This window comes from Pseudomonas sp. TE4620 (assembly GCF_056279045.1).
This window is the reverse complement of sequence record NZ_JBWBQO010000001.1, coordinates 3,797,993-3,910,181: the sequence shown is the minus strand read 5'-3', so window position 1 is coordinate 3,910,181 and position 112,189 is coordinate 3,797,993. Positions and strand designations below refer to the sequence as shown.

Here is a 112,189-nt window from a genome sequence, read left to right as displayed (position 1 = left end):
GCTGAAGACCCGCATCCGGTGGTATTCGAGCACTATGCGGCGACCTTGCAGGCGCTGGCCGCCGGTCGCCCGCTGGAGCCGCTGCTGAGGGCGTTCGAGTGGCGCCTGCTGGACGAACTGGGTTATGCCTTCGCTCTCGATCACGACGTCAACGGCGATCCCCTTGCGGTCGATGGCCTGTACCGCTTGCAGGTCGATGCCGGGCTCGAGCGCGTCTACCTGTTGCAGCCGGGGCTGTTCAACGGTGCCGAGCTATTGGCCATGGCTGAAGCCGCCTGGGAAATCCCCGGTGCCCTGGGCGCCGCCAAGCGCCTGATGCGCCAGGCCCTGGCCGTACACCTGGGCGGTCGGCCGCTGGTCAGTCGCGAACTGTTTCGCAAGCGCTGAACAACGTCGTATGCTGTGGGGCTCAATCTTCAGGAGAGCCTCTTCGTGACTCAAAGCAACCGCATGCTGCTCGGCGTGAACATCGACCACGTGGCGACCCTGCGCCAGGCGCGTGGTACCCGCTACCCGGACCCGGTCAAAGCCGCGCTGGACGCCGAAGAAGCCGGTGCCGATGGCATTACCGTGCACTTGCGCGAAGACCGCCGGCACATCCAGGAGCGTGACGTGCTGCTGCTCAAGGATGTGCTGCAGACGCGCATGAACTTCGAAATGGGCGTCACCGAAGAAATGATGGTGTTTGCCGAGCGCATTCGCCCGGCGCACATCTGCCTGGTTCCGGAAACCCGTCAGGAGCTGACCACCGAAGGCGGCCTGGACGTCGCCGGCCAGGAAGCACGGATCAAGGCTGCGGTTGAGCGCCTGTCGCGTCTGGGCGCGGAAGTGTCCTTGTTCATCGATGCTGACGAGCGCCAGATCGAAGCCTCGCGCCGTGTCGGTGCGCCGGCCATCGAGCTGCACACCGGCCGTTATGCCGATGCGCAAACCCCGAGCGAAGTGGCTGAAGAGCTCAAGCGCGTGGCCGACGGCGTAGCCTTTGGGCTCGGCCAGGGCCTGATCGTCAATGCCGGTCACGGCCTGCATTACCACAACGTTGAAGCGGTGGCGGCGATCAAGGGCATCAACGAACTGAACATCGGCCATGCGCTGGTGGCCCATGCGCTGTTCGTTGGCTTCAAGTCGGCGGTAGCGGAGATGAAGGCGCTGATTCTGGCGGCCAGCCGGCACTGAGATTGTCCGGGGCTGCTTTGCAGCCCATCGCCGGCAAGGCCAGCTCCCACAAAGTAAGCAACCCTGTGGGAGCCGGCCCGATCAGCCAACCTGATCGGCAAACACCAGGCTAAACCGCGTCACCCCCTGCAGCTCGCTCTGCACCTCAACCCGCCCGCCATGCACCTGCATGATCGAGCGCACGATTGCCAGCCCCAGCCCGGTACCGCCTTCCAGGCGCGAGCGCCCCGAGCCCACGCGGTAAAAGCGCTCGAACAGGTGCGGCAAATGCATCGCGGCAATACCGGGACCGCGATTTTCCACTGATACCCACACCGAGCCGTCGCGGCGTTCAATCGCGATGTTGATCGGCTGGCCCTCATCGCCATGGCGAATCGCATTGCTGAGCAGATTCGACAGCGCCCGCTGCACCATCAAGCGATCACCCAGCACCGTGCCCCAGCCCTGTACGCGCAGGGCAATACCTTTTTGCTCGGCGTTGCATTCGAACAGTTCGCAAACCCGCTGCACCTCGTCGGCCAGCACCACCGGCTTGAGCGGCACCTGCGCCTGCGGCTGGCTGACCTGGGCGAGGAACAGCATGTCGTTGATGATGCGATTCAACCGGGTCAGCTCTTCGATGCTGTTTTCCAGCGCTTCACGGTATTGCTCGTTGGATCGCTCGCGGGTCAGGGTGACCTGGGCCTTGCCCATCAGGTTGCCGATGGGCGTGCGCAGTTCATGGGCAAGGTCGTCGGAAAACTGCGACAACCGCTGCACGCCGTCGTCCAGGCGGTCGAGCATGATGTTGATACCACCGGCCAGATCGCCCAGTTCTTGCGGCAGGCCGGTTTCCGGCAGGCGGTGGCTGAGGGTTTGCGCCGAGACCTGTTCGGCCACCCGGCGAAAACGGCGCAATGGCAGCAGCCCGCGCTGGACCAGCTTCCAGGCGCCCAGGCCGATCAGCACCAGCAGCAGCGGCAAGGCCCACAGAGTCGAGCCCAGGTAGGCCTGGAGCAGGGCATGGTCGTCGGCACGATTGACCGTCAGCAGCACCCGCGCCAGGGTGCCGTCCTGCAGGCGCATAAGCCGCGAGGCGGTGAGCAGGTGTTCGCCGTCCTGGTCGCGCCAGGGGCTGAAAGCCAGGTGCGGGCCGCTTTCGATCTGCAGCAAGGCGTTGGCTTCCAGGGCCGGGCCCAGAGTGAGCAGGGCTGAGTGACGGCCGGTCAGGGCAATGACGCTCAGGCTCAGGTTGTCGTGGCCCATGACCACATCCAGCAACGGATGCACCGGCGTGCCCAGGTCGGCGGCCTTGAGGTCAATCGTCAGGCTGTGTTCGATCTGCGCCATCTTGTTGGCCAGGTGCTTGCGTGCACGGCTGTCCAGCTCATGGTCGAGGGCAAATACCGCAAGGCATGCGAGCAGCAGCACCAGCGCCGCGCCCATCAGGCTGACGCTCAGGCCCAGGCGCAGCGACAGGCGCGCAGGTTTCATTCGCGGGCCTCAAGTACGTAGCCGACGCCGCGCAGGGTGTGGATCAGCTTGTTTTCGAAAGGATCGTCGATTTTCGCCCGCAGGCGGCGGATCGACACTTCCACCACGTTGGTGTCGCAATCGAAATTCATGTCCCAGACCAGCGAAATGATCTGTGTGCGCGACAGTACCTCGCCGCTCTGGCGCATCAGCAGGTGCAGCAGGGCGAACTCCTTGGCGGTCAGGTCGATGCGCTGGCCGCTGCGGTAGGCGCGGTGGCGGCTGGGGTCCAGCTCCAGGTCGGCGACCTTGAGGGTATTCGGTTGCAGGGCCTGGTCGTTGCGCCGCAACAGGCTGCGGATGCGCGCCAGCAGTTCGGGGAACTCGAAGGGCTTGAGCAGGTAATCGTCGGCGCCCAGGTCCAGGCCCTTGACCCGATCGGCCAGGCGGCCGTGGGCGGTGAGCATCATGATCCGCGTGCTGGACTCGGCGCGCAGGCGCTGCAGCACGGTCCAGCCATCGAGCTCGGGCAGGTTGACGTCGAGAATCACCAGGTCATAGGCCTGCTGGCGCGCCAGGTGCAGGCCGTCGGCGCCAGTGTGGGCGCAATCGACGATGTAGCCGTTTTCGCGCAGGCCCTGTTGCAGGTATTCGGCGGTGCGCAGTTCGTCCTCGACAATCAGTAGACGCATGGGATGACTCGTTGGCAGTGAAAGGCGCTGATTCTCAACCCTGTAGTAACTGTAAGGTCAAGCGCTGGAGTGCATTGAGCGGCGGATACTAAGCCATCCGCGCCTGCGGTTTGCCTGGATTACAGATTTGTAATACTTGAGTCATCCTGGCGATAAACCCCGATTACTAGAGTGCGGGCTCCGATCACGGCGCAGGAGTCCGCCATGTTTTGCACCCTGGAGCGGCCAGGCACAGGCCCTGGCCGACTATTGCTGGCCCTGTTGTTGCTGGCCTTGCCGTCACTGGCCCTGGCGCAGGAGCCCGTATTAACGCTGGAATCGGCGCTGCAGACGGCCCGTGACAACAACCCCGAGCTGGCTGCGGCGCGTTGGGGCATCGACATTGCCGAAGGCGAGCGGCGCCAGGCCGGTGTACTGCCCAACCCGCAACTGAGCTGGGAAGTGGAAGACACCCGCAAAGGCTCGCAGACCACCACCGTTGGCGTCAGCCAGCTGTTCGAGCTGGGCGGCAAACGGGGGGCGCGCCTGGACGTTGCCGGCCGCGATGCCGAGCTGGCGGCGCTGGAACTGGAGCGCCAGCGCAACGTGCTGCGGGCTGAGGTTATTGCTGCCTTCCAGGCCGCTGCCCAAGCCCAGGAAGGCTTGCAACTGGCCGAGCAGTCGTTGCGCCTGAGCGAGCGTGCGCTGCAAGTGGTGCAAGGCCGGGTCAGGGCCGGTAGCGCCTCGCCGGTCGAGGCTACCCGCGCCCAGGTGCAACTGTCAGAAGTGCGCCTGGAGCAGGGCCGCGCCGAGCAGGCGCTGACCGTTGCCTACCAGCATCTGGCCGCCGTCACCGGCGCCGCCAGGGTGCAGTTCAGCCGCGTTGACGGCGGCCTGCAGGCGAACAACGACATCCCCAGCCGCACACTGCTGCTCGATCGCCTGGAGCAGACGGCCGACTTGCGCCTTGCCCGCCTGCAGATCGACCAGCGCGAAGCCGCCCTGGGCCTGGCCCGCAGCCAGCGTATTCCCGACCTGACGGTCAGTGTCGGCAGCCAGTACAGCGAAACCGACCGCGAGCGCATCAATGTGGTCGGCTTGTCGGTGCCGGTTCCTTTGTTCGACCGCAACCAGGGCAATGTGCTGGCCGCTGCCCGGCGCGCCGACCAGGCCCGTGACCAGCGTAATGGCGCCGAACTGCGCCTGCGCAGCGAAGTGGTCCAGGCCCTGGCGCAGTGGAGCACGGCGGCCAGCGAGGTGCAGACCTTCGACCGCTCGATCCTGCCTTCGGCGCAGCAGGCGCTGGATGCCGCCACCCGCGGCTTTGAGCGCGGCAAGTTTGCCTTCCTTGATGTACTCGACGCCCAACGCACCCTGGTGGCTGCGCGCCTGCAATACCTGCAGGCCCAGGCCCAGAGCAGCGAGGCACGGGTGCGCCTGGAACGGATCTTTGGCGACCTGAGCCTCGCCAGTCGCTGATCGCGACCATCACCCGACACTTTGCTGAGGAACCTGCATGAACAACAAGTCCATCACGCTGCTGGTCGCGGCCCTGCTGCTCGGCCTGGGCCTGGGCGTGCTGCTGGCGCGCCAGGGCGGCCCGGTTGCCGCCGCCCCTGCCGCCGCCCACGCCCATGCCGAAGGCGATCATGAAGAAGAGGAACATGGCCAAGCGGAACAAGCCGAAGAAGGTCATGAAGAGGAGGGCGCGCTGACCCTAAGCCAGGAGCAGATAGATCTCGCCGGTATCGAGCTGGCCGCCGTTGCCCCGCGCCAACTGCAGCGCAGCCTGGCACTGCCCGGCGAGATCCGTTTCGACGAAGACCGCACCGCGCACCTGGTGCCGCGCGCAGCCGGGGTGGTCGAGTCGGTCGCCGTGGTGCTCGGCCAGCAGGTCAAGGCCGGCGATCTGTTGGCGGTGATCGCCAGCCCGCAGATCTCCGAGCAGCGCAGTGAACTGGCCGCCAGCCAGCGCCGCCTGGAACTGGCGCGCAGCAGCTACCAACGCGAGAAGGACCTGTGGCAAGAGGGCATTTCCGCCGAGCAGGATTACCAGCAGGCGCGCCAGACCCTGCAAGAGGCAGAAATCGCCCAGGCCAATGCCCGGCAGAAGATCAGCGCCCTGAGCGGCAGTGTGGTGCTGGCCGGCGGCAACCGCTACGAGTTGCGCGCACCGTTTGCCGGGCAAATCGTCGAGAAGCACTTGGTGCCGGGCGAGGTGGTCAACGAAACCAGCGCCGCCTTCACCCTTTCGGACCTGTCGCGGGTCTGGGCGACTTTCGGCGTGGCGCCCCGTGACCTGCCCAAGGTGCGCGCCGGCATGCCGGTGACCATCGTTGCCAGCGAGCTGGGCCAGCAGGTGAGTGGCACGGTTACTCATGTCGGCAGCCTGCTCGGCGAACAGACCCGTACCGCTGCGGTGCGCGTCACCCTCGACAACCCGCAAGGGGCCTGGCGCCCCGGCTTGTTTGTCGCCGTGCAGGTGCCCACCGAGCAGTATGCCGCCGCCCTCAGCGTACCGGACCAAGCCCTGCAGACCCTGGAAGAAAAGCCCACGGTGTTCGTGCGCACTGCCGAAGGCTTTATCGCCCAGGCGGTTGAGCCGGGCGCCAGTGCCAACGGTTTCGTCGAGATTCGCAAGGGCCTGCAAGCCGGCCAGCAAGTAGCGGCGCAGGGCAGCTTCATCCTCAAGTCGGAGCTGGGCAAGGCCAGCGCCGAACACGCCCACTGACCGGGAAGCTCACATGTTCGAACGCCTCATACAATTTGCCATCGAACAGCGCCTGATGGTGCTGCTGGCGGTGCTGCTGATGGCTGGGCTTGGGGTTGCCAGCTACCAGAAGCTGCCGATCGACGCCGTGCCGGACATCACCAACGTCCAGGTGCAGATCAACACCCAGGCCGCGGGCTTTTCGCCGCTGGAAACCGAGCAACGCATTACCTTCGCCATCGAAACCGCCATGGCCGGCTTGCCGGGGCTGGAACAGACCCGTTCGCTGTCGCGTTCGGGCCTGTCGCAGGTGACGGTGATTTTCGAAGAAGGCACCGACCTGTTCTTTGCCCGGCAACTGGTCAACGAGCGCCTGCAGCAGGCACGTGAACAATTGCCCGAAGGCGTTGAAGCGGCCATGGGGCCGATCTCCACCGGCCTTGGCGAGATTTTCCTGTGGACCGTCGAAGCGGCTGACGATGCGCGCAAGGCCGATGGCAGCCCGTACACGCCGACCGACCTGCGCGAGATCCAGGACTGGATCATCAAGCCGCAACTGCGCAACGTGCGCGGGGTGGCGGAGATCAACACCATCGGCGGTTTCGCCAAGGAATACCAGATTGCCCCAGACCCAAAACGGCTGGCGTCCTACAAGCTGACCCTGGGCGACCTGCTCACCGCCCTTGAACGCAACAACGCCAACGTTGGCGCCGGCTATATCGAGCGCCGTGGCGAGCAGTTGCTGATCCGCGCGCCGGGGCAACTGGCCGGTCTCGATGACATTGCCAATATCGTCCTGGCCAACGTCGACGGCACGCCGATCCGCGTGCGCAATGTCGCCGAGGTCGGTATCGGCCGTGAGCTGCGCAGCGGCGCGGCGACCGAGAACGGCCGCGAAGTGGTGCTCGGCACGGTGTTCATGCTGATCGGCGAGAACAGCCGCACGGTGTCCCAGGCGGTGGCGCAAAAGCTGGTGGAGATCAACCGCTCGCTGCCGCCAGGGGTGAGTGCGGTCACCGTCTACGACCGCACCAACCTGGTCGACAAGGCCATCGCCACGGTGAAGAAGAACCTCATCGAAGGCGCGATCCTGGTCATCGTCATTCTATTCCTGTTCCTCGGTAACATCCGTGCGGCGCTGATCACCGCCATGGTCATCCCGTTGTCGATGCTGTTCACCTTCACCGGCATGTTCAGCAACAAGGTCAGTGCCAACCTGATGAGCCTGGGCGCGCTGGACTTCGGCATCATCGTCGATGGTGCAGTGGTGATCGTTGAAAACGCGATCAGGCGCCTGGCTCATGCCCAGCAGCATCACGGCCGCCTGCTGACCCGCTCCGAGCGCTTGCACGAAGTCTTCAATGCCGCCCGCGAAGCGCGCCGGCCGCTGATTTTCGGCCAGCTGATCATCATGGTGGTGTACTTGCCGATCTTTGCCCTGAGCGGGGTCGAGGGCAAGATGTTCCACCCGATGGCCTTCACCGTGGTCATCGCCTTGCTCGGCGCCATGCTGCTGTCGGTGACCTTCGTGCCGGCGGCCATCGCCCTGTTCGTCACCGGCAAGGTCAAGGAAGACGAAAACCTGCTGATGCGCAGCGCCAAGCGTGGCTATGCGCCGCTGCTCAAATGGGTCATGAGCCATCGCCCGCTGGCGTTCTCCCTTGCCGCGATTACCGTGCTGCTTTCGGGTGTGCTGGCCAGCCGCATGGGCAGCGAGTTCGTGCCGAGCCTGAGCGAGGGCGACTTTGCCCTGCAGGCCCTGCGCGTGCCCGGCACCAGCCTGAGCCAGTCGGTGCAGTTGCAGCAGCGCCTGGAGCAAAGCGTGCTCAGCCAGGTGCCGGAGGTAGAGCGGGTGTTCGCCCGCACCGGTACCGCTGAAATCGCCTCGGACCCGATGCCGCCGAACATTTCCGATAGTTACGTGATGCTCAAGCCACAAGAGCAATGGCCCGATCCGGGCAAGAGCCGCGAGCAACTGATCGCCGATATCCAGCGTGCCAGCGCGCGGGTGCCGGGCAGCAACTATGAACTGTCGCAGCCGATCCAGTTGCGCTTCAACGAGCTGATTTCCGGGGTGCGCAGTGATGTCGCGGTGAAGGTGTTTGGCGACGACATGGCGGTGCTCAACAGCACTGCGGCGAAGATCGCCAGTACCTTGCAGGCGGTGCCGGGCGCCTCGGAAGTGAAGGTCGAGCAGACCTCGGGGCTGCCGGTGCTGACCATCGACGTCGACCGCGACAAAGCCGCGCGCTATGGCCTCAACGTCGGCGATGTGCAGGACACCATCGCCGTGGCCGTCGGCGGCCGCCAGGCCGGGACCTTGTATGAAGGCGATCGGCGTTTCGACATGGTGGTGCGTTTGTCCGACACCCTGCGTACCGATATCGACGGCCTGTCGCAGTTGTTGATACCGGTGCCGGCCAGCAGCGGCAGTGGCGGCCAGATCGGCTTTATCACCCTTAGCGATGTCGCCAGCCTTGAGCTGGTGCAAGGCCCCAACCAGGTCAGCCGTGAAGATGGCAAGCGCCTGGTGGTGGTCAGCGCCAACGTGCGCGGTCGCGATATCGGCTCGTTCGTCGACGAGGCGGCGGCGTGCATCGACAGCCAGGTGAGCATTCCGGCCGGTTACTGGACCCGCTGGGGCGGTCAGTTCGAGCAGTTGCAGTCGGCGGCGCAGCGCCTGCAAGTGGTGGTGCCGGTGGCGTTGCTGCTGGTGTTCGGCCTGTTGTTCATGATGTTCAACAACCTCAAGGACGGGCTGCTGGTGTTCACCGGCATTCCGTTTGCCCTGACCGGCGGGGTGGTTGCCCTGTGGCTGCGGGATATCCCCTTGTCGATCTCGGCGGGCGTGGGCTTTATTGCCCTGTCTGGGGTCGCGGTGCTCAACGGCCTGGTGATGATTGCCTTTATCCGCGGCCTGCGCGAGCAAGGTCGTTCGCTGCACCAGGCGATCGACGAAGGCGCACTGACGCGTTTGCGCCCGGTGCTGATGACTGCCCTGGTGGCATCCCTGGGCTTTATTCCCATGGCCCTGGCCACCGGCACCGGTGCTGAAGTGCAGCGACCGCTGGCCACTGTGGTGATCGGCGGCATTCTCTCGTCGACGGCGCTGACCCTGCTGGTACTGCCGGCGTTGTATTACTGGGCGCACCGCAAGGATGAAGAGCAGGAGGTCGCATCCGAGGTGACGAAACTGTAATTCGCCGCTCATCTTCGGGTTATTCAGCCCTTGTCAGGATACCCAAGGCGCCCGCATTGCGGGCGCCTTGGGTATCTCTGCCAATAATCAGGAGTTGAAGATGGGGAACAAATCCACAGCCTGTTTTACCGGCGCCCTGGCCCTGGCCAGTTGTGCGACCGCCAATGCCGTCAGCCAGCCCGCAGGCGGAGGCTTTGTCGAAGACAGCAGCCTGACGGTGCTCAGCCGTAACTTCTATTTCAACCGCGACTACCGTAACGGTGAGCAATCGCCTACCGGCAAGGCCGGTTACGCCGAAGCCTGGGCCCAGGCCTTTATCGCCCGCTTTGAGTCAGGTTACACCGAGGGCACGGTCGGCTTTGGCCTGGATGCCCACGCCATGCTCGCCCTCAAGCTCGACAGCGGCGATGGCCGCAGCGGCGGGCGCAGTTCGTTCGACATGCTGCCGGTGGACCGCAATGGCGATACCGCCAGCAACTTCAGCAAGCTCGGTGGCGCGATCAAGGCGCGTTTGTTCGACACCGAGCTCAAGTTCGGCGACGTGTTCCCGACCACCCCGGTGGTGCATTTCGGCGACTCGCGGCTGTTGCCGGAAAGCTTCACCGGCTGGACCCTGGAGAACACCAGCCTGGCTGGCCTGAAAGTGCAGGGCGGGCGCCTGCATGCCATGAGCCAGCCGCTGTCGAGCAACAACCGCGACGGTTTCGTGACTTTCTACGCCGGCCCCGTGGATTCGCCCTGGCTGGGCTATTTCGGCGGCGATTACCAGGCCACCGACAACCTCAGCCTGAGCCTCTACAGCAGCCGCCTGAAGGACGCCTGGGACCAGTACTACGCCGGAGTCAGCTACAAGTACCCGATCACCCGCGACCTCACCGGCTTTACCAGCTTCAACTACTACAAGGCCAAGGACGAGGGCCAGCAACTGCTCGGCACGTTTGACAACGACATCTGGAGCGCCCGCGTCGGTGTCAGCTACGGCGCCCACACCTTGGCCTTGTCGCACCAGCGCAACCAGGGTGACAACGATTTTGACTACCTGCGCCAGTCCGACTCGATCTACCTCGACAACTCGATCCAGTACAGCGACTTCAACTCGCCGAAAGAGCGCTCGTGGATGCTCCGTTACGACCTCGACATGGCCGCCTATGGCGTGCCGGGCCTGTCGTTCATGAGCCGCTACGGGCGCGGCAGCGGCATTGATTACTCCGATGCCAACGGCGTGTACATGCGCCGCGATGCCGAGGGCAACCCGCTGACCGGGCAGAAGCGCTGGGAGCGCGATATCGAGGCGAAGTATGTGGTGCAGTCCGGCAGCCTCAAGGACCTGTCGCTGCGCGTGCGCCAGGCCACGACCCGGGCCACGGCATTCGAATCGGACCTCGATGAGGTGCGCCTGATTGTCGAGTATCCGCTGAGCGTGCTGTAAGGCGAATCTTGCAGCACTGTAATGTCCGCCTCACCTTGGCGTTAGCTTGCCCCCCGTAAGATTGAACTGTCCTGAAATTCAATCACGAGGTGAGCAACATGAGCCTGAACAAGTATGTGCTGATGGCCGTATTGGCCCTGGGCAGTAGCGCGGCACTGGCCGAAGGCGGGGCGGAGCGTTCCAGGCAGTTCTGGGAAAACTTCCGCCTCAGCCAGGAGCAGATTCACGGCAAGAAGGACCAGGCCGTGGCGGAGTCCGAGCGTGAGAGCAAACAGAAGCAGGTCGCCAAAGAGTAGCTCCGTTCACCTTGGAAGCTCCCCAGCTCCTTTGGAAAGGTGAATCTTCGGCGCCCGTTACGGGCGCCTGTTTTATTTGCGCGCCACCAGTACGGCGCGGCGCGGCGCTGGCAGGCCTTCGATGGTGCGGCTGTGGTCGTCGGGGTCGAGGAAGTCGCTGAGCGACTGATAGCGCATCCACTCGGTGCTGCGTTGTTCTTCGATGCTGGTGGTGCTGACATCGACGCAGCGCACATCGCTGAAACCGGCGCGGCGCAACCAGCGCTCAAGGGCCGGCACCGACGGCAGGAACCAGACGTTGCGCATTTGCGCGTAGCGGTCTTCCGGCACCAGCACCTGGTTTTCGTCGCCTTCGATCACCAGGGTTTCCAGCACCAGTTCACCGCCCTTGACCAGGCAGTCCTTGAGCGCCAGCAGGTGCTCGATGGGCGAGCGGCGATGGTAGAACACGCCCATGGAGAACACCGTGTCGAAACCTTCGAGGTTGGCCGGCAGGTCCTCCAGGGCGAAGGGCAGGTGCCAGGCCGGCAGCTGCGGCAGGTAGCGCTGCACCGCCTGGAACTGGCAGAAGAACAGCCAGTTGGGGTCGACGCCGATGACGCTGTCGGCTCCGGCGCCGAGCATGCGCCACTGGTAGTAACCATTACCGCAACCGACATCCAGCACCCGCTTGCCCTTGAGGTCCAGGTGCGGGGCGACGCGCGACCACTTCCAGTCCGAGCGCCATTCGGTGTCGACGTGCACGCCGAACAGGTCGAACGGCCCCTTGCGCCACGGCGACAGGCCCATCAGCGCCTGCTGCATGCGCGCGCGGGTGTCGTCGTCGCAGTCGCAATCGAGGTTGAGGCCGTTTTGCAGATCGATGCGCGTGGGTTCCAGCACTGGCAAGGCATCCAGCGCCGCTTGCCAGCGTTCCAGGTCGCCATGACCTTTTTCCATCTTGGCGTCGAGTTGCGCTTGCAGGCCTTGCGCCCATTGCGCCAGGGGGGTGCCCGCCAAGCGGCGGACCAGGGGGGACAGATCAATCATGGCAGGGCAATCAACGAGGCAAAGTTAAGGCATTGGAACCAGGGCACAACCTTGGAGAAACCAGCCGCCAGCAGGCGCTGGCGGTGTTCTTCGAGGCTGTCGGGCTTCATCACGTTCTCGATGGCGCTGCGCTTCTGGGCAATTTCCAGTTCGCTGTAGCCATTGGCGCGCTTGAAGGCCACGTGCAGGTCAGTGAGCAGCGCGTGTTCATCAGCGTCTTCGAAGCGCAGCTTCTCCGAAAGGATCAGCGCACCGCCCGGCAGCAGCGCCTGGCGAATACGTGTGAGCAGCTCCAGGCGTTGTTCGGGGGCAATGAACTGCAGGGTGAAGTTCATCGCCACCACCGAGGCCGGCTGGAACTCGAGGGCAAGGATGTCGCCTTCGATCACCTCGACCGGCAACAGCTCCTGGAACATCGAGTCCTGGGCATTGAGGTACTGCCGGCAGCGCTCGACCATGGCCGCCGAATTGTCGATGGCAATCACCCGGCAACCATCGCTGCGCACATGCCGGCGCAGCGCCTGGGTCACCGCGCCGAGCGAGCTGCCCAGGTCATACAGGGCGGTGTTGGGCTGGGCAAACTGGGCGGCGAGCACGCCGAGGTTCTCGACAATGGTCGGGTAACCGGGCACCGAACGCTTGATCATGTCCGGGAACACCCGCACCACGTCTTCGTTGAAGGCGAAGTCGGGCACCTGGCCAAGGGGCTGGGCGAAAAGGCGGTCGGGTTCTTTGCTCACGGGGGCAATCCAGGCGTTGGGCGGTAAAAGGCCGGCATTTTAGCCAAACTGGCGCCAGGATGCATGGCCCGCTGACCAGCGCGGCCTACTTGACCGTGATTGCGCAGTCGAAGGTCTGCACCGGGCGCACTTCCGGGGCCCAGGGTTGCTGGTAGACCAACAGCAGATGGCCTTCACCGGCGGCCTGGGCCTGGAAACGCCACACCGATTGCCCGGCGCTACCGACGATGCCGGCATCTTCCGGGTGGCTGTAGACCTCGGGGCCGAGGCTACGCAGGATGCCTGCGGCCGGGTTCTGCACCAGCCAGCGATAGCCGGTGCTGGGGTTGCTCGGTAGGGTCAGGGTGAGGTTCTGGCCGTTTTGCAGTTGCAGCGGGCAGTCGGCCTGGTTGTCCAGTTCGACGTTGTGCACAGGTTTTTGTGCGCAGGCAGCTAGCAGGGCAAGGCCCAGGGGAACGAGCAGGCGGGCGGCAGTCATGATGGCTCCGGATAGGCGACGATAGCGCAGCATAACCGAAGATGATCGCGGGGCAAGGGCCTGCATCGTCTGTGGGAGCGGGCTTGACCCGCGATGAGGCCGGTACAGCCAGCACTCCAGGTGAAGCCTGAATTGCGCCCGCTGCGCGCCCGATCGCGGGGCAAGCCCGCTCCCACATCTATGGTCCGGGGTTAGAACAGCACCTTCGCCACATCACTGAAGCGCTTGGCAAAGTGCACGCTCAAACCCTCCTTGAGGTAATCCGGCAATTCTTCGAAATCACCGCGGTTGGCTTCCGGCAGGATCAGCTCGAAAATTTTCTGCCGCCGCGCCGCAATCACCTTCTCGCGCACCCCGCCAATCGGCAGGACCTTGCCGGTCAGGGTCAGCTCGCCGGTCATGGCCACGCCTTTCTTCGGCGCCTGGTCGCGCGCCAGCGACAGCAGCGCACTGGCCATGGTCACCCCGGCGCTGGGGCCGTCCTTGGGCGTGGCGCCTTCGGGTACGTGCAGATGAATGAAGGCCTCGTTGAAGAAGCTCGGATCACCGCCATATTGCTTGAGGTTGGCGCTGACGTAGCTGTAGGCAATTTCAGCGGACTCTTTCATCACCTCACCCAACTGGCCGGTGAGCTTGAAACCACGATTGAGGGTGTGGATGCGCGTCGCCTCGATCGGCAGGGTGGCGCCGCCCATGCTGGTCCAGGCAAGGCCGGTGATCACGCCTTTGCCGGTCAGCACCTGTTCGCTGCGAAACACCGGCATGCCCAGTGACGTTTCGAGGTCCTTGGGGCCGATCTTGATCTTTTTCTCGGGATCTTCGAGCAGTTGCACCACGGCCTTGCGCACCAGCTTGCCCAGCTGTTTTTCAAGCTGGCGTACCCCGGCTTCGCGGGCATAACCCTCGATCACCGTGCGCAAGGCGCTGTCGCTGATGCTCAGGCTGGTCTTGGCCACCCCGGCCTTTTGCAACTGCTTGGGCCACAGGTGGCGCTTGGCGATGGCCAGTTTTTCTTCAGTGATATAGCCGGACAGGCGGATCACTTCCATGCGGTCGAGCAACGGCCCGGGGATCGAGTCGAGGGTGTTGGCGGTGCACACGAACAGCACCTTGGACAGGTCCAGGCGCAGGTCCAGGTAATGGTCGAGGAAGTCGACGTTCTGCTCCGGGTCGAGGGTTTCCAGCAGCGCCGAGGCCGGGTCGCCCTGGTAGCTCTGGCCCATCTTGTCGATCTCGTCGAGCATGATCACCGGGTTCATCACCTCGACGTCTTTCAGCGCCTGCACCAGTTTGCCCGGCTGGGCGCCGATGTAGGTGCGGCGATGGCCCTTGATCTCGGCCTCGTCGCGCATACCGCCGACGCTGAAACGGTAGAACGGTCGGCCCAGGGATTCGGCAATCGACTTGCCGATGCTGGTCTTGCCAACCCCCGGCGGGCCTACCAACAGCACGATGGAGCCGCTGATCTCGCCTTTGTAGGCACCCACGGCGAGGAACTCGAGGATGCGTTCCTTGATGTCATCGAGGCCGGCGTGATGCTGGTCGAGCACCTTGCGCGCGTGCTTGAGGTCGAGCTTGTCCTTGCCGTAGACACCCCAGGGCAGGGCGGTGGCCCAGTCCAGGTAGTTGCGGGTGACGGCGTACTCGGGCGAGCCGGTCTCGAGGATCGACAGCTTGCCCAGCTCTTCGTCGATGCGCTTTTGTGCGGCTGCGGGCAGGGTCTTGCCTTGCAGGCGCTGCTCGAATTGTTCGAGGTCGGCACTGCGGTCGTCTTTGGTCAGGCCCAGCTCCTGCTGAATGACCTTGAGCTGCTCCTTGAGGAAAAACTCGCGCTGGTGCTCGCCGATCTGCCGGTTGACCTCGGCGGAGATCTCGTTCTGCAGGTGCGCGACTTCGACCTCTTTACGCAGCATCGGCAGGACTTTTTCCATGCGCTTGAGCATCGGTACGCAGTCGAGCACTTCCTGCAGCTGATTGCCGGTGGCCGAGGTCAGCGCCGCGGCAAAGTCGGTCAGCGGCGACGGATCGTTGGGACTGAAGCGGTTGAGGTAGTTCTTCAGCTCTTCGCTGTACAGCGGGTTGAGCGGCAGCAGCTCCTTGATCGCGTTGATCAGGGCCATGCCGTAGGCCTTGACCTCGTCGGTCGGCTCACTGGGTTGATGCGGGTACTCGACCTCGACCAGGTAAGGCGGGCGATGGTGCTTGAGCCAGGTACGGATGCGCACCCGGGTCAGGCCCTGGGCGACGAACTGCAACTTGCCGTTCTCGCGGCTGGCGTGGTGAACCTTGACCAGGGTGCCGTACAGCGGCAGGGCCGAGGTGTCGAAATGACGGTGGTCTTCCGGCGGCGTGTCCATGAAGAACAGGGCCAGGGAGTGGTGCGGGGTCTTGGCGACCAGGTCCAGGGTTTCGGCCCAGGGTTCTTCGTTGACGATCACCGGCAATACTTGCGCGGGGAAGAACGGGCGGTTGTGGATCGGGATGATATAGACCTTGTCCGGCAGCTGTTGGCCCGGCAAAGCAAGGTTATGGCCGCTGTTTTCGGCGGCTTCGAGATGCTCGACTTCGGCGTTTTCCTCGGGACGTTCCGGTAGATCCTGCTGATCGCTCATGGCGCACCTGCTCAATGACTATGGTGCTTAGATGGGGCGGGTGGGGCAAAGATTCAAGCTTCAAGCTACAAGCCGCAAATGAGGAGAGCGGTACTTGCAGCTTGAAGCTTGCAGCTTGCAGCTAAGGCCTACTCAGCCAGTTTGTAAGCGATTACGTAATCGCCCATCTTGGTACCCAGCGAGCCGTGACCACCGGCGGTCACCAGCACGTACTGCTTGCCGTCCTTACCGGTGTAGGTCATCGGCGTGGCCTGGCCACCGGCCGGCAGGCGCGATTTCCACAGCTCCTTGCCGGTGTTGCTGTCATAGGCACGCAGGTACTGGTCCAGGGTGCCGCTGAGGAAGCCCAGGCCGCCGGCGGTGACGATCGAGCCGCCCATGCTTGGCACGCCAATCGGCAGGCCGATCGGGATCGGCGAGCTGTCGCGGCTGGTGCCGTTCTTATGCTTCCACACCACCTGGTTGGTGGTCAGGTCGATACCGGCCACGTAACCCCAGGCTGGCGCCTGGCACGGTACGCCCAGTGGCGACATGAACGGGTGCATGATCACCGCATAGGGTGCGCCGGTGTTCGGCTGCACACCGCTGGTTTCGCTCTCGCGCTTGCTGCCGGCGGCGACTTCGGCGCGCGGCACCATTTTCGAAACGAAGGCCATGTAGTTGGGGCTGGTGAACAGCAACTGGCGGACCGGGTCGACCGAGACGCTGCCCCAGTTGAACACGCCGACGTTACCCGGGTAGACCAGGCTGCCCTGCACCGACGGTGGGGTGTACTGGCCTTCGTAACGCAGTTCGCGGAACTGGATGCGGCAAAGCATCTGGTCGAACGGGCTGGCGCCCCACATGGCCTGTTCGGTCAGGTCCGGGCCGAGCAGGTTGAGGTCCGAACGGGCCTGGGTCGGCGCGGTATGATCGCCTTCGACCGCACCTTGCGGTACCGGGATTTCGCGGATCGGCACGATCGGCGTACCGTCGCGACGGTCGAGCACGTACAGGCTGCCTTGCTTGGTCGGGGCGATCAGCGCAGGTTTGACGCCGTCTGCGGTCTTCAGGTCGAGCAGGGTTGGCTGGCTGCCGACGTCCATGTCCCACAGGTCGTGGTGGGTGAACTGGTAGTTCCAGCGGACTTTGCCGTTGGCAAGGTCCAGCGCAACGATACCGGCGCTGTACTTCTCGGCGCCCGGGGTGCGATCAGCGCCCCACTGGTCGGGGGTCTGGTTGCCCAGCGGGAGGAAGACCATGCCCAGTTTCTCGTCGACACTGGCCAGCGACCACATGTTCGCCGAGTTGCGGCTGTAGGTCTTGCCCGGCGCCAATGGTGCGGTGTCGTCCGGGTTGTTGCTGTCCCAGTTCCATACCAGGCGGCCATCGTGCACGTCGTAGGCGCGGATCACCCCGGACGGCTCGTTGGTCGACTCGTTGTCGGTGACATGGCCGCCGATGATCACCAGTTCGCGGGTGATCGCCGCAGGCGAGGTGGAGTAGTAACCGCCGGCGGTGAACGGGCCGATGCCGGTGGTCAGGTCGATCACGCCCTGGTTGCCGAAACCTTCACAGACCTTGCCGGTGTCGGCGTTGAGGGCGATCAGACGGGCGTCGGCAGTCGGCAGGTAGAGGCGACGCGGGCAGGCGACGGCAACGGCCTGGCCGGCATCGCTGATTTTCGGCGCCGGGCTGCCGTCAACGTTGACGTAGTTGTTTTCGTCGTAATACGACACACCACGGCAGGTCATGTGGGCGAAGCCCTTGAAGCCCACCGGGCTCTTGATCTGCGGGTCGAAACGCCAGATTTCGGCACCGGTGTCCGGGTCCAGGGCCAGCACCTTGCTGTGGGCGGTGCAGGCGTACAGCTTGCCGTTGACCTTCAGCGGGGTGTTCTGGTTGGTCAGCTCGACCGGGTCGTTGTCGGTCGGCAGGTCGCCAGTGCGGATGCGCCAGGCTTCCTGCAGCTTGTGCACGTTCTGCGGGGTGATCTGGCGCAGCGGCGAGTAGCGGTCGCCGAATTCGGTACGGCCGTAGGCCTGCCACTCGCCATCCGGCATCTGTGGCGCAGTGCTGCTCATCTCGGCGCTTTCACGGCCCAGCTCGCCCTTGATTTCACCCGGGTGGGTGAACTGGCTGGCCACTGCAGTAGCGCCCGACAGCACTACGGCCAGGCTCAGCAGGCCGCTGTTGACCTTGGACGGGTTGCCCAGCAGCGGGCGGCGTGCCCACGGCAGCAGCAACACCACACCCAGGGCGAACCACAGGGCCAGGCGCGGCACCAGCTGCCACCAGTCCAGGCCGACTTCCCACAAGGCCCACAGCGTGCTACCGAGCAGCACCAGGCCATACAGGCCCAGGGCGTTGCGGCGCAGGGCCAGCAAGAGGATGCCGGACAGGGCAAAGCCGATGCCGGCGATCAGGTAATACAGCGAACCGCCCAGCTGGCTCAGTTTGATACCGCCAGCCAGCAGGGCCAGGCCCATCAGCAACAACAGCACACCGATCAGTCGCGGCAGCCAGCGGGTTCTACTCAAGGCACCATCAGTGCTCATCGTGTGTTCTCCGTTAGGTGAAAAGGGTGGTTAGAAACTGCTCTGGATCTTGATCCCGCCGATCAGCGCGTCATCGACCTGGCTCACGCCACCGGGGTGGCGGATGTATTGCAGGTTCGGGCGCACGGTCAGCCAGTCGGCCAGGTGGATGCCGTAGTACAGCTCGGCGCTGTATTCGGTGTCCTGGATCGGACGGAACAGGGAGTCGTTGAAGTCGCTGACGTCGCGGGCCTGGTTGATGGCCTGGGCGTTCTTGCGGTAGGCAGGGTTGACGTGCACGCGTGCCAGGGCGAAACCGATGTCGTCCTTGGCGCGGGCATCGAAGGGCCCCTTGTACACCACACCTGCCTGAACATAGTTGTCGATGGCATTGGTCTTCTTGTCGTGCAGCGTGGCGTTGGCGAATACGCTCAAACCACGCGAATGGTCAGATGCCAGCGACGTCACCTGTTGCTGGGCACCGAGCCAGAAGCCGTGCTTGCTCGAACTGCTGCGGTAAGCCTGGCCGCTCAGTGCTGCCGGTTGATCGTTGCTGTCCTTGTAGACATCGCTTGCCTTGGCATTACTGTAGTAGTAACCGGCGCGATATTCCCCTTTCAGGCCATTGACCGCCGGGCTCCACACCAGTTCGACCGGAATCACCGCGCCCTGGGTGCCGCTGCCGCTGAGCTTGAAGCCGTTGCCGCGATCAAGGTTGGAAGGGTTCTGTTCGTAGGCGCCGATCTGCGCGTACAGCTCGGGAGTCAGGTTGTACTTGACCCGCAGGGCCCACTGGCTGACCGGCCAGTTGTACCAGATGTCACCGACCCAGTTGCCCACCTGCGAGCCGCAGAACGCCAGGTTCTGGAAGTCGCACGGGAAGCTGTTGAAGTCCTCGCCCTGGCCGAAGCGGCCGAATTTCACATCCAGCGCGCCGTCGAAGTATTTTTGCTTGATCCACATCTGCGTCAGCCGCCAGGTCTGCCCACGTCCCCAGACTTCCTGGGCCGAGGTAAAGCCGCCAACGCGCGGGTCGTTGATGCGGTCATTACTGATGTTGTTGCCGTGACGCTCGGTGACCGTCAGCTGGAACTCGGCATCATGCCAGCCAAGGATCTTCTGCAGGTCCAGGTGGGTGCCGAGGGCGAACTGGTCGCTGTAGCGCGCGGTCTTGTCGTTGTCATGGCCGCCGTGCAGGTTGGCGCCCATCTCGCCGGTATAACCAAGGGTGAAGTCGTAGCCGCGTTCAGCCAGCTCCGTGCGGGTGCCGCCCCAATCGCCAAGCATCCATGGCGAGTCGCTGGCGAACATCGCCGCGGCCTGGGCGCAAGGCGCGAGGCTGGCGATGGCCAGACCCGAAAGCAGTGTCCGGGTGGCGGGGGAAAAGCGGAAACGATCGTTCTGAGGCATGAGATAGCGCTATCTTTTGATTATTGAAAAAACGGCAAGGCCACCGAGTTCCGAGGATCATCGGCGATAAAGCTGCAGGGAAATAGACTGAAGCGGTTCAGCTTGCGGCGGGGAGGATATAGCTGAACTTGTAAGAAAAAAAGTCAATTCAGCAAGAGGCACCGTTGCCGGATTGGTAACAGTGCGGTTGAGGCAGGCGACTCTGATCCGCTGTGGGAGCCAGCAAGGCCGGCGCCCACAGGGAGCTATTGCTTTAGAAGGTGGTACGCAAGCCGACTTCGACACTGCGCCCTGGTGCCGGGGCGATGTCACGCAGGATCGAACTTGAGTAGCGCACGGTCTGGTCGGTCAGGTTCTCGCCCCGGACGAAGGCCAGCCACTGGCTCTGGCCGATATCGAAGCGGTAGCCGACGCTGGCGCCGAGGGTGGTGTAGCCGTCGGTGCTGGTCTCGTTGGCCGGTTTCTTGTGCTGAGCGCTGGCGTGCTGCACGTCCACCCGCGCCTGCCAACGGTCCAGTTCCCACAACAGGCCGCTGTTCAGGCGCAGCGGGGCGATGCGCGGCAGGTCCTCGCCGGTGTCGAGGTTCTTGGCCCGGGTATAGTCGCCGGACAGCTCCAGGGCAAAGCTGCCATAACGGTTCTGCGCCAGTTGCCAGCGGTCCTGGGCCTCGATGCCGTAGAAGCGCGCGCGAACCCCGTGGTAGAGGTATTCGGGTACATCGCCGCCGTGGTCATGATCATGGTCGTGATCGTGGTCTTCATCGCCGTGATCATGGTCGTGGTCGTGGTCGTGGCCTTCGCGCAGGTTGCCGCTGGCCAGCAGGCCGATGTAATTGCGAAAGTGGCTGTAGAACACACCGACGCTGCCCTTGTGCGTGCCGTTGTCGAAGCGCAGGGCCAGGTCGCTGGAGATGGCTTTTTCCTTGCTCAGGTTCGGGTCACCGACCTCGTAGGTGCCGGTGGCGACGTGGGCGCCGTTGGCGTACAGCTCGTAGAAGGTCGGAGCACGCTCGGTGTAGCCCAGGGTCGCGGCCAGGGACCACACCGGGGTCAGCTCGTAGACCGCGCCGGAGGACAGGCTGGCGGCGGTGAAACTGCTTGAACGCTCAGCCTCGGCAAAACGTTCGCTGCCCTTGCTGTCGGGTTCGACCCGGGTGTGCTCCAGGCGCCCGCCGAGGCTCAGGTTCAGGCGTTCGGTGGCTTGCCACTGCTCGAGCATGAACAGCGCCAGGCTGTTGGTGTCGGTGTGCGGCACGAAAGCTTCTTCGCCGAGGGCGGAGAACTCGTTGCGGCTGACCTGGGCGCCAATCACCCCTTCGACTGGCCCCAGTGGCTGATGCCGCGCCTCGACCCGCGCCTCGTAGCCTTTGTTCTTGAAGGTGGTGTGCACCTCGCCGCTTTCCAGCTCGCGGTGCTGGTAGTCGGTATAGCCAAGATCGACCTTCACCGAACTGAACGGGCCGTCGAGGTCGCGCAACTCCGAAGCGAAGCCGTAATGATCCTGCTGCATGTCCAGGCGCACGCCCGGTTCGGCCACCGAGCCGTAGTTGGAGTCATAGCGGCTGTAGGAAAGGCCGGCATAGCCGTGATCCCAATGGTAGGAACCGCCAACGGCACCGCCGTCCTGGCGACCGTCGCTGTTTTCCAGGCGGTGCTTGCTGCCCGGTTCGTCGGCGTCGCGCACTTTCGAGCTGCGGGCGTAGCCTGGGATGCGCAGGTCATTGAACTGGCGGCTGTTGGCGTCCAGGTGCAGGGCGAAGCGGCCATCACCAGCCTCCAGTTTGCCGGCGCTGCTGCGGGTGGTGTTGGCGCCGCCATAGCGCAACTCGCCAGCGCCGTGAATGCCGTCGATGGGCGAAGTCGGAATGCGGTTGTCGAAGCTGTTGACCACCCCGCCGATGGCGTTGCCGCCGTAGAGCAGGGCAGCCGGGCCGCGGACGATTTCGATACGCTCGACGGTGGCCGGGTCCAGCGGCACGGCGTGGTCATAGGACAGCGACGAGGCATCCAGGGCGCCAACGCCGTTGCGCAGGATGCGGATCCGGTCGCCGTCCAGGCCGCGGATCACCGGGCGGCTGGCACCGGGGCCGAACCAGGTCGAGGCGACGCCGGGCTGGTTGTTGAGGGTCTGGCCGAGGCTGCCTTTTTGTTGCAGGGCCAGGTCGTCGCCATCGAGCACAGTGGTGGGCGCAGCCAGCTCGCTGTTGCCCAGCGGGTTGGCGGTGATCACCTGGGGTTGCAGTTCGACAGCCTGGCTCACGGGGGACGCGAGCCAGAGCGCAGCGGCAAGGGGAGAGAGGCGCAGGGGTAAGTGACGCATGGAGGGAAGGGGTCCTTGGCAGTGTTATAGTGTTGATACAATATAACATTACCATTAAAGATAAAACGCTCAAGCGCTGGCTAGAGCCTTTGCCCACACTAGAATGTCTGTTAGCAGCACCTGGGATGCGAAAAGTCTGAAGACTTGCAGCCGTGCCTCGGCTAAGGTGCGCACCTTTCGTTGGCTGGAGCACAGGCATGACCGCCGCTAATCAAAACCCGCTGCATGGCGTGACCCTGGAGCAGATCCTTACCGCGCTGGTCGCGAAGTACCAATGGGACGGCCTGGCTGAGCGCATTGATATCCGCTGCTTCAAGAGCGACCCGAGCATCAAGTCGAGCCTGACCTTCTTGCGCAAGACCCCCTGGGCCCGCGAGAAAGTCGAGCGCCTGTACCTGAAAATGCAGCGCGGCCGCTGAGCCGGTGAGCCGGCGCAGGCTGTTGATTGCCCTGACTGCGTGCCTGGGCTGGAGCGCGCTGGCGATCCAGATGTACCTGCTGTTGCTGGCGCGCTGGCAGGAGCAGGCGAGCCTGCTGGGCGGCCTGGTGACCTTGTTCAGTTTTTTCACCGTACTCAGCAACACCCTGGTCGCGGTGGTGCTGAGCCACGCGGCATTCGGCCGCGAGTCGGCGCTGCGACGGTTCTTCCTCGCGCCCTGGGTCAGTTCCGGGATTGCCGCGAGCATTATCCTCGTGGGCCTGGCCTACAGCCTGTTGCTGCGGCACCTGTGGCACCCGCAAGGTTGGCAATGGCTGGCGGACGAGCTGCTGCACGATGTCATGCCGCTGCTGTTCGTGGTCTATTGGTGGTGCTGTGTGGAGAAGGGCAGCCTGCGATTCAGGCATCTGCTGGCCTGGCTGCTGTATCCGCTGGGGTATTTTGCCTACGCACTGCTGCGCGGGCATGTGATAGGTGTCTATCCCTATCCGTTCATCGATGTGGCCGAACTGGGCTATGGCCAGGTGCTTCTTAATGCGCTGGCGATTCTCGCCGGGTTTGTCGCCATCAGTCTGCTGTTGCTCGGCCTCGATCATTGGCAGGGCGGGCGCCTGGCCAAGGCCAGGACGCAACCCTGAGGCAGCCGTTCATTCGTCGTGCGGGTCGAGCTGCCAGTACGAGGCGGCTTTGATCAGGTCTTCCTTGACGCCCTTGTCATCGATCAGCAGGCGCTTGGCCTTACGCATCAGCGATTTTTCCAAGGCTACCCAGGTATACAACTGACCGCTTGGCAAGGACAGATCCTTCACTACTTCAAGCAGATCCTGCTGCTGGCGCAGAACCCAGATCACTTCGACCTGCGCGGCGCTGGCCAGTGCTTGTTGCTCCTGGGCATTCTCGATCTCGATCACTGCCAGCACCTTGCGGCCGGCCGGCAGTTCTTCCAGGCGCCGGGCGATGGCCGGGATCGCGGTTTCGTCACCGACCAGCAGGTAGCTGTCGAAGATATCCGGGACCACCAGCGAGGCCCGTGGCCCGGCCATGTTGAGCACTTGGCCGACTTGCGCCTGGGCCGCCCAGGTCGAAGCAGGGCCGTCGCCGTGCAGGACAAAGTCGATGTCCATCTCGCCGCCGGCCAGGTCGATGCGCCGCGGCGTGTACTCGCGCATGGTCGGGCGCAGGCCGTCGCGGCTGAAGTCGAGGTTGTCGAGCACGGCCTGTTCTTCTGCCGAGCAGGCGAACATCAGTTTGACGTGATCGTCGCTGCCAACGCTGGTAAAGCCCTGCAGTTCTGGCCCGCCGAGGGTGATGCGGCGCATGCGCGGGGTCAGCTCGGTGACCCGCAGCACGTTCAGGCGGCGGTGCTTGATCTCGTGGTTGACGCGGTGAATGGTGGCGTTTTCGCTAACAGTCATTCGGCTTGCTCCGTTGAGGTCGCAATGGGCCCTGCGACGATGGCTTTGGCGGTGTCGTTGAGCAGGGTGCGGACCCGCTCGATTTCTGCCGGGTTCCAGCGCCCGCTGTGCATCTGCAGGGCATGGCGCAGGTTGTGGACCGCTTCGTGGATCTCGGCCGGGCGGTCGTGGCCGCGCAGCGAACGCTTGCTGACTTCAATGCGCATGCGCACCCCGTCCAGGGCGATGGCCTGGTCGGCCAGGGACTTCTCCCCGGCTGCGGTAATGCCGTAGAGGCGCTTGCTGCCCTGGGTCTGGCCGCTGATCAGCTCGGCTTCTTCAAGAAAATTCAAGGTCGGGTAGATCACCCCGGGGCTGGGGCTGTAGCTGCCATCGAAGAGGCTTTCGATCTGGCGGATCAGGTCGTAGCCGTGGCAGGGCTGCTCGGCCAGCATCGACAACAACAGCAGTTTCAGGTCGCCTGGGGCAAACACGCGGGGGCCGCGATCGCCGCGTTCACGGCCGTGACGGCGTTCGAAGCCGTCATGCCGGTCGCCATGCTCGCGGTGGGGATGATGGTCACGCATGGGGGATCTCCGTTTGCGTTAGATGTATCTTCAGATATTACTCAAGATATATCTTAAAGCAAGCGCGAGAATAAGAATATTTCTCATGATCAGCGTAGGACGTGCTGAATTCGTGTAGGAATGCTTAAGGTTTTTCCTACAAGCGCCTCAGATTGGCTTGATCTACACCCACGGAAATCACCCCTAAGATTCGCCACGTTTTCTTCACCTGTGAGTATTTCACCGTGGCGCGTTCAATTTTTTTCATCAGCCTGCTCTGGGGGCTGTCGTTTTTTGCCCAGGCCAATTTCTCCGTTACCCAAATCGCTCGCGAGCACACGGTGCGGCACGAGCTGGAAGCCAACCTCGATCGTCTGGTCGAGCGTGCACACGAGTTGATCGGCGTGCCGTACCGCTGGGGCGGCATGTCGGTCAAGGGCGGGTTTGATTGCAGCGGCCTGCTGGTCTACCTGTTTCGCCACGAGGCCGATATCAGGATTCCGCGTACCACCGCGGCGATGCTCAAGTCCGGTGCCCGGACCATCAAGCAGAGCCAGCTAAAACGTGGCGACGCGGTGTTCTTCAACCGTAATGGCCAGGGCCGGATCGGCCACGTCGGCCTGTACATCGGCGAAGGGCGTTTCATCCACGCCCCACGGACCGGCAAGAACATTCGTATTGACTCGCTGAGCAACAGTTACTGGGCCAAAAGCTACACGACCGCCAAGCGCTTCCACTAACGCTGGACCATCCGTGGCGGCTTGCACAGGGTGTGGCTGCCTGGTTCCAGGTAGGGCATCAGGATTGGCGCCATGCCCTTGAGCACCTGCACCGGCAAGGCCGAGGTAAAGCGGAAGGATTCCGCCGCACGGCCAGGTACGAAGGCGGTGAGGGTGCCGAAGTGGTTTTCGCCGAGGTAGAACACGAAAGTCGCGGTGCGGTTCAGCGAGCGTGAGCCGATCAGCCGCCCGCCGGCACCGAAGCTTTCGATGCGATTGTCGCCGGTACCGGTCTTGCCGCCCATCACCAGCGGGGTGCCGTCGGCCAGTTTGAAGCTGCCCGACACCCGCCGCGCAGTACCGGCGTCGACCACTTGCGAGAGGGCGCCGCGCAGGGCCCGGGCAACTTCCACCGAGAGCACCCGCTGGCCGAGGTCGGGGTCGCTGGTCAGGCGGGTTTCATACGGGGTGTCGGCGGCGAAGTGCAGGGTGTCGATGCGCAGCACCGGCAGGCGTACGCCATCGTTCTGGATGATCCCGATCAGCTCGGCCAGGGCTGCCGGACGGTCGCCGGAGCTGCCGATGGCGGTGGCCAGCGACGGCACCAGGTGGTCGAACGGGTAGCCGACACGTTTCCAGCGCTGATGAATATCGAGGAAGGCTTCGATTTCCACCAGGGTGCGGATACGGCTGTCGCGTGCGCCCTTGTGCCGGCTCTTGAACAGCCAGCCATAGACTTCCTGACGCTCGAAGTGACCGGCCTCAGCCGCCTCCTGGAAGGTGGCGCTGGGGTGCTGGAGCAGGTAGCCAAGCAGCCACAGGTCCAGTGGATGGACCTTGGCGATAAAGCCCTGGTCGGGCAGGTCGTAGGCGCCCGGGCGGTAGGCTTCGTACAGCTCTTGCAGGCGTTTCTCGGTGACGGTGTTCTGCTTGGTCGCCGGGGTCTTGTTCTCGACCCGGTCCTTTTTCAGGTGCGCCTGGACGAACGCGTTGAAAGTCGCCTGGTCAGCCTCGGGAAACAGGTAGCGGTGCACTGCGGCCAGGCGGATCGGGGTGACCCGCAGGCTGTCGAGGAAGGTGTCCAGGCGCTGCTGCGACGTCTTGCGCTGGTACTTTTTCCAGAACCTGCGCATGTAATCGGTGCCTTCCTTGTCGGCAAAGCGTGCCAGGTACTCCTGGCGGCGCGGCTCGGCATCGTCCTTGAGCAGGCTGGCGCTGTTGCCCGGCTGCTGGTAGGTGCTGTAGCGCACCAGGTCGCGCATCAGGCGAATAAACGGCAGGTTGATCGACTCGCGCAAGGCGTCTTTGAGGGTAGGGATACGGCCGTTGTCTTCCTTGCGAAAGTTGTTGAACACATGCAGGCCGCCGCCAGTGAAGAAGGCTTCGCCGGGGCTGGCGGAGTACTTGCGCTCAAGGGCGGCGTTGAGCATGGCGCTGAGGTCGCGGTCCTTGTTCTGGATCAGGTAGTCGATGGCCCAGCGGGTAATGAAGTCCAGTTCCGCCACCGGGACTTTTTTCAGCTCCGCAGCCGGGGTGTTGGCGTACTTGTCGTGCAGTTCGCCGATGATTTCCAGGTAGCTGGTCAGCACCCGCAGCTTGGCGGTCGAGCCCAGCTCGAGCTTGCTGCCTTCGTTGATGTCGAACGGCTGGTCGGTGCTGTCGGTCTGCACCCGCACCCTTGAGCCGTCGGCGGTGCGTTCGAGCAGGGTGAAGCTATAGCGCACCTGGGTGGTACTGGTCGGGGTCAGCAGGCGTTCGCCGAACAGGCCCATTTTTTCCGCAAAGGCCGGGTCGGCGAGGTCCTTGAGGTACTGGCTGACCTGGCCCTGCAAATCCGACTGCAGGGTGCTGGTGGCCGACAGGTCGAGACGGTCGAGGTCGTACAGTGGCCGGCCGAGGGCCGAAGACAGCCGGCTGCGGGCAACGCTGATGCCTTTGTTGGTGACGATTGGCTGAATGGTCGGCTGGGCCACCCAGTCGCGGTAGATGGCCTTGCTGGCCAGGGCGGCGTCCGCCAGCGGCTTGTCGATGATGTTGCTGGCCGCGAGGATGCGGATGTGGCTGTCGGTCAGCAACGCCAGTTCCGCCCGGCCCTTGGACAAAAAGTGCGAGGGCCGGCGTTGAGCGATCATCAGCGACAGCACCTGGCGCAGGGCCAGGCCACGGGCGGCGAGGCTGGCCGGGTCGGTGTCGGTGGACGACAGGGCCTGGTTGACCTGGGCGAAGTCGGCGCCGTACCAGACCCGCAAGCCTTCGGCCATGCCATGTACTTCACCATGCCCGGGAACCGCCGACAGCGGCACGCTATTGAGGTAATCACGGACGATGCGCTGGCGGGCTTCCAGGGTCTGTGGGCCATCCTGATAAGCGCGCACGCTGGCGGAAATCATCTGGCGAATCTTCTCGCTGCCCGAGGCGGTCAGGCCGTCGGGCGAATGCCGGTATTTTTCCAGCTGGGTCGCCAGGGTACTGCCGCCTGCCGACTGGCCGGGCAGGGCCAGGTACTTGGCCACCTGGGTGTAGGCCGCTTTGGCGAAGCGCGGCCAGTCCACGGCGGGGTTGTTCAGTGGGTCGTCGGGGTCGAGCAGGTCGCGGTTCTCGATGAACAGCAGGCTGTGGACGATGACCGGCGGGATCGAGGCGAAGTCGGGGTACAGGTGCTGCGGGTAATGAAACTGGTACAGGGCGTCGCCCTTGCAGTCGGTAATCGACAGGCCTGCCTGAATCTTCTCGGCATAAGGCACGAAAAAGCCATGATCGACGTAGTCCATCAATGCGGGCGAAAAACGCGTCTGTTCATTGATGACGTAGTCCCGCTTGAGCAGGCGCGGCAGGAACTCCCCCAGCGAGCTGTAGCCCAGGCGCTTGTCGAACGGGCCGTCGCCAGGGTAGCGAATGGCATCGCTGGGGCCGGGTTGCATGGAATAACTGAGGGTCGCGGCGAACTGGCTGAATTCTCGCGCCTGCAGGCGCGAAGTGCGCATTTCTTCGGAGGCGGCATAGCCCAGGGCGATCAGGGCGAGCAGCAGCACCAGCCACAAAAGGCGCCACCAAAGACGGCGCTGGCGTGGGCTTTTCGGCAATGGCGAAGGTTCGAGGTGTTCAGAGGGAGCTTCCGTACTGTTCGGTTCCGATTGCCACAATGCGCCCATAGTCTTCAGCCCGGCTACGTATTTTCGTCTTGCTTGCCTGAAGCTTAGACGGTGGCCGGGTTTGGTGAAAAATTTGTAGTCAGTTGCCGGGCATTTCCTAAAAACGTGTCAGAAATGCGCCTTTGGTGGAGCTTGAATTGCCCCGTTTTGGTGCTATGTTAGCCGCCCTGTTTCCTGCAGAGGCTCTAGCACGGGGAATGCCCCTCCGTAGAAGCGGTTTTTGCCGAGAGTTCTCGCCAAATATCGCGCTTTATACAGTGAAATGCCCTGCAGGGGCCTTTCTATACTGCTCGCCCCTTTCGCTCTGCCGGTTTTGCACACCCGGCAGACGGGTCCGCTCACAAGGTGGTGCCCGGCGAGGCAGCGCATCCAGCCTATCGGCGGTGCCAGGCCTGCACGAATGGTCATATCCAATAACAAAATGAGGTTGTATTTCTATGCCAGTCGGCAACCACCCTTCTCATGGTGAGACCGCCCAGGGCGGCCCACTCAAGCGAGAACTCGGCGAACGCCACATTCGCCTGATGGCGCTGGGCGCCTGTATCGGTGTCGGCCTGTTCCTCGGTTCGGCCAAGGCCATCGAAATGGCCGGTCCGGCCATCATGCTGTCGTACATCATTGGCGGTCTGGCGATCCTGGTGATCATGCGCGCCCTTGGCGAGATGGCCGTGCACAACCCGGTAGCCGGCTCGTTCAGCCGCTACGCCCAAGACTACCTCGGCCCGCTGGCGGGTTTTCTTACCGGCTGGAACTACTGGTTCCTGTGGCTGGTGACCTGCGTGGCGGAAATCACCGCGGTGGCCATCTATATGGGCATCTGGTTCCCGGAAGTGCCGCGCTGGATCTGGGCCCTGGCGGCTCTGGGCAGCATGGGCGCGATCAACCTGATCGCGGTCAAGGCCTTCGGTGAGTTCGAGTTCTGGTTCGCCCTGATCAAGATCGTCACCATCATCGCCATGGTCCTGGGCGGCGTCGGCATCATCGCCTTCGGTTTCGGCAACGATGGCGTGGCCATGGGCATCTCCAACCTCTGGAGCAACGGCGGCTTCATGCCCAATGGCGTGACCGGCGTGCTGATGTCGCTGCAGATGGTGATGTTCGCCTACCTGGGCGTCGAGATGATCGGCCTGACCGCCGGTGAAGCGCGCAACCCGCAAAAGACCATTCCCCAGGCCATCGGCTCGGTGTTCTGGCGCATCCTGCTGTTCTACGTCGGCGCCCTGTTCGTGATCCTGTCGATCTACCCGTGGAACGAAATCGGCAGCCAGGGCAGCCCGTTCGTGATGACCTTCGAGCGGCTGGGCATCAAGACTGCTGCCGGTATCATCAACTTCGTGGTGATCACTGCCGCGCTGTCGTCGTGCAACGGCGGCATCTTCAGCACCGGGCGCATGCTCTACAGCCTGGCGCAGAACGGCCAGGCGCCGGCCACCTTTGCCCGCACCTCGAGCAACGGCGTACCGCGCAATGCCTTGCTGCTGTCGATCGCAGCCTTGCTGCTGGGCGTGCTGGCCAACTATCTGGTGCCGGAGAAAGTCTTCGTCTGGGTAACCGCCATTGCCACCTTCGGCGCGATCTGGACCTGGGTGATGATCCTCCTGGCCCAGCTGAAGTTCCGCGCCGGCCTGAGCAACGCCGAGCGCGCTGCCTTGAAGTACCGCATGTGGCTGTGGCCGCTGAGCTCCTACCTGGCGCTGGCGTTCCTGATCCTGGTGGTCGGCCTGATGGCCTACTTCGAGGAAACCCGCGTAGCCCTGTACATCGGCCCGGCGTTCCTGGTGATGCTGACCGTGCTGTACTACGTGTTCAAGCTGTCGCCAAACAGCGTGGAACAGCGCGCGGCAAGTTCGGCGTCCTGATCCTCGCGTAAGTAAAAAAGCCCGTATCCTTGGATACGGGCTTTTTTTGGGCTCACTGTCCCGGGTTGGGATGTTGAGGCTGCGAGTTTATCCATTCAGTGTGGGGCTGCTGCTGGCCCCTTCCGCCTTTACGGCGGCCTACTTTTCTCTTGGGAAAAGGTAGGCAAAACCGCTTGCTCCTGCATACGGCCCTACGCTGCGCTTCGGGTTCCCTCGCTACGGCACCTTCCGGGGCATCGCGGCCTACGACTTGCTACGCAAGTCTACATCTCGCGTCTTCGGCTGCCGCCGAAGGTGCTGCGCACCGCCCCTACAGGCACCTACGCTCGGCCTCCTGAAGTCGCTTTTCGCGGCGCCTGGAAGTACGTGCATGAACATCAAGATCAAGATCAAGACCAAACAAGTTGGTGCTCGTTTTATCAGCGGGCTTGTCCCGCTCCTGCGTCAGCATGGCTTCGCCAACATCTGCTTTCGCAGATACGTCAGTGCAGGCGCCGCCCGTAACTTCGCGACTTCAGTAGGCTGAGTGTAGGTGTCTGGAGGGGGCTGGTGCGTAGCACCCTTCGGCCTAAGCCGAAGTCGCGAGATGTAGACTTGCGTAGCAAGTCGTAGGCCGCGATGCCCCTGGAAGGCACCGTAGCGAAGGAACCCGGAGCGCAGCGTAGGGCCGTATGCTGGAGCGAGCGGTTTTGGTTCCTTTTGCCAAGAACAAAAGGGACCCGCCGTAAGGGCGGAAGGGGCCGACAGCGGCGCCACACCGAATGGATAAGCCCGCAACCCAACCCAAGAATCATAGCCCCCCGGGATTCCGTGAAGAACCTTTTTTTTACCTGCGCGAATCAGGTAGCAACCGCCCGCATCGGCTGGGTCAGGCGCTTGTTGAAGTCCAGCCAGGCGCCGAGCAGGGCCATGATCGCGACGCCCACCAGGGCGGTGAATACCTGCATGGCAAAGGCATCGCCGGCCATGGCATTGATCATGTCCGCCAGCGGCGCCAGCAGCACCCCCAGGCAGAATACTTCAAGCGAATAGCGGCCCATGCGCCCGGTTTGCTGCGCCAGCCAGTTCTGCGTCCAGCCGCTGCCGGGCAGCAGCTTGGCGGTGACGTAGGCCAGGGCCAGGAAGTGCAGCAAGCGCACCGGCGACAGGTCGGTCTTGCTGATCGGGTACAGCAGGTTGTTGAGGCTGGCCGGCATCCACGCATCGTGAATCTCTGGCCAGCGCCAGGACAGGGTAATGATGCCGGCTGTCAGTGAATAGGCGGCAGCTGCCAGGAACAGTGGCTGGCGGCGCAACGGTCGGGTTTGTGCTGGCCGCGCCTGCTGCCCGTACAACGCCGCGGCGCCGCCCAGCACGAACAGGAACTGCCAGGTGACCGGGTTGAAGTACCACACGCCATCGGAAAAATTCGCCAGGTTCCAGCCCATGCCGGGGGCCGCCAGGTACACCGCCATCGATACACCGACCACCGCCAGGGTGTTGCGCATCAGCAGCGGCAGCCCCAGCGCCAGGCCGGCCAGTAGCACGATGTACAGCGGCAGCGGGTCCATCAGGTTGGGTTTGAAGCGCAACAGCAGCTCGTCGGTCAGGGCTTGCTGAGGGTTGGTGACGAAGTGGGTAAGACCCATTTCCTGGACCAGGTCGCGAGTTTCTACATGGCTGTTGGCAAAGAACACGATGCCCATCAGCATCGCCAGCAGGAAGATATGCACCACATACAGCACCCAGGTGCGGCGCAGGATTTTCACGCAGGCGATCAGATAACCGTCGCGCTGCAGCACCTTGCCGTAGGCCAGCACTGCAGCGTAGCCGGCAAGGAAGACGAAAACCTCGGCGGCATCGCTGAAGCCGATGTTACGCAGGGTGATCTGGCCTAAAGGGTTGTGGGGGACGTGATCCCAGAAAATGAAGATCAACGCCAGGCCTCGAAAGAAATCGATGCGCGGGTCGCGTCCGTTAAGCATGGCAGCGGGCTCTTGAACAGTGGGTTTAATAGTGACAGGCAGACGCCGGCAAACACATGCGCCGCACGTCGGGCGGGGGGCAGGGTGGCGGTATTGGCGGGTAATTGCAAAAGTTGCGTATTACCGGATGTCTCGATTGGCGCCTGAACAACGGACCGTTGGTCGTAAAACTCGTGTTGCTGATGTTGCTATCAGTGGACGAATCGCTGACGGCATGGCCTGCTGAGCCCAGGCGCAACGTTCAGCGAGGCGTGACAGGCAATGGCCAACATATGGAAAGGATTTTCCACCTACAGCGTAATTGGCATCGCCAATACCCTGGTTCATTGGCAGCTGTTTTTCGTCCTGCGGGTCGAGTTCGACCTGAGCCAGGCCCTGAGCAACCTGCTGGCGTTTTGTGTTGCCGCGAGCCTTTCCTACTACGTCAATGCGCTCTACACCTTCGCCGTGCCGCCCTCGATCGGCCGCTACCTGCTGTTCATGTTGTGTCTGGGCACGGTCAGCCTGGCGGTGGGTTGGCTGGGCGACCACTGGCGGCTGCACGGGATGATCACGGTAGTGAGTTTTTCCCTGATCAGCCTGACCTGCGGCTTCCTGCTGGCCAAATGGCTGGTGTTTCGCGGGGCCGAGTCATGAACGTCTCGCTGATCGTGCCGGTGTTCAACGAAGAACAGGCGCTCAGACTGTTTTACCAGGCTGTGCGTCAAGAACCCTCATTGCAGGCACACTGCATTGAAATCGTCTTCATCAACGACGGCAGCAGCGACCGCACTGCCGAGGTCGCCCGTTCGCTCGCGCTGGCGGACAGGGACGTGGTGCTGATCAACTTCTCGCGCAACTTCGGTAAGGAACCGGCACTGTTCGCCGGCCTGGAGTACGCCAGCGGTGACGCCGTGGTGCCCATGGATGTTGACCTGCAAGACCCGGTAGCGGTGGTTGCGCAGTTGATCGACGCGTGGCGCGACGGTGCCGACGTGGTCCTGGCCAAGCGTCGGGATCGCTCCAACGATGGTTACCTGAAGCGTCGCAGCGCCTCGCTGTTCTATCGTCTGCTTAACCGTATTGCCTACACCCATATTGAAGAAAACGTCGGCGATTTCCGCCTGATGGACCGCAAGGTGGTGGACGTGATCAAGACCTTGCCCGAGCAGCAGTTGTTCATGAAGGGGGTGCTGTCGTGGGCGGGGTTCAACGTCGCCATCGTTGAATACGACCGCGCGCCGAGGGCGGTGGGGCGCAGCAAGTTCAACGCCTGGCGGCTGTGGAACCTGGCGCTGGACGGCATAACTTCGTTCAGCACCTGGCCTTTGCGCTTGTGGAGCTACGTCGGCGCATGCATCTCGTTGTTGGCGTTGCTGTACGCCGGTTACCTGGTAGTGGACAAGCTACTGTTCGGCAATGAGGTGCCCGGATATCCGTCATTGATGACAGCGATACTGTTTCTGGGCGGGGTGCAACTGATCGGTATCGGCATATTGGGGGAGTACATCGGCCGTATCTACATGGAGGCCAAGCATCGACCCCGGTATGTGGTCAAAGAGATCGTCAGGGCCAATGGCACGAGCTATCGAAAGGGGGCCAAGCGTGTTGGCGAGTGAACGGGTGTTAAGCCCCCAACAGGTGCTGTTGTTTTTTATTGTTCTGTCCCTGGCTTACGTGTTTCCCATTGTTCATGCCGACTACGCCTATGTGGATGACAACTGGCGGGCGTTGCTGCAGGCCCAGGACGCCTGGCGCAATCAAGGCAGAATTCTGCTCGAGTGGCTGTACAAGGTACTGACCTTCAGCCAGGCAACGATCAATATCTTCCCGATGCCCTTGCTGATCAGCATTGTTGCCCTGGCCATGGCCATGGCGCGCCTGACGTTGTGGCTGTTTCCTCGCCCCGGGATTACCAGCTGCCTGGTGATCCTGCCAGTGCTATGCAATCCGTTTTTCCTCGGCAATCTGACCTATCAATACGACGGTCCGGGGATGGTGCTGGCGCTGGTCGCGGTGATCTATGCAATAACCTGCCGGCTTGAACATCGCACTATTCGCACGCTGCTGGCGGCCCTGTTGATTGCCGTAACGCTGAGCCTATATCAACTGAGCATCAGCCTGTTTATTGGCTTGTGCATTGTCGAGTTCATCCGCGGGGTAAGAGACAAGGTTGCGCTCCAGGCAGTGCTGGTGATGCTTGTGGAGCGGCTTGTGCAACTGGTAGTCGGTGGCCTGATGTATTTTCTTACCGCCTACCCACTGGCTGTCGATACCCGCGGCAGCCACCTGCCCGTTGATCAGCAGTGGCTCGGTGTGGTGTGGCAGAAGTTGTGCGTTTCAATGCAGATGCTGGGCTTGCTGATGGCCTCTGCGGGCAATGTGCTGACGCTTGCCCTGCTATTGGGGGCAGGTGCCGGTTTTGTATTGCTCATGGGAAACATTCGCCAGATGCACGGGCGGCCGTCCGCCAGGTTTGGCGTTGCGCTGCTGTACCTGCTCAGCCCGGTGGCCCTGGTCTGGAGTGTGCCGGGCATGATGCTGTTTCTTGTCGAGCCCAACCTTGAGGCTCGAAACTTCATCGGCTTTTCGCCAGTGCTGGTTTTACTGTTGTTGTTCAGTCACGAGTTGCTGGGGCGGGTCTGGCCGGGATTGCGCTGGCTGTTGATCTTGCCAACGCTGTTCATGTTTGCCTTCAGCTATGCCTATGGCCAGGTGATCATCGCCAAGAAAGAACTTGAATCAGCCATGGCGCACTACATTGCCAATGACCTGGTATCACGCAGTGAGCTGCGCGACGTAAACAGGTACAACTACCTGAGGGCACCCGGTGACGGTAACTGGTTGCCCAGAGGACATGGCGCCATCACCCACATGCCGCTACTGAGATACATCCTCAGCGGCTCCAATTCGGTGTTGCATGCGCAGTTTTTTCCCCGGCTGGGGATCAATAATGTCATTGGCGGTGAACGCTCGGACTTTGAGCGGTTGGTGGCGGCAGGGGGCGTGGGCGCGCCGCTGGTGGACAACCGGTTCTATTCGATCTACGTCACCGGTGAGCAGGGCTTCATTGTCATGAAGCCCATCCTGGAAGATGAAAACTACAATCACAACTGGCCCCGCGTCCCCTAGCGTTACCGATCTTCAGGCCGCCGCCACCTCTTGCGGCTCGAAGCTGTCCGCCCGCGCCATCTGCCACATCCGCGAATAGAACTCGCCGTTGACCTCGCCGTTGAGCAATTCACCCGGCTTGAGGAACACATGCATCTGCGAGAACAGCTTGATCTCGGTGGCCGAGATGCGCCGCACCAGGTGCTTGGCTTGCAGTTGCGAGGGGTGATCGAGGCCGGCGGCGGCGAGCATTTCAGCCAGGGCCTTGAGGGTGTTGTGGTGAAAGTTGTGCACCCGCTGGGCCTTGTCGGGCACTACCAGGGCGCGCTGGCGCAGCGGGTCCTGGGTGGCAACGCCAGTCGGGCACTTGTTGGTGTGGCAGCTTTGCGACTGGATGCAGCCGATGGCAAACATGAAGCCGCGCGCCGAGTTGGCCCAGTCGGCGCCGATGGCCAGTACGCTGGCGATGTCGAAGGCGCTGACGATCTTGCCGCTGGCGCCGAGCTTGATCTTGTCGCGCAGGTTCAGGCCCACCAGGGTGTTGTGGACGAACAGCAGGCCTTCGCGCAGTGGCACGCCGATATGGTCGGTAAACTCCACTGGCGCCGCGCCGGTGCCGCCTTCCTTGCCGTCGACGACGATGAAGTCAGGCAGGATGCCGGTTTCCAGCATGGCCTTGGCGATGCCCATGAACTCCCAGGGGTGGCCGAGGCAGAACTTGAAGCCCACCGGTTTGCCACCTGACAGTTCACGCAATTGGGCGATGAACTGCATCATCTCGATCGGGGTAGAGAACGCACTGTGGCGTGACGGCGAGATGCAGTCTTCACCCATCATTACCCCGCGGGTTTCGGCGATTTCGCGGGTGACCTTGTGCTTGGGCAGGATGCCGCCGTGGCCGGGTTTGGCGCCCTGGCTCATCTTGATTTCGATCATCCGCACTTGCGGGTTGCGCGCCTGCTCGGCAAAGCGCTCGGGGTCAAAGCGCCCGTCCGAGGTGCGGCAGCCAAAGTAGCCGCTGCCCAGTTCCCAGGTCAGGTCGCCACCGTGCTCGCGGTGGTAGGGGCTGATGCTGCCTTCACCGGTGTCGTGGGCGAAGTTGCCCAGCTTGGCCCCCTGGTTCAGGGCACGGATGGCGTTGGCGCTGAGTGAGCCGAAGCTCATCGCCGAGATATTGAACACCGACGCCGAGTACGGCTGCGTGCACTGCGGGCCGCCGACGATTACCCGAAAGCTCGACGGGTCGCTGAGCGGCGCCGGGCGCATGGAGTGGCCGATGAACTCGAAACCGGACTGGTACACGTCGATCAGGGTGCCGAAAGGCTTGTCCGAAGCTTCGTTCTTGGCCCGCGCATACACCAGCGAGCGCTGCGCCCGGGAAAACGGCAGGGCATCGCTGTCGGCTTCAAGCAAGTACTGGCGGATTTCCGGGCGAATGCCTTCGACCAGGTAGCGGATATTGCCCAGAATCGGGTAGTTGCGGCGCACCGCGTGACGGCTTTGCAGCAGGTCGCCAAGGCCGATCAGGCTGAGCACGGCGGTCACCAGGGTGAACGGCCACAGCCATTCGTGGTGGAGGAAGGGCAGGCTGACCAGGGTGAACAACACACAGGCAGCGAAGAAGGCGTAGCGGCTGAGAAGTGACAGGCTCATACGGTTTCCTTGCGATGGCACGGTCAGGCTCAGGGCCTGGACAAACCCCGACCTTAGCCCGGTTGGGGTTTCCAGCGCCAGCCCGCAGCGCGCAAGGGCTGCAAGCTTCATCTTGGAATCGAAAATCATTTGTATTTGCGAGTAATTGATATGTTATATTGTATCAGTTCGTATTCGTTCATTTTCCCAAGAGGCTTGGCCATGAAACCCGGCATTCACCCCGACTATCGCCCCGTGCTGTTCCACGACACTGCCGCCGATGTGTACTTCCTGATCGGCTCGACCGTCGACACTGACCGCAGCCACACCCATAGCGACGGCAAAACCTACCCCTACGTGGCCCTGGATGTTTCCAGCGCTTCGCATCCGATCTATACCGGCCAGCAACGCAAGACCACGGTCGAAGGTCGGGTGGCCGGTTTCAACAAGCGCTTTGCCGGGTTCGCCGCGCCGCAGGTCAAGTGACCAGAGCAGCATCGCGGATCAGGCGCTCGCGCCATTCGCCATGCGCCGCCAGTTCATCTTCTGCATTGAACTGGAGCTTGCCGGCAATCAGCGTCGCCACCGGCACACCATCGCGATAAAGCAGGCGATTGCCGCTGACTGCAGGCACCTTGCTGCCCGGCAGCAGGGTGCCGACCAGGTTCAGCGGGTCGCTGGCGCTGATCGCCACCAGGCTGCCATCGAGCGGGCGCCGGCGCACTTCGCGCAGCAGTGCCACGGCCTCGGGCAGGGCGAACTGCTCGCCGGCCAGGCCGCTGATAAAGCGCCCGCCACGGATTTCGCCGCGGGCTTCCAGGCGGTGGTAGCAGCGCAGCAGCTCGCGCCAGCTGGGCAGCCAGTCGGCCTCGCGATCCAGCAAGCGCCAGCACATCACGCCATAGCGGCGCAGCAAGGTGCGGGCGATGTGTTCAAGGTCCTCGTCACGCTTGGCAGTGGGTTTGCGCAACAGCGCCCAGCGCCCGGCGTCTTCCATACCGCCGAACAATGGCCCGCGACCGCGGCGATGGCTACGGCCCTGGCGTTTGCTCGCCGGGGTAATCAGTGCACGCAGGCCGGCAAAGCTGTCGGCGCTGATCAAACCGGCGGCCACCAGCTCTTGCAAGGCGTTTTCCAGTTCGCTGGGCAGCAGGTGGGCGTCGTGCACCAGCTCATCGAAGAACAATGCGCCGTGTTCGCTCAACACCGTGTGTACGCGTTGGGCACGCAGGCCCAGTTCGCTGCTGTCCAGCGCCGGGCTCAGGGCCCGCCACAAGCCCAGGCGGGGGCGTGGCAACAGCACCAGCGGCGTGCTGCGCAGGGTGCTCGCCGCGGCGCTCGGGGCCAGGCGCGCCCAGGCATATTTGCCGGCGCGGCAGGCTTCGTCGAGCCAGCGCGGGCTGTAGTCCTTGAGCCGGGTGGGCAGCAGGTCGCTTTCCCAGGCCGCCGCCGCTGCGGGGTAACCTTCGAACTGATCGAGCACGGCGCTCAGCGCGGCCTGGCCTTGCAGGCGCGAGCCGGGTGTCAGGTGCTGCCAGTCGAACAGAAAGCGGGTGAAGTCCTGCAGGCTGACCGGTTCGATTTCCCGGCGCAGGCGCTTGATGGTGTAGCGATGAATCCGCGCCAGCAGGTGCCGTTCGCACCATTGCAGCGCTTGCTGGCCCGGTTGCTGGTTCGGTTGCTGATTTGGTTGAAAGTAGTACCCGCGCATCACGTAGCCTTCGCCTTCCAGGCGGGCCAGGGCCTGCTCGATGGCGCTGACCGGCAGTTGCAGCGGCGCGGCAATCTGCTCGGTCGTCAGCGGGCCGAAGCCGCTCAGGCGTGCGCGCAGCAGCTCGACCAATGCGGCTTCGGCGTCCATGGCCTGATCAAAGCCGGGCAGGGCGCTGACGTCGGGTGTCAGGGGCGCGTTTGGGTACAGGGCGCGCAGCAGCATCAGGCGTTCGCGGGCCAGCCACAATGCTTGGCCACCGCTCAGTTGCAGGCGGCAGGCGCGGCCTTCATTGCCCAGCGCCGCCAGCCACTCTTGCCAGCCGTCATTGGCCTCGGCTTCGGCCTGGCTGATGCAGGCCAGGCTCATCAGAGCCTCATGCATTTCATCGCTGCGGGTGGGCGTCGGCCACGCCTCGCTTTGTACGGCGGCGATGGCCTGCGGGTCGAGCGCGCCGAGGTCATCGCTGCTTTGCGCCTCGTTCCAGCGGCGATTGAGTACGGCCTGGGTGCGTCGTTCTTCTAGCGGCGCATCATCCAGGAAGGTATAGGGCCGGGCGTTGAGAATGGCCGAGGCCAGCGGCGAAGGCGCGGGCAGGTCACGGGCAATCAGCGTGATCTGGCCGTGTTCGATACGCCGCAGCAGCGCCAGCCAGCCTTCGCTGTCCATGGCTTCGTGCAGGCAGTCGTCGAGGGTCTGCTCGACCAGTGGGTGATCGGGAATCTGCCGCTCGCCGGCGAGGTTTTCCAGGCAGGCAATCTGGTCGGGGAACACTGCGGCTATCAGGTCTTCGCTTTTCATCCGCTGGATTTGCGGCGCCACCTTGCGCCCGCCGACAAAGCGCGGCAGGGCCAGCGCGGTGCCGGCATTCCAGCGCCAGCGCACGCCGAACAGCGGCGCATCGAGCAGGGCCTGGATCAGCACCGCCTCGGCGCTGTTGCTGTGCAGGTAACGCCAGACTTCTTCGAGGGCAAAGCTGTGGCTGGCCGACAGCGACAGGACAATCGCATCTTCGCTGGCCGCCGCCTGCAGCTCGAAGTTGAAGGTACGGCAGAAGCGCTTGCGCAGGGCCAGGCCCCAGGCGCGATTGATGCGGCTGCCGAACGGTGAGTGGATGATCAGCTGGGTGCCGCCGGACTCGTCGAAAAAACGCTCCATCACCAGGGTCTGCTGCGAGGGCAGGGCGCCGAGCACCTGGCGAGTATGGGCCAGGTATTCAAGCAATTGCTCGGCGCTGTCCAGGCCCAGGCTCAGCTCGGTCGTCAGCCAGTCGAGCAGCGGTTGCAACTGGCCGTCGGCAGCGCCCAGGCGCTGGTCGATCTCGCCTTGCAAGCGTGCCACGCCTGCCGACAACTCGTCACTGCGCCCCGGCGCTTCACCGAGCCAGAACGGGATGCTCGGCGGCAGGCCCTTGGCGTCCTCGACCCGCACCCGGCCGCTTTCCACGCGCAGGATGCGGTAAGAGGCGTTGCCCAGCTGGAAGATATCGCCAGCGATGCTTTCCACCGCGAAGTCTTCGTTGACCGTGCCGATGTTCAAGCTCTGCGGTTCGAGCACCACGCTGTAGTCGGCGTTATCGGGGATGGTGCCGCCGCTGGTCAGCGCCGTCAGTTGCGCGCCACGGCGCCCGCGCAGGGTACCGTTGACCGCATCGCGGTGCAGATAGGCGCTGCGGATACCCTGGCGACCATTGAAGCCTTCGCCGAGCATGCGCAGCAGCGCCTGGTAGTGGCCTTGATCCAGCTCGGCGTAGGGCATGGCCCGGCGCAGGCAGTCGAACAACGCCTGTTCATGCCATTCCTGGCTGCTGACTTCGGCGACGATCTGTTGCGCCAATACGTCCAGCGGTGCCTGCGGCACCTGCAGGCGATCGAGCTCGCCGCGCCGTACGCAATCGAGCAACGCTGCGCATTCGATCAGGTCATCGCGCGACAGCGGGAACAGCCGGCCCTTGGGCGTGCCTTCGACCTGGTGCCCGGAGCGCCCGACTCTTTGCAAAAACGCGGCAATCGAGCCGGGCGAGCCGATCTGGCAGACCAGCTCGACCTCACCGATATCGATGCCCAGCTCCAGCGAGGCGGTGGCTACCAGGACCTGCAGCTCACCACGCTTGAGCCGTTGCTCGGCGTCCAGGCGGTACTCCTTGGCCATGCTGCCGTGGTGCGCGGCCACGGCGTCGCGGCCCAGGCGTTCACTCAAATGGCGGGTCAGGCGCTCGGCCAGGCGCCGGGTGTTGACGAACACCAGGGTGGTGCGGTGCTCGCGGGCCAAGGCCGCCAGGCGATCGTAGACCAGGCCCCAGACATCTGTGGCCATCACCGCGCCAAGCGGCACCGGCGGCACTTCCAGGCCCAGGTCGCGGGGGCGGGCATGGCCGATATCGACAATCGCGCACTCGCGCCCCTGGCCCACCAGAAACTGCGCCACGCGCTCGACCGGGCGTTGCGTGGCCGACAGGCCGATGCGTCGCAGCGGCCGCCCGCACAGCGCTTCAAGGCGTTCCAGGCTCAGGGCCAGATGGCTGCCGCGCTTGTTGCCGGCCAGGGCGTGGATTTCGTCGACGATCACCGTGTGCACGCTGGCCAGGCCCTGGCGCCCGGAGGCCGAGCCGAGCAACACATACAGCGATTCGGGGGTGGTCACCAGAATATGCGGCGCCTGGCGGCGCATGGCTGTGCGTTCTTTTTGCGGGGTATCGCCGCTGCGCACCGCCGTGCGGATTTCCAGCGGCGCCAGGCCTTGCTCGGCCAGTACCGCGTTGATCCCGGCCAGCGGCGCCTGCAGGTTGATCTGGATATCGTTGGACAGCGCCTTGAGTGGCGAGACGTAGACCACCTGGGTCTGGTCCGGCAACTGGCCGGCGGCCAGGCCCTGCACGAACAGCTCGTCGAGGATGGCCAGGAAGGCAGTGAGGGTTTTGCCCGAGCCGGTAGGCGCTGCCACCAACAACGATTGCCCGCTGCCGATCAACGGCCAGGCCCGGGCCTGGGCGGCGGTGACCGTCGGGAACTGGCGCTCGAACCAGGTGCGGACCGCGCGGTGGAAGGCGTCCAGTTCCGGGTGCTTGCAGGCGGGTAGGTTCATGGCCTGTTTATGCGGCCAATGGCGCGGGCTTGCAAGGGGCGTTCGTCAGACCGGCCCAGGATTGAAAGGCACCTGCCAACATGTGATCCTTGCGCGCTTTCCTGTTCACGAGCGTCCCATGAGCAAAACCATCCGCATCGCCGCCGCCCTCCTGCTTGACCCGCAAGGCCGTACCCTGCTGGTGCGCAAGCGCGGTACCCAGGCGTTCATGCAGCCGGGCGGCAAGATCGAGGCCGACGAGCAGCCGGTCAGCGCCCTGGCCCGCGAGCTGTTCGAAGAGCTGGGCCTGGCGATCGAGGCGCAGGACGCCGAGTACCTGGGGCAGTTCAGTGCCCCGGCCGCCAACGAGCCGGGTTTTGTCGTCCAGGCCGAGATTTTCAAGGTGCACACCGCCATGCCGGTCGAGCCTGCCGCGGAAATCGAAGAGGTGGTCTGGGTCTCGGCGCGCAAGCAACTGACCCTTGAGCTGGCGCCGTTGACCCGGGACTTGATTCTGCCGCTGTACCGGCAGTTAACTACAGCACCTGCCTGATCTCACTTGCAAAGGAATGCCGATGATCCCCACCCATGAATGGCTGCTGTTTATCGGCGCCGCGCTGCTGATGGTGCTCACCCCCGGGCCGAACATGATCTACCTGATTTCCCGTTCGATCTGCCAGGGCCGCATGGCTGGGGTGACGTCGCTGCTGGGGGTGGTCGGCGGCTTTCTGGTGCACATGACGGCCGCAGCCATTGGCCTGACTGCTTTGTTCATGGCCGTGCCGCTGGCCTACGACCTGCTCAAGTGGGCCGGTGCCGGCTACCTGCTGTGGCTGGCCTGGCAGGCGGTCAAGCCGGGTGCCCGTTCGCCGTTCGAGCCTCGCGAGCTGGCGCCGGACTCACCGCGCAAACTGGTGTTGATGGGTTTTCTGACCAGCGTGCTCAACCCCAAGGTGGCGGTGTTCTACCTCTCGGTGCTGCCACAGTTCGTCTCGCCGGAAAACGGCTCGGTGCTGCTCCAGAGCCTGGCCCTGGGCCTGACCCAGATCGCCGTAAGCTTTTCGGTCAACCTGCTGATCGCATTGTTCGCCGCCGGCATCGCCGGTTGGTTTGTACGCTACCCGCTGTGGCTGATGCTGCAGCGCTACGTGATGGGTTTCGTCCTGGCCGGCCTGGCGTTGCGCCTGGTGCAGGAGCAACGCCGGGCCGTGTAAGGCTCAGCGTACCGCGCTGACGCCATCGAGGGTCGAGAACGAGGTGTCCTTGGCGGTCAGCAGAAAATCGCGCATGTACGGCGCATCGAGCATGTCGCTGCGCACCGCCGCGTAGAGCGTGGCGAACAGGCCTTTCTCGCCCAGGCGCTTGGCCTTCACGTAGCCGCGCGAACTGTACTCGTGCAAGGCCCAGTGCGGCATGCCGCAGACCCCGCGGCCGCTGGCCACCAGTTGCATCATCATCACCGTCAATTCGGCCGTGCGCACCTGCGCGGGCTCGACGTCGGCCGGCTCCAGGAAGCGGGTGAAGATGTCCAGGCGGTCACGCTCTACCGGGTAGGTGATCAGGGTCTCCGTGGCCAGGTCTTCCGGCACCATGTACGGCTTGTGCGCCAACGGGTGCTGGTTGGCCACGGCAAGCATGGCTTCGTAGGTAAACAGCGGCACGTAGGTGATGCCGCTGAGCTCCAGCGGGTCGGAGGTCACCACCAGGTCGAGGTCGCCGCGGGCCAGCGCCGGCAGCGGGGCGAAGGCAAAGCCCGAGGCCAGGTCCAGTTCGACCTCCGGCCAGGCATCGCGGAACTGGTCGATGGTCGGCATCAGCCACTGGAAGCAACTATGGCATTCGATGGCCATGTGCAGGCGCCCGGCAGTGCCGCCGGCCAGGCGGGCGATGTCACGCTCGGCGCCGCGCAACAATGGCAGGGTGGCATCGGCCAGCTGCAGCAGGCGCAGGCCGGCGCTGGTAAAACGCAGCGGCTTGGTCTTGCGCATGAACAGCGGCATGCCCAGGCGCTCCTCGAGCTCCTTGAACTGATGGGACAGTGCCGACTGGGTCAGGTGCAGGCGTTCAGCGGCCTCGACCAGGCTGTCGGCTTCGCGCAAGGCGTGCAGGGTTTTCAGGTGGCGAATTTCCAGCACCGAGGGGCTCCATGAGTAAACTTTGAGATGAACACGAATTTATTGAGTTTGTCTCATGTTGGTCTGGCTGTCGACAATAGCGTCATCTTTTACAGGGAGGACGTTTTCTCATGGCACTGGCCCACAACCTTGGTTTCCCGCGCATCGGCGCTGACCGCGAACTGAAAAAAGCACAAGAAGCCTACTGGAAAGGCGATCTCGATCAGGCCGGCCTTGAAGCCGTTGGCCGCGAACTGCGTGCCCGTCACTGGCAGGTGCAGAAAGACGCCGGGATCGAGCTGCTGCCGGTTGGCGACTTTGCCTGGTACGACCAGGTGCTGACTCACTCGCTGACCTTCGGTGCAATTCCCGAGCGCTTCGCCCAGGTTACCGGTGATAACGGCCTGCCGACCCTCGATACCCTGTTCGCCATGGCCCGTGGCGCCAGCACCTGCTGCGGTGCCAGCCACGGCCAGACGCAATATGCGCAAGAGCTGACCAAGTGGTTCGACACCAACTACCACTACCTGGTCCCGGAATTCAGTGCTGACCAGCGCTTTTTGCTCAGTTGGGAGCAACTGTTCGAAGAAGTCGCCGAAGCCCAGGCCCTCGGCCACGCGGTGAAACCGGTGCTGATCGGCCCGCTGACCTACCTGTGGCTGGGCAAGGCCAAGGGCGGCGAGTTCGACAAGCTCGACCTGCTTGAGCGCCTGCTGCCAGTGTATGGTGAAATCCTCAGCCGCCTGTCGCGCCAGGGTGTGGAGTGGGTGCAGATCGACGAGCCGATCCTTGGCCTGGACCTGCCGCAGGAATGGAAGAACGCCTTCGAACGTGCCTACCACATCCTCCAGTACTCGCCCCTGAAGAAACTGGTCGCCACCTACTTCAGTGGCCTGGAAGACAACCTCGGCCTGGCCGTCGGCCTGCCGGTGGATGGCCTGCACATCGACCTGGTGCGCGCCCCGGAACAACTGCCGGCCGTGCTCGATCGCCTGCCAACCTACAAGGTACTGTCGCTGGGTGTGGTCAACGGCCGCAACGTCTGGCGCTGCGACCTGGACAAGGCCCTGGAGCAGCTGCAACAGGCCCAGCAGCGCTTCGGTGCCAACCTCTGGGTCGCCGGTTCCTGCTCGTTGCTGCACAGTCCCGTGGACCTGTCCCGTGAAGACAAGCTCGATGCCGAGCTGAAAAGCTGGCTGGCCTTCGCCGTGCAAAAGTGTGAAGAGATCGCCGTGCTGGCCAAGGCCCTGGATACCCCGCACTTGCCAGCAGTACAAAACGCCCTGAGCCACAGCCGCGCGGTACAGAAAAGCCGTGCCGAGTCGCCACGCATTCACAAGCCGCAGGTCCAGGCGCGCCTGGCCGCCGTCACCGCTGCCGATAGCCGGCGTCAGTCGGCCTTCGCCCAGCGTATCGAAGCCCAGCGTCAGCGCCTGCAATTGCCGGCGTTCCCGACCACCACCATCGGTTCTTTCCCGCAGACCTCGGCGATCCGCCTGGCGCGTCAGGCCTTTAAGCAGGGCAAGCTCTCGGCCAACGATTACACCGATGCCATGCACAGCGAGATTCGCCATGCCGTGCAGGTCCAGGAGCGCCTGGGCCTGGACGTGCTGGTGCACGGTGAAGCCGAGCGCAATGACATGGTCGAGTACTTTGCCGAGCAACTGGACGGCTATGCCTTCACCCGCTTTGGCTGGGTGCAGAGCTACGGTTCGCGTTGCGTAAAGCCTGCGATCATCTACGGCGACCTCAGCCGTCCGCAGGCCATGACCGTGGCCTGGATCGAATACGCCCAGCGCCTGACCAGCAAGGTCATGAAGGGCATGCTGACGGGCCCGGTGACCATGCTGATGTGGTCGTTCCCGCGCGAAGACGTGTCGCGCAAGGTCCAGGCCGAGCAACTGGCGCTGGCCATTCGTGACGAAGTGCAGGACCTGGAAGCCGCCGGCATCAAGATCGTGCAGATCGACGAAGCCGCGTTCCGTGAAGGTCTGCCGCTGCGCCGGGCGCAATGGCAGCAATACCTGGGTTGGGCGGTGGAAGCCTTCCGCCTGTGCTCAAGCGGCGTGCGCGATGAAACCCAGATCCACACCCACATGTGCTACAGCGAGTTCAACGATGTGATCGAAGCGATCGCGGCCATGGACGCCGACGTCATCACCATCGAGACTTCACGTTCGGACATGGAGTTGTTGGAGGCCTTCGAAGCTTTCGACTACCCCAACGACATCGGCCCGGGCGTCTACGACATCCACTCACCGCGGGTGCCGGACACGGCCGAGATGGTCAAGTTGATGAGCAAGGCGGTCAAGCGCATCCCGGCTGAACGCCTGTGGGTCAATCCGGACTGCGGCCTGAAGACCCGTGCCTGGCCGGAGACTGAAGCGGCACTTATCAACATGGTCGCGGCGGCGCGGCAATTGCGCAGCGAACTGGCGTAGAGCGCGAACCGGGCATCCTGTTCAAGGATGCCCGGTGTGGTTTCAGAAGAGGTTGGCGAAGACACGTTCGGCCAATGGCCGGCCCAGGTCACCTCGCCAGATTTGCACTTCTTCGATCTGGCTGCTTTGCCATTCTGTGCCCAGTTTGCGCTGGGCCGGTATTTTCAAATGGGCTTTGTCGAACTCGGCAAAGCGCGGCTTCTGCTTGTTGTAATGGAAGTGCGCATACCAGAGGGTACGTCGCGGTTGTTGGGTGCGATCATAGATGACGTACTCCTGCAGAAAGTCCGGACGTCCATCGGGGCGTTTTCTTAGTTCCACAAGGCCGCCAACCTTTTCGATCTCCACCACACCCCGTTGATTCTCTAAGTACTCAAGGTGGCCGCCGTTAGGCTGTTTGGTTTGCAGAATTTGCTGGACGCGCAGTTGACGTCCATCGTTCACCAGCTGTCTTGCGGCTTCGCGCAGTTCGTTGATCAAGTCGTCGGTGGGGCTTAGGCGTTCGATTGTGTTGGCGGCAGCATTCAGGTCGTCGGCCCGTTTGAGCATCAAGTCCTCAAGGCTGGCGGGTTCCAGATTTTGAGTGGCATAACCATCTACTTTGTTGCGAAACGCAGAGGATCCGTCGAGAAACTTGCGTGCCTCGGAACGGCTTTGTGAAAGCGACGGTTGACTGGCTGAACCTGCGGACGTGTCGGGGTTTTGCAGGATGAACTTACCGTCGGCGCCTTGAATGTAGATTTCGTCACGGCCATTGATACCCGTGAGCGTGTAGGTGTTGCGCTGTTGTGTGGGAGTACCAATAAGGTAAAGGTCGTCAGTGGTCTGAAACACCCGAGCGCTTGTGGGCTGGTTTTTCGGCACGGTTGGAAGATTTTCGGTGGGTGTATTCAAGTAGCGGCTGTAGTAATTGATGCTGTCGTCGAGGCGACTCTCTAGTACCTTTACAACAGCGGCGTCGAAGTACTCATCATCGCTGATGCTCCAGTAGCGCAGATTGTTCTTGAAGGCTTGAAGTTCATCGACCCCTTGTTTGAGTATTGCACTGCGTTGCGCTCTGCTATGGCTGACCGAAGCAAGCTGGCTCAGGGCATAGAGCATCCGGTCAAGGCGATTGCGCGGTGCTGACAATTTTATCTGAAGATTGGCCCAGCCTAGGTCGAAACCGCTTAGCGGTTTACTGATCAACTCTTTGAGCTGGTCGATTCGCAGGCCGTTGAGCACCACGGGTGTGAGGGTATCGGTCACGCGATCGATGTCGCTGATAAAGTCCCTTCGGTCAATGCCCTGGGTGATTTTGAGTTTCCAGATCCTCATGTTGTCGAGATGGCGTGCCATCAGTTCAAGCGCTTCAAGAATGTTGCGGCGAAGGGGCAGAGCCTGATTTCTCTTCTGCGCCATTTGACGGGCAAGGGTGTAAAAAGCCTCTCCTGCGGTTCCGTCCGCCGCCAGGGTTTGCGGGATTCTCTGGACCAGTCTGTTGACCTCCAGGCCGATGTTCGCTATTTCGGTATTAATAGACTCGATGCGTGTGATGGCGTTGTTCAATCTGAGGTGGTAACGGCTGGTCAGCATTTTCGCTGTGACGCTCATTTGATCTTTTGTTGCCTGGGCATTGGAGCGGGTTGCCAGTGCCAGGAAGTCTTCGTAGGTTGTGTACAGCGCAATTGCGTCCTTGATGTCCTTTTCGAGCTCTTGTTCTGTGACAGCGAGCCCTTGGCGGTGTTTGTCATTGACTCTGCGTGTTTGCAGTTGAAAGGCTTCACCGTCTGACCTTAACTTGTTTAAAAGCCTTTGGTATTGGCGCTGACGTACATCCGTCCATGATATCGGTAGCCGCTCGCGAATCGCCGCCGGCCAGTACGGTGCCAATACATCCGCCAGATGCCCCAGTACCTGGCCGCCGCCTGCACCGCCGCCGCGCAGGTGCACGCCATACAGCGCGAAATGGGTGTCCCACTGGCCGTTTTCATTCAGCGCGATATTTTTCCGCCAGGTCTTGAACTGTGTGCCACGCAGACGCCAGGTGTGTTCCGTCTCCAGCCATTGCACCTGGCAGGGGCGGTCGCCCACCAGGATGAAGTCGCCTTTGGCGTGCTGGTAGATGCCTTTGTACTTGCCGTGGCGCCCCGGCTCGATCCCGGCCAGCGACAACGGCGTCTGGTATTCGTAACCTTCAAAGCGCGACAGGCGTTGGGCGCTGCCGGGCGCAAAGCCCGCCGCCGGGCCTGCTTGCAACAGTTGCAACTGACGCTGGCGGGTCAGCTGACGGGCGCTCAGGGCCTTGAGGGGCAGGCCGGGCGCGAGGTCGATGGCAGCATCGACGAAAGCCAGCAGCACTTGTTGCAGCGCCTCCAGCGCCTTGTACACCTCATCCTGGCGCAATGCGCTGACCAGTCGGGCACTGGCTTCAAAGAAGTCGTAGACGGCGACGACGGTCCCGATTACCGGAATGAAGCCCAGCGCCATCTTGATGTAGTTAAAGATCATGCCGCTCTGGTAGGCGAAGTTTTCCAGCCACAGGTCGCGGTTCGAGCGCGAGGTGGCGCGATGGGCTTCGAGAATGCGGCCACCCTGGGCGTCGAGTAGGTGCTGGGCCAGTGAGGTGGTCGAGGGCCATGTCGTGCCCAGGCCAATAATGCCGTCGAAGCGATGTTTGATGGCCTGGCGCATCCGCGATCGGTGTGCGTCCGGGTTGCCCAGCAAGGCGCGCCCGGCCAGGTAGTCGATTTCGCCGCTCTGCTTGCTCAGGTCATACAGCCCGGAACGGGCCGCTTCCAGGCTGCTGTACTGGCGTACCAGGCGGGTGGGATGCTCGGGTCGGTAGAGTACGGTGATGCCGCTGTTCTGATCGCTGATGAAGGTGACCCCGGACAGCGTAGTGCCGTAGCTGTCGGTGTCTTCGCCGCCTGCGGTCAGCCGGGCAGAAATCAGTTCAATATCATGGCCGTCGGCTTGGTAGGCCGCTTTGCTGTCGGCGTCGATGGCGATATTGAAGATCGTCTGGCCCCTGTCGTCCAGCTCGCCCTTGGCCCTGGCCTGGGCGCTATGCATGATGAGCATCTGGCGGAAAGGTTCACCCAGGCATTGACGCCGATAGGCCCGGGAAAAAGCGCCTTCGTGAGTGCCCCGATACGCCTCGGTGATCTTGTTTTCGTATTGCTGGGCCAGGTCAAGGTCGGTGGCCAAGCCGCTCAGGTAGGTTTTGTCGATGCTGTCCTTGAGCTGTTGAACAAGCGCCTGATTCGATGTGTTGAGCTTCAGCTTGAGAAAACTCAGACGCTCTTTCATGGCCTCGTCGATGTTGTCCAGCAACAAGGCATCCAGCGTCAGGTCGACCCATTTGTTGCTGGCCTTGAGCGTCGGCTTGGTGGCAATGCCCTGGGGGCTGGTGCTGTCAACCACAATGGGCACCCACGAGGTGCTCTCTGGCAGGTAGAGGGTGATGGGGCTGTCGTCGTAGCCAGGGAAGTCCTGCTTCAGGCGTTGGCTGATGAGCTGGCGGCAGAACAGTTCGCGGTGGGGCAGGTCGCGGGCGACCAGGGCCTGGGCCCGGTGCATGGCCGCGATGAAGCCGAGGGTGCCGGCCTTGAGCATCGCGCGATCGCTGGCCGACAACTTGTCCAGCCAGTTCAGGGGAGCGCCCGTCAACGTGGCACTGGTTTCCTGTTCCTGGATCAGGTTGAACGCGTACTCGCGCGCGGCGTGGCGGGGGACCTGCAGGCGCCGGGCCAGTGCTTCTTTCACCGCCGCGGGCGCCTCCTCGGTGGTCAGCGCAGTCTTGGCCTGGCTTAAATGGTGGGCCAGAACCACGGCCAGGACATCGCCGGTCACCGGGCTCAGGCTCAGTGACTGCTCGCTCTGATCGTTGATGGCGAAGCAGCGGGTCAGTTCCGCTTGGTTGGCGCAGCGTAGCAGCCCGCCGGCTTCACCCGGCCAGTACAGCAGCAGGCTCTGCGGGTTGTCACCGTCCTGCAGGGTCACGACCAGGCAATCATTGAGGGTGGTGCTGGTAGAGATTTGGACGCCATTGTCCATCGACGTTGTGTTGAGCACTGGATGCGCCGCGACAATACTGGAGCCCAGGCGCGGGAAGGTGTCGGGTTGATCGAGAAGGCTTTCGAGCCACCTCAATTCTTCGTTATCGATTTGCCCCAGCAGGTTCTGAAAGCGCGCGTGGGCGCGCAAGCCGTGGTAATGCGCCTGGAGCAGCGCAGCATTGGCGGCGGGGGATTGCTCCTGGTGCCAGGTGTCGGCCTTCAGTTGCTGCTCAATGGCCTGTTCCGCTTGTTGGCAGGCATCGCCAAGAGTTTGCTGATGATCCTTGAGCGCTTGCAGATCGGTTTCGGCAATGCTGGCCATCAGTGCCCGCTGGGTGTTGATCTGTTGCAGGCGGATGGAATAAGGGATGTCGAGGTTCAAGCTGCCAAAGTCGTAGAGCGAACGCTGCGAGGCGTCTTCGCTGTCGGTTGATTCAAGGGCAGGCGGCAGGCTGAAGATGCTTGAACTGCGCTGCTGAGTATCGACCCAGTGGACCATCGACAGCGCAAGTTCGCCAAACTGGCGAATATCTTCGCCGGGCTTGAAGTCCAGCGCGCTCAAACGCTCATTGAGCAGGCTGTTGAACAGCGGGCTGAAACCGCCTGAAAGGCTGCCGTGGCTTTCATAGCTGACGCTGGAGACCGTGGCGCCAATGGCCGCCTCCAGGTCCGCCTGGGACGCGTGGGTACTGAAGCCGCTGTCGGGGCGATACAGCATCAGCTGTGGTTCGTCTTCGATTTTGAACAGCAGCGCTCCTGGCATTGCCTGTCCGTCTATCGCGACGGTCTGGATCTCGATACCTTGCTGGCTTTGCCATTCAGGGTTGTCGAGCACCTCTTGGACCGCGCGCTGCTGTTGCCTATCGAATTTGCCGGTTGCCAGCGCCACATCCCAACTGGCCTTGAAAATATCCAGGTACTGGTACTGGTGCTGGGCATGGGTACGGCGGCTGACGACGGTATCGGCGGCCCGCGCTTGCCAGTAGCGATCCCACTGGCGTCGGACCGCTGCGGGAAGGTCCAGTTGCGCAAGCCTGGCGAGCAGTTGTGTGGGTGTCAGGCGCAAGGTCGGATGATCGGGGCCCTGAGCGGTCACCTGGGCGTGCTGGTCAAGATCAGCGGGCGGCTGGGGATACTGGCGCGTGTGTAGCGCCAGGGCGACCAGGCTGACATCGCTGTCGTGTGCATCGGAGATACGGAATCGCAGGGCAGTGCTCAGTGGATCGACACCCAGCTGTTCGCGTACTACGTCCTGTAGTGTCTGGTAAACGCCGGGTGCTTGTGCAAGCAAGGTGGTGAAAGTATCGCGGTGGTCTTTCCAGCGTTTGCTGGCATCTGCCAGCAACGCAGTGTCGTGGTTTATGACTGAAATGAAATCCACAGGAGAGTGAGGGGCGGGGACTTCTGGCAAATCGCTCATGGCGGTATCCCAAACGTGAAGTTATGGCCGGAAATGGCGTTCACATTGGGCGCGAGGCGTTGCCGCTAGATGCGGTACATAGGTACTGCGGATAACCGTCGGGCGACATTCATCAAACTGTCACGCAACTGTGGCAGCGCGCTTGAACGAATTTCATCAGACTCGCGCTCTACTGGGGATTTGCATTCTGGTGTTTCGCTCATGCGGGCTTTGGTTTTTTTTCTGGCGCTGATGTGCGCCATTCCTTCTTTTGCAGCGTCGCGTTGCGACGTCAACGTGCCCACTGAACGGGTCGAGCTGGCGCAGGTCAGCCTGGCTTACCAGAGCATCGGGCGTGATTCGGACCCGGTCTTGCTGCTGGTCATGGGCCTGGGCGGGCAACTGATCCACTGGCCCGATGAAGTGGTGGTGGCCCTGTGTCAGCAGGGCTTTCGGGTGATCCGCTACGATAACCGCGATGTCGGCCTGTCCAGCTGGAACCAGGCGCCAGACGACGCCAACCTGACCTTCGAAGTACTGCGCTACAAGCTGGGTTTGCCGGTGGCCGCGCCTTACACCCTGAGCGACATGGCCGAAGACGGCCTGGGGTTGATGGATGCCCTGCAGGTCGAGCGCTTTCATGTCCTGGGCGTGAGCATGGGCGGCATGATCGCCCAGCATCTGGCGGCGCTGGCACCGCAGCGGGTCGAGAGCCTGACCCTGATCATGTCCAGTTCCGGTGCCCAGGGCCTGCCGGCACCAAGCCCGGCGCTGGTGCAGTTGCTGGCCAGGCGCGGTGCGCCGAATCGCGAGGTGGCGCTTGAACAGCAGGCCGACTTGCTGGCCGCCTTAGGCAGCCCCGAGGTCAAGGATGATCGTCAGGCGCTGCTTGAGCAGGCAGCGATAGCCTACGACCGCGCCTTCAACCCCGAAGGGGTCAAGCGCCAGATCATGGCGATCCTCGCCGAACAGAGCCGGGTTGAGCTGCTCAACAACCTGCGCCTGCCGACCCTGGTGGTGCATGGCACCGCCGACCCGCTGCTGCCGGTGATGCATGGCGTACACCTGGCCGCGCACATCAAGGGCAGCCAGCTACGCCTGATTCCAGGGTTGGCGCATCGCTTTCAGGAGCAGTTCAAAGGGCCGTTGCTGGGTGCGGTGTTGCCGTATCTGAACACGCAGCGCCTGGCCGATACCCATGTGGCGGTGTATTGAGACTGCTGCTGCCCTGAACAGGTCAATGCAACCTGACCCAGACACTCACCAGCACCGTCGCCGCCACCAGCCAGGCCAGGGTCGCCAGGGCCAGCGAAGTTTCCAGGCGCAGGCGCTCGACCAGCAGGTACAGCGTCGCCAGGTAAACGAAGTAGGGGATGATCGACCACGCACTGAACAGGATGGTGGTCTTCAGGTCCTCCAGTGAACGCCCCTTGCCGACGATGTAGTGGGCGATCAGGGCGAAGGTCGGGAACAACGGCACCAGGCCGGCTATGTAGTAGTTGCGGGTCTTGGCCAGGGCGGCAAGGATCACCACCACGGCCGCACCCAGGCAGGCTTTGAGGATCAGGTCCACGTTTTGTTCCGTTTCTGCGGCCGGTCAGCCCAGGCCATACTTTTTCACTTTGTCGAACAGCGTGGTCTTGGCCATGCCCAGCTCCTGGCTGGCCTGGCTGAGGTTGCCGCCGGTACGTTGCAGGGCATCGCCGAGCAGGTTGCGCTCGAAGGCCTCGACCGCTTCGGCAAAACCCAGGCCCTGGTTGGCGCTGGTACCGGCCTTTTTGAATGCCGGCAAACCCAGGGCATAGCGCTCGGCGACGTTGCGCAGTTCGCGCACGTTGCCTGGCCAGTCGTGGGCCATCAGCCGCGACAGGGTCTGGCTGTCCAGTTGCGGGACTTCCCGGTCGAAGCGCAATGACGACTGCTGCAGGAAGTGTTCGAACAACTGCAGGATGTCTTCGCGGCGTTCGCGCAGCGGCGGCAGTTCCAGGGTCACCACGTTCAGGCGGTAATACAGGTCGCTGCGAAACTGCCCGCTCTGGCCCAGGGCGTCGAGGTCGGACTTGGTCGCGGCGATCACCCGGCAATCGACGGCGATGCTCTGGTTCGAGCCCAGGCGTTCCAGGGTGCGCTCCTGCAGCACGCGCAGCAGCTTGATCTGCAGGTTCAGCGGCATGCTTTCGACTTCGTCGAGGAACAGCGTGCCACCGTTGGCGTGCTCGATCTTGCCGATCCGGCGCTTGCCGGCGCCGGTAAAGGCGTTGGCTTCGTGGCCGAAAATCTCGCTTTCGAACAGGTTCTCCGGCAGGCCGCCGCAGTTCAGGGCCACGAACGGCGCGCCCTGTCGGCGGCTGAAATCATGCAGGCAACGGGCGACCAGTTCCTTGCCGGTGCCGGTCTCGCCCTCGATCAACACGTTGGCCGAGGTATCGGCGACGTTGGCGATCAGTTCACGCAGGTTCTGCATGGCCGGCGAGCGGCCGATGATTCGCCCTTCAAGGGTACTCTGCCCAGCCAGTTGCCGGCGCAGGGCAAACACTTCGCGGGACAGCCCGCGCTGCTCCAGGGCACGGCGCACCACTTCGACCAGGCGCTCCGGGGCGAAGGGTTTTTCCATGAAGTCGTAGGCGCCGTTGCGCATGGCGCCGACCGCCATGTCGATATCGCCGTGACCGGTGATCAGCACCACCGGCAGGCTGCGGTCGCGGGCCTTGAGGCGGCTGAGCAGTTCCAGGCCATCGATGCCGGGCAGGCGGATGTCGCTGACAACGATGCCGGCAAAGTCATCGCCGATGCGCTGCAGGGCCTCTTCGGCGCTGCCAACGCCTTCGCAGGCAATGTCTTCCAGGGCCAGCGCCTGCTGGCAGCCGAGCAGCACATGCGGGTCGTCTTCGACGATCAGGACAGTTAGGGGCGCTTGGTTCATAGGGACTCGGCTGATTCTGTGGGGGCATTGACCAGCGGCAGGCCGAGCACGAACGCAGTACCGCCGCTGGCGGGGTGTTCGACGCTGAGGCTGCCCTTGGCGGCGGCGGCGAGGCTGGCAGACAGGGTCAGGCCCAGGCCCAGGCCGTGCTCTCCCGGTTTGGTGGTGAAAAACGGTTCGAACAGGTGCTTGCGTGCTTCGTCATCGATACCGTGACCGTTGTCGCGTACGCGCAGGCGGTACTTGTCGCCCTGCAGCTCGCCTTCCAGCCACAGCTGCGGCATCGGTTGCGCGGCCATGGCATCGAGGGCGTTGCCGATCAGGTTGACCAGAATCTGCTCCAGGCGGGTCTGGTCAATGGCCAGCTTCTGGTCTTCGTAGTTGCTGTGCAACTGCAGGTGACAGCCGGCGATGCGGTTGCCCAGCACTTGCAGGCTGGCCTCGACGGCCTTGCCCAGCGAGGCCTTGCCGCTGTCTTCGCCACGGCGGGCGAAGGAGCGCAGGCTGGCGGTGATGCGGCCCATGCGGTCAATCAGGTCGTTCATGGTGCGCAGGTTGGTGCTGACGGTTTCCAGCGCGCCGCGTTCGAGGAAGCGCACGCTGTTGCCCGACAAAGTGCGCAGGGCCGCCAGCGGCTGGTTCAGTTCGTGGGCGATGCTGGTCGACATCTGGCCGATGGCGGCCAGCTTGCCGGCCTGGACCAACTCGTCCTGGGCGTGGCGCAGGGTCTGCTCGGCATGCCGGCGTTCGCGGATCTGGCCCTTGAGGCGTTCATTGCTGGCGCGCAGGTCGGCGGTGCGTTCGGCGATCTTGCGCTCCAGCTGGCTGTTGGCTTCTTCCAGCGCTTCACGGGCGGCCAGGCGCGTGGCGATCACCTTGCGCCGTTCGTTCCAGGCAATCAGCAGGATCGCCAGCAGGGCAAAGGCGACGCCGACCAGGATGCCCTGGACCATGGATTCGCGGCGCAGATCCTGCAGCGGCGTGAGCAGGGTGAAGTGCCAGGGGGTGTCGCTCAGGCGCCGGGTTTGCGCCAGGTACGCCACTTCGCGGCGGCCATCGCCGAGTTCGGCATTGGCCGGGAAGCTCAGCTTCTCGACGCCGTCGGCGATTTTCTCCCGCGACAGCGGCTCCAGTTCATTCAGCGGCCACCAGTAGTACTGCAGGCTGCGCGCCAGGCGTTCCTTGATTTCCGGGGTCAGCGGGCGCACCGACTTGAGCCGCCGTGCCGGGTCGCTGGAAAGGATGATGATGCCGTTCTCGTCGCTGACGAACGCCTCCAGGCGAGCCCGTTGCCAGCGCTCTTCCATGGCCTCAAGGCGCACCTTGATCACCGCCACGCCGATGATCTTGCCGTGTTCTTCCAGGCCGTGGGCGAGGAAATAACCCGGCTCCCCGGTGGTGCTGCCGATGCCATAAAAGCGCCCCGGCTGGCCGCGCACGGCGTCCTGGAAATAGGCGCGGAACGACAGGTCTTCGCCGAGGAAGCTATCGACATCGCGCCAGTTGCTGGTGGCCTGGACCCGGCCGCTGGTGTCGAGGACGAAGATCGCCCGGCTGCGACTGCGGCGGTTCAGGCCTTCAAGGTATTCGTTGACCGCCTGGCGGTGTTCGCCATCGGCTTCGGTGAGCAGGCTGGAAACGCTGTTTTCAAGCTCCAGCAGGCTTGGCAGGTAGGTGTACTTGCTGATCTCGCTCTCGACCGCGCGCGCGTGCAGCTCGAGCTGTCGCTCGCCGTTTTCGCTCAAGGTGCGGATGCCGTTGTGTTCGCTGATCATGAAGCCGGCCACGCCGAGGCCGATCATCAGCAGGATGATCAGTGGCGGTAACAGCAGCTGGCGAATCAGACGGGGTTTCACGGCAAGGGCAGGCTTGGCAGGGCGAAAGAGCGTAGGGTCGCATTTCATCACAGTAGCCTTGGTACGGCCAGCACGCTCTGCCGGCGTACACCGGACAGAGCGTGATGATCACCTCAGTGTTGCAGGATCTTGCTGAGGAAGTGCTGGGTACGCTCGTCGCGCACGCTCTGGTCACCAAAGAACTCTTCCTTGGTGCAGTCTTCGATGATGTTGCCCTTGTCCATGAAGATCACCCGGTTGGCGACCTTGCGGGCAAAGCCCATTTCATGGGTCACGCACATCATGGTCATGCCTTCGTTGGCCAGCTGGACCATGACGTCGAGTACTTCGCTGACCATTTCCGGGTCCAGTGCCGAGGTCGGTTCGTCGAACAGCATGACGATCGGGTCCATGGCCAGGGCGCGGGCAATCGCCACGCGCTGTTGCTGACCACCGGAGAGCTGGCCCGGGTGCTTGTGGGCATGCGCCGAGAGGCCGACCCGCTCAAGCAGTTGCAGGCCCTTCTTGGTGGCTTCTTCCTTGCTGCGGCCGAGCACCTTGATCTGCGCGATGGTCAGGTTTTCGGTGATGGTCAGGTGCGGGAACAGCTCGAAGTGCTGGAACACCATGCCGACCCGCGAACGCAGCTTGGGCAGGTTGGTCTTGGGGTCGGCGATCGAGGTGCCGTCGACCACGATGTCACCCTTCTGGAAGGGTTCCAGGGCGTTGACGCACTTGATCAGGGTCGATTTGCCCGAGCCCGACGGACCGCAGACGACAACCACCTCGCCTTTCTTGACCTCGGTGTTGCAGTCGGTCAGAACCTGGAAGTCCCCGTACCACTTGTTGACGTTCTTGATGGAGATCATACGGTTATCCTTTTCTGCAGACGCTTGACCAGGAAGGAAGCGGAGAAGCTGATGACGAAGTACACGGCGCCGGCAAACACCAGGAACTCGTTGGAGCGCCCGATGATGTCGCCACTGGCCCGTGCCGAGTTGAGGAAGTCGACCAGGCCGACGGTATAGACCAGCGAGGTGTCCTGGAACAGGATGATGCTCTGCTGCAGCAGCAGCGGGGTCATCTTGCGAAACGCCTGGGGCAGGATGATCAAGCGCATGGTCTGGCCGTAGGTCATACCCAGGGCCTGGGCGGCGCCCATCTGGCCCTTGGCGATCGACTGCACGCCGGCGCGGACGATTTCACAGAAATACGCCGCCTCGAACATCATGAACGCCACGACGCAGGAGGTGAACGCCCCGATCGGGGTGTCTTCGCCAGTGATCCAGCGCAGCACGAACGGTACCGCCAGGTAGAACCAGGTGATCACCAGCAGCAGCGGGATGGAGCGAAAGTAGTTGACGTAGGCGCCGGCCACGTTCGACAGCAGCTTGTTCGACGACAGGCGCATCAGGGCCAGGATGGTGCCCAGCACGATACCGCCGACAACGCCCATGACCATCAGCTGCAGGGTCATGAGCATGCCGTTCCACAGGCCCGGCAGGGCAGGAATGATTCCACTGAAGTCCATTATTTACCCCCCACGGAGATCAGGCCGGGCACGGCGACTTTCTTCTCGACCAGGCGCATCAGCAACATCAGGCCCATGTTCAGGGTGAAGTAGATCAGGGTCGCCAGGGTGAAGGCTTCAAACAGGTTGGCCGAGAACTCGGCGGTCTGTTTGGTTTGCGCCAGCAGCTCCATCAGGCCGATCAGCGAGGCCACCGAGGAGTTCTTGAACACGTTCAGAAATTCCGAGGTCAGCGGCGGAATGATGATCCGGTAGGCTTGCGGCAGCAGCACGTTCCAGTACACCTGCGGCAGGCTGAAGCCCATGGCGCGGGCGGCGGCTTCCTGGCCGCGGGGCAGCGCCTGAATGCCGGTACGCACCTGCTCGCAAACACGGGCGGCAGTGAACAGGCCCAGGCAGACGATCACGCTGATCAACGCCGAGGTGGTCGGGTTGAGGTCCTGCTTGTACCACTCCTGCAGGTTCTCTGGCAGCAGGTCGGGCACCAGGAAGTACCAGATGAACAGCTGCACCAGCAGCGGTACGTTACGAAAGAGTTCCACGTAGGCGGTGGCAATGCCCGACACCAGACGGTTTGGCACGGTACGCATGACGCCGAGTATCGAACCCAGCAGCAAGGCAATGATCCAGGCGGCAATGGCAATGGCGATGGTCCAGCCCAGGCCGGTGATGTACCAGTCCAGATAGGTTTCGCTGCCCACGCCAGTGGACTTGAAGAATACGCCCCAGTCCCAGTTGTAATTCATCGGGATCTCCCCTCAGATCAGTTTTTCACGGGCACCTTCGAGCATCCGGGGGTGCGCGAGGCACCCTCGGATGAAAGGTTAGACACTAACTAGCTGGGGATCAGGACTTCTTTTCGTCTGCAGCTTTGTCGGTTGGTTCGGCGATCAGCTTCTTGAGTTCGTCGCTCATCGGGAACTGCAGGTTCAGGCCTTTAGGTGGCACTGGCTGGTTGAACCACTTGTCGTAGATCTTGTTGATCTCGCCCGACTTGTAGAGGGCGACGATGGCATCGTCGACGGCTTTCTTGAACGCAGGATCGTCCTTGCGGACCATGCAGCCGTAGATTTCATAGGACTGCGGGGTGCCGACAATTGCCCAGCCCTTCGGGTTCTTGGCCTTGGCCATTTCACCGGCGAGCAGTGCGTCGTCCATCATGAAAGCCACGGCACGGCCGGATTCAAGCATCTGGAACGACTCGCCATGATCTTTGGCCGAGATGACGTTCATCTTCATCTGCTTGTCGGCGTTCATGGCCTTGAGGATGCGCTCGGAAGTGGTACCGGCGGTGGTAACCACGTTCTTGCCGGCCAGGTCCGCGAAGTCTTTGTACTTGGCGTTTTCCGGCTTGCCGTCTTCTGCTTTGGTCAGCAGGCGGGTGCCCACCTCGAAGATACCGACCGAGAAGTCGACCTGCTGCTGGCGCTCGACGTTGTTGGTGGTCGAGCCGCACTCGACGTCAACGGTGCCGTTCTGGACCAGCGGGATACGGGTCTGGGAGGTGACGAGGTTGTATTTGACCTTCAGGTCCGGCTTGTTCAGGTCCTTTTTCAGGGCCTCGACGATTGCCAGCTGGATGTCATGGGAATAACCGACGGGTTTGCCCGAAGCGTCGGCGATGTAGGAGAACGGAATGGAAGCGTCGCGGTGCCCCAGGGTAATGGTGCCCGAGTCGTTGATCTTTTTCAGGGTGCCGGTCAGTTCGGCAGCGAAGGCTGGCGCGCTGATCAAAGCGGCCGCAACAGCGGCGCCCAACAGATGGGGAACGATACGCATCAAAATTTCCTCGACGTTGTTTTTTTTATGGAGCCGTTGGCCGGCTCTTTCGTTCAGCGAACACTGCAGTGAAGCGTTTTGCGCATTCGGGTACTGAGTGTAGAGCATGACTCGTGCCAAGCCCTGATTTCGATCATAACGCCATGAAAAATCGGGGGATTAATCTTTTTTGACGGTTTGCGGAAGGTAGGATTCGTCCGGATGGCCGAATGAGGTGGTGTTTAGTGTTCGGAAATCCGAATGGATGAGTTCATCGCGAGGCTTTGCCCCGCGATGATGTTCAGCGATCAGGCCGCCTGAACCCGCGCGCGGTTCAGTTCCAGGCGCTGCAGGTAATCCTGCAACGCCTGCTGTTCGGCGGCGGTAGTGAACAGCCCCAGCTTGCTCCGGCGCCAGAGGATGTCGTCGGCATTCACCGCCCATTCCTCGCTGCACAGGTAATCCACCTCGCGGGTGAACAAGCCGCCGCCAATCGCCTCACCCAGGTCTTGCGGGCCCTGTACGCCTTCGAGCAGGCGCCAGACGCGGCTGCCGTAGGTGCGCGCCCAGCGCTTGGCGATTTCCGCCGGCAACCAGCCACAGCGGGCCAGGATGGCATCCACCAGTGCCTGCGGGGTGCTCATGTCTTCACCGCCCGGCAGGGGAGCGCTGGCGGTCCAGCTGCCGCGCATCTGGGTGAAGAACGGTGCCAGTTCGCTCATGGCCGACTCGGCCAGTTTGCGGTAGGTGGTCAGCTTGCCGCCGAACACCGACAGCAGCGGTGCTTCACCGGCGCTGGCCGACAGCGCCAGGGTGTAGTCGCGGGTAACGGCCGACGGGTTGTCGGATTCGTCGTTGCACAGTGGGCGAACACCGGCATAGGTGTGGAGGATATCGGCGCGGCTGAGCTGGTGGTTGAAGTGCTCGTTGACCACTTTCAGCAGGTAATCGGTCTCGCCCTCGGTGATTGCCACTTTGGCCGGGTCGCCGGTGTACTCGCGGTCGGTGGTGCCGATCAGGGTGAAGCGTTCGAGGTACGGAATGGCGAAGACGATGCGCTGGTCTTCGTTCTGCAGGATGTAGGCATGTTCGCCGTCGTACAGCTTCGGCACGATCAGGTGGCTGCCCTGGATCAGGCGGATGCCGTACGGTGCATCGAGCTTGAGGTCGTCCTCGATGAACTTGGCCACCCAAGGGCCTGCGGCATTGACCAGCGCGCGGGCCTTGATCGACTGCTGGCTGCCATCGGCGTTTTCCAGTTGCACGTTCCACACCCCATCGACCCGGCGGGCGCTGATGCAGCGCGTGCGGGTCCGGATGTCGGCGCCTTTTTCGCGGGCGGCCATGGCGTTGAGCACCACCAGGCGGGCGTCATCGACGGCGCAGTCGGCATATTCGAAGCCACGGGTAATCGCCGGTTTGAGCGGGTTGCCCGGGCCAAAACGCAGGCTGCGCGACGCACCGAGCTGCTTGCGCTTGCCCAGGTTGTCGTAGAGGAACAGGCCGGCGCGGATCATCCAGGCCGGGCGCAGGTGTGGGCGGTGCGGCAGCACGAAGCGCATCGGCTTGACGATGTGCGGCGCCTTGGCCAACAGCACTTCGCGCTCGGCCAGAGCCTCACGCACCAGGCGGAATTCGTAATGCTCGAGGTAGCGCAGGCCGCCGTGGATCAGCTTGCTGCTTGCCGAGGAGGTATGGCTGGCCAGGTCGTCCTTTTCGCAAAGGAACACCGAAAGACCGCGTCCGGCTGCATCGGCGGCAATCCCCACACCGTTGATGCCACCGCCGATTACAGCGAGGTCATAGATTTCGGCAAGGGCGGGCGATGGCAAGCTGGATTGGGACACGGGTGGCCTCCTGAAGGTCTTTCCGACATCGAATCTGAACATTAATGTTCACTTTCGAAAATACTAGCGCAACAGAATGCGGCTCGCCAGTCACTTCCCATAGAAAATACTGATCAGATGACAAATAAATGAAAAATAACGAACATTCGAGCTGCCACCGTTGCGGTGGCAGCGTGCGCCGGCTCAGACCACTTCGAGGCGGATCTTGTACTGGTTGAGCAATTGGCTGAGGGCGGGGACCGGCGCCTGGTCGGTCACCAGGCAGTCGATCAGGCTGATCGAGCCCAGGCGCACCATGGCATTACGGCCGAACTTGCTCGAGTCGGCGGCCAGGATCACCTGGCGGGCATTGGCGATGATCGCCTGGGAGACACGCACTTCCTGGTAGTCGAAATCCAGCAGGCTGCCGTCCTCGTCGATGCCGCTGATACCGACCAGGGCGAAATCGACCTTGAACTGGTTGATGAAGTCGACACTGGCCTGGCCGACCACGCCGCCGTCACGGCGCACGTTGCCGCCGGCCAGCAACACTTCGAAATCGTCCTTGGCACTGAGGATCGACGCCACGTGCAGGTTGTTGGTGATGATTTTCAGGTGGTTGTGGTTGAGCAGGGCGCGGGCGATGGATTCGGTGGTGGTACCGATGTTGATGAACAGCGAAGCGTGGTCGGGAATCTGCGCGGCAATCGCTTCGGCGATGCGCTGCTTTTCATCGCGCATCTGATCGGCGCGCATGGCATAGGCGGTATTTTCGATGCTGGAATCGTAGGCCGCGCCCCCGTGGTAGCGGCGCAGCAGGTTGACCTCCGCCAGCTGGTTGATATCACGGCGGATGGTTTGCGGGGTGACGACGAACAGCTGCGCCATTTCTTCGATACTGACATAACCGCGTTCGCGGACCAGTTCGAGGATTTGTTGTTGGCGAGGGGGCAGATTCATGGGCGGTCCTTTGGGGCAGCCGGGCAAATTGCGCCATGAAAACAGCTCAAGCTACAAGCTGCAAGCCACAAGATGATTCGCGTCTTACGCACTTGCAGCTTGTAGCTTACAGCTTGCGTCTACTGCCTACTCTTCGTGCGGTTCCCAGTCGCGGGTGCGATCCACGGCCTTCAGCCAGCCGGCATACAGCTTCTCTTTGGCCACTTCGTCCAGTTGCGGAGTGAACTCGCGCTCGATGATCGCCTTGCCGCGCAGTTCATCCAGGCCGCTCCAGAAACCGCAGGCCAGGCCCGCCAGGTAGGCGGCGCCGAGGGCGGTGGTTTCGCGCATTTGCGGGCGCTCGACACAAGTGCCGAGGATGTCGGCCTGGAACTGCATGAGGAAATTGTTGGCGACAGCGCCGCCGTCAACCCGCAGTTCGCTCAGGCGCTGGCCGCAATCCTGCTGCATGGCGTCGAGCACGTCGCGGGTCTGGTAGGCGATCGACTCCAGCGCCGCGCGGATGATGTGATCGACCTTGACCCCGCGGGTCAGGCCGAACAGCGCGCCGCGGGCGTACGGGTCCCAGTACGGTGCGCCGAGGCCGGTGAAGGCCGGCACCAGGTATACGCCGTTGCTGTCCTTGACCTTGCTGGCGAAGTACTCGGTGTCGTGGGCATCGTTGACGATCTTCAGTTCGTCACGCAGCCACTGCACGGTGGAGCCGCCGTTGAACACCGCGCCTTCCAGGGCGTAGGCCACTTCGCCGCGCGGGCCGCAGGCGATGGTGGTGAGCAGGCCGTGGGAGGAGGTCACTGCCTTGTCGCCGGTGTTCATCAGCAGGAAACAGCCGGTGCCGTAGGTGTTCTTGGCCTGGCCGGGCTCCACGCACATCTGGCCGAACAGCGCGGCCTGCTGGTCGCCAGCGATACCGGCAATGGCGATACCGCTCTTGGTGCGGCCGTAGACTTCCGAGGAGCTGCGCACCTCGGGCAGCATCTGCCGAGGGATGTTCAGCACCTCGAGCATCTTCTCGTCCCACTCCAGGGTGTGGATGTTGAAGAGCATGGTGCGCGAGGCGTTGGTGTAGTCAGTGACGTGCACTTTGCCGCCGGAGAATTTCCAGATCAGCCAGCTGTCGACGGTGCCGAACAGCAGGTCGCCACGCTCGGCGCGCTCGCGGGCGCCTTCAACGTTGTCGAGAATCCACTTGAGCTTGGTGCCGGAGAAGTAGGGGTCGGTGACCAGGCCGGTGGTTTCGCGGATGTAGTCCTGCAGGCCGTCACGCTTGAGCTGCTCGCAGATCTCGGTGCTGCGCCGGCATTGCCAGACGATGGCGTTGTACACCGGGCGGCCGGTCTCCTTGTCCCAGACCACGGTGGTTTCACGCTGGTTGGTGATACCGATGGCGGCGACCTGGTCATGGCTCAGGCCAGCCTGGGCCAGGGCTTCGACCATGGTCGCGCTCTGGGTGGCGAAGATTTCCATCGGGTCGTGCTCGACCCAGCCGGCTTGAGGGTAATGTTGTGCGAATTCGCGCTGCGAGGTGCCAACCACGTTGGCGTCACGGTCGAAAATGATGGCCCGCGAACTGGTCGTGCCCTGGTCCAGGGCAATGATGTAGTTCTTGTTCTGGGTGTCTGTCATGTCGTTGGCCTTGCACTAAATGGGGTAGAGATCAGGGCGCGGCGAGCCTGGCTCGCCACCGCAGGCATCAGGATGCCTGGGTCTTGCCCTGAGGGTTGGCGTCGGTCTGGGCGTTTTCGCTCTCGGCAACCGGCAGGTTGCGGGCGATCACGCCGCGGTACAGGGCGGCCCCAAGGCTCGCTCCTATGATCGGCGCAAAAATCGGAATCAGGAAATAGGGAATATCACGACCGCCAGTAAAGGCGACTTCGCCCCAGCCGGCGAGGAAAGTCATCAGCTTGGGCCCGAAGTCCCGCGCCGGGTTCATCGCAAAGCCGGTCAGCGGGCCCATGGCGCTGCCGATCACGGCAATCAGCAGGCCAATCAGCAGGGGTGCCATGGCGCCACGCGGCAAGCCGTTGTTGTCGTCGGTCAGGGCCATGATCACCGCCATCAGTACGGCGGTGATGATCACTTCGACCAGGAAGGCCTGGCTGGTGGACAGCGCCGGGTGCGGGTAGGTGGAAAACACCGAGGCCAGCTCAAGGCTGGCCTGGCTGCCGCGGATCATTGCGTGGGCCTGTTCGAAATCGAAGAACAGGTTGCTGTACAGCGTGTAAACCAACGCCGCCCCACAGAAGGCGCCGGCGATCTGGGCAACGATGTAGAACGGTAGTTTGTGCTTCTCGAAACCGGCGAACAGGCACAGGGCGATGCTCACGGCCGGGTTCAGGTGCGCGCCGGACACCCCGGCGGTGAGGTAAATCGCCATGCTCACGCCGACGCCCCAGATGATGCTGATTTCCCACAGGCCGAAGCTGGCACCCGCAACCTTGAGCGCAGCAACGCAGCCAGTGCCGAAAAAGATCAGCAGCGCGGTGCCGAGAAATTCGGCCATGCACTGGCTTGAAAGTGTTGGTTGTCGCAGAGCAGTCGTCATTCGTTACCTCGGTTCTTGTTGTTGTGAGGCGCAGTGAGCGCTCGACAAAAACCCGACAGAAATCCCCATTTCGGTCGGGCGGCGGCAGGAAATGCACCTTATCGGGGCATAGCTATATTCAGAATCGAAAAAATATAGACAAGAAACGCTTATGTCAAAGGTCGAAAGTGAACCACCGTTCACAATCTGACTATTGGTGGCGCTGATGGGCGTTGGTTGCGCCTGGGCTTTTGCCCTAAAGTAACCGGCGAAATGGCATTCACCCTTCTGCTTGGAGTCCTGCATGACCCCCGCCCTGGATCTGCTGAAAAAGGTTCGCGCCGAACACCACATCCACAGTTACGAACATGACCCCAAGGCTGCGTCCTACGGCCTGGAGGCGGCGGAAAAGCTCAACCTAGAGCCCGCACGGGTGTTCAAGACCTTGCTCGCCTGCAGCGAAAAGGGTGAGTTGCTGGTAGCGGTAGTGCCGGTAGTCGGTAGTCTGGATCTGAAAGGCCTGGCCCATGCGGCCGGGGTGAAGAAGTGCGAGATGGCCGATCCGGCGGCGGCGCAGCGTTCGACCGGTTACCTGTTGGGCGGGATCAGCCCCTTGGGACAGAAAAAGCGCCTGCGCACTTTTATTGATGAAACCGCTCAAACCTTTGAAACAATTTTCGTCAGCGCTGGCCGCCGCGGCCTGGAAGTCGAGCTAGCTGCGGCAGTGCTGGCCGAGCATACCCAGGGTAAATTCGCCGCCATTGGCCGCGACTGACATCTGTATGCTCAAAATCGCTTGATTCTGTCTCTGTCGGCCGAGGCTGTCTGGCGGGCATGCTCTGCGGCCCGCCACTCTGAGATTCACCTCATGCCGCTTGAATTCCATCAGGTCGATGCCTTCAGCGACCGTCCTTTCGCTGGCAACCCGGCCATGGTCTATCGCCTCGACAGCTGGCTCGCCGATGAGCTGATGCAGCAGATTGCCGCCGAACACAATCTGGCCGAGACCGCGTTCGTCGTCCCCCATGCCGAAGGCTGGCAGATCCGCTGGTTTACCCCGAGCACCGAAGTGCCGCTGTGTGGCCATGCAACCCTGGCCAGCGCTCATGTGCTGTGGGAGGTCTATAAAGAGCCGGGTGAGCGCTTGTTGTTCCAGAGCAAGTCCGGTCCGCTGAGCGTCAGCCGTGACGGTCCGCGCCTGCAACTGGATTTCCCCCGGGTCGAGCCACAGCCGTTGAATGAAGCGGTAGCGGTGGCCGAAGCACTGGGCTGCCCGGTGCTGGAAGTGTGGAAAACCAGTGAGCTGCTGGTTCGGGTCGAATCCGAGCAGGTGTTGCGTGCCTGTACCCCGGACATGACGGCACTGGCGCAATTGCCGGGGCTGGGGGTGATCGTTACCGCGCCGGGTATCGAACACGATTTTGTTTCGCGCTACTTTGCGCCGGGTATCGGCATTCCTGAAGATCCGGTGACCGGCTCTACCCATTGCAGCCTGATCCCGTACTGGGCGCAACGCCTGGGCAAGAATCAGCTGCGGGCGTTCCAGTGTTCGAGTCGCGGCGGCGAATTGTTCTGCCGGCTGGAGGGGGAACGGGTGAAGATTGGCGGGTACGCCAGACGTGTGGCCAGCGGGGTTTTGACGCTGGACTGACAAGGCCTACGCCCGCAGGGTAGAACGCAGACCTTGTGGGGGCCGGCTTTGCCGGCGATGGGCTGCAACGCAGCCCCGCTGTCAGACCGCCGAGCTATACCGACGAACGCCGTTCTCCGGCACCGGCAACTGCGCTGCGACACTGCCAGGCACGGCAAACACCACCAGGTGATCCGCCGCTACTTCGATCCCCACTTCGCTGCCGACCTGATGGTCATTGTGGCTCGGGAAAATCGCTTCCAGCTGGCTGCCGGTCGGCAGTTGCAGGCGGTAGAGGGTCGAGGCGCCGAGGAAACTCTTGCCGACGATCAGCGCTTTGAGCTCGCTGTCCGGTGCATGAATGATGTCGTCCGGACGCAGCAGCACATCCACGGCGCTGCCGGGCGTCAGGGTATAGGCGCGGTTGCCGTGCAGCTCGCCGAGCTCGGTGCGTACCGACTCCGGGCTGGTCAGCTGGCCACGAATGAAATAGCCCTGGCCGATGAAGCTGGCTACGAACGGTGTCAGTGGTTCGTGGTAGAGGTTGTAGGGTGTATCCCACTGCTCCAGGCGACCTTCCTTGAACACCCCGACGTGGTCGCTGACGGCAAAGGCTTCTTCCTGGTCGTGGGTGACCAGGATTGCGCTGGTGCCGCGGCTTTTGAGGATGTCGCGCACCTCGTGGCTCAGGCGTCGGCGCAGCTCGACATCGAGGTTGGAGAACGGCTCGTCGAGCAGCAGCAGTTGCGGCTCGGGCGCCAGCGCGCGGGCCAGGGCCACACGTTGCTGCTGGCCACCGGAAAGCTCGTGCGGGTAGCGTTTGCCCAGGCCGCCGAGCTTGACCAGCTCGAGCATCTCGTCGACCACCTGGCGCTGCTGCGGGTGCTTGCCGATGCCGAAGGCGATGTTCTCGGCCACAGTCAGGTGCGGGAACAGCGCGTAGTCCTGGAACACCATGCCAATCCGACGTTTCTCCGGTGCCAGGGTGAACCCGGCTTTGGAGATGACTTCGCCACCCAGCTGGATTTCGCCCTCGTGCACCGGCTCGAAACCGGCGATGGCGCGCAGGGTGGTGGTCTTGCCGCAGCCGGAGGAGCCCAGCAGACAACCGATGTCGCCGGCGTTCAGGTGCAGGTTGAGGTTCTGGACGATGCGCTGCTCGCCATAGCCACAGGCGAGCTCGCGCAGGTTAAGCAGTAAAGGTTGACTCATGCGTGGTGATAGGCCGGTTCAACAAGAAATTCGAGAAGCGCCTTCTGTGCATGCAAGCGGTTTTCGGCCTGGTCCCAGGCGACCGAACGGGGGTCGTCGAGCAGGTCCAGGCTGATTTCCTCGCCGCGATGGGCGGGCAGGCAGTGCATGAACAGGGCATCGGGTGCTGCCAGGTCGAGCAGTTCGCGGGTTACCTGGTAAGGCGCGAACAAGGCCAGGCGCCGTGCAGTTTCCTCTTCCTGACCCATGGAAGTCCAGACATCGGTGCTCACCAGGTGGGCGCCCTGCAGGGCTTCTTTGGGTTCACGGAAGATTTGCACGCGGTCACCGGCCTGGGCCAGGAACTGCGGATTGGGCTCGAATTCGGCCGGGCAGGCGATGCGCAGCTGGAAGTCGAACTGGATGGCCGCTTCTATATAGCTGTTGCACATGTTGTTGCCGTCGCCGATCCAGGCCACGGTCTTGCCCTGGATGGCGCCGCGGTGCTCGAGGAAGGTCTGCATGTCGGCCAGCAGCTGGCACGGGTGCAGATCGTCGGACAGGCCGTTGATCACCGGTACGCGCGAATTGGCGGCGAATTCGGTCAGGGTGCTGTGGGCAAAGGTGCGGATCATCACCGCATCGAGCATGCGCGACATGACGATGGCGCAATCGCCGATCGGCTCGCCGCGGCCCAGCTGGGTGTCCCGTGGCGAGAGGAAGATGGCCTGGCCGCCGAGCTGGATCATGCCGGCTTCGAACGACAGGCGGGTGCGGGTTGAGGACTTCTCGAAGATCATCCCCAGCACGCGATTTTTCAGCGGTTCGAACAGTACGCCGCGGTTACGCAGGTCCTTCAGCTCGATACCTCGACGGATCACACTGAGCAGTTCTTCGGGTGTGAAATCCATCAGGGAGAGAAAGTGCCTAGCGCTCATGTTTGACTACCTTTTTGCAACAGACCGCAGATCAGCCATACCGGTTTTTTTTAACAACGGAAGTGACCTGCGGCGAAAGCCGCACGGGGCGACGAATTAGGGGAAGACGCAATACTATAATTAAATGTCGCGTCATACCAAGAGGGGGTTTCGTCGCCGATGTTTCAGGCAGTGTCGTAACCCATTGGGCTGAAGCTTTTTTTATACGCTGCACAAGGGTTTTACACTGCCTGCCAGCGCCTTGGCAAACCCGGTAGCGGGCCTGCGCTGAATCGCCTTGCCTGATGGACGAAGATTCACGCGACGAACCTCACTGGCCGCAAGCTCGGGTCAGGCTCATAGTCGGTTGATCCCAGACACCCGAGCAAGAGGTGGCCATGAACAAGACCCAGCATCACCGTGCCTGTCATCTGTGCGAAGCCATCTGCGGCTTGACCCTGGAAATCACCCACGAGCCCGACGCCCCACTGCGTATCAGCTCGATCAAGGGCGACCCCGAAGACAGCTTCAGTCGCGGCCACATCTGCCCCAAGGCGGTGGCCCTGCAGGATATCCAGAACGATCCTGACCGACTGCGCGCGCCGCACAAGCGTGTCGGTGACAGCTGGCAAGCCATCAGCTGGGAGGAGGCCTTTGCACTGGCTGCGCAAAAGCTCTGGGCCATCCAGCAGGCCCATGGGCAGAACGCCGTGGCGGTCTACCAGGGCAACCCCAGCGTGCACAACTACGGGTTGATGACCCACAGCAACTATTTTCTCGGCCTGCTCAAGACCCGCAATCGTTTCTCCGCCACCTCGGTGGACCAGCTGCCGCACCACCTGACCAGCTACCTGATGTACGGCCATGGGTTGTTGTTGCCGATCCCTGACATCGACCACACCGAGTTCATGCTGATTCTGGGCGGCAACCCGCTGGCCTCCAACGGCAGCATCATGACCGTGCCGGACGTCGAGAAACGCCTTAAGGCGATCCAGGCCCGTGGCGGCAAGTTGGTGGTGGTCGACCCGCGCCGCAGCGAGACTGCGGCGATGGCCGACCAGCATGTGTTCATTCGCCCCGGCACTGACGCGGCGCTGCTCTGTGGCCTGCTCAACACCCTGTTTGGCGAAGGCCTGACTCGCCCCTCGGCCTTGCCGGTGGATGGCCTGGACAGGGTACAAGCGGCCATTGCGCCGTTCACCGCCGAGGCCATGAGCGCCCTATGCGGTGTCGACGCCACGGTGATACGCCAGTTGGCGCGGGATTTCGCCAGCGCCGACAAGGCCGTCTGCTACGGGCGCATGGGCGTATCGACCCAGGCCTTCGGCACCTTGTGCCACTGGCTGGTGCAGTTGCTCAACCTAGTCAGCGGCAACCTCGACCGGGTCGGTGGCGCGCTGTGTACCGAGCCTGCGGTGGATCTGGTAGCGAGTACTTCAGGCGGGCATTTCAATGCCTGGCAGAGCCGGGTCTCGGGGCTGCCCGAGTATGGCGGCGAATTGCCGGTGGCGGCTCTGGCCGAAGAGATGCTGGTTGAAGGCCAGGGGCAGGTTCGCGCGCTGGTGACGGTGGCGGGCAACCCGGTGTTGTCCACGCCCAATGGCCGCCAGCTTGAACGCGCCCTGGACGGTCTTGAGTTCATGCTCAGCATCGACCTGTACATCAACGAGACCACCCGTTACGCCGACCTGATCCTGCCGTCCACCTCGGCATTGGAGAACGATCACTACGACACCACCTTCAACCTGTTTGCGGTGCGCAATGTCAGCCGCTTCAATCGGGCCATCCTGCCCAAGCCCGAAGGTGCCTTGCATGACTGGGAAATCTTCGTCGGCCTGGCCAAGGCCTTTGCCGCCCTTAGCGACAAGCCTTTGAAACCGACCCTGCCGCCGGCACAAATGATCGATATCGGCCTGCGCCAGGGCCGCTATGGCGAGGCCTCGGCGTTCAAGCTGTCGCTTGAGACCCTCGACCAGCACCCCCATGGTATCGACCTGGGCCCGCTGCAGCCCAACCTTGCTGCACGCCTGAAGACGGCTAACCAACGGATTCAGGCCGCACCCCAGGAAATCCTCGGCGACCTGCAGCGCTTTGCCGGGCAGCCGCCGCTGGCGGCGGGTCAACTGCTGCTGATCGGGCGCCGCCATGTGCGCAGCAATAATTCATGGATGCACAACTATCATCGCCTGGTAAAAGGCAAACCCCGTCATCAGTTGTTGATGCACCCGGACGACCTGGCCGGTCGCCAGTTGCAGGATGGCCAGCGTGTGCGCGTCAGCTCGCGGGTCGGCGAAATCGAGGTCGAAGTGCAGGCCAGCAGCGACATGATGCCGGGGGTGGTCAGCCTGCCGCATGGCTTTGGCCATGCCCGTGCCGGGGTGCGCATGGAGATCGCCCAGGGCCAGCCCGGCGCCAGCGCCAACGACCTCACCGATGAGCGTCAGCTCGATGCAGTGTCGGGTAATGCGGCGCTTAATGGCGTGCCAGTGCAGGTGGTTGCGGCCTGATATCGGCAAGGCCGAGCGTCCTGCTCGGCTTTCCGATACAATGCGTCACCGTGCCGACAACCAGGTCGGAAAGTTCAGCCGCGAGGTGCTTCATGGATATCATCGAAACAATCAAAGAGCAGATTGCCAACAACACCATTCTGCTTTACATGAAAGGCTCGCCGAATGCCCCGCAGTGCGGTTTTTCGGCCAAGGCGGCGCAAGCCGTGATGGGTTGCGGCGAGAAATTCGCTTACGTGGATATCCTGCAGAATCCGGAAATCCGCGCCAACCTGCCAAAATACGCCAACTGGCCGACCTTCCCACAGCTGTGGGTTGCCGGCGAGCTGGTTGGCGGTTCCGACATCATGGCTGAGATGTTTGCCAACGGCGAACTGCAGACCCTGATCAAGGAAGCAGCCAAGGCTAAGTCAACCGAGTCCTGATTCCAGGACATTGGTCAAAAAAAGCCCCGCAGTGCGGGGCTTTTTTGTGCCTGTAGGGCAGCGTACTTACTCGCCCATCTGCGACTGCAGGTAGTTCTCCAGGGAGACCTTGTCGATCAGGCTCAGCTGGGTTTCCAGCCAGTCGATGTGCTCTTCCTCGGCTTCGAGGATGTCTTCGAGCAGCTCACGGCTGCCGAAGTCGCCGACGGTCTCACAGTGGGCGATGGCGGCCTTGAGGTCGACCAGGCCTTTTTGCTCGATCTTCAGGTCGCACTCGAGCATTTCCTTGGTGTGTTCACCAATCAGCAACTTGCCCAGGTCCTGGACGTTGGGGATGCCTTCGAGGAACAGAATACGCTTGATCAGTTTGTCAGCGTGTTTCATCTCTTCGATGGATTCTTTGTACTCGTGCTTGCCGAGTTTCTCCAGACCCCAGTCTTCGTACATGCGCGCATGCAGGAAGTATTGGTTGATTGCGACCAGCTCGTTTCCGAGGATCTTGTTGAGATGCTGGATGACGCTAACGTCGCCTTTCATGATGGGGTCCTGCCCTGTAAGTGTGTCTATAAAGGCAAGTCTGAGCCCCGCAACTTCTACTGTCAAACCTAAGTTATTGAATAATAAATGAAAATTAATCGGAATAAGAATGTTTGTGTTCCGCGTTAAACCCCTAACTACTTGAATTACAGGCATAAAAAAACCGGACACTGGGTCCGGTTCTTGGAATTCGTTGAATTATGCTGCAGTAAATTCTACAGGATAGGGCAGGGCAGCCTGGCTGACCTGAAGCTCGGTGAGGGTTTCGCGCACCACCTGCTTGGCCAGGCAGGCACATTTGCCACACTGGCTGGCCACGTTGGTGGCGCTTCTGACTTCCTTGTAGCTGCAGCATCCTTCATAGATCGCATCGCGGATCTGTCCGTCGGTCACACCAACACAAAGACACACATACATAGGGCTGACCATCGCTGGTTAAGGCTCAATGCGAAGAAGCTTAATGTTAATGAGAATGCTTGTCAAAACTCTTTCTGTAATAGGCGAACTAGAGCGACCGACGGCAGATTGTCGAGCGTTCGGACTGAAATTCGGCGAGCGGCGCCGGGCGGTGTATGATGGTCGGCCATTTCGCTGCCGGGCCAGTGCATGCTGGCCTGTGCAAGATGATTCCACCCCATCAGGAGATATCGCATGAGCGTACTCGTTGGCAAAAATGCCCCGGACTTCACCGTTCCAGCTGTTCTGGGCAACGGCGAAATCGTCGACAGCTTCAACCTGGCTTCGGCCATCAAGGGCAAGTACGGCCTGGTGTTCTTCTACCCGCTGGACTTCACCTTCGTCTGCCCGTCCGAGCTGATCGCCCTGGACCACCGCATGGCCGAATTCAAGGCGCGTAACGTTGAAGTGATCGCCGTGTCGATCGACTCGCACTTCACCCACAACGCCTGGCGCAACACCCCGATCAATGCCGGCGGCATCGGTCAGGTCCAGTACATCATGGCTGCCGACATGAAGCACGACATCGCCAAGGCCTACGACGTAGAGTCCGAAGGCGGCGTAGCTTTCCGTGGCGCGTTCCTGATCGACGACAAGGGCGTTGTCCGCTCGCAGATCGTCAACGACCTGCCACTGGGCCGTAACATGGACGAACTGCTGCGTCTGGTCGACGCCCTGCAATTCCACGAAGAGCACGGCGAAGTCTGCCCTGCCAACTGGAAAAAAGGCGACAAGGGCATGACCGCTTCGCCAGAAGGCGTTGCTGCTTACCTGAGCGAGAACGCTGGCAAGCTGTAATTTGCCAGGCATAAAAAAACCGGCCTTGATGGCCGGTTTTTTTATGCGCGGTGCACAGGCTTCAGTCGTTGAAGTCCTGCCAGCCGCCCATTTCCTTCCAGCGGTTGACGATGCCGCAGAACAGCTCGGCAGTCTTCTCGGTGTCGTAACGCGCCGAGTGCGCCTCACGGCCATCGAAGTCGATGTCGGCGCTCTGGCAGGCCCGCGCCAGCACGGTCTGGCCATAGGCAAGGCCGGCCAGGGTGGCGGTGTCGAAGCTTGAGAACGGATGAAACGGGTTGCGCTTCATGTCGTGGCGGGCCACGGCGGCATTGAGGAAGCCCAGGTCGAAGCTGCTGTTGTGGCCGACCAGGATCGCCCGTTTGCAGCCATTGGCCTTGAGCGCCTTGCGCACGCCACGGAAGATGTCGGTCAGTGCCGACTCTTCGCTGACGGCCATGCGCAGCGGGTGATCGAGCTTGATCCCGGTGAACTCCAGAGCCGCTTGCTCGATGTTGGCGCCTTCGAACGGCTCGACGCGGAAGAAATAGGTGTGTTCCGGGAACAGGAAGCCCTTTTCGTCCATGCCGATGGTGACTGCGGCGATTTCCAGCAGGGCGTCGGTGGCGCTGTTGAAACCGCCGGTCTCGACGTCGACCACTACCGGCAGGTAACCGCGAAAGCGTTCAGCCATCGGGTGGCGCGGACCGCCGCCATGACCTTCCTGGTCGTCTTCGTACTGATCTTCGCTCACGCAGTTTCCTCCAGCAGGCGCCAGCGCAGTTGCTCACCGGCGCGCAGCGGGATAACGGTCTGCTCGCCGAACGGCAAGCTGCTTGGGGCGGTCCAGCTGTCGCGGACCAGGGTAATCGTATCGGTGTTGGCCGGTAGGCCATAGAAGCTTGGGCCGTGCAGGCTGGCGAAGCCTTCGAGCTTGTCCAGCGCGTTACGCTGCTCGAATGCCTCGGCGTACAGCTCGATCGCGGCATAGGCGGTGTAGCAGCCGGCACAGCCACAGGCGGCTTCCTTGGCGTGCTGGGCATGGGGCGCCGAGTCGGTACCGAGGAAGAACTTGCTGCTGCCGCTGGTGGCGGCGTCCAGCAAAGCCACCTGGTGGGTGTTGCGCTTGAGGATCGGCAGGCAATAGAAGTGCGGACGAATGCCGCCCACCAGCATGTGGTTGCGGTTGTACAGCAGGTGCTGGGCAGTGATGGTCGCGCCGACGTTGGCCGGGGCCTCGTTGACGAACTGCACGGCTTCGCTGGTGGTGATGTGTTCGAACACCACCTTGAGGGTCGGGAAGCGCTCGACCACACGGCGCAGGTGCTCGTCGATGAACAGCTTCTCGCGGTCGAACACGTCGATCTCGGGGCGCGTTACTTCACCGTGCACCAGCAGTGGCATGCCGACCTCGGCCATGGCTTCGAGCACCGGGAAGATCTTGTCGACACTGGTGACGCCGGAATCGGAGTTGGTCGTCGCGCCGGCTGGATACATCTTGGCGGCATGGACAAAACCGGTGGCCTTGGCCGCGCGGATTTCCTCGGGCTGGGTGCGGTCGGTGAGGTACAGCACCATCAGCGGCTCGAAACGGCTGCCGGCAGGGCGTGCGGCAAGGATGCGCTCACGGTAGGCACCGGCTTGGGCGGCGTTGCGCACCGGTGGTACCAGGTTGGGCATGATGATTGCGCGGGCAAAGGTGCGCGCAACGTCGCCGACGGTATGCGGCAATACAGCGCCATCACGAAGATGGATGTGCCAGTCGTCGGGACGCAGGAGGGTCAGGCGGTCGGACATTGGGGATTCCAGGCGGGTCGAACTCAAGGTGAATGCTACCGGAAAAGCCGGTTACGAGCACTCGCTATCAAGTTTTGCCGCGACCGACCGATAGCGTGCAGGTATACCGTGAAAATCTGTGGAGCCGCCCGTGCGCCAGCGTTATCTAGCCCTGCTCAGTGTGTTTGCCAGCATGCCCGCCATGGCACTCACTTTCCAGACCCGTCTGGAGAACGTCGAGTGGAAGGTCGAAGGCGATCAGTTCGAATGTCGGCTGGTTCAACCCATTGCCGATTTCGGCAGCGGCGAGTTCGTTCGCCGGGCCGGCGAGCAGCCAACTTTCCAGCTGCGCTCAAGCAGTAACGTCCTTGGTGCCGGTTCCGCCACCCTGCTGGCGGCGGCCGCGCCGTGGCAGCCCGGACGTGGCGATATCAACCTGGGCGCGGTGCGCATGGCCCGCAGCGGCGTGCTTTTTACCAGTTCCCAGGGCCAGGCCAGCCGCTTGATCAACGGCCTGCTCGATGGCCGTAGCACCGTGGTGCGCAACTACGCCGGTGAAGCCGGGCGAACCATGGAAGTGCGGGTGTTGCCAGTCAAGTTCAGCAAGGCCTACGGCGACTATCAGGCCTGCGCGGCAAAACTTTTGCCGATGAATTATGACCAGGTGCGTCAGGCGCGGGTCGGCTTTCCGGGCGGCGGCATTGACCTGGATGCCGATGCCCGGGCACGCCTGGACGTGATCCTCGACTTCCTCAAGGCCGACCCCACTGTTAACCATATCGAACTCGACGGCCACTCCGACAACAGCGGCAACCGCCTGACCAACCGCGACCTGTCGCGGCGCCGGGCACTGGCGGTGATGGAGTACCTCAAGGCCCACGGTATTCCCGAAGAGCAGATCACCGTGCGCTTCCATGGCGAGCGTTATCCGCTGGCGCGCAACAACAGCGCAGCCAACCGCGCGCGCAACCGACGGGTGAATATTCAGCTTGATCGGGTTACGCCTGTCGAAAAACCCCTGGAAAAGGCCGTTGAACCTGCAGCCAAACCACCGGCCGCACCTGCTGCCGCAGCCAGTACCGCGAAGCCCGTCGCCACGTCCTGAGGTGCGACCGTCCGTCGCGCTCTCGACAGTTCCTGTCGCTTTGTCGTCACAAGCTGTCGCCCCACTGTAAATTTTGTCGCAAGGCCGGTAGAATCGACGGCTTTCCGTACAACCCCGTGGAGTGATGGCATGGCGGACGTAAAAAAGGTCGTACTGGCGTATTCCGGCGGCCTTGATACTTCGGTGATTCTCAAGTGGCTGCAGGATACCTACAACTGTGAAGTGGTGACCTTCACCGCTGACCTTGGACAAGGCGAAGAGGTCGAACCGGCCCGCGCCAAGGCCCAGGCCATGGGCGTCAAGGAAATCTACATCGATGACCTGCGCGAAGAGTTCGTACGCGACTTCGTGTTCCCGATGTTCCGCGCCAACACCGTCTACGAGGGCGAGTACCTGCTGGGTACTTCCATCGCTCGTCCGCTGATCGCCAAGCGCCTGATCGAAATCGCCAACGAAACCGGCGCCGATGCCATTTCCCATGGTGCCACCGGCAAAGGCAACGACCAGGTCCGTTTCGAACTGGGTGCCTACGCCCTCAAGCCAGGCGTCAAGGTCATCGCGCCATGGCGTGAATGGGACCTGCTGTCCCGTGAAAAACTGATGGACTACGCCGAGAAGCACGGCATCCCGATCGAACGTCACGGCAAGAAGAAGTCGCCGTACTCGATGGACGCCAACCTGCTGCACATCTCGTATGAAGGCGGCGTGCTGGAAGATACCTGGACCGAGCACGAAGAAGACATGTGGCGCTGGACCAAGTCGCCAGAAACCGCTCCGGACGTTCCGACCTACCTGGAACTGACCTACCGCAACGGCGACATCGTTGCTCTGGACGGCGTTGAAATGTCGCCGGCCACGGTGCTGGCCACCCTCAACCGCATCGGCGGCGAGAACGGTATCGGTCGTCTGGACATCGTCGAAAACCGTTACGTCGGCATGAAGTCCCGCGGCTGCTACGAAACCCCGGGCGGCACCATCATGCTGCGCGCCCACCGGGCGATCGAGTCGATCACCCTGGACCGCGAAGTCGCTCACCTCAAAGATGAGCTGATGGTCAAGTACGCCAGCCTGATCTATACCGGCTACTGGTGGAGCCCTGAGCGTCTGATGCTGCAACAGATGATCGACGCTTCGCAGGTCAACGTGAACGGTGTCGTGCGCCTGAAGCTGTACAAAGGCAACGTCATCGTCACCGGCCGCAAGTCCGACGATTCGCTGTTCGACGCCAACATCGCCACCTTCGAAGAAGATGGTGGCGCCTACAACCAGGCCGACGCAGCGGGCTTCATCAAGCTCAATGCCCTGCGCATGCGTATTGCTGCGAACAAGGGCCGCAAGCTGGTCTGAGGCTTGTTGTGCAGAAGAACCCCGGCCTGTGCCGGGGTTTTTTTTGCCTGAACATTAGTGTGCCGGACCATTCAACGGCCGCGTCAGCAACACGGTTTGCCTGCCGCTATCGAGGTTGCACAAAATCCATTTGCTGTCCGGTGCGGGCGGGGATTTGAGTGCGTGCAAGGCGAAGTAGCTTATCAAGTCGGCCGCTGCCGGGCCGCGCAGCGCAATCGTGACGGTAGTGCATCCGCTATTAATGGCGGATGCATTCGCTGTTTCGATTGCTTTCGGAGTTTCTATGGGGCGGTCGGCTGGAGTATCAACCGGACTGGAAGTAACAAGGGCGGGGGCTGGAGACTCAAGAGTAGTTTTTGCATCGGCAGTGTCAGGTGCTGGAATAACGCCTGGTGTCGGTTCGTTCAACTCAGGTGAGTAAAGCGATTTGTAGTTGAAGTTAAGGGTCAGGAAGAACAATACCGTGAGGAAGAACGGAAAGCCCACCAGGAACCAGGTATAAATACCCTGGCTGTCTTCACCCAGAAATGGCAGCGAGGCTAGCGCCGAGGCTTCGATGATGCCGGCGAAAATCGCAATGATCGTCAAAGGGCTTTTCGGCTCGATTTTGCTCATCCAGGATTCCCATGTGCCCACCGGGGCAAGTTCGCAGTGACTGCGAGGTTTACATGGGCTGCGCCATGCCAGGCAGCATGCTGTGTTTCTCGGTTGGGTAATGTGTCCAATACGGACATGTAACGATTATACACAAATTGCAATATGGTTTTATCAAACAAGTCTATAGGACATTTCCTTCAGGTAATAAGGCTGGGTTTTATAGGTTATTTTATTCTCTGGTGCTACCGTGATAGAGAAAGTTTTGTACGGCCTTTACACGGTCTGCAATTACCAGCGAGGTGTTGATTCCTTAAAGAATTATTGGTATTTCCCGCTTGTAGGATAATTCTTTAATGGTTGTAGGTTGTGTCCTTGTGTGCATTTGCTTGTTAATGGCGCAATACAATATGTCGTGTAACTAGGCTATTGTGCTGGCTCAAAACAATAGAACAGCGAACAATTGGATTTTGCCCATGAATAAAGTCCTGATCGTGGATGATCATCCGGTCATTCGCCTGGCTGTACGCATGTTGATGGAGCGGCATGGTTATGAAGTCATTGCCGAGACGGATAACGGCGTGGACGCATTGCAGCTGGCACGCGAGCATGGTCCGGATATCGTTATCCTGGACATCGGCATCCCCAAACTTGACGGCCTTGAGGTGATCGCCCGGCTGACCGCCAACAATGCCAGCATCAAAGTGCTGGTATTGACCTCGCAGGCGCCCGGGCATTTTTCCATGCGCTGCATGCAGGCAGGGGCTGCGGGCTATGTCTGCAAGCAGCAGGACCTGACCGAGTTGCTTAGCGCTATCAAGGCAGTGCTTTCCGGGTATAGCTACTTCCCCAACCAGGCGCTGCATTCGGTTCGCTCGAACCTGGGCGGCGCCAGCGAGGCGGACATGGTCGAGCGTTTGTCAGGCCGGGAGATGATGGTGCTGCAGCAACTGGCCCGCGGAAAAACCAACAAGGAGATTGCCGATGGCATGTTCCTCAGCAACAAGACGGTGAGTACCTACAAAACGCGATTATTGCTCAAACTCAATGCTCGCTCGTTGGTTGACCTGATCGAACTGGCCCAGCGCAACGGGCTTGTTTGAAATGCCCAGAAACAACAAAGCCTCCATCAAGGAGGCTTTTGTGATCTGTCGGTATCGATCCTTCAGAGGTCGAAGTCGTAATCGGCCAGCTGTTTTTGCAAGCGACGCTCTTCCAGCAGGTTGTCGATGGTGCGGCGTTTGCTCAGGTTGGTTTTCGCCACTTCAACCGGGACCTCGTCGTCTGCGTCTTCAGTGACGATGTCATCATCTACAACCAGGTCTTCTTTATCGGTGCTCATAAGTCACTCCAAGCCAAGAGGGCCATTGGCGCACCTTATAGCGAGAAATTTTGACCGGGTAAAAAAGATTTTTTCAATCGACCAAGCTGTCTTTTCACTATCGGCTCAATCGTCCGAAGTTTTCTGCTTGTACTCGCACAAATCTTCGATCCGGCAACTACCGCAACGGGGTTTGCGCGCCTGGCACACATAGCGCCCGTGCAGGATCAACCAATGGTGGGCGTCAAGCAGGTACGGCTTGGGCACGAACTTCATCAAGGCCTTTTCAACTTCCAGAACGGTCTTGCCCGGGGCAATGCCGGTGCGGTTGCTGACCCGGAAAATATGCGTATCAACGGCCATGGCCAGTTGCCGAAAGGCGGTGTTGAGCACCACGTTGGCGGTCTTGCGGCCAACCCCGGGTAGTGCTTCAAGCGCTTCTCGGGTTTCTGGTACCTGGCTGCCATGTTGCTCCATCAGCAGGCGACAGGTTTCGATGACGTTTTTCGCCTTGCTGTTGTACAGGCCGATGGTCTTGATGTACTCCGACAGGCCGTCAACACCCAGGGCATGGATGGCTTGCGGGGTATTGGCGACCGGGTACAGTTTGGCCGTGGCCTTGTTCACGCTGACGTCGGTAGCCTGTGCCGAGAGGATGACCGCAATCAGCAGTTCGAAAGGACTGGTGTAGGCCAGCTCGGTTTTCGGCTCGGGGTTGTCTTCATGCAACCTGCGAAAAATTTCCAGGCGTTTGGCGGCATTCATGGGGTCAAAGTGTTCCTTGACGACGGGAAAGGGCTCGCCGTTGGCAAACCCGGTTATACAGGGCGAGTATCAGGCCCAGAAGGATCAAGGCGCCGGGCAACATGCCGGCCAGGCGCAGGTTGGCAAACTCACTGAGCAGCTGGCGCGTGAACCCCGCGGCCATGCACAGCGCAGCAAATGCTGCCAGTGTGGTAGCTGCGGTACGCCAGCGGGCACTGTTACCCAGGGCCAGCTCGAACAGCAGGCATTGTACGGCGATCAATGCCGGATAGCGGCCCAGCTCCAGTGCCAGCGGCAGGGCCCAGGCGCGCAAGCCTAGCTCAAGGCAGGTGACCAGCAGGGCGGCCATCAGCACGCTTGCGAACAGGCGGGCGTCAGCGTCCAGCTGTTTGCGCAGGGGTGTCATGCACAGACGGTGCAGGCCGACGGCCAGCAGGCTTAACAGCGCCATGGTGCTGGCCTGCAGCAATGTCTGGGTGGCGCCCAGCACGGGCGCCAGGCTTATTGCAGCGAGCCATTGCCTATTCATCCGCACCTGCGCTTAGCAACTGTTGGCGATGCTCGTCGAAATAGCGCAGGGCATCGTGGGTGGCTTGAATGACGGCGCGGGAGGTGACGGTGGCACCGGCCAACTGATCGAACTGGCCGTTGTCACGCTTGAGCGCCCAGGCTGAATCAGGCGTTTTTTGCCGGCTGTTGCCGACAAAGCCTTGCAGCCAGGTGTTGCCGGGTTCCACCAGCTTGCCGCCCAGGCCTGGCGTCTCCTGTTGTTGCAGCACCTTGACGCCGATCAGGCGACCCCCCTCATCAATGGCAATCAGCAGGTCCAGCGGGCCGCCGTAACCCTGGCTCTGGCTGTGCAGCACAACGGCGCTCGGCTGGCCTTTCAAGGTTGCCAGATAGCCTGCGAGCAGCCGGCTGTGGTCCAGGTTGGTGGCGCCCAGAGTCAGGGGCTGTTGCAGCGGTTGGTTGTCGTAGGCCTGCTGCGCCAGCACGCTCAGCCAGCGTTGGGCCTTGAGTTGCTGCTCGGCGGCAGTGATGCGCGCGGTGGTGAACTGTTGCCAAAGCACCGTACCACCCACGGCCAGCACGGCAAGGCTCAGTAGCAGGGCGGTGGTGCGAATCGACGAGGTGCTCATGATGTTTGCCCGCGTTCTGCCCAGCGCTCCAGGGACGGAACACAAAGATTCATCAGCAGGACCGCGAAGGCGGCGCCGTCGGGGTAGCTGCCCCAGGTTCTGATCAGGTAGATGAGCAAGCCCGCGCCGACGCCAAACAGCAGCTTGGCCTTCGGGCTTTTCGCTCCTGAAACCGGCTCGGTGACAATGAAGAACGCCACCAGCATGGTTGAACCGGACAGCAGGTGCAGCAACGGCGAGCCGTTTGAGTCCGAGCCCGAGCCGTTCCAGCACAGCAGGCTGGCCACGAACAGGCTGGCCAGCAGGCCGAGCGGCGCATGCCAACTGATGACCTTGCGTTGCACCAGAAGCAAGCCGCCGAGCAAAAAGGCCAGGTTGACGAATTCGCTGCCGCGACCGCCAAGGTGGCCGAAGCCTGGATGACTGGCGAACAATTCATCGATGGTCAGGCTGCGGTTGTTGCGCAGGCCGTCGAGTACCGTGGCTTGCGCCCAGGCGTCGGGCTGGTTGCCCAAATCAAGGCCGAACACTTGCTGCAGCGTGTCGGTCAGGCCCAGCACCTGGGTGACCGGCCACTGGGTCATGTGCTGCGGGAACGACAGCAACACCAGCGCATAGCCGAGCATCGCCGGGTTGAACAGGTTCTTGCCGACGCCGCCGTACAGTTGCTTGCCCAGGGCAATGGCACTGCTGGCGGCAATTGCTGGCAGCCACCAGGGCGCGTAGGCGGGCAGTGCCGCTGTCAGCAGCACCGCAGTCACCAGGGCGCTGCCGTCGTTCAGCGCCGGCAGGCCTGGCCGTTGTTGCAGTCGCAGCAGCGCCGCTTCAGTCGCCAGCGCCGCAACGGCGCACAGCAGCAGGTTCAGCAGCAGCCCCCAGCCATGCAGCCACAGCAGGGTCAGCAACCCGGGTGCGCTGGCCAGCAGCACCATGGCCATGGTGCTGCGCAGGCGCTCGCTGCTATCAGCCGTGGCCATTGGCGGCCGCCGGTTGCAGTGCTTGCAGGCGAGCCTGGGCCTGTTGCGCTTCGTGCTCAAGTTCAGCCAATTGTGCTTGCTGGGCCTGGTTCGGCGCCTCGCCAAAGGCGCTTCGGGCCTTGCTCAGTTGCGCCCGGCTCATGGCGGCGGCGATTTTTGCCTGCTTCAGCGCTGCATCGGCGGCCGCGGCTTTCTGCGCCTTGACCCGTTCGATGGCGGCCTTGATCGGGTCGTCGACAGTGGCGCCCGGCGTGGTGATTGTGGCAGTGGCCGCACGCTGGCTGCGGGCCAGGCGGTCGGCCTGCTTGCGGGCTTCTTCGCGCTGCAGGCGGTTGTTGCGCTGCTCGAAGCGCCGCCGCGCCTGGTTACGTTTGTGGCTGCGGGCCTCGAGGGTCTGGGTGTCTTCGGCCAGGCCACCGACAATCGGCACGATGTTGCTGTTGGCGGTCAATGGCAGCAGGTCGATGCAGTCCACCGGGCACGGTGCCACGCACAGGTCGCAGCCGGTGCATTCGGCGCTGATCACGGTGTGCATCAGCTTGGCGGCACCGATGATGGCGTCCACCGGGCAGGCCTGGATGCATTTGGTGCAGCCGATACATTCGGCTTCACGGATATAGGCGACTTGCGCCGGTGCACGGCCGCGCTCGTGGTCGAGTTCGATCACCGGCACGTGCAACAGCTTGGCCAAGGCTGCGATGGTTTCGCCGCCTCCGGGTGGGCATTTGTTGATCGCTTCGCCCGCCGCCAGGCCTTCGGCGTAAGGCCGGCAACCAGGATGGCCACATTTGCCGCATTGGGTCTGCGGCAACAGGGCGTCGATGCGTTGAATCAAGCTCATGGGTTGAATAGTCCGTTGAATCCGAGAAACGCCATGGCCATGATCCCGGCGCCGATCAGCTCGATCGGCAGGCCGCGAAAGGCCAGGGGGATGTCATCGTGGTCGCTGCGCTGGCGCAGGTCGCTGAACAGGCCCAGGGCCAGCCAGAAACCCAGGCCACCGCCCAGGCTCCAGCCCAGGGTTTGCAAAATCCCATAGCTGCCTTCACTGGCTTGCAGGCTCAAGCCTAGCAGCGCCAGGTTACCCACCATCAGGGGCAACAAACCGTCGAAGGGCAGGGTTGGCAGCAGGCGTGTCAGCACTGCGAGCAGCGGCTTGATCGGTAACACGCACAGCGCCAGGAACACGAACAGGCGCAGGTATTCAAGCTGCAGGGGCAGCAACGCCAGGTGATAAATCAGTTGCCCAAGCCCGACCGCCACTACCAGCGACACCAGGGTCGCCAGGCCCAACGCATGCACCTGGCGCCGATCCGGATCGGTGTCGCTGCGCAGCAAGGGGTCGATGGCCAGCCCCTGGTGCAGGACCAGGTTATTGATCAGCGCAGCGCTGACCAGGGCCAGGAAGAATTCGCTCATGAGGGGGCCGAATGCTGAGGCTGTCCGCCATTATCCGGCAATGACGCGAAGATGAGAACGCCCCGGCCGCAATCGGCCGGGGCGTGAGCCTTACTTGATGCGCTGGCCCGGCTTGGCGCCGCTGTCAGGGCTGAGCAGGTAAATTTCTTCACCGCCGGGGCCTGCGGCCATGACCATGCCTTCGGAGATGCCGAAACGCATTTTGCGCGGCTTGAGGTTGGCGATCATCATGGTCAGGCGACCTTCGAGCTTGGCCGGGTCCGGGTACGCCGACTTGATGCCGGAGAACACGTTGCGTTGCTCGTCACCGATGTCCAGGGTCAGGCGCAGCAGCTTGTCGGCGCCCTCGACGGCTTCGGCCTTGAGGATCAGGGCCACCCGAAGGTCGACCGCGGCGAAGGTGTCGAAGTCGATCTCGGCCGACAGCGGATCCTTGGCCAGTTCGCCATTGCCGGTGACAACGCTGGTCTGGCTGGCGGCCAGGTCTTCCTTGGAAGCGGCGGTCATGGCTTCGACCTTGGCCGGGTCGATGCGGCTCATCAGCGCCTTGAACGGGTTGAGCTGATGGTTGCTCAGGCGGGTCTGGTGATCGGCCCAGGTCAGTGGCGCGACATTGAGGAACGCCTCGGCGTCGGCGGCCAGCACCGGCAGCACCGGCTTGAGGAAGATTACCAGCTGGCGGAACAGGTTAATGCCCTGGGCGCAGATCGCCTGGACTTCGTCCTGCTTGCCTTCCTGCTTGGCCAGCGACCACGGCGCCTTGTCGGCGATCCAGGCGTTGGCGCGGTCGGCCAGGGCCATGATTTCGCGCATGGCACGGGCAAAGTCGCGGCCTTCGTAGGCTTCGGCAATACCCGGGGCGGCAGCGAGGAAGGCCTCGGTCAGTTCCGGTGCGGCGTCGCCGGCCACCATGACGCCGTCGTTACCCTTGTGGATGAAGCCTGCACAGCGGCTGGCGATGTTGACTACCTTGCCAACCAGGTCGGAGTTGACCTTCTGGATGAAGTCTTCAAGGTTCAGGTCGAGGTCGTCGACGCCGCGGCCCAGTTTGGAGGCGTAGTAGTAACGCAGGTATTCCGGCGCCAGGTGATCCAGGTAGGTGCGGGCCTTGATGAAGGTGCCGCGCGACTTGGACATCTTCGAACCGTTGACGGTCAGGTAGCCGTGCACGTTGATGCCGGTCGGCTTGCGGTAGCCGGCGCCTTCGAGCATGGCTGGCCAGAACAGGGCGTGGAAGTTGACGATGTCCTTGCCGATGAAGTGGTACAGCTCGGCTTTCGAATCCTTGTTCCAGAACGCGTCGAAGTCCAGCTCCGGGCGGCGGGCGCACAGGTTCTTGAAGCTGGCCATGTAGCCGATCGGGGCGTCCAGCCAGACGTAGAAGTACTTGCCCGGCTCGTCGGGAATCTCGAAGCCGAAGTACGGCGCATCACGGGAGATGTCCCATTCCTGCAGGCCGGCATCCAGCCATTCGGCGATCTTGTTGGCCACCGCGTCCTGCAGGGTACCGCTGCGGGTCCACTGCTGGAGCATGGCCTGGAAGTCTGGCAGCTTGAAGAAGAAGTGTTGCGAATCCTTGAGCACCGGGGTGGCGCCGGAAATCGCCGACTTGGGGTTCTTCAGCTCGGTTGGTGCGTAGGTGGCGCCGCATTTTTCGCAGTTGTCGCCGTACTGGTCTTCAGCCGCGCACTTGGGGCAGGTGCCCTTGATGAAGCGGTCGGCCAGGAACATTTTTTTGTCCGGGTCGAAATACTGGGTGATCGAGCGGGTAGCGATGTGCCCGGCGTCACGCAGCTTGAGGTAGATCTGGCTCGACAGTTCGCGGTTTTCTTCGGCGTGGGTCGAGTGGAAGTTGTCGAAGTCGACCAGAAAGTCGGCGAAATCCCCGCTGTGCTCGGCCTGGACGGCGGCAATCAGTTGCTCGGGGGTGATGCCTTCTTTCTCGGCGCGCAGCATGATGGCCGAGCCGTGGGCGTCGTCAGCGCAGACATAAATGCACTGGTTGCCGCGAAGCTTCTGGAAGCGCACCCACATGTCTGTCTGGATGTACTCGAGCATATGGCCAAGGTGAATGGAACCATTGGCATAGGGCAGGGCGCTGGTGACGAGAATCTGACGTGGCTCGGACATGGGGGCTCGGCTACTTTTTTCGGCTACTTGAGATGAAACGGTGATCGGCCACTATAAAACGCCGGGAAATATATTTCACCCCATGGACGTATCTGAAGAGGGATGACGGGTTAGCATAGTGGTCTGTTTTGCTCAGTCTTTATCACGGGAGTCTCCATGAGTGCCGTCACTCGCGCAGCCGTCGAAGCCGTTCTTCGCCAGTACACCGACCCATACCTGAACCAGGACCCGGTCAGCGCCGGCTGTGTCCAGGCCATTGATATCCAGGGCGATCGCGTCAGCGTGCAGCTGCAACTGGGCTATGCCGCCGGCCTGTTCAAAAATGGCTGGGCGCAGGTGCTGCAAACGGCTGTCGAAGGTCTCGACGGGGTTACCTCGGCGCGGGTCGAAATCAACTGCGTGATCGCCGCACACAAGGCCCAGGCGCAGATCCCGGGCCTGGCCAACGTCAAGAACATCATCGCCGTGGCCTCCGGCAAGGGCGGTGTCGGCAAATCGACCACCGCCGCCAACCTGGCCCTGGCCCTGGCTCGCGAAGGCGCGCGGGTAGGCATTCTCGATGCCGACATCTATGGCCCGAGCCAGGGCGTGATGTTCGGTATCGCCGAAGGCACCCGCCCGCAGATTCGCGAGCAAAAGTGGTTCGTGCCGCTCAAGGCCCACGGTGTCGAGGTCATGTCCATGGCTTTCCTGACCGACGACAACACGCCGATGGTCTGGCGCGGTCCGATGGTCTCCGGGGCCTTGCTGCAACTGGTGACCCAGACCGCCTGGGACGATCTCGACTATCTGGTGATCGACATGCCGCCTGGCACCGGCGACATCCAGCTGACCCTGGCGCAGAAAGTCCCGGTGGCCGGCTCGGTGATCGTTACCACCCCGCAAGACCTGGCGCTGCTTGACGCCAAGAAGGGCGTGGAGATGTTCCGCAAGGTCAATATCCCGGTGCTGGGCGTGGTCGAGAACATGGCCGTGCACATCTGTTCGAACTGCGGCCATGCCGAGCATCTGTTCGGTGAGGGCGGTGGCGAGAAGCTGGCGGCGCAGTACGGTGTCGAACTGCTGGCCTCGTTGCCGCTGTCGATGCTGATCCGCGAACAGGCCGACAGCGGCAAGCCGACGGCGATTGCCGAGCCGGAAAGCCAGATCGCCATGGTCTACCAGGAGCTGGCCCGTCAGGTCGGTGCACGGATCGTGTTGCAGGAAGCGGCGGCGCCGGCGATGCCGAATATCACTATCAGCGAGGACTGAGGTGATTTTCGCGGGGCAAGCCCGCTCCTACCGTAGGAGCGGGCTTGCCCCGCGATGAGGTCAAAATCCAGGGCATAAAAAAAGCCCCACCTGTTAAGGGCGGGGCTTTCTTCAAGCTGTAAAGCGGAAGTTAGATAACTTCTACTTCTTCAGCCTGCATGCCTTTCTGACCGCGGGTAGCGATGAAAGAGACCGCTTGGCCTTCTTTCAGGCTTTTGAAACCGTCAGCTTTGATGGCTTTGAAGTGTACGAACAGGTCGTCACCGGATTGTGGGGTGATGAAGCCGAAGCCTTTTTCATCGTTGAACCACTTAACGGTACCGGTTTGGCGATTGGACATGGTCTGTCTCCTTGGACAAAGTTAACTACGACTCAGGAAACGCCCTGGCCGAGACTGAGTGCAAAGAGGCAGAAAATTCATGAAGATGGGTTGATCGAAATCTTGCATCAGGTAGATATTCTCAGTGACACGTGCAGCACAGTGGCGTCACCTTAACCCTTTTTCCAGAACGTGCCAATGGTCTTGTGACGCTTTCTCATAATTCATGACTGACGGTGCCTCGCGCTCCCGTGCAGGCCCCGTGGTACGGGGATCCGACGGTTGATGCTGCATGGAACTTTGAACCCGGCGCCGGGCCCGGTAAGATGCGCCACAGAATTTTTTCACCACGCAATTTCAGGACACCCCGCCATGAGCATCAAATCGGACAAGTGGATTCGCCGCATGGCGCAGGAACACGGCATGATCGAGCCGTTCGTCGAGCGCCAGGTGCGCGGTGAGAGCGACAACCGGCTGATCTCCTTCGGCGTCTCCAGCTACGGCTACGACGTGCGCTGCGCCGACGAATTCAAGGTGTTCACCAACATCAACTCGGCGACCGTCGATCCGAAAAACTTCGACGCCGGCAGCTTTGTCGACGTCAAGAGCGACGTCTGCATCATCCCGCCGAACTCCTTCGCGCTGGCCCGCACCGTCGAATACTTCCGTATCCCGCGCAACGTGCTGACCATCTGCCTGGGCAAGAGCACCTACGCCCGCTGCGGCATCATTGTCAACGTCACCCCGCTTGAGCCCGAGTGGGAAGGTCACGTGACCCTGGAGTTCTCCAACACCACCACGCTGCCGGCGAAAATCTACGCCAACGAAGGCGTGGCGCAGATGCTCTTCCTCGAATCCGACGAAGAATGCGAAGTGTCCTATAAGGATCGTGGCGGTAAATACCAGGGCCAGCGCGGCGTTACCCTGCCACGCACCTGAGGCGACAAGGCGAGGGAATTCCTTGCCTGCGGCGTACTCCAATGAGTTGAATTGTTCCGCCCGGCAACACGCCAGGCGGACGTCAACCAGGAGCCGCCCATGAAACTCGACCCGACCATCAGTGCCAAGCTGGCCGTGCTGCAGCCCAACAGCGTTGGGATGTTGGCCTGGTCGCTGCTGGCCCATCCGCACCCGCACATCCTCCACGCAGGCGGCGTGCCCGGTCAGCCTGATCCAGACACGCCTATCCCTGCACAGCCGGGTGATACCCCGCCGATGGAGCCGGGTGAGCCCACTCTGCCTGACGAGCCGCCACCGGCCCCCGTCGCCTGACTGCTACTTGAGGTTGCCGCTGAGAAACTGACGCAGGCGTTCGCTTTTTGGATTGCCCAGTACCTCGTCCGGCGGCCCTTGCTCCTCCACCAACCCCTGGTGGAGGAACATCACCTGGCTCGCCACCTTGCGTGCGAAGGCCATTTCGTGGGTCACCATGATCATGGTCCGGCCCTCTTCGGCCAGGCCCTGAATCACCCGCAACACTTCGCCGACCAGCTCCGGGTCCAGCGCCGAGGTCGGCTCGTCGAACAGCATGACTTCCGGCTCCATGGCCAGTGCCCGGGCGATAGCCACCCGTTGCTGCTGGCCGCCGGAGAGAAATGCCGGGTATTGATCGGCCACCCGCGGTGCCAGGCCGACTTTGTCCAGGTAGCGCCGGGCGCGTTCTTCGGCCTCGTGCTTGCTCACGCCCAGCACCCGTCGCGGCGCCATGGCGATGTTGTCCAGCACGCTCAGGTGGCTCCACAGGTTGAAGTGCTGGAACACCATGGCCAGGCGCGTGCGCAGGCGCTGCAGCTCGTCCGGATCGGTGACGTGCAGGCCATGATGGTCCTGGGTCATGTGCACCGGCTTGCCATCGAGGGTCATGCTGCCTTCGTTGGGTTGCTCGAGGAAGTTGATGCAGCGCAGGAAGGTACTCTTGCCCGAGCCGCTGGCGCCGATCAGGCAGATCACGTCGCCGGTCCTGGCCTTGAGCGATACGCCCTTGAGCACATGGTGCTCGCCGTAGCGTTTGTGCAGGTCTTCGATGGTCAGTTTGTACATGCGCAGGCTCTAAAGGTAAGGGGTCAAGGCGACAGCAGGTAGCCGCTGCGGTAGGCCTGGTTGCCTGCCACATGGGCGATGACCATGCCGGCGGTGGCCATGCGCCGCAGCGAGCGGGCATAGAGCAGGCCGGGCTGGCTGTTGCGCACCGGGGTGACCCGGTCGCTGAGCGGGTCGATAACTTCGGCGATCAGTTGGTCGGCCTGCAGGTACTGGCCCGGCTTGGCGTGGAACACCAACAGGCCGCCCAGCGGCGTTGCCACCGGTTCCACCCCGGCCAGCGGCGTTGCCGGGTAGCTGAGGGCGGGCAAGGTGGCAGGTTCGCCTTCAATGGCGCCGTAACGGGTCAGGTACTCGAGAATCGCCGTGCAGTCCTGTTCCGCCAACGGATGGCTGACATCGCCCTGGCCACGCAATTCGACGGTCACCGAAAAGCTGCCCTGGGGGATCGGGAACTGCTTGGCGAAGCGCTGCTGCAATTGCCACCAGACCAGGGTGAAACATTCATCGAAGGACTGCCCGCCCGAGTCGGTGGCCAGCAGGCTGGCCTGGGCGCCCAGGTAGCGCGACAGCGGTTCGACCTGCGGCCAGGCTTCGGGCGTGGTGTACAGGTGCGCCACGGCTTCGAAGTCGCAATGCAGGTCGAGCACCATCTCGGCGTCGCAGGCCAGGCGCTGCAGGGTCAGGCGCTGGGATTGCAGCGGGGTGTGGGCAGCATGGGCATCCAGGGCGCGGCGCAGGCTTTCGCGGATCAGGGCAATGTTGTGCTGCGGGTCCTGGGTCAGGTGATCGGCAATCTGGTCGCCGATCTGGTCGCTCAAGTCAACGAAATGGCGGTTGAAATTCTCGCCGCTTTGCAGCTCGTAACGGCCCAGCGGCACATCCATCAGTACCTGTTCCAGGCCTACCGGGTTGGCGATCGGCACCAGCACGATTTCGCGGCGCAGCAGGCCCTGGGCCTCAAGTTCGGTCAGGCGTTGCTTGAGGTGCCAGGCCACCAGCATGCCGGGCAGTTCATCGGCATGCAGCGAGGCCTGGATGTAGATTTTGCCGGCGCCGCGGGGGCCGAAGTGAAAGCTGTGGATCTGGCGGGCAATGCCGGGAACCGGTGCCAGAATGTCATGAGTCGAGTGATGCATATCAGTCCTAGTGTGTCGGTCCTAGAAAAGCCAGCCAGCGACGTTCGGCGATGCGAAACAGCCCTACCAGGGCGAAGGTCACGCACAGGTAGATCAGCGCGGCGATGCCGAACGACTGAAAGGTCAGAAATGTGGCCGAGTTGGCGTCGCGGGCGACCTTGAGGATGTCCGGCACGGTGGCGGTGAAGGCCACCGTGGTGGAGTGCAGCATCAGGATCACTTCGTTGCTGTAGTAGGGCAGCGAGCGGCGCAGCGCCGACGGCATGATGATATAAGCATAAAGTTTCCAGCCGCGCAGGCCATAGGCCTTGGCGGCCTCGACTTCACCATGGTTCATGCTGCGGATCGCCCCGGCGAAAATCTCCGTGGTGTAGGCGCAGGTGTTGAGGGCAAAGGCGAGGATGGTGCAGTTCATCGCATCGCGAAAAAAGCTGTCGAGCAGCGGCTGCGCGCGCACCGCTTCCAGGCTGTAGATCCCGGTGTAGCAGATCAGCAACTGGATATACAGCGGCGTGCCGCGGAACAGGTAGGTATAGAACTGCACGGGCCAGCGAACCCAGAAGCGCGGCGAAACCCGCGCAATCGACAACGGGATCGAAACCACGAAGCCAATCGCCAGGGCTGCGGTGAGCAACCACAGGGTCATGGCCAGGCCGGTGATGTGGGTGCCGTCGGTGTAGAGGAAGGCGCGCCAGTATTCCTGCAAGAGCTCGATCATCGGATGGCCTCCCGGGTGCCGACGTTATAGCGCCGTTCCAGCCAGCGCAGGGCGACGTTGGAGGCGCTGGTGATCAACAGGTAGATGAACGCCGCGACCACCAGGAAGTAGAACAACTGGTAGCTGCTCTTGCCGGCGTCCTGGGCGGCCTTGACCAGGTCGGCCAGGCCGATGATCGACACCAGAGCAGTGGCCTTGAGCATCACCATCCAGTTGTTGCCGATGCCGGGCAGGGCGAAGCGCATCATTTGCGGAAAGACCACGAAGCGAAAGCGTTGCAGGCGCTTGAGGCCGTAAGCAGTGGCCGCTTCGACCTGGCCGCGCGGCACGGCGAGAATTGCGCCGCGAAAGGTTTCGGTGAAATAGGCGCCGTAGATGAAGCCCAGGGTGATGACCCCGGCGGCGAACGGGTCGATCTCGATGTATTCCCACTCCATGGCGTCGGTGAGGCTGGTCAGCCAGGTTTGCAGGCTGTAGAAAATCAGCAGCATCAGCACCAGGTCAGGCACGCCGCGAATCAGCGTGGTGTAGGCCTGGGCGATCAGGCGTAGCGGGCGCAGCGGCGAGAGCTTGGCACTGGCGCCGAGCAGGCCCAGGCCAACGCTGACCAGCAGCGACATGAAGGACAGTTTGAGGGTCATCCAGGTGCCCTGCAGCAGCAAGGGGCCGAAGCCCTTCAAGCTGAATGCCGAGAGCCCCAGGAACTGCAGCAGGTCTTCGAACATGAAGCGAACCTATGCCAGTGGACGCGATCATGCGGGAACCGGCGTTTGCCGGTTCCCGCAGTGGTTATTTGCCGCTGTAGAGGTTCAGGTCACCGAAGTGCTTTTTCTGGATCGTGGCGTAGGTGCCGTCGTCGTGTAACGCTTTGATACCTTTGTTCAGGAGTGCCTTGAGCTCAGTGTTACCTTTTTTGATACCGACTGCGGTCTTGGACGGCAGCAATTCGCTGTCGACCGGCTCACTGACTTCATAGTCGGCGCCTTGTGGCGACTTGAGAAAGCCCAGTTCGGCCTGGAGCATGTCCTGGATCGAGGCATCCAGGCGTCCGGAGGTCAGGTCGGAATAGACCTGGTCCTGGTTCTGGTAGGCCTGGGTCTTGACCCCGGCCTTGTCCAGCACGGCCTTGGCGTAGGCTTCCTGGATGGTGCCTTGCTCGTAGCCGACAGTCTTGCCCTTGAGCGAGGCCGGGTCGGCGGTCAGGCCTGCACCTTTTTTGAACACCAGGGCGGTAGGGCCGGAAAACAGCTCGCTGGAGAAATCGATGACTTTTTCCCGGGCCGGGGTAACGGTCATCGACGAGATCACACCGTCGAACTTGTTGGCCTTGAGCCCCGGAATCATGCCGTCAAAGTCACTTTCCACCCACTTGCACTTGACCTTGAGCTCAGCACAGATGGCATTGCCCAGGTCGATGTCGAAGCCCACCAGGGAACCGTTGGCGGCTTTCGATTCGAACGGTGCATAAGACGGATCGACGCCGAAGCGCAGCTCCTTGTATTCCTTGGCCAGGGTGTTCCCCGCAGCCAGACACAACGCGAGTGCGGAAAGCGTCAGCCATGCTTTTTTCATTGTGTGTCCTTGGATTCGCAAAGTGTTGGGGTGGCAAAGGGCCGTTACCGGTCGATGCCAGACAACACAGTGATAGCAAGTTTCACACCATATTCCAGGCCAGCCCCACATTCAGTGGGAGCAGGCCTTGCCAGCGAGGGGCCGCAGCGCGGCCCCGAACAGCCTCAGTATCGCGCATCCACCGGCTTGCCGCCGTTGGGCCAGTCCTTGACCTTGTCCGGGAAGTCCGGCCGTGGCTGTTGCGAGAACCAGGCCGCGACGTCCACTGCCTCCTGGTCACTCAAGCCGCCCTGGCCCAGGGGGAATTTCTCGTGAAAGCCGATCGGCATGTTGCGTTTGACGAACGCTGCGGCGGTATAGGTGCGGGCCATGCCGGCGCCGATGTTGAACGACTGATCGCCCCACAGCGGCGGGTACACCAGGCTGCCGTCTTCTCGGGCCAGGCCCTCGCCATTGCTGCCATGGCACACCGCGCACTGCTCGGCATACACCTGCTTGCCGTTGTCCAGGTCTGGCTTGATCGCCGTGTCGATCTTGCCGACCCCGCGCCCGGCCACCTTGTCGCCCGGCTGGGTGTTCATCTTCATCCAGTCGAAATAGGCCACCATCGCCTGCATGTCCGCCGATTGCGGCGGTATCGGCTTGCCGTTCATCGAACGCCGGAAGCAGCCGTTGATGCGCTCTTCAAGGGTGACTTCCTTGCCCGCCCGCGGAGCGTAGCTGGGGAAGAACGCCGAGACGCCGACAAACGGCGAGCCGTCGGCCACGGTGCCGGCGTTGAGGTGACAGCTGGTGCAGTTCAGCGCGTTGCCGACGTTGTCCGGCAACAGCTCGCGGGTTTGCAGGTGCAAGCGCATGCCGCGGATCACCTGGTCGGCGTTGGCTGCGGCGAGCAGGTTGGCCAGGCGCGGGGTTTCAAAGGCGCTGGAGTCGGTGGTCTGCGGATTGAGCTGGTCACGCAGGGTTTTCACCTGCTTGGCAGTGATCGGCGAGCTGTTGTTGCCCCAGCGACCGCGCACGAAGGTGAGGATCTCGGCGATCTCTTGATCGGCCAGGCGGGCGAAGCCGGGCATGGTGTAAACCCGTGAATGGGTGGCGGTTTGCGCGGTTTCCCAGCCGGTGAGGGTGATGTGCAGCAGCGAGGTCGGGTTGGTCGAGGCGATGCTCGGGTTGCCGGCCAGTGGCGGGAACAGGCCCGGGACCCCACGCCCGTCCGGGCGGTGGCAATCGCTGCAGAACTGGGTGTAGCCCAGGCCGCCGCGGCTGCTGAACAGGTCAACCGGGGCGACGGCTGCGGCCAGCGGGATATCCGGCATCGGCAGGTCATCCTTGCCCGGCGGCAGCGATTTCAGGTAGCTGGCGATGGCCACCAGGTCGCCGTCGCTGAAGTGCTGGGTACTGTGATGAATGACGTCGGCCATGTTGCCCGACACCGTGGCGAAGCGGTTCTGCCCGGTCTTGAGCAATTGCACGGTGTCTTGCACGGTCCACAGGTTGCGCAGGCTCAGGGCCTGCCAGTGCTCTACGGTTTCACCGGCGAGGAAGTGCTTGCCGCTGCGGCCGGCGTCGCTCATGGCCTTTTCCTGGAAGGCGATGCCGCGTGGGGTATGGCAGGCACCACAATGGCCCAGGCCCTGCACCAGGTAGGCGCCCCGATTGAGCACTTCGTCCTTGGCGGGATCGGGCTCGAAGGGCTCGCTGTCGACGAAGGCGAAGTTCCACAGCGACAGGCCCCAGCGCATGTTGAACGGCCAGCTCATGTCCGCTTCCTGGTTGGACTGGCTGATCGGCGTCACGCCCTGCATCAGGTAGGCGTACAGGGCGCGCATGTCCGCTTCGCTCATTTTCGCGTAGGACGGGTAGGGCATTGCCGGGTACAGGTTGGTGCCGTCCGGGGTCACGCCTTCGCGCATGGCCTTGTCGAACTGCTCGAAGCTGTAGCGGCCGATGCCAGTGTCCGGGTCGGGGGTGATGTTGCTTGAGTAGATGGTGCCCATCGGCGTTTTCAGCTGCAGGCCACCGGCCATTTCCGGTGCTTGCGGTGCGGTGTGGCAAGCAATGCAGTCGCCGAGCTGGGCGATGTATTTGCCTCGGGCAAGCAGTTCGCTGTCGGCCGCCGCTGCCGGGGGCGGTTCGCTGGCGAATACGGAGATCGAGAACACGGTCGTGGCCACCAGGGCCAGACGGGAGAAGGCAGATGCCATTGCATTATTCCTTTAGTCACCTGGCCTGGGGTGGTCCCCTGGGCGCAGGGCTGCAATCGTTTTTATGGTTCATCAGGCAGAGGCAGGTAACGAAACCTGCCTCAGTTTCGTTGTAAGGGATTTGTCGGCGGGGGCTGTTGATATGGATCAGCGCAGCCGGCATTGCACCGGCTGCGCGTGCGGATTGCGCGGTTTTACCTGCCCGGTACCAGGGTCAGGCGCTTGTTGCCGTAGGCGCGGTCGAAGTTTTGTGGTTGCAGCGGCAGGCTCATGTAGCGGCCCTTGAACCAGGCATCCAGGCCATCGGCAAAGTGCGGGCTGGCCGGGTTGCCGGACTGGCCGCTACTGCTTTGCAGTTGCAGCGGTTCAATCTGGCCGAAGTCCACCACCATGCGCAGCGACGGTGCCAGTTGTGCGTTGAAGTCCTTGCCCCAGGCGTAGGGCGCAAGGTTCAGGGTGCTGTGGTCGCCGCCCGTGGCCAGCGGGCCGCGACTGACCGCGTCACCCAGGCCATGAAAAGTCGGCGCCGGCCAGCGGTACTGGTGCAGTTTGCCCCATTGCCAGGCGCGCTGATTATTGCCCAGTTGCGCTTCGCCGGCAGTGATTGCTGCTGCCAGGCTGCGGGCGAGAATGGCCGGCTTGTCTTCTTTTTGCGCGGTGTTCTGATCGTCCCAGAACGGGCTGTCTTCGCGGCCGAGCAAGTGGTCGGCCTGGGCCGAGTACGACAGCCGGGCGTTACCGACAAAAGCCTGCCAGCTCGGGCTGGATTCAGGGCCGAGCTCGTCGAGGAAGGTCAGCTTGGCGCTTTCCTGCAGGAACAGTTGGTACAGGGCGGCATCTGCCGAGGTGGTGCTCAGTCGGCCGTCGAAGGCCATCAACCGGGTGTAGGCTTCGCGTGCCTTGGTCCGTTGCTCGGCAGGCAGGGCGTCGATTGCCTGCTTCAGCGGTTGGGCCATGCCGGGGGCTTGGAACATTTTCTTCAGCTTGTCGGCAAACAGCGTGGTCTGGTCGCTTTGCATCAGCATCAGGCTGCGGCTGTCGTGCTTGCCGTTGCCGGCCAGTTGCGCCAGGCGCTCGGCACGCTCGGGGTAGTACCAGCTGTTGGACAGCTGCATGCCATAGCCTTTGGGCACGCTGCGCTGGTTGGCATTGCCGATCCAGCCTTGGGGCGGGTCCTGGTCGTAGGGGTGGAGCATCGGGTCGGCGTAGCCGTCCCAGTCGTAGCGACCGTCCCAGCCCGGCGACGGCAGCAGGCCCTGGCCCTCGCGGCGGTTGGGGAAGCGCCCGCTGACCTGCCAGCCGATATTGCTGGCGTCGGCAAATACGAAGTTCAGCGCCGCAGCGCCAATCTCGCGGGTGTTGTCGAAGGCGCGCTCGACATTCTGCGCCCGCGACAGGTTGAAGAACGCATCCAGGCTCTGGTCGCCCTTGAGCTCGGGCATGCGCAGGGCCAGGCCCAGGCTGGCGTTCTGCGGCTGGCCGAGCAGGGTGCCGTGGCGGGTGTCGTACAGGGTTTCACGCAGCGGGCGCTGGCCCTTGATGAAGAAGGTTTCGTTGCGGGCCTGGGCTGGCAGCCATTTACCGTCGGCCTGGTACATCAGGCGGCTGCCTTCCTTGCGCAGTTTTTCCAGGAACAGGTCCTGGTTGTCTGCCATCACCGCGCTGGCGCTCCAGGCCAGCTTGCCGTTGTAGCCTGAAAGCACCAGCGGCAGGCCGGCGATGGATACGCCAGCGGCCTGGTACTTGGGCGAACGGATCTGCACCGGGCTCATCGCCCAGGCACCAAGGGTATCGCTGGCCATCAGGCTCTTGCCGCTGCGGCTGCGCTGCGGGGCAATCGCCCAGTTGCTCGAGCCGGCGCTGCCGAGCAGGTTGAGTGCGGCCAGTTGCTCGCTGACTGCGGTCAACGGTGCCAGGCCCGCGAGCTGGGTGTTCAGGTTCAGGCCTTTGAGCTTGTCGGTTTCGCTCAGCGCCAGCGGTTCGTCAGGGTAGCTTGGCAGCAGCCAGGCCAGTTTGTCGGTACCGACTTTTTGCGCCAGGCCCAGGGCTGCGAGTTCTTCCTGCAGGTTGACCGACTGGCTGAAGTTGTACAGGCAGAAGATCAGCGCCGAGTCCTCGGGCTTCCAGTATTCCGGACGGTAGCCGCTTTGCGCCAATGGTGCCGGCAGCTTGTCGCGGTAGCGGAACATATAAGCGTTGACGCCACGGGCATACACCTCGAAGAAACGCTTGAGGCGTGGCGAGGCATCGGCATACAGCTGGTTGGCGCTGGCCTTGAGGTTGGCCGCGCGCATCAGGCGGTCGACTTCCAGCACGTCGGCACCGGCCATTTCCGCCAGCCGGCCTTGAGCCAGCAGGCGCATGCCAACCATCTGCCCGATGCGGTCACCGGCGTGGATATAGCCCAGGGCGAACAGCGCGTCGTGGAAGTTGTTCGATTCGATCAGCGGCATGCCCAGGGCGTTGCGGCGCACCGACACATTCTGTGCCAGGCCTTTGAGCGGTTGCACGCCCGTGGCAGGCAGCACGCTGTCGCGCTGGCCGGCCATCTGGCAGCCACCCAGGCTGAGCAGCCCGAGCATCGCAGCGACTACGCCGAACCGGGGGGTAAAAGGGGGAAGGGCTGGCGCGGCCATGATCAGGCTCCTGCAGGGCGTGGCGGTAAAAGGCGCTACGTTAGTGAGCGCGATCACACCATGCAAGCGGGGCGCAGCCTTTATTTTCACCAGCTGACGAGGCGTCGGGCCGGCAGGGGAGCTAGCGGTCGCGCCGGCGTACTGCGCAAGCGCCGACCACTAGCAAAAGGCCGCGATCAGGCGCCGTGGCACTTCTTGAACTTCTTGCTGCTGCCGCATGGGCACGGATCGTTGCGGCCGACGTCCTTCAGGGCGTTGCGCACCGGCTCCTGGTGGCCGTGGTTGCAGTGCGGGCCGTGTACATGGCCATGGTCATGGTCGTGATGATCATGATCGTGGTTGCAGTCAGGGCCATGGACATGGGGTTGCTGGGTCATCTTGGGTTACTCCGGAATAAGATCGCCGGGAATTATCTCACCACTGCGCGACAAGTGCAGGTCGCGGGCGAAGAATAATCCGCTGCTCATCTCACCTTCCAGGCGATAGCGCAGTGGGCCTTCGCTGCCTTTGAGCAGTTTGGCCAGGGGTTTGACCTGCTGCCAGAGGTTGGTGCGCACCGGGATCTTGAAGATGCGCCGCGCGTGCGGGCCGACACTGCGCCACAGGCTGGCCTCGCCTTCGGTCAACGGCAGGTCGTTGATCAGCACCTTGTAGCCCAGGTAACGGATGAACAGGCGGCTGTCGTTGGGGTTGTCGACCTGGACATGCAGTACGAATTCCTGCTGCAGCAGGCGCATCTTCAGCGGTTCAACCTTGAGCAGATGCACCTGTGGGTCCTGGTAGTCGCTGTCCAGCCAGCTGGCGCAGCCCGCCAGTTGCAGGAGCAGAGCGCTGATCAGCAGCAGGCGGGCCATCAGCTCAGCTACCCAGGTAACTGGAGCAGCACTTCTTGAACTTCTGCCCGCTTTCGCATGGGCAGGGATCGTTGCGCGTGGCCTTGAGGCCGACGGTCGGGTCAATGAAGTACCAGCGGCCGTGGTTCTGCACAAAGGCCGAGCGTTCGCGATGGCAATGCTCGCCATCGCTGTCGTGCCAGCGAGCGGTAAAGGTGACAAAGGCATGTTCGGGCTTGCCGCCGAACACCTCGGCGCCTTCGACTTCAAGGCCCAGCCAGGTGCTCTGCTGGCTCCAGTTGCGGATCGCCTCGCGGTCGAGCCCGGCTTGCTGCGCTGGCAGGGTGGTGGTCACCAGATAGTCGACCAGCCCCAGCACGTAGGCGCTGTAGCGCGAACGCATCAGGGTCTGCGCGTCGGGGGCGGGGAGCCCAGCGTGATAATGCCCGCAGCAGGTATCGAGCAGATCGCCGCTACCGCAAGGACAAACCGAGACACTCATTGCTTCACCACCAGTACTTGCCAAAATTTTCCGGGTTGGCCCAGAACTTGGCGTTGAGCCAGTCCGGGACCTGTTTGTATTCACGTAGATCATAGGTGAACAGGTTCAAAACCTGCGCATCGCGCTGGAATTTTTCACTGGCTTGCAGGGCCAGGGCGAAGAAGTCGGTTTCTTGCCAATCGCAGGCGCTCAGGTCGGCCAGCACCGCCACGCGGCTGGCATTGAGGTTGCGGATGCCGCCGAGCAATTGCAGGCCATCGCGTTTGCTCAGGTGCTCGAGGCAATCGACCAGCAGCGCCAGGTCGAAGCGTTGCGCCGCAAGCTCGGCCGGCAGAGCGCCGGGGTTGGCCACGGCGATTTGCGCCTGCGGGTGCGCCTGGGCGAAAGCCTCCAGAGCCGGAAAGCGCTCACCTATCAATAGCAGGCGTTGTGGCGCATAGCGATCAAGCAGGGCGGCCAGGGCCTGTTGCGGGGTGCGCTGGGAAAAACCGTCCATCATCGGGAATCCTCGGTCAGATGGGGCAAGACTAACGGTCTGGCGCCACTTGGCATAGTGCCGCGGCGCCGCATCATGGCCTATTGCTGGCGGATATCAATGAGGCGGTCTTTACTCCCAGAGCATCGGTTTTGCACCGATTCCCCCTAGGAGATGCAACAAAATGAGCATAGTACGCACAGCATTACCTCTGGTTCTGCTAACCAGCGTGTTGACTGGTTGTGCAGGTTTGCAAAAAACCGACTGGCCGAAGTGTGCTGCCGTCGGGGGCGTAGGCGGCGCAGCCCTGGGCGCTATCGAGAGCTCCAGCTGGGCAGGCTGGGGCGCGCTGCTTGGCGCGGGCATGGCCGCCGGTTACTGCTGGGCCCACGGCGATGGCGACGAAGACGGCGATGGCGTGCCGGACAGCCGCGACAAGTGCCCGGGCACGCCACGTGGCGTGCAGGTCGATGCCAACGGATGCCCGCCGGAGCCTGTCGCCGTGGTCGAAGAAGTCGCCGTGGTCAAGGAAGAGGTCATTGTCATTCGCGATGTTCACTTCGAGTTCGATTCGGCCAAGCTGACCGCAACCGACAAGGAGCGCCTCAATACCATTGCCACGCGCCTGAAAAACGAAGCGGCGAGCGCGCGCTTGAGTGTCACTGGCCACACCGACAGCAAAGGCTCCGATGCCTATAACCAGAAACTCTCGGAGCGCCGCGCGCATTCGGTCACCGAATACCTGATCGAGAGCGGCGTGCCACGTGCCAGCTTCGTCTCGGTGCGCGGTGCCGGTGAGACCCAGCCGGTTGCCGACAACGCCACTGCCGATGGCCGGGCGCAGAACCGTCGTACGGAAATTCGCATCGAGCGCTGAAGCGCCAGCGGCCTGCGGCTTGAGAAGTACCGCAGGCCGGTCTTTACTCCTGTGTGACCGGTAGAGGCCGGTGACACAGGAGCAATTCTCATGAGTGTTCTCTTCAAGGCCACACTGCCGGTCCTTCTGGCCGCAAGCCTGCTCTCCGGTTGTGCGACCCACAGCGATGGCAGCGCCCCACTCAATCAAAGGACCTGGCCTATCTGCAGCCTGCTTGGCGGTCTGGTCGGTGGCGGTCTGGGTGCCATCGAAAGTTCCGCCTGGGCAGCCGGTGCCGGTGCTGCCGGCGCGATTGCCGGCGGCCTGATCTGTTATGCCCAGGACGGTGACGAGGATGAAGACGGCGTGTTCGACCGTCGCGACCTCTGCCCCGACACGCCGGCCAACACCCCGGTCAGCCATACCGGTTGCCCGCTGCCGCAATACCCAGCGAGCCAGAAAGCGCCGGAGCCTGCACCGACCTCGGAAGTGATTACCCTCAGCGACCAGGGCGCGGTGATGTTCGCCTTTGACTCGGCGCAGTTGACCAGCGCGGCCCAACAGCAGTTGCAGGCGCTGACCAGCAAGCTCAATGGCGCCAATGTAACCAGCGTCAAAGTCGTCGGCCATACCGACAGCCAGGGCTCGGACGCCTACAACCAGGCGCTGTCCGAACGGCGAGCCAGCAGTGTTGCCGAGTACCTGATCAGCCAGGGCCTGTCGCCCGCCAAGGTCACCAGCCAGGGCCAGGGTGAAAGCCAGCCGGTTGCCGATAACGACACTGATGCCGGGCGGGCGCAGAACCGCAGGGTGGAACTGCACCTTAATTGATCGGGCCACTGACACAAGGACTGGCACAAGGAGCGTGTCAGCCGTTACTGTTGCAGGCGATGCCAGCACCCCTGGCATCGCCACCGAAAAATAACAACGGGGGGCGCCTATGCAAGGGTTACTGGGGCTGGCCAAGGCCCTGACCGTGGTGTTCTGGTGGGTGGTACTGGTCAATTTGCTGATACCGCTGGAGCACCCCTTCCACCTGCTGATCAATGCCGCCGGTGCCGCCCTGCTTGGCCTGCACTTGCTGGAAGTATTGATGTTCAATGGTTGCCTGCGTGAGCGCAGCCATCGTTGGTTCGATCGCTTGCAGATCCTGCTGGTCGGTATTTTTCATGTTCTTTCAATTCCGGCACCCCGCAAGGAAGCTGCTAATGCGTAAATTGATCATTCTGGCTGCGTTGTTCAGCCCCCTGGCCCTGGCCGACGCCATCAGCGTGGCGGCCCATTCGGTGCTGCGCCTGCCAAACAAGGCCAGCGTCGTGCATTTGCAGCGCCTGGAGGTTGCTGATTCCGCCACCCTGGTGCTGCCCGCCAGCCTGGTCGATCTCAGGATCGATGAGTTGCACCTGGGCCAGGAGGCGCGAATTGCCATCGTGCCGGCCGAAACCACCCTGCAGCTTGAAGTGCAACGGGCCAGCTTCGGCGAGGGCAGCCAGATCGTTGCCCATGGTGCCCCGGGCACTTACGAAAAAGCGGCAAAGGCCGGGCGCAACCTGGAATTGCAACTGCATGAGCTCAAAGCCTCGACCCTGGCCATTGATGCCCGTGGCGGCGCCGGTGCGCCGGGTTATGTCGGCCTTGATGGCGCCAATGGCAAGCCGGGGGGCTGCACCTGGGGCCAGGCCAGCCGCGGCGCCAATGGCGACAACGGTGGCAATGGCCATGACGGCGCGCCGGGTGGCCGGGTGCGGCTGGCGTTGCCGGCAGGTTTTCCTGCTGAGCGCATCGTGGTCCAGCTTGATGGCGGTGCGCCAGGCGTGGCGGGTGCAGCCGGCAAGCCGGGGGCCGGTGGCGCAAGCAAGGGCTGCCTGGTGTACAGCACTGCGGGTGGTGCGGCAGGCAAACCTGGGGCTGCGGGTCAGCCGGGAGCGGCGGGTGCAGTTGGAGAGTTGATCTTGCAGCGCCTGTAAAAGCACGCGCCGGCCCCTGTTGGAGCCGGCTTTGCCGGCGACGGGCTGCAAAGCAGCCCCTTGACCTGGTTCACCACAGCACCCCACCCGACAGCACCACCGCAATCCCCAGCACCAGGTTGAGCCCGACCATCCGCCGAATCCTCGCCATCACCGCCGCGCCCGCCGGCCAGTCCTCAGCCTGCACCGCCTGGCGCAGTTCCGGGAACAGCAACGACTGGACACGAAAGAACACGGCAAACATCGCAATCGCACCGCCGATCATCACCTGGACATGCCGTGGCGTGGTCTCGAAGCTGGCAAAACGGGTGTTGACCATGAACATGCCGCTGATCGCCAGCACCGCGATTGCGATCCATACCCAGCCAAAAAAACGCTGAAACACTTCTACCCACAGGCGTAGGCGAGCGGGGCCTTCCAGGGCTGCAACCGCCGCCGGGCGCAGGATCAGCCAGGCAAAGAACATCCCCCCGACCCACACCAGGGCGGCCAGAACATGCAGGCTGTAAGACAGGGCAAAGACGGGCATGGGGATCTCCATTCGGCGCAAAGGGCAATAGCGGGGTATGATAGCGACCCAATCGAAACACTGAAAATTTATCCAGCCCTTCGGGCGCCCGACACCATGATCAGCAACGAACTCAAAACCACGATTCAGGGCGCCTATTCGCGTTTTCTCGAAGCCAAGAGCCTCAAGCCGCGCTACGGCCAGCGTCTGATGATTGCCGAAGTGGCCAAGGTGCTCGGCGATATCGACTGTGACGACGAAGGCCGGCGCGTCGGTGAACCAGCGGTGGTCGCGGTCGAGGCCGGCACCGGTACTGGCAAGACAGTGGCCTACAGCCTGGCCTCGATTCCGGCGGCCAAGGCGGCCGGCAAGCGCCTGGTGATCGCCACCGCCACGGTTGCCCTGCAGGAGCAGATCGTCTTCAAGGACCTGCCCGACCTGATGCGCAACAGCGGCCTCAATTTCAGCTTCGCCCTGGCCAAGGGCCGTGGCCGCTACTTGTGCCTGTCGAAACTCGACGTGCTGCTGCAGGAAGGCCAGGCGCAATCGGCCACTGCCCAGCTGTTCGAGGAAGAAGGCTTCCGGATCGAGGTCGACGAGGCCAGCCAGAAGCTCTTTACCAGCATGATCGAAAAGCTCGCCGGCAACCGCTGGGATGGCGATCGTGACAGCTGGCCCCAGGCTCTGGAAGACCAGGACTGGGCGCGCCTGACCACCGACCACAGCCAGTGCACCGGGCGCCATTGCCCGAACTTCGGCCAGTGCACCTTCTACAAGGCCCGCGAAGGCATGGGCAAGGTCGATGTAATCGTCACCAACCACGACATGGTTCTCGCCGACCTGGCCCTGGGCGGCGGCGCCGTGCTGCCGGACCCGCGCGACACCATCTATGTATTCGACGAAGGCCACCACCTGCCCGACAAGGCCATCGGCCATTTCGCCCATTACACCCGTTTGCGCTCGACTGCCGACTGGCTCGAGCAAACCGCCAAGAACCTGACCAAGCTGCTGGCCCAGCATCCGCTGCCGGGCGACCTGGGCAAATTTATCGAGCAGGTGCCGGAGCTGGCCCGTGAGATCAAGGCCCAGCAGCAGTTCATGTTCAGCGCCTGCGAGCAGGTTGCCGATTTCCGCCCGGGCGAAGACATGGAAGGCCGTGAGCGGCCTCGTCATCGTTTCGAAGGCGGCGTGGTGCCTGAGCACATGCGCGAGATGGGCATCGAGCTGAAAAAGGGCTTTTCGCGCCTCAGCGACCTGTTCACCCGCCTGACCGAGCTGCTCAAGGAAGGCATGGATGGCGAGGTCAATATCGGCATCGCCAGCCATCAGGCCGAGGAGTGGTACCCGCTGTTCGGCAGCCTGCTGATGCGCGCCCAGGGCAACTGGGAGTTGTGGACCGCCTTCACCGCCGAAGACCCGGAAGACAGCCCGCCCATGGCCCGCTGGCTGACCCTGGCCGAAAGCGGCGCGTTGTTCGATATCGAGGTCAATGCCAGCCCGATCCTTGCCGCCGAAATGCTTCGGCGCAACCTGTGGAACGTCGCCCACGGCGCCCTGGTGACCTCGGCGACTCTGACGGCACTGGGCAAGTTCGATCGTTTTCGCATGCGTGCCGGGCTGCCCAAGACCGCCGTTACCAGTGTTGTGCCGAGCCCCTTCCACCACGTTGACGCCGGCGTGCTGCGGGTGCCAGACCTGCGTGCCGACCCGCGCGATGCCGCCGCCCACACCGCGGCGATCATCCGCGACCTGCCGGAGCTGGTGGAAGGCTCGCGCGGTTCGCTGGTGCTGTTTTCCTCGCGCAAGCAGATGCAGGACGTGTTCGATGGCCTGGACCGCGACTGGCGCAAGCAGGTGTTCATCCAGGGCAACCTGTCCAAGCAGGAAACCCTCAACAAGCACAAGGCGCGGGTCGATGGCGGTGATTCCAGCGTGCTGTTCGGCCTCGCCAGCTTCGCCGAAGGCGTCGACCTGCCGGGCGCATATTGCGAGCACGTGGTGATCGCCAAGATTCCTTTCGCCGTGCCGGATGACCCGGTCGAAGCCGCCCTGGCCGAATGGATCGAGGCCCGTGGTGGCAACCCGTTCATGGAAATTGCCGTGCCGGACGCCTCGTTGCGGCTGATCCAGGCCTGCGGGCGGCTGCTGCGCACCGAAGAGGACCGCGGCACCATCACCCTGCTTGACCGGCGGGTGGTCACCCAGCGCTACGGCAAGGCTATTCTCAATGCGTTGCCACCGTTTCGCCGGGAAATTTCCTGAAAACCCGGAGCGCAATGCTCCGGGCGTTGTCTATCACTCAGTTCAAGGCCCCATGGGCCCTCAAGGAGAGCTCCAGCCCTATGATTCGCCGTACCTTGCCTGCCGTATTCGCACTGTTGTTCAGCACGCCGTTGCTGGCTGGGCAACAGACGCTGTTCAGCTTCGTTCGCCCGGCCGCCGTGGTCAATGTGCTGACCGAAGATGCCAGCCTGCCGCAGTACAATGCAGAGCAGACGGCCGAGGGCGAGGTGCTGCGCCGCGTGGTGTTCAACCCGGTGGCGCAGCCCAAGCTGCGCCTGACTCCGCAGGCCGGGGCCTGGGACTGGTCCAGCGCCACGGCCCTGACCTTGCGTCTGCAAAGCGCCATGGACTGGGCGCTGACCGTCGATGTCACGGTGCTAAGCAGCGACGGCAAGACCCTCACCAGCCGCATCGACCTGCCGGCGGGCCCGGCGCAAACCGTCTATGTACCGCTCAAGGCCAGTTCGCCGCTGAGCCAGGGCATGCGCGCCGGGCCGCCGATGCCTTGGGTGCACGAGGGCCAGCGGGTACTGCTGACCAGCAGCGCTGGCGAGGTCGATCTCAAGCAGGTGGTGTCGGTGACCTTGTCGATGAACAAGCCCAACGTCGCCCAGAGCATCCTCATCGAGCGCGTCGGCACCCAGGATGACGAGCAACTGCAAAAGGCCGTGTACACCGGCCTGATCGACGGCTATGGCCAGTCGACCCGCGGTCGCTGGCCGGAAAAGATCGTCAGCGATGACCAGCTCAAGGCCGCCGCCGGCCGCGAACAGCTGCAGCTCAAAGGCTGGCTGGGCGAACGCAGCAAGCTCAAGCTCGACAAGTTCGGTGGCATCAGCGAAGGCCCGGCGTTCGAGGCCAAGGGCTTCTTTCGCACCGAGAAACGCGAAGGTCGCTGGTACCTGGTGACCCCCGAAGGCCATCCGTTCTATTCCCTGGGCGTCAACACCGTGGCAGCCGACGGTGGCCGCACCTATGTGGCAGGGCGCGAGAGCATGTTCAGCGCACTGCCGCAAGCAGGTGAGGCGCTGGCGCAGTTCTACGGTGAAGGCAACAACAACGACGGCAATGGCTCGGCCCGTGGTCGCAACTTCAACCAGGGGCGCTGGTTCGACTTCTATGCCGCCAACATCGAGCGCAGCCACTCCACCCCATGCACGCCGGTGGCGGCCAGTGACAAAGGCGCGGCGGTGGACTGTCCACCCGCCAGCTTCGACAAGCAGCGCTGGCAGGGCCACACCCTCGACCGCCTGCAAGCCTGGGGCTTCAATACCCTGGGCAACTGGAGCGAGCCGACGCTTGGCCAGGCCAACCGCATGCCGTACACCTTGCCGCTGTCGATCGTTGGTGACTACACCAGCATCAGCACCGGCATGGACTGGTGGGGCGGCATGCCTGACCCGTTCGACCCGCGCTTTGCCATGGCCACCGAGCGTGCGGTGGCGATTGCCGCCCGCGATCACCGCGACGACCCCTGGCTGATCGGCTACTTTGCCGACAACGAGCTGGCCTGGGCCGCCCCCGGTGACGATCCCAAGGCCCGCTACGCCCTGGCCTACGGCACCTTGCGCCTGACCACCGATGTACCGGCCAAGCGTGCCTTCCTCAAGCAGTTGCGCGACAAGTACCGCAACCAGGCCGGCCTGTCCAAGGCCTGGGGCATCGATCTGCCCGCTTGGGAGCTGATGGAAGACCCAGGGTTCGAACCGCCGCTGCCAAGCCCTGAGCACCCGGAAATCGAGGCCGACTTCAAATACTTCCAGAAGGTCTTCGCCGAAACCTATTTCAAGACCATTTCCGACTCGCTGAAGTGGCATGCGCCCAATCATCTGTTGCTTGGCGGCCGTTATGCCGTGAGCACCCCGGAAGCAGTCGGCGCCTGTGCCGAGTACTGCGACGTCATCAGCTTCAATTTCTACACGCCCAAACCGCAGGACGGCTACGACTTCAACCAGCTCAAGGCGCTGGACAAGCCGGTGCTGGTCTCCGAGTTCCAGTTCGGTTCCCGCGACCGTGGCCCGTTCTGGCCGGGGCCGATGGAGGTGGCCAAGGAAGAGGGCAGGGCGCCGGCCTATGCCAGCTTCATCAAGGCCGCGCTGGATGAACCGTCAATCGTCGGTGTGCACTGGTTCCAGTACCTCGACCAACCTGCCAGCGGGCGCCTGCTCGATGGCGAGAACGGCCATTTCGGCCTGGTCGGCATTACCAATGTACCGTTCCAGGGCTTTGTCGACGGCGTGCGCAGGAGCAATCTGCAAACCCAGGAACAGTTCGGTAAAACCCTGGTGACCCCGGAAAAAGCGCCGAAGACTCCCTGACACCTGCTGCCGGGCATGCACCGCCCGGCTTCTGTCTGTTCCCAAATCGTGCGCAGGCTGAAACAATGCACAGCCATTTGATAAGCCGGTTTCGCGGGAGTTGCTGGGTGCAGATTCAGGGTCATTACGAGCTTAAGTTTGAAGCGGTACGTGAAGCCTTTGCGGCGCTGTTCGACGCTCCTCAGGAGCGTGGCGCGGCGCTGTGCATCCAGGTTGGCGGCGAAACCGTCATCGACCTCTGGGCCGGCAGCGCCGATAAAGACGGCGCCGAGGCCTGGCACAGCGATACCATTGCCAACCTGTTCTCCTGCACCAAGATGTTCACCGCCGTAACCGCCCTGCAGCTGGTCGGCGAAGGCAAGCTGGCCCTGGATGCGCCGGTGGCGCGGTACTGGCCGGAGTTCGCCCAGGCCGACAAGCAATCGATCACCTTGCGGCAACTGCTCAGCCATCGCGCCGGTGTGCCGGCCCTGCGTGAGCTGATGCCGGCCGAAGCCCTCTACGACTGGCACGCCATGGTCCAGGCACTGGCTGGCGAATCACCGTGGTGGACCCCGGGTACGGCCCACGGCTATGCGGCCATTACCTTTGGCTGGTTGATCGGCGAACTGATTCGCCGTGCCGATGGCCGCGAGCCAGGCGAATCGATCGTTGCCCGCACGGCCAGGCCGCTGGGCCTGGACTTTCATATCGGCCTTGGCGAAGAAGACTTCCCCCGCGTTGCGCATATCGCCCGCAGCAAAGGCAACATGGGCGACGAGGCGGCCCAGCGCCTGCTCCAGGTCACCCTGCGCGAGCCGCAAGCCCTGTCGACCCGGGCCTTTACCAACCCGCCGGGGATGCTTACCAGCGTCAACAAACCCGAGTGGCGGCGCATGCAGCAACCGGCGGCCAACGGCCACGGCAACGCCCGCAGCCTCGCCGGTTTCTACGCAGGCCTGCTCGATGGCAGTTTGCTGGAGTCGGAGCTGCTCGATGAGCTGACCCGCGAGCACAGCCTTGGCCAGGATCGGACCTTGTTGACCTCGACCCGTTTCGGTCTTGGCTGCATGCTTGACCAGCCGAGCGTCGCCAACGCGACCTTTGGTCTGGGCGCGCGCGCCTTCGGTCACCCGGGGGCGGGCGGTTCGGTGGGCTTTGCCGATCCGGAACACGATGTTTCCTTTGGTTTTGTTACCAATACCCTGGGCCCTTACGTGCTTATGGACCCTCGGGCGCAGAAGCTGGTGCGGGTATTGGCCAGCTGCCTTTGATCGGTTAACCCCCATGGGGCCTGAACCCTTTGGCTATTCTGAATTCCAAAGCCCTGCATTGCTGGGCCAAATTTCTTTCATTTTCATGGTGTATCGCTGATGTCTTCGCATAAATCCTTAGCTCTCGCCCTGTGCCTGGCCGTGACCGGCTGCGCGCAGCATCCTCAGAAAGATGGCGCCGCAGATGCCGGCTTCAACTGGTGGCCGTTTGGCTCGGACCAGGTCGTCGACAAGGAAGTTAAGGAAGTGGTCACCGAAAAAGTCGCCAAGGCCGACGCCAAGTCGGAAAGCGCCAGCCGCTGGTGGTGGCCGTTTGGTGACGACGCCAAGGGCAAGACCGCTGCCGTACCGAAAATCGACCACAAGGCCACCCAGGCCTGGCTCGACAGCTACGAGCCAAAGCTGCGCGAAGCGATCAAGGACAGCAAGTTCGAAGTCGAGCGCCGTGAAGACGTATTGGTCGTGACCGTGCCGGTCGACAGCTCCTACAACCCGGATCGCCCAGCGATGCTGCTGCCGGTCACCCTCGGCCCGATCACTCGCGTAGCCAAAGCCGTCGAGGCCGACAAGCAGACTGCCGTGCTGGTCCTGGGGCATGCCGACACCAGCGGTGTTGCCGCCACCAACACCAAACTCAGCCAGGAGCGCGCCGGTTCCGTGGCGGCGATCTTCCGCCTCAGCGGCCTGGAGCGTGATCGCCTGATGCTGCGCGGCATGGGCTCGCAAATGCCGCGTGCCGCCAACGACAGCGTTGAAGGCCGCGCCTTGAACCGTCGCGTTGAACTGGTACTGACCCCGCAGAACACCATGGTTGCCCTGCTGGCCAAGTACAAGCAGCCAACCCCGAGCCCGGCCGAACTGGTTGCCGTACAGGATGCCAAGGCTCCGGCCAAGGCTGCAGCGAAACCGGCTGCCAAGCCTGCAGCCAAGGCGCCAGCGAAAAAGGCCACTGTGGCCAAGAAAGCCGCGCCGGCCAAGGCCGCTGCCAAGAAGCCTGCCGCCAAGCCTGCGGCGAAGAAGGCGGCGGCACCGGTGGCGAAAAAAGTCGCCGCCAACACCAGCCCTGCGAAGACTAACTGATCGTCAAGGAACGCAGTAATGACCCAGTCCCTGGCCGATATGCGCCGCGATTACACCCGCGATGGCCTGACCGAAGCCCAGGCTCCGGCGCAGCCGTTCGCGTTGTTTCGTCAATGGTTCGATGATGCCCTGAACACCGAGCAGCCACCGGTGGAAGCCAACGCCATGACCCTGGCGACGGTGGATAGCGAAGGCCGCCCGCATTGCCGGATCGTCCTGCTCAAGGGCCTGGACGAGGAGGGTTTTACCTTCTTCACCAACTACGACAGCGCCAAGGGCCAGCAGCTGCTGGCCAACCCGTTCGCGGCCATGACCTTCTTCTGGCCGGCGCTGGAGCGTCAGGTGCGTATTGAGGGCCGGGTGGTCAAGGTCAGCCCGCAAGAATCGGACGAGTATTACCAGGTGCGCCCGCTGGGCAGCCGCCTGGGCGCCTGGGCCTCACCGCAGAGCCGGGTGATCGCCAACCGCGCCGAGCTCGAGGGCCTGGTCAAGGCCACCGAACAGCGCTTTAGCGACAACCAGCCACACTGCCCGGAGCACTGGGGTGGCTACCGCCTGCTACCCGAGCGCATCGAGTTCTGGCAGGGCCGCGCCAGCCGCCTGCACGACCGCCTCAACTATCGCTTGCAGCAAGGTAACTGGCTGCGTGAGCGCCTCGCGCCTTAATCGGCCTGGTAACCGGCGGCCTCGCGTTCCAGCCAGGCCGCCAGTTCACTGCGTTTGACCTTTTGCGCCTTGGCGCTGTCCAGACGTTGTAGCATGAAGGCTTTCTTGCCTTCGTCCTGGCCTGCCAGCGACAAGGCCAGGTCACGGTCCATCCAGCGCTTGATGCGAACGTAGATCCACCAGTGGAAGTACAAGCCTGCCACGGTGGTTATGACGACGATGAAGTAATCCATGTCTATCCTTGCGCTAGAAGTTTCTACAGGCTGCCCCTATAGCAACAGGCTGTACGGAAGCTGAATGGAAGCAATTTTACCCCGCATGTGTCGTGACAGTCGTCAATGCGCGGAGTCTAATGAGCATCTGTCTTACGGAGATCATCCAATGCGTAAATCTGTTCTGCTGGTGGCAAGCTTCACCACAATGTCGCTGCTGCTTGGTGGTTGTGCCTCGAGCCTGACCGGCGATTCGTACTCCCGTGATGAAGCGCGCCGTGTGCAGACCGTGCGCATGGGCACCATCGAGTCCCTGCGGCCGGTAAAAATCGAAGGGACCAAGACCCCGATCGGCGGCGGCGCCGGTGCCATCGTCGGCGGCGTCGCCGGCAGTGCGGTAGGTGGTGGCCGCGGCAGTATCGTTGCCGCCGTGATCGGCGCCGTGGCCGGTGGCCTGGCAGGCTCCGCCGCCGAAGAAGGCCTGACCCGCACCCAAGGCGTGGAAATCACCGTGCGTGAAGATGACGGCAGCATGCGTGCCTACGTGCAGGCCGTGCAGCAGAACGAGATCTTCCGCGTCGGCGAGCGTGTGCGGATCATGACCGTCGACGGCACCAGTCGCGTCACTCACTGAGTTTTGCACCACCCATTAAAAACCCCGACTCGGCAAAGCCGGTCGGGGTTTTTTATTGCCTTGAGACTCAGGCCGTGACGGGCTTGCGACTCGACAGCGCGGTGATGCCATAGCCGATCAGCGCGGCCAGAATGGAGCCGGTGAGAATGCCCATGCGGTCCATGCCGGCGTATTCGCTGCTACCCGGCACGAAGGCCAGGGAGCCGACAAACAGGCTCATGGTGAAGCCGATGCCGCAGAGAATCGCCACACCCAGCACCTGGCCCCAGTTGGCACCCGCCGGCAAGGCGGCCATGCCTGCCTTGATCATCACCCAGGCGAAGCCGAACACGCCGAGGGTCTTGCCCACCAGCAAACCTACGGCAATGCCCATCGGCACGTGATGGGTGAAGCTTTCGAGGCTGACCCCGGCCAGTGACACACCGGCGTTGGCGAAGGCGAACAGCGGCAGGATGCCATAGGCAACCCAGGGGTGCAGGGCATGCTCCAGGCTCAGCAGCGGCGAAGGCTCGGCGTTCTTGGTGCGCAGCGGAATGCACAGCGCCAGGGTGACACCGGCCAGGGTGGCGTGCACACCGCTCTTGAGCACGCAGACCCAGAGGATCAGGCCGACCACCATGTACGGGCCAAGCTTGACCACGCCCATGCGGTTCATCGCGATCAGTACCAGCAGGCAAGCTGCCGCCAGGCCCAGCGACAGGCTCGACAGGGTACCCGAGTAGAACAGGGCGA

The 112,189-nt window shown here is 62.8% G+C and carries 98 protein-coding genes and 1 pseudogene (2 of these 99 cut by a window edge); 41 read left to right on the top strand and 58 right to left on the bottom strand.

What is annotated here, in order from left to right:
• Together recO and pdxJ are read left to right on the top strand one after the other, a co-directional pair.
• Positions 1-387, top strand: partial view of a DNA repair protein RecO gene (gene recO / locus ACZ9A3_RS18055; RefSeq protein ID WP_045197638.1) — the 3' portion only. 297 nt of this gene lie to the left of the window's left edge; 387 of the gene's 684 nt are visible here — the last part of the coding sequence; its start codon lies off the left edge, out of view; it ends in the stop codon at positions 385-387.
• A 63-nt stretch (positions 388-450) separates the two neighbouring features.
• Positions 451-1,176 (top strand): pyridoxine 5'-phosphate synthase, encoded by a 726-nt coding sequence (gene pdxJ, locus ACZ9A3_RS18050; protein WP_267954166.1) that lies wholly within the window; start codon positions 451-453, stop codon positions 1,174-1,176.
• A gap of 81 nt (positions 1,177-1,257) precedes the next feature.
• Here pdxJ and ACZ9A3_RS18045 read toward each other — a convergent pair whose 3' ends face one another.
• Together ACZ9A3_RS18045 and ACZ9A3_RS18040 are read right to left on the bottom strand one after the other, a co-directional pair.
• Positions 1,258-2,649, bottom strand: coding sequence for a heavy metal sensor histidine kinase (locus tag ACZ9A3_RS18045; protein ID WP_476252972.1), 1,392 nt, complete (start codon positions 2,647-2,649; stop codon positions 1,258-1,260).
• Entirely contained in the window at positions 2,646-3,320 is a 675-nt protein-coding gene (locus ACZ9A3_RS18040; RefSeq protein ID WP_476252971.1) for a heavy metal response regulator transcription factor, read from the bottom strand. Before ACZ9A3_RS18040 ends, ACZ9A3_RS18045 begins: the two co-directional genes overlap by 4 nt.
• A 204-nt stretch (positions 3,321-3,524) precedes the next feature.
• Here ACZ9A3_RS18040 and ACZ9A3_RS18035 point away from each other — a divergent pair, with 204 nt between their 5' ends.
• The 5 genes from ACZ9A3_RS18035 (at position 3,525) to ACZ9A3_RS18015 (ending at position 10,933) form a co-directional block, all read left to right on the top strand.
• Positions 3,525-4,778, top strand: coding sequence for a TolC family protein (locus tag ACZ9A3_RS18035; protein ID WP_476252970.1), 1,254 nt, complete (start codon positions 3,525-3,527; stop codon positions 4,776-4,778).
• 37 nt (positions 4,779-4,815) lie between these two features.
• Positions 4,816-6,030 (top strand): efflux RND transporter periplasmic adaptor subunit, encoded by a 1,215-nt coding sequence (locus ACZ9A3_RS18030; RefSeq protein WP_093380059.1) that lies wholly within the window; start codon positions 4,816-4,818, stop codon positions 6,028-6,030.
• A 13-nt stretch (positions 6,031-6,043) separates the two neighbouring features.
• On the top strand, positions 6,044-9,208 hold the full coding sequence (locus tag ACZ9A3_RS18025) for a CusA/CzcA family heavy metal efflux RND transporter (RefSeq protein ID WP_476252969.1): 3,165 nt from the start codon (positions 6,044-6,046) through the stop codon (positions 9,206-9,208).
• 100 nt (positions 9,209-9,308) lie between these two features.
• Positions 9,309-10,637 carry an OprD family porin gene (locus tag ACZ9A3_RS18020; protein ID WP_093380064.1) on the top strand — a complete coding sequence of 443 codons (1,329 nt, stop codon included), beginning with the start codon at positions 9,309-9,311 and terminating at the stop codon, positions 10,635-10,637.
• A gap of 98 nt (positions 10,638-10,735) precedes the next feature.
• Positions 10,736-10,933 carry a hypothetical protein gene (locus ACZ9A3_RS18015; RefSeq protein WP_045197655.1) on the top strand — a complete coding sequence of 66 codons (198 nt, stop codon included), beginning with the start codon at positions 10,736-10,738 and terminating at the stop codon, positions 10,931-10,933.
• 72 nt (positions 10,934-11,005) lie between these two features.
• Here the strand turns inward: ACZ9A3_RS18015 and cmoB are convergent, their stop codons facing one another.
• The 7 genes from cmoB to ACZ9A3_RS17980 form a co-directional block, all read right to left on the bottom strand.
• The gene (gene cmoB, locus ACZ9A3_RS18010; protein ID WP_258715667.1) at positions 11,006-11,962 is read right to left on the bottom strand and encodes a tRNA 5-methoxyuridine(34)/uridine 5-oxyacetic acid(34) synthase CmoB; all 957 of its coding nucleotides are present in this window, start codon (positions 11,960-11,962) and stop codon (positions 11,006-11,008) included.
• On the bottom strand, positions 11,959-12,702 hold the full coding sequence (gene cmoA / locus ACZ9A3_RS18005) for a carboxy-S-adenosyl-L-methionine synthase CmoA (protein WP_093380069.1): 744 nt from the start codon (positions 12,700-12,702) through the stop codon (positions 11,959-11,961). The genes cmoB and cmoA overlap by 4 nt, the downstream gene beginning before the upstream one ends.
• Before the next feature lie 85 nt (positions 12,703-12,787).
• Complete coding sequence (locus ACZ9A3_RS18000; protein ID WP_123564641.1) at positions 12,788-13,180, bottom strand: protease inhibitor I42 family protein; 393 nt, start codon at positions 13,178-13,180, stop codon at positions 12,788-12,790.
• Positions 13,181-13,371: 191 nt separating this feature from the next.
• Complete coding sequence (gene lon / locus ACZ9A3_RS17995) at positions 13,372-15,792, bottom strand: endopeptidase La (protein ID WP_045197662.1); 2,421 nt, start codon at positions 15,790-15,792, stop codon at positions 13,372-13,374.
• 128 nt (positions 15,793-15,920) lie between these two features.
• Positions 15,921-18,329 carry a glucose/quinate/shikimate family membrane-bound PQQ-dependent dehydrogenase gene (locus tag ACZ9A3_RS17990; RefSeq protein WP_045197663.1) on the bottom strand — a complete coding sequence of 803 codons (2,409 nt, stop codon included), beginning with the start codon at positions 18,327-18,329 and terminating at the stop codon, positions 15,921-15,923.
• 30 nt (positions 18,330-18,359) lie between these two features.
• Positions 18,360-19,718: a carbohydrate porin gene (locus ACZ9A3_RS17985; protein WP_045197666.1), complete on the bottom strand. Its 1,359-nt coding sequence runs from the start codon at positions 19,716-19,718 to the stop codon at positions 18,360-18,362.
• 253 nt (positions 19,719-19,971) lie between these two features.
• Positions 19,972-22,038, bottom strand: coding sequence for a TonB-dependent receptor (locus ACZ9A3_RS17980; protein ID WP_476252968.1), 2,067 nt, complete (start codon positions 22,036-22,038; stop codon positions 19,972-19,974).
• A gap of 197 nt (positions 22,039-22,235) precedes the next feature.
• Between ACZ9A3_RS17980 and ACZ9A3_RS17975 the strand changes: the two genes are divergently transcribed.
• Together ACZ9A3_RS17975 and ACZ9A3_RS17970 are read left to right on the top strand one after the other, a co-directional pair.
• Positions 22,236-22,457, top strand: a complete 222-nt coding sequence (locus tag ACZ9A3_RS17975; protein WP_045197670.1) for a VF530 family protein — start codon at positions 22,236-22,238, stop codon at positions 22,455-22,457.
• A gap of 70 nt (positions 22,458-22,527) precedes the next feature.
• Positions 22,528-23,115, top strand: a complete 588-nt coding sequence (locus tag ACZ9A3_RS17970) for a Pr6Pr family membrane protein (protein WP_249744434.1) — start codon at positions 22,528-22,530, stop codon at positions 23,113-23,115.
• A gap of 9 nt (positions 23,116-23,124) precedes the next feature.
• Here ACZ9A3_RS17970 and ACZ9A3_RS17965 read toward each other — a convergent pair whose 3' ends face one another.
• Together ACZ9A3_RS17965 and ACZ9A3_RS17960 are read right to left on the bottom strand one after the other, a co-directional pair.
• Positions 23,125-23,892 carry a siderophore-interacting protein gene (locus tag ACZ9A3_RS17965; RefSeq protein ID WP_213603415.1) on the bottom strand — a complete coding sequence of 256 codons (768 nt, stop codon included), beginning with the start codon at positions 23,890-23,892 and terminating at the stop codon, positions 23,125-23,127.
• Positions 23,889-24,458 carry a PadR family transcriptional regulator gene (locus ACZ9A3_RS17960; RefSeq protein ID WP_045197676.1) on the bottom strand — a complete coding sequence of 190 codons (570 nt, stop codon included), beginning with the start codon at positions 24,456-24,458 and terminating at the stop codon, positions 23,889-23,891. The genes ACZ9A3_RS17965 and ACZ9A3_RS17960 overlap by 4 nt, the downstream gene beginning before the upstream one ends.
• A gap of 224 nt (positions 24,459-24,682) precedes the next feature.
• On the opposite strand from ACZ9A3_RS17960, the gene ACZ9A3_RS17955 reads away from it, so the two are divergent.
• Positions 24,683-25,177, top strand: coding sequence for a C40 family peptidase (locus ACZ9A3_RS17955; RefSeq protein ID WP_045197678.1), 495 nt, complete (start codon positions 24,683-24,685; stop codon positions 25,175-25,177).
• Here the strand turns inward: ACZ9A3_RS17955 and ACZ9A3_RS17950 are convergent.
• The gene (locus ACZ9A3_RS17950) at positions 25,174-28,308 is read right to left on the bottom strand and encodes a transglycosylase domain-containing protein (RefSeq protein ID WP_213603419.1); all 3,135 of its coding nucleotides are present in this window, start codon (positions 28,306-28,308) and stop codon (positions 25,174-25,176) included. The two genes, ACZ9A3_RS17955 and ACZ9A3_RS17950, sit on opposite strands and share 4 nt — an antisense overlap.
• 437 nt (positions 28,309-28,745) lie before the next feature.
• On the opposite strand from ACZ9A3_RS17950, the gene ACZ9A3_RS17945 reads away from it, so the two are divergent.
• Together ACZ9A3_RS17945 and ACZ9A3_RS17940 are read left to right on the top strand one after the other, a co-directional pair.
• Positions 28,746-30,167, top strand: a complete 1,422-nt coding sequence (locus tag ACZ9A3_RS17945) for an amino acid permease (protein WP_045197680.1) — start codon at positions 28,746-28,748, stop codon at positions 30,165-30,167.
• 370 nt (positions 30,168-30,537) lie between these two features.
• Entirely contained in the window at positions 30,538-30,693 is a 156-nt protein-coding gene (locus tag ACZ9A3_RS17940) for a hypothetical protein (protein WP_195884883.1), read from the top strand.
• A gap of 313 nt (positions 30,694-31,006) precedes the next feature.
• Here ACZ9A3_RS17940 and ACZ9A3_RS17935 read toward each other — a convergent pair whose 3' ends face one another.
• Positions 31,007-32,131 (bottom strand): OpgC family protein, encoded by a 1,125-nt coding sequence (locus tag ACZ9A3_RS17935; protein ID WP_476252967.1) that lies wholly within the window; start codon positions 32,129-32,131, stop codon positions 31,007-31,009.
• A 261-nt stretch (positions 32,132-32,392) separates the two neighbouring features.
• On the opposite strand from ACZ9A3_RS17935, the gene ACZ9A3_RS17930 reads away from it, so the two are divergent.
• From ACZ9A3_RS17930 to ACZ9A3_RS17920, 3 genes are read left to right on the top strand one after another with little or no spacing between them, the layout of a single operon-like run.
• On the top strand, positions 32,393-32,767 hold the full coding sequence (locus ACZ9A3_RS17930; RefSeq protein WP_038999075.1) for a GtrA family protein: 375 nt from the start codon (positions 32,393-32,395) through the stop codon (positions 32,765-32,767).
• On the top strand, positions 32,764-33,729 hold the full coding sequence (locus ACZ9A3_RS17925) for a glycosyltransferase family 2 protein (protein ID WP_476252966.1): 966 nt from the start codon (positions 32,764-32,766) through the stop codon (positions 33,727-33,729). Before ACZ9A3_RS17930 ends, ACZ9A3_RS17925 begins: the two co-directional genes overlap by 4 nt.
• Positions 33,716-35,242, top strand: coding sequence for a glucosyltransferase domain-containing protein (locus ACZ9A3_RS17920; protein ID WP_476252965.1), 1,527 nt, complete (start codon positions 33,716-33,718; stop codon positions 35,240-35,242). Before ACZ9A3_RS17925 ends, ACZ9A3_RS17920 begins: the two co-directional genes overlap by 14 nt.
• A gap of 12 nt (positions 35,243-35,254) precedes the next feature.
• Here the strand turns inward: ACZ9A3_RS17920 and ACZ9A3_RS17915 are convergent, their stop codons facing one another.
• Positions 35,255-36,874, bottom strand: coding sequence for an FMN-binding glutamate synthase family protein (locus ACZ9A3_RS17915; protein ID WP_093380093.1), 1,620 nt, complete (start codon positions 36,872-36,874; stop codon positions 35,255-35,257).
• A 201-nt stretch (positions 36,875-37,075) separates the two neighbouring features.
• Here ACZ9A3_RS17915 and ACZ9A3_RS17910 point away from each other — a divergent pair, with 201 nt between their 5' ends.
• The gene (locus ACZ9A3_RS17910; RefSeq protein WP_045197685.1) at positions 37,076-37,339 is read left to right on the top strand and encodes a type B 50S ribosomal protein L31; all 264 of its coding nucleotides are present in this window, start codon (positions 37,076-37,078) and stop codon (positions 37,337-37,339) included.
• On the opposite strand, the gene ACZ9A3_RS17905 is transcribed toward ACZ9A3_RS17910, so the two are convergent.
• A complete protein-coding gene (locus tag ACZ9A3_RS17905) occupies positions 37,332-41,648 on the bottom strand; it encodes a DEAD/DEAH box helicase (protein ID WP_476252964.1) in 4,317 nt (1,438 codons plus the stop codon). The genes ACZ9A3_RS17910 and ACZ9A3_RS17905 overlap by 8 nt on opposite strands.
• A gap of 118 nt (positions 41,649-41,766) precedes the next feature.
• Between ACZ9A3_RS17905 and ACZ9A3_RS17900 the strand changes: the two genes are divergently transcribed.
• Positions 41,767-42,180 carry an NUDIX hydrolase gene (locus tag ACZ9A3_RS17900; RefSeq protein ID WP_045197688.1) on the top strand — a complete coding sequence of 138 codons (414 nt, stop codon included), beginning with the start codon at positions 41,767-41,769 and terminating at the stop codon, positions 42,178-42,180.
• A gap of 22 nt (positions 42,181-42,202) precedes the next feature.
• Entirely contained in the window at positions 42,203-42,841 is a 639-nt protein-coding gene (locus ACZ9A3_RS17895; protein WP_045197690.1) for a LysE family translocator, read from the top strand.
• A gap of 3 nt (positions 42,842-42,844) precedes the next feature.
• Here the strand turns inward: ACZ9A3_RS17895 and metR are convergent, their stop codons facing one another.
• Positions 42,845-43,762, bottom strand: coding sequence for a transcriptional regulator MetR (metR, locus tag ACZ9A3_RS17890; protein ID WP_045197692.1), 918 nt, complete (start codon positions 43,760-43,762; stop codon positions 42,845-42,847).
• Between the two features lie 110 nt (positions 43,763-43,872).
• Here metR and metE point away from each other — a divergent pair, with 110 nt between their 5' ends.
• Positions 43,873-46,182, top strand: coding sequence for a 5-methyltetrahydropteroyltriglutamate--homocysteine S-methyltransferase (gene metE, locus ACZ9A3_RS17885; RefSeq protein WP_213603433.1), 2,310 nt, complete (start codon positions 43,873-43,875; stop codon positions 46,180-46,182).
• A 42-nt stretch (positions 46,183-46,224) separates the two neighbouring features.
• Here metE and ACZ9A3_RS17880 read toward each other — a convergent pair whose 3' ends face one another.
• Positions 46,225-51,642 carry a dermonecrotic toxin domain-containing protein gene (locus ACZ9A3_RS17880; protein ID WP_476252963.1) on the bottom strand — a complete coding sequence of 1,806 codons (5,418 nt, stop codon included), beginning with the start codon at positions 51,640-51,642 and terminating at the stop codon, positions 46,225-46,227.
• A gap of 201 nt (positions 51,643-51,843) precedes the next feature.
• Here ACZ9A3_RS17880 and ACZ9A3_RS17875 point away from each other — a divergent pair, with 201 nt between their 5' ends.
• Positions 51,844-52,836 carry an alpha/beta fold hydrolase gene (locus ACZ9A3_RS17875; RefSeq protein ID WP_045197698.1) on the top strand — a complete coding sequence of 331 codons (993 nt, stop codon included), beginning with the start codon at positions 51,844-51,846 and terminating at the stop codon, positions 52,834-52,836.
• Positions 52,837-52,858: 22 nt separating this feature from the next.
• On the opposite strand, the gene ACZ9A3_RS17870 is transcribed toward ACZ9A3_RS17875, so the two are convergent.
• From ACZ9A3_RS17870 to ACZ9A3_RS17820, 11 genes are all read right to left on the bottom strand, one after another.
• On the bottom strand, positions 52,859-53,185 hold the full coding sequence (locus ACZ9A3_RS17870; protein ID WP_176794324.1) for a GlpM family protein: 327 nt from the start codon (positions 53,183-53,185) through the stop codon (positions 52,859-52,861).
• Between the two features lie 33 nt (positions 53,186-53,218).
• Positions 53,219-54,544 (bottom strand): two-component response regulator AauR, encoded by a 1,326-nt coding sequence (aauR, locus tag ACZ9A3_RS17865; protein ID WP_476252962.1) that lies wholly within the window; start codon positions 54,542-54,544, stop codon positions 53,219-53,221.
• Positions 54,541-56,448 (bottom strand): two-component sensor histidine kinase AauS, encoded by a 1,908-nt coding sequence (gene aauS / locus ACZ9A3_RS17860; protein WP_093380110.1) that lies wholly within the window; start codon positions 56,446-56,448, stop codon positions 54,541-54,543. Before aauS ends, aauR begins: the two co-directional genes overlap by 4 nt.
• 65 nt (positions 56,449-56,513) lie before the next feature.
• Positions 56,514-57,248 carry an amino acid ABC transporter ATP-binding protein gene (locus ACZ9A3_RS17855; protein WP_045197706.1) on the bottom strand — a complete coding sequence of 245 codons (735 nt, stop codon included), beginning with the start codon at positions 57,246-57,248 and terminating at the stop codon, positions 56,514-56,516.
• Entirely contained in the window at positions 57,245-57,913 is a 669-nt protein-coding gene (locus tag ACZ9A3_RS17850) for an amino acid ABC transporter permease (RefSeq protein WP_176794325.1), read from the bottom strand. Before ACZ9A3_RS17850 ends, ACZ9A3_RS17855 begins: the two co-directional genes overlap by 4 nt.
• A complete protein-coding gene (locus tag ACZ9A3_RS17845; RefSeq protein WP_045197710.1) occupies positions 57,910-58,656 on the bottom strand; it encodes an amino acid ABC transporter permease in 747 nt (248 codons plus the stop codon). The genes ACZ9A3_RS17850 and ACZ9A3_RS17845 overlap by 4 nt, the downstream gene beginning before the upstream one ends.
• 100 nt (positions 58,657-58,756) lie before the next feature.
• Positions 58,757-59,689 (bottom strand): glutamate/aspartate ABC transporter substrate-binding protein, encoded by a 933-nt coding sequence (locus tag ACZ9A3_RS17840; RefSeq protein WP_093380116.1) that lies wholly within the window; start codon positions 59,687-59,689, stop codon positions 58,757-58,759.
• A gap of 287 nt (positions 59,690-59,976) precedes the next feature.
• The gene (glpD, locus tag ACZ9A3_RS17835) at positions 59,977-61,515 is read right to left on the bottom strand and encodes a glycerol-3-phosphate dehydrogenase (protein WP_476252961.1); all 1,539 of its coding nucleotides are present in this window, start codon (positions 61,513-61,515) and stop codon (positions 59,977-59,979) included.
• Positions 61,516-61,698: 183 nt separating this feature from the next.
• Complete coding sequence (locus ACZ9A3_RS17830) at positions 61,699-62,454, bottom strand: DeoR/GlpR family transcriptional regulator (RefSeq protein ID WP_045197716.1); 756 nt, start codon at positions 62,452-62,454, stop codon at positions 61,699-61,701.
• A gap of 126 nt (positions 62,455-62,580) precedes the next feature.
• On the bottom strand, positions 62,581-64,080 hold the full coding sequence (gene glpK, locus ACZ9A3_RS17825; protein WP_093380122.1) for a glycerol kinase GlpK: 1,500 nt from the start codon (positions 64,078-64,080) through the stop codon (positions 62,581-62,583).
• Between the two features lie 67 nt (positions 64,081-64,147).
• A complete protein-coding gene (locus ACZ9A3_RS17820; RefSeq protein ID WP_045197720.1) occupies positions 64,148-64,999 on the bottom strand; it encodes an MIP/aquaporin family protein in 852 nt (283 codons plus the stop codon).
• 283 nt (positions 65,000-65,282) lie between these two features.
• On the opposite strand from ACZ9A3_RS17820, the gene ybaK reads away from it, so the two are divergent.
• On the top strand, positions 65,283-65,753 hold the full coding sequence (ybaK, locus tag ACZ9A3_RS17815; protein ID WP_093380125.1) for a Cys-tRNA(Pro) deacylase: 471 nt from the start codon (positions 65,283-65,285) through the stop codon (positions 65,751-65,753).
• 93 nt (positions 65,754-65,846) lie between these two features.
• Positions 65,847-66,629 (top strand): PhzF family phenazine biosynthesis protein, encoded by a 783-nt coding sequence (locus ACZ9A3_RS17810; protein ID WP_195884872.1) that lies wholly within the window; start codon positions 65,847-65,849, stop codon positions 66,627-66,629.
• A gap of 81 nt (positions 66,630-66,710) precedes the next feature.
• Here the strand turns inward: ACZ9A3_RS17810 and ACZ9A3_RS17805 are convergent, their stop codons facing one another.
• Both ACZ9A3_RS17805 and argF read right to left on the bottom strand, forming a co-directional pair.
• Positions 66,711-67,820 carry an ABC transporter ATP-binding protein gene (locus ACZ9A3_RS17805; protein WP_213603439.1) on the bottom strand — a complete coding sequence of 370 codons (1,110 nt, stop codon included), beginning with the start codon at positions 67,818-67,820 and terminating at the stop codon, positions 66,711-66,713.
• Entirely contained in the window at positions 67,817-68,737 is a 921-nt protein-coding gene (gene argF / locus ACZ9A3_RS17800; RefSeq protein ID WP_045197728.1) for an ornithine carbamoyltransferase, read from the bottom strand. Before argF ends, ACZ9A3_RS17805 begins: the two co-directional genes overlap by 4 nt.
• A gap of 377 nt (positions 68,738-69,114) precedes the next feature.
• Between argF and ACZ9A3_RS17795 the strand changes: the two genes are divergently transcribed.
• Positions 69,115-71,223, top strand: coding sequence for a molybdopterin oxidoreductase family protein (locus tag ACZ9A3_RS17795; RefSeq protein ID WP_476252960.1), 2,109 nt, complete (start codon positions 69,115-69,117; stop codon positions 71,221-71,223).
• A 92-nt stretch (positions 71,224-71,315) separates the two neighbouring features.
• Positions 71,316-71,648 carry a Grx4 family monothiol glutaredoxin gene (gene grxD, locus ACZ9A3_RS17790; protein WP_476252959.1) on the top strand — a complete coding sequence of 111 codons (333 nt, stop codon included), beginning with the start codon at positions 71,316-71,318 and terminating at the stop codon, positions 71,646-71,648.
• Between the two features lie 66 nt (positions 71,649-71,714).
• Here the strand turns inward: grxD and bfr are convergent, their stop codons facing one another.
• Positions 71,715-72,185 carry a bacterioferritin gene (gene bfr, locus ACZ9A3_RS17785; RefSeq protein WP_045197734.1) on the bottom strand — a complete coding sequence of 157 codons (471 nt, stop codon included), beginning with the start codon at positions 72,183-72,185 and terminating at the stop codon, positions 71,715-71,717.
• 198 nt (positions 72,186-72,383) lie between these two features.
• Complete coding sequence (locus tag ACZ9A3_RS17780; protein ID WP_010221037.1) at positions 72,384-72,602, bottom strand: bacterioferritin-associated ferredoxin; 219 nt, start codon at positions 72,600-72,602, stop codon at positions 72,384-72,386.
• Between the two features lie 234 nt (positions 72,603-72,836).
• Between ACZ9A3_RS17780 and ACZ9A3_RS17775 the strand changes: the two genes are divergently transcribed.
• On the top strand, positions 72,837-73,439 hold the full coding sequence (locus tag ACZ9A3_RS17775; protein ID WP_010221038.1) for a peroxiredoxin: 603 nt from the start codon (positions 72,837-72,839) through the stop codon (positions 73,437-73,439).
• Positions 73,440-73,500: 61 nt separating this feature from the next.
• On the opposite strand, the gene rnt is transcribed toward ACZ9A3_RS17775, so the two are convergent.
• Positions 73,501-74,112 (bottom strand): ribonuclease T, encoded by a 612-nt coding sequence (rnt, locus tag ACZ9A3_RS17770; protein ID WP_267954172.1) that lies wholly within the window; start codon positions 74,110-74,112, stop codon positions 73,501-73,503.
• Positions 74,113-74,168: 56 nt separating this feature from the next.
• On the bottom strand, positions 74,169-75,215 hold the full coding sequence (gene pyrC / locus ACZ9A3_RS17765; RefSeq protein ID WP_093380133.1) for a dihydroorotase: 1,047 nt from the start codon (positions 75,213-75,215) through the stop codon (positions 74,169-74,171).
• Between the two features lie 130 nt (positions 75,216-75,345).
• On the opposite strand from pyrC, the gene ACZ9A3_RS17760 reads away from it, so the two are divergent.
• Complete coding sequence (locus ACZ9A3_RS17760; protein WP_476252958.1) at positions 75,346-76,299, top strand: flagellar protein MotY; 954 nt, start codon at positions 75,346-75,348, stop codon at positions 76,297-76,299.
• A gap of 129 nt (positions 76,300-76,428) precedes the next feature.
• Complete coding sequence (locus ACZ9A3_RS17755; RefSeq protein ID WP_038999115.1) at positions 76,429-77,646, top strand: argininosuccinate synthase; 1,218 nt, start codon at positions 76,429-76,431, stop codon at positions 77,644-77,646.
• A 54-nt stretch (positions 77,647-77,700) separates the two neighbouring features.
• On the opposite strand, the gene ACZ9A3_RS17750 is transcribed toward ACZ9A3_RS17755, so the two are convergent.
• Positions 77,701-78,261 carry a hypothetical protein gene (locus ACZ9A3_RS17750; RefSeq protein WP_476252957.1) on the bottom strand — a complete coding sequence of 187 codons (561 nt, stop codon included), beginning with the start codon at positions 78,259-78,261 and terminating at the stop codon, positions 77,701-77,703.
• Positions 78,262-78,716: 455 nt separating this feature from the next.
• Between ACZ9A3_RS17750 and ACZ9A3_RS17745 the strand changes: the two genes are divergently transcribed.
• Positions 78,717-79,343, top strand: coding sequence for a response regulator transcription factor (locus ACZ9A3_RS17745; RefSeq protein ID WP_045197743.1), 627 nt, complete (start codon positions 78,717-78,719; stop codon positions 79,341-79,343).
• 62 nt (positions 79,344-79,405) lie between these two features.
• Here ACZ9A3_RS17745 and ACZ9A3_RS17740 read toward each other — a convergent pair whose 3' ends face one another.
• The 8 genes and pseudogenes from ACZ9A3_RS17740 to metG form a co-directional block, all read right to left on the bottom strand.
• Positions 79,406-79,582, bottom strand: a complete 177-nt coding sequence (locus ACZ9A3_RS17740; protein WP_045197746.1) for a PA3496 family putative envelope integrity protein — start codon at positions 79,580-79,582, stop codon at positions 79,406-79,408.
• Positions 79,583-79,687: 105 nt separating this feature from the next.
• Positions 79,688-80,326 carry an endonuclease III gene (gene nth, locus ACZ9A3_RS17735; protein ID WP_093380141.1) on the bottom strand — a complete coding sequence of 213 codons (639 nt, stop codon included), beginning with the start codon at positions 80,324-80,326 and terminating at the stop codon, positions 79,688-79,690.
• Between the two features lie 4 nt (positions 80,327-80,330).
• Positions 80,331-80,855, bottom strand: coding sequence for an Rnf-Nqr domain containing protein (locus ACZ9A3_RS17730; RefSeq protein WP_045197749.1), 525 nt, complete (start codon positions 80,853-80,855; stop codon positions 80,331-80,333).
• Positions 80,848-81,465, bottom strand: a complete 618-nt coding sequence (locus ACZ9A3_RS17725) for an RnfABCDGE type electron transport complex subunit G (RefSeq protein ID WP_045197751.1) — start codon at positions 81,463-81,465, stop codon at positions 80,848-80,850. The genes ACZ9A3_RS17730 and ACZ9A3_RS17725 overlap by 8 nt, the downstream gene beginning before the upstream one ends.
• Positions 81,462-82,442 carry an RnfABCDGE type electron transport complex subunit D gene (locus tag ACZ9A3_RS17720; RefSeq protein WP_093380146.1) on the bottom strand — a complete coding sequence of 327 codons (981 nt, stop codon included), beginning with the start codon at positions 82,440-82,442 and terminating at the stop codon, positions 81,462-81,464. The genes ACZ9A3_RS17725 and ACZ9A3_RS17720 overlap by 4 nt, the downstream gene beginning before the upstream one ends.
• Before the next feature lie 4 nt (positions 82,443-82,446).
• Positions 82,447-83,283, bottom strand: a pseudogene (rsxB, locus tag ACZ9A3_RS17715) (electron transport complex subunit RsxB); the annotation flags it as partial.
• Positions 83,280-83,861 (bottom strand): Rnf-Nqr domain containing protein, encoded by a 582-nt coding sequence (locus tag ACZ9A3_RS17710; protein ID WP_045197758.1) that lies wholly within the window; start codon positions 83,859-83,861, stop codon positions 83,280-83,282. The pseudogene rsxB and the gene ACZ9A3_RS17710, both read right to left, overlap by 4 nt.
• A gap of 90 nt (positions 83,862-83,951) precedes the next feature.
• Positions 83,952-85,991, bottom strand: coding sequence for a methionine--tRNA ligase (gene metG / locus ACZ9A3_RS17705; RefSeq protein ID WP_045197760.1), 2,040 nt, complete (start codon positions 85,989-85,991; stop codon positions 83,952-83,954).
• A 156-nt stretch (positions 85,992-86,147) separates the two neighbouring features.
• Here metG and apbC point away from each other — a divergent pair, with 156 nt between their 5' ends.
• Positions 86,148-87,242 (top strand): iron-sulfur cluster carrier protein ApbC, encoded by a 1,095-nt coding sequence (apbC, locus tag ACZ9A3_RS17700; RefSeq protein ID WP_045197762.1) that lies wholly within the window; start codon positions 86,148-86,150, stop codon positions 87,240-87,242.
• A gap of 130 nt (positions 87,243-87,372) precedes the next feature.
• Here the strand turns inward: apbC and ACZ9A3_RS17695 are convergent, their stop codons facing one another.
• Positions 87,373-87,582 carry a cold-shock protein gene (locus ACZ9A3_RS17695; RefSeq protein ID WP_010221054.1) on the bottom strand — a complete coding sequence of 70 codons (210 nt, stop codon included), beginning with the start codon at positions 87,580-87,582 and terminating at the stop codon, positions 87,373-87,375.
• Positions 87,583-87,933: 351 nt separating this feature from the next.
• On the opposite strand from ACZ9A3_RS17695, the gene dcd reads away from it, so the two are divergent.
• Together dcd and ACZ9A3_RS17685 are read left to right on the top strand one after the other, a co-directional pair.
• Positions 87,934-88,500, top strand: a complete 567-nt coding sequence (dcd, locus tag ACZ9A3_RS17690; protein WP_028943496.1) for a dCTP deaminase — start codon at positions 87,934-87,936, stop codon at positions 88,498-88,500.
• Positions 88,501-88,599: 99 nt separating this feature from the next.
• Entirely contained in the window at positions 88,600-88,833 is a 234-nt protein-coding gene (locus ACZ9A3_RS17685; RefSeq protein WP_045197764.1) for a hypothetical protein, read from the top strand.
• A gap of 3 nt (positions 88,834-88,836) precedes the next feature.
• Here ACZ9A3_RS17685 and ACZ9A3_RS17680 read toward each other — a convergent pair whose 3' ends face one another.
• The 11 genes from ACZ9A3_RS17680 to ACZ9A3_RS17630 form a co-directional block, all read right to left on the bottom strand.
• Positions 88,837-89,601, bottom strand: coding sequence for an ABC transporter ATP-binding protein (locus ACZ9A3_RS17680; protein WP_045197766.1), 765 nt, complete (start codon positions 89,599-89,601; stop codon positions 88,837-88,839).
• Between the two features lie 23 nt (positions 89,602-89,624).
• Positions 89,625-90,740: a succinylglutamate desuccinylase/aspartoacylase family protein gene (locus ACZ9A3_RS17675; protein WP_093380152.1), complete on the bottom strand. Its 1,116-nt coding sequence runs from the start codon at positions 90,738-90,740 to the stop codon at positions 89,625-89,627.
• A gap of 7 nt (positions 90,741-90,747) precedes the next feature.
• Complete coding sequence (locus ACZ9A3_RS17670; RefSeq protein WP_038999132.1) at positions 90,748-91,458, bottom strand: ABC transporter permease; 711 nt, start codon at positions 91,456-91,458, stop codon at positions 90,748-90,750.
• The gene (locus ACZ9A3_RS17665) at positions 91,455-92,183 is read right to left on the bottom strand and encodes an ABC transporter permease (RefSeq protein ID WP_093380154.1); all 729 of its coding nucleotides are present in this window, start codon (positions 92,181-92,183) and stop codon (positions 91,455-91,457) included. The genes ACZ9A3_RS17670 and ACZ9A3_RS17665 overlap by 4 nt, the downstream gene beginning before the upstream one ends.
• A gap of 64 nt (positions 92,184-92,247) precedes the next feature.
• Complete coding sequence (locus ACZ9A3_RS17660) at positions 92,248-93,030, bottom strand: transporter substrate-binding domain-containing protein (protein ID WP_476252956.1); 783 nt, start codon at positions 93,028-93,030, stop codon at positions 92,248-92,250.
• 164 nt (positions 93,031-93,194) lie between these two features.
• Positions 93,195-95,234, bottom strand: a complete 2,040-nt coding sequence (locus ACZ9A3_RS17655; protein WP_476252955.1) for a c-type cytochrome — start codon at positions 95,232-95,234, stop codon at positions 93,195-93,197.
• Positions 95,235-95,428: 194 nt separating this feature from the next.
• Positions 95,429-97,870, bottom strand: coding sequence for a penicillin acylase family protein (locus tag ACZ9A3_RS17650; protein WP_476252954.1), 2,442 nt, complete (start codon positions 97,868-97,870; stop codon positions 95,429-95,431).
• Positions 97,871-98,046: 176 nt separating this feature from the next.
• Positions 98,047-98,247, bottom strand: a complete 201-nt coding sequence (locus tag ACZ9A3_RS17645; RefSeq protein ID WP_010221064.1) for an SEC-C metal-binding domain-containing protein — start codon at positions 98,245-98,247, stop codon at positions 98,047-98,049.
• 6 nt (positions 98,248-98,253) lie between these two features.
• A complete protein-coding gene (locus ACZ9A3_RS17640) occupies positions 98,254-98,724 on the bottom strand; it encodes an LEA/WHy family protein (RefSeq protein WP_258594645.1) in 471 nt (156 codons plus the stop codon).
• 4 nt (positions 98,725-98,728) lie between these two features.
• Positions 98,729-99,205: a YchJ family protein gene (locus ACZ9A3_RS17635; RefSeq protein ID WP_045197781.1), complete on the bottom strand. Its 477-nt coding sequence runs from the start codon at positions 99,203-99,205 to the stop codon at positions 98,729-98,731.
• A gap of 4 nt (positions 99,206-99,209) precedes the next feature.
• On the bottom strand, positions 99,210-99,704 hold the full coding sequence (locus ACZ9A3_RS17630) for a DUF6231 family protein (RefSeq protein WP_093380171.1): 495 nt from the start codon (positions 99,702-99,704) through the stop codon (positions 99,210-99,212).
• A 160-nt stretch (positions 99,705-99,864) separates the two neighbouring features.
• On the opposite strand from ACZ9A3_RS17630, the gene ACZ9A3_RS17625 reads away from it, so the two are divergent.
• The 4 genes from ACZ9A3_RS17625 to ACZ9A3_RS17610 all read left to right on the top strand — a co-directional run bounded on the left by ACZ9A3_RS17625 (position 99,865) and on the right by ACZ9A3_RS17610 (position 102,503).
• A complete protein-coding gene (locus ACZ9A3_RS17625; protein WP_045197785.1) occupies positions 99,865-100,557 on the top strand; it encodes a PA1041 family peptidoglycan-binding anchor lipoprotein in 693 nt (230 codons plus the stop codon).
• Between the two features lie 90 nt (positions 100,558-100,647).
• Complete coding sequence (locus ACZ9A3_RS17620) at positions 100,648-101,367, top strand: PA1041 family peptidoglycan-binding anchor lipoprotein (RefSeq protein WP_093380174.1); 720 nt, start codon at positions 100,648-100,650, stop codon at positions 101,365-101,367.
• A 109-nt stretch (positions 101,368-101,476) separates the two neighbouring features.
• Positions 101,477-101,752 carry a DUF1145 domain-containing protein gene (locus ACZ9A3_RS17615; protein WP_045197789.1) on the top strand — a complete coding sequence of 92 codons (276 nt, stop codon included), beginning with the start codon at positions 101,477-101,479 and terminating at the stop codon, positions 101,750-101,752.
• Positions 101,745-102,503, top strand: a complete 759-nt coding sequence (locus ACZ9A3_RS17610; RefSeq protein WP_213603447.1) for a collagen-like protein — start codon at positions 101,745-101,747, stop codon at positions 102,501-102,503. The genes ACZ9A3_RS17615 and ACZ9A3_RS17610 overlap by 8 nt, the downstream gene beginning before the upstream one ends.
• A 70-nt stretch (positions 102,504-102,573) precedes the next feature.
• Here the strand turns inward: ACZ9A3_RS17610 and ACZ9A3_RS17605 are convergent, their stop codons facing one another.
• A complete protein-coding gene (locus ACZ9A3_RS17605; protein WP_401289372.1) occupies positions 102,574-103,032 on the bottom strand; it encodes a CopD family protein in 459 nt (152 codons plus the stop codon).
• Between the two features lie 96 nt (positions 103,033-103,128).
• Here ACZ9A3_RS17605 and dinG point away from each other — a divergent pair, with 96 nt between their 5' ends.
• The 5 genes from dinG to pdxH all read left to right on the top strand — a co-directional run bounded on the left by dinG (position 103,129) and on the right by pdxH (position 110,611).
• Positions 103,129-105,273, top strand: a complete 2,145-nt coding sequence (gene dinG, locus ACZ9A3_RS17600) for an ATP-dependent DNA helicase DinG (protein ID WP_045197794.1) — start codon at positions 103,129-103,131, stop codon at positions 105,271-105,273.
• Between the two features lie 80 nt (positions 105,274-105,353).
• A complete protein-coding gene (locus tag ACZ9A3_RS17595; RefSeq protein ID WP_476252953.1) occupies positions 105,354-107,612 on the top strand; it encodes a beta-agarase in 2,259 nt (752 codons plus the stop codon).
• Positions 107,613-107,719: 107 nt separating this feature from the next.
• Positions 107,720-108,865, top strand: coding sequence for a serine hydrolase domain-containing protein (locus tag ACZ9A3_RS17590; protein WP_476252952.1), 1,146 nt, complete (start codon positions 107,720-107,722; stop codon positions 108,863-108,865).
• Between the two features lie 99 nt (positions 108,866-108,964).
• On the top strand, positions 108,965-109,945 hold the full coding sequence (locus tag ACZ9A3_RS17585) for an OmpA family protein (protein ID WP_093380189.1): 981 nt from the start codon (positions 108,965-108,967) through the stop codon (positions 109,943-109,945).
• A gap of 18 nt (positions 109,946-109,963) precedes the next feature.
• Entirely contained in the window at positions 109,964-110,611 is a 648-nt protein-coding gene (pdxH, locus tag ACZ9A3_RS17580; protein WP_045197804.1) for a pyridoxamine 5'-phosphate oxidase, read from the top strand.
• Here pdxH and ACZ9A3_RS17575 read toward each other — a convergent pair.
• Positions 110,608-110,844, bottom strand: a complete 237-nt coding sequence (locus ACZ9A3_RS17575) for a hypothetical protein (RefSeq protein WP_038999159.1) — start codon at positions 110,842-110,844, stop codon at positions 110,608-110,610. The genes pdxH and ACZ9A3_RS17575 overlap by 4 nt on opposite strands.
• Positions 110,845-110,992: 148 nt before the next feature.
• On the opposite strand from ACZ9A3_RS17575, the gene ACZ9A3_RS17570 reads away from it, so the two are divergent.
• Positions 110,993-111,457 carry an outer membrane lipoprotein gene (locus ACZ9A3_RS17570; protein ID WP_010221079.1) on the top strand — a complete coding sequence of 155 codons (465 nt, stop codon included), beginning with the start codon at positions 110,993-110,995 and terminating at the stop codon, positions 111,455-111,457.
• Positions 111,458-111,524: 67 nt separating this feature from the next.
• Here ACZ9A3_RS17570 and nhaA read toward each other — a convergent pair whose 3' ends face one another.
• Positions 111,525-112,189, bottom strand: the 3' portion of a protein-coding gene (gene nhaA, locus ACZ9A3_RS17565; RefSeq protein ID WP_093380192.1) for a Na+/H+ antiporter NhaA. 517 nt of this gene lie beyond the right edge of the window; only the last 665 of its 1,182 coding nucleotides appear in the window; its start codon lies beyond the right edge, outside the window — the gene reads right to left on this strand; its stop codon occupies positions 111,525-111,527.

What these genes read in the sequence shown, in the direction of transcription:
- ACZ9A3_RS17855 (WP_045197706.1), bottom strand. Translation starts at nt 57,248, where the DNA reads ATGATCTCCATCAAGAACGTCAACAAGTGGTACGGGGACTTCCAGGTT.
- ACZ9A3_RS17975 (WP_045197670.1), top strand. Translation starts at nt 22,236, where the DNA reads ATGACCGCCGCTAATCAAAACCCGCTGCATGGCGTGACCCTGGAGCAG.
- ACZ9A3_RS17595 (WP_476252953.1), top strand. Translation starts at nt 105,354, where the DNA reads ATGATTCGCCGTACCTTGCCTGCCGTATTCGCACTGTTGTTCAGCACG.
- ACZ9A3_RS17610 (WP_213603447.1), top strand. Translation starts at nt 101,745, where the DNA reads ATGCGTAAATTGATCATTCTGGCTGCGTTGTTCAGCCCCCTGGCCCTG.
- cmoB (WP_258715667.1), bottom strand. Translation starts at nt 11,962, where the DNA reads ATGATTGATCTGTCCCCCCTGGTCCGCCGCTTGGCGGGCACCCCCCTG.
- aauS (WP_093380110.1), bottom strand. Translation starts at nt 56,448, where the DNA reads ATGAAATGCGACCCTACGCTCTTTCGCCCTGCCAAGCCTGCCCTTGCC.
- ACZ9A3_RS17915 (WP_093380093.1), bottom strand. Translation starts at nt 36,874, where the DNA reads ATGAGCCTGTCACTTCTCAGCCGCTACGCCTTCTTCGCTGCCTGTGTG.
- ACZ9A3_RS17775 (WP_010221038.1), top strand. Translation starts at nt 72,837, where the DNA reads ATGAGCGTACTCGTTGGCAAAAATGCCCCGGACTTCACCGTTCCAGCT.
- ACZ9A3_RS17645 (WP_010221064.1), bottom strand. Translation starts at nt 98,247, where the DNA reads ATGACCCAGCAACCCCATGTCCATGGCCCTGACTGCAACCACGATCAT.
- ACZ9A3_RS18025 (WP_476252969.1), top strand. Translation starts at nt 6,044, where the DNA reads ATGTTCGAACGCCTCATACAATTTGCCATCGAACAGCGCCTGATGGTG.
- ACZ9A3_RS17585 (WP_093380189.1), top strand. Translation starts at nt 108,965, where the DNA reads ATGTCTTCGCATAAATCCTTAGCTCTCGCCCTGTGCCTGGCCGTGACC.
- ACZ9A3_RS17950 (WP_213603419.1), bottom strand. Translation starts at nt 28,308, where the DNA reads ATGGGCGCATTGTGGCAATCGGAACCGAACAGTACGGAAGCTCCCTCT.
- ACZ9A3_RS17925 (WP_476252966.1), top strand. Translation starts at nt 32,764, where the DNA reads ATGAACGTCTCGCTGATCGTGCCGGTGTTCAACGAAGAACAGGCGCTC.
- lon (WP_045197662.1), bottom strand. Translation starts at nt 15,792, where the DNA reads ATGAGCGATCAGCAGGATCTACCGGAACGTCCCGAGGAAAACGCCGAA.
- ACZ9A3_RS18000 (WP_123564641.1), bottom strand. Translation starts at nt 13,180, where the DNA reads ATGACTGCCGCCCGCCTGCTCGTTCCCCTGGGCCTTGCCCTGCTAGCT.
- ACZ9A3_RS17605 (WP_401289372.1), bottom strand. Translation starts at nt 103,032, where the DNA reads ATGCCCGTCTTTGCCCTGTCTTACAGCCTGCATGTTCTGGCCGCCCTG.
- pyrC (WP_093380133.1), bottom strand. Translation starts at nt 75,215, where the DNA reads ATGTCCGACCGCCTGACCCTCCTGCGTCCCGACGACTGGCACATCCAT.
- ACZ9A3_RS17570 (WP_010221079.1), top strand. Translation starts at nt 110,993, where the DNA reads ATGCGTAAATCTGTTCTGCTGGTGGCAAGCTTCACCACAATGTCGCTG.
- ACZ9A3_RS17625 (WP_045197785.1), top strand. Translation starts at nt 99,865, where the DNA reads ATGAGCATAGTACGCACAGCATTACCTCTGGTTCTGCTAACCAGCGTG.
- ACZ9A3_RS17960 (WP_045197676.1), bottom strand. Translation starts at nt 24,458, where the DNA reads ATGCGTGACCATCATCCCCACCGCGAGCATGGCGACCGGCATGACGGC.
- ACZ9A3_RS17740 (WP_045197746.1), bottom strand. Translation starts at nt 79,582, where the DNA reads ATGAGCACCGATAAAGAAGACCTGGTTGTAGATGATGACATCGTCACT.
- ACZ9A3_RS17695 (WP_010221054.1), bottom strand. Translation starts at nt 87,582, where the DNA reads ATGTCCAATCGCCAAACCGGTACCGTTAAGTGGTTCAACGATGAAAAA.
- ACZ9A3_RS17630 (WP_093380171.1), bottom strand. Translation starts at nt 99,704, where the DNA reads ATGATGGACGGTTTTTCCCAGCGCACCCCGCAACAGGCCCTGGCCGCC.
- ACZ9A3_RS17895 (WP_045197690.1), top strand. Translation starts at nt 42,203, where the DNA reads ATGATCCCCACCCATGAATGGCTGCTGTTTATCGGCGCCGCGCTGCTG.
- ACZ9A3_RS17965 (WP_213603415.1), bottom strand. Translation starts at nt 23,892, where the DNA reads ATGACTGTTAGCGAAAACGCCACCATTCACCGCGTCAACCACGAGATC.
- ACZ9A3_RS17620 (WP_093380174.1), top strand. Translation starts at nt 100,648, where the DNA reads ATGAGTGTTCTCTTCAAGGCCACACTGCCGGTCCTTCTGGCCGCAAGC.
- ACZ9A3_RS17710 (WP_045197758.1), bottom strand. Translation starts at nt 83,861, where the DNA reads ATGAGCGAATTCTTCCTGGCCCTGGTCAGCGCTGCGCTGATCAATAAC.
- aauR (WP_476252962.1), bottom strand. Translation starts at nt 54,544, where the DNA reads ATGAACCAAGCGCCCCTAACTGTCCTGATCGTCGAAGACGACCCGCAT.
- dinG (WP_045197794.1), top strand. Translation starts at nt 103,129, where the DNA reads ATGATCAGCAACGAACTCAAAACCACGATTCAGGGCGCCTATTCGCGT.
- ACZ9A3_RS17910 (WP_045197685.1), top strand. Translation starts at nt 37,076, where the DNA reads ATGAAACCCGGCATTCACCCCGACTATCGCCCCGTGCTGTTCCACGAC.
- ACZ9A3_RS17615 (WP_045197789.1), top strand. Translation starts at nt 101,477, where the DNA reads ATGCAAGGGTTACTGGGGCTGGCCAAGGCCCTGACCGTGGTGTTCTGG.
- ACZ9A3_RS17730 (WP_045197749.1), bottom strand. Translation starts at nt 80,855, where the DNA reads ATGAATAGGCAATGGCTCGCTGCAATAAGCCTGGCGCCCGTGCTGGGC.
- bfr (WP_045197734.1), bottom strand. Translation starts at nt 72,185, where the DNA reads ATGAAAGGCGACGTTAGCGTCATCCAGCATCTCAACAAGATCCTCGGA.
- ACZ9A3_RS17720 (WP_093380146.1), bottom strand. Translation starts at nt 82,442, where the DNA reads ATGGCCACGGCTGATAGCAGCGAGCGCCTGCGCAGCACCATGGCCATG.
- apbC (WP_045197762.1), top strand. Translation starts at nt 86,148, where the DNA reads ATGAGTGCCGTCACTCGCGCAGCCGTCGAAGCCGTTCTTCGCCAGTAC.
- ACZ9A3_RS17675 (WP_093380152.1), bottom strand. Translation starts at nt 90,740, where the DNA reads ATGCATCACTCGACTCATGACATTCTGGCACCGGTTCCCGGCATTGCC.
- dcd (WP_028943496.1), top strand. Translation starts at nt 87,934, where the DNA reads ATGAGCATCAAATCGGACAAGTGGATTCGCCGCATGGCGCAGGAACAC.
- ACZ9A3_RS17830 (WP_045197716.1), bottom strand. Translation starts at nt 62,454, where the DNA reads ATGAATCTGCCCCCTCGCCAACAACAAATCCTCGAACTGGTCCGCGAA.
- metG (WP_045197760.1), bottom strand. Translation starts at nt 85,991, where the DNA reads ATGTCCGAGCCACGTCAGATTCTCGTCACCAGCGCCCTGCCCTATGCC.
- ACZ9A3_RS18040 (WP_476252971.1), bottom strand. Translation starts at nt 3,320, where the DNA reads ATGCGTCTACTGATTGTCGAGGACGAACTGCGCACCGCCGAATACCTG.
- ACZ9A3_RS17650 (WP_476252954.1), bottom strand. Translation starts at nt 97,870, where the DNA reads ATGGCCGCGCCAGCCCTTCCCCCTTTTACCCCCCGGTTCGGCGTAGTC.
- ACZ9A3_RS17750 (WP_476252957.1), bottom strand. Translation starts at nt 78,261, where the DNA reads ATGAGCAAAATCGAGCCGAAAAGCCCTTTGACGATCATTGCGATTTTC.
- argF (WP_045197728.1), bottom strand. Translation starts at nt 68,737, where the DNA reads ATGAGCGCTAGGCACTTTCTCTCCCTGATGGATTTCACACCCGAAGAA.
- rnt (WP_267954172.1), bottom strand. Translation starts at nt 74,112, where the DNA reads ATGGCTGAACGCTTTCGCGGTTACCTGCCGGTAGTGGTCGACGTCGAG.
- ACZ9A3_RS17575 (WP_038999159.1), bottom strand. Translation starts at nt 110,844, where the DNA reads ATGGATTACTTCATCGTCGTCATAACCACCGTGGCAGGCTTGTACTTC.
- ACZ9A3_RS18015 (WP_045197655.1), top strand. Translation starts at nt 10,736, where the DNA reads ATGAGCCTGAACAAGTATGTGCTGATGGCCGTATTGGCCCTGGGCAGT.
- metE (WP_213603433.1), top strand. Translation starts at nt 43,873, where the DNA reads ATGGCACTGGCCCACAACCTTGGTTTCCCGCGCATCGGCGCTGACCGC.
- ACZ9A3_RS18020 (WP_093380064.1), top strand. Translation starts at nt 9,309, where the DNA reads ATGGGGAACAAATCCACAGCCTGTTTTACCGGCGCCCTGGCCCTGGCC.
- ACZ9A3_RS17640 (WP_258594645.1), bottom strand. Translation starts at nt 98,724, where the DNA reads ATGGCCCGCCTGCTGCTGATCAGCGCTCTGCTCCTGCAACTGGCGGGC.
- ACZ9A3_RS17635 (WP_045197781.1), bottom strand. Translation starts at nt 99,205, where the DNA reads ATGAGTGTCTCGGTTTGTCCTTGCGGTAGCGGCGATCTGCTCGATACC.
- ACZ9A3_RS17685 (WP_045197764.1), top strand. Translation starts at nt 88,600, where the DNA reads ATGAAACTCGACCCGACCATCAGTGCCAAGCTGGCCGTGCTGCAGCCC.
- ACZ9A3_RS17680 (WP_045197766.1), bottom strand. Translation starts at nt 89,601, where the DNA reads ATGTACAAACTGACCATCGAAGACCTGCACAAACGCTACGGCGAGCAC.
- ACZ9A3_RS17935 (WP_476252967.1), bottom strand. Translation starts at nt 32,131, where the DNA reads ATGCTTAACGGACGCGACCCGCGCATCGATTTCTTTCGAGGCCTGGCG.
- ACZ9A3_RS17970 (WP_249744434.1), top strand. Translation starts at nt 22,528, where the DNA reads ATGTACCTGCTGTTGCTGGCGCGCTGGCAGGAGCAGGCGAGCCTGCTG.
- ACZ9A3_RS17980 (WP_476252968.1), bottom strand. Translation starts at nt 22,038, where the DNA reads ATGCGTCACTTACCCCTGCGCCTCTCTCCCCTTGCCGCTGCGCTCTGG.
- ACZ9A3_RS17945 (WP_045197680.1), top strand. Translation starts at nt 28,746, where the DNA reads ATGCCAGTCGGCAACCACCCTTCTCATGGTGAGACCGCCCAGGGCGGC.
- pdxJ (WP_267954166.1), top strand. Translation starts at nt 451, where the DNA reads ATGCTGCTCGGCGTGAACATCGACCACGTGGCGACCCTGCGCCAGGCG.
- ACZ9A3_RS17745 (WP_045197743.1), top strand. Translation starts at nt 78,717, where the DNA reads ATGAATAAAGTCCTGATCGTGGATGATCATCCGGTCATTCGCCTGGCT.
- grxD (WP_476252959.1), top strand. Translation starts at nt 71,316, where the DNA reads ATGGATATCATCGAAACAATCAAAGAGCAGATTGCCAACAACACCATT.
- ACZ9A3_RS17875 (WP_045197698.1), top strand. Translation starts at nt 51,844, where the DNA reads ATGCGGGCTTTGGTTTTTTTTCTGGCGCTGATGTGCGCCATTCCTTCT.
- ACZ9A3_RS17660 (WP_476252956.1), bottom strand. Translation starts at nt 93,030, where the DNA reads ATGAAAAAAGCATGGCTGACGCTTTCCGCACTCGCGTTGTGTCTGGCT.
- nth (WP_093380141.1), bottom strand. Translation starts at nt 80,326, where the DNA reads ATGAATGCCGCCAAACGCCTGGAAATTTTTCGCAGGTTGCATGAAGAC.
- ACZ9A3_RS17900 (WP_045197688.1), top strand. Translation starts at nt 41,767, where the DNA reads ATGAGCAAAACCATCCGCATCGCCGCCGCCCTCCTGCTTGACCCGCAA.
- ACZ9A3_RS17990 (WP_045197663.1), bottom strand. Translation starts at nt 18,329, where the DNA reads ATGAGCACTGATGGTGCCTTGAGTAGAACCCGCTGGCTGCCGCGACTG.
- ACZ9A3_RS17795 (WP_476252960.1), top strand. Translation starts at nt 69,115, where the DNA reads ATGAACAAGACCCAGCATCACCGTGCCTGTCATCTGTGCGAAGCCATC.
- ACZ9A3_RS17810 (WP_195884872.1), top strand. Translation starts at nt 65,847, where the DNA reads ATGCCGCTTGAATTCCATCAGGTCGATGCCTTCAGCGACCGTCCTTTC.
- ACZ9A3_RS18030 (WP_093380059.1), top strand. Translation starts at nt 4,816, where the DNA reads ATGAACAACAAGTCCATCACGCTGCTGGTCGCGGCCCTGCTGCTCGGC.
- ACZ9A3_RS17780 (WP_010221037.1), bottom strand. Translation starts at nt 72,602, where the DNA reads ATGTATGTGTGTCTTTGTGTTGGTGTGACCGACGGACAGATCCGCGAT.
- ACZ9A3_RS17725 (WP_045197751.1), bottom strand. Translation starts at nt 81,465, where the DNA reads ATGAGCACCTCGTCGATTCGCACCACCGCCCTGCTACTGAGCCTTGCC.
- ACZ9A3_RS17985 (WP_045197666.1), bottom strand. Translation starts at nt 19,718, where the DNA reads ATGCCTCAGAACGATCGTTTCCGCTTTTCCCCCGCCACCCGGACACTG.
- ACZ9A3_RS17880 (WP_476252963.1), bottom strand. Translation starts at nt 51,642, where the DNA reads ATGAGCGATTTGCCAGAAGTCCCCGCCCCTCACTCTCCTGTGGATTTC.
- ACZ9A3_RS17845 (WP_045197710.1), bottom strand. Translation starts at nt 58,656, where the DNA reads ATGAATTACAACTGGGACTGGGGCGTATTCTTCAAGTCCACTGGCGTG.
- ACZ9A3_RS17840 (WP_093380116.1), bottom strand. Translation starts at nt 59,689, where the DNA reads ATGCGTATCGTTCCCCATCTGTTGGGCGCCGCTGTTGCGGCCGCTTTG.
- ACZ9A3_RS17655 (WP_476252955.1), bottom strand. Translation starts at nt 95,234, where the DNA reads ATGGCATCTGCCTTCTCCCGTCTGGCCCTGGTGGCCACGACCGTGTTC.
- ACZ9A3_RS17805 (WP_213603439.1), bottom strand. Translation starts at nt 67,820, where the DNA reads ATGAGTCAACCTTTACTGCTTAACCTGCGCGAGCTCGCCTGTGGCTAT.
- ACZ9A3_RS18035 (WP_476252970.1), top strand. Translation starts at nt 3,525, where the DNA reads ATGTTTTGCACCCTGGAGCGGCCAGGCACAGGCCCTGGCCGACTATTG.
- ACZ9A3_RS17755 (WP_038999115.1), top strand. Translation starts at nt 76,429, where the DNA reads ATGGCGGACGTAAAAAAGGTCGTACTGGCGTATTCCGGCGGCCTTGAT.
- ACZ9A3_RS17930 (WP_038999075.1), top strand. Translation starts at nt 32,393, where the DNA reads ATGGCCAACATATGGAAAGGATTTTCCACCTACAGCGTAATTGGCATC.
- ACZ9A3_RS17940 (WP_195884883.1), top strand. Translation starts at nt 30,538, where the DNA reads ATGAACATCAAGATCAAGATCAAGACCAAACAAGTTGGTGCTCGTTTT.
- pdxH (WP_045197804.1), top strand. Translation starts at nt 109,964, where the DNA reads ATGACCCAGTCCCTGGCCGATATGCGCCGCGATTACACCCGCGATGGC.
- glpK (WP_093380122.1), bottom strand. Translation starts at nt 64,080, where the DNA reads ATGACAGACACCCAGAACAAGAACTACATCATTGCCCTGGACCAGGGC.
- ACZ9A3_RS17670 (WP_038999132.1), bottom strand. Translation starts at nt 91,458, where the DNA reads ATGATCGAGCTCTTGCAGGAATACTGGCGCGCCTTCCTCTACACCGAC.
- ACZ9A3_RS17820 (WP_045197720.1), bottom strand. Translation starts at nt 64,999, where the DNA reads ATGACGACTGCTCTGCGACAACCAACACTTTCAAGCCAGTGCATGGCC.
- ACZ9A3_RS17665 (WP_093380154.1), bottom strand. Translation starts at nt 92,183, where the DNA reads ATGTTCGAAGACCTGCTGCAGTTCCTGGGGCTCTCGGCATTCAGCTTG.
- ybaK (WP_093380125.1), top strand. Translation starts at nt 65,283, where the DNA reads ATGACCCCCGCCCTGGATCTGCTGAAAAAGGTTCGCGCCGAACACCAC.
- ACZ9A3_RS17905 (WP_476252964.1), bottom strand. Translation starts at nt 41,648, where the DNA reads ATGAACCTACCCGCCTGCAAGCACCCGGAACTGGACGCCTTCCACCGC.
- ACZ9A3_RS18045 (WP_476252972.1), bottom strand. Translation starts at nt 2,649, where the DNA reads ATGAAACCTGCGCGCCTGTCGCTGCGCCTGGGCCTGAGCGTCAGCCTG.